The sequence below is a fragment of the Acinetobacter sp. Ac8 genome (assembly GCF_055392545.1).
Genome location: NZ_AP043689.1, coordinates 576,717 through 692,059, shown reverse-complemented (window position 1 = coordinate 692,059; position 115,343 = coordinate 576,717). Strand labels below are relative to the sequence as shown.

The following is a 115,343-nucleotide window of genomic DNA, read 5'->3' as shown; positions in this document are numbered from 1 at the left end:
TGATATTCGTCATTGGTGGTGATATAGCCCATATAATCATTGCAATAAGACACCAAACCAACCTTTGAAATACCATGATGCTTTGAGAACTGTTTTGCCACAGTCTGAATTACACGTTGCCCTGCTGTTGTGGTAATTTCTCCAGGGCAACAAATCAAAGCCAATTGACCAATTTGGATAATCTGTAGCGGAATAACACTTGGAACCAGTGGGCTGTCTTGAATGGCACCGGCTTTAACTTGGCGATTCATTTCTGCAATTAAAGGATCAAAAATGCTTGGTGAAAAATCTAAACTTTTACCCAGCAACTGATTATCCGGACTTTCTAAAACAATCTCTTTCGGAAATTGTGAGTCATAGAGCGCTTTATATTTGCTGTACTGCAGAGAATTCGACTTTGCTAAACGTTGCTTACGTACTCGCTTAGCGAGTAATGACATTACTTTAAGAATTGCTGTAGGTGTTCCCTTACCATCTATAGGCGTTCCCCCAAAGAAGCCGACACCATGACAAGCGGCACTGGTTTTAGCACCTTGGATCCCCTGACTAAATTCACTTGGCACATCGACTTGACTCAGATCTACATAGGATAAAACAGCATCGATACTGCCTTGGAGTAAACATGCTTCCATCGCATTGTTGGTGCTTTTTTCAAGCGGTGTAGTTAGTGCTTTAATCGCAATTTCACTTTGATAACGCCCATTTTGCTCAGCATATTGATATTCTCTTTCGCCCTTAATTTTCTTGCGAATCGCATCTTGTTTGGGGCCATGAAAATGTGGCGATACATCTCCTGCCGTTGCTTGTGCGAAAATGGCAACTGGGTGTGGAATACCTTGTGTTAATAGATAATGTTCACTTAACGCAGCAGCATAGCCTTTATTGTCGCCATCATGGGCTTTGAGTTGACTACTCAAACAGGTTGCATGCACTCCAAATAATGAAATAAAGGAACATAATTGATCATTACGGTAAAAACCGATTAATTGCATTTCACGGTTTAATGCGAGATGGGTTTCTACTTCGGTTCTTTGAATCACATCGGGGTTACGATTATATGCCTGCAATGATCGATTCCATGCCACTGGAATATCATGAGGAAATTGGCAACTTTGATAACGAAGTTCAGTTTCTTTTTCAGTGTCTAAGGCATTGGAAATACTGAGCATGACCGCCTTTACTACCGCTTCGACATGCTCTGGAACAAAACCTGGAGTCGGCATATTATATAAAGCTTCATAAGCACAACCACCAGGGCCAGAATGAGTATGGGTTGCCATCAAGACCAAATGCTGTTCATTAAATTGCTCAGCTAGTTGTTGTTTTAAGCGCTCAACAACAACACTGCGGATCGCATAAGTAATACAACCAAAATCCAGACAACAAAAAATAATGGGCTGTTCTAAAGCTAAACGACGGATAGTGAATGTACGAGCAAACAATGCTGTACGTTTTTGATAAGCACGATGCGACCACATACCATAACCAAACATGGCATAACCTTGCGGCTGAATGTCTATTTCTTGTTTATCCCAACCCACCATAAACATATGCGGTCATCCTTTATCTTTTTTATGTCAGCGAATTTATATCTGCGAATACCAGAAGTAGATTGAATCTTAATCAAAAATATGCGATACCAACTAGGGTAAAAGCAACAATAATATGGGGGGCTAAGCGGACTTTATGAGCTTGCAGCAAAAGGAAATTGCCAATTCTCAATTTTATATTCCACCAATGATACTGACGAGTTTGGTTCATTATGCAGAACAACAACACTGGCAATATGACAATTGGTTCGCAGCACAAAATTTAGACTTGGAACAAATTCGCCAAGGGCATGGTTTTGTTGGTTTTTCAGAACTCTGTGAGGTTATTCATCTCGCAGTTAAAGATACCCAACAACAAAATTTAGGCTTATTGTTGGGCAGTAGTGAAGGTCAGATTTCAATTGGTATTTTGGGCTTTGCCATGCAAGCCTGTAAAACAGTGGCCGAAGCACTAGAAACGGCACTGCACTATCATCCCATTTCAGGCAGTGTCTTAGATTTAACCGTCAATCTTGTTGATGATTATTGTGAAATTGAACTTTTTGAACGAAGTAACTGTGGTGAGTTAAAAGCATTTTTCTGTGATGAAGTGTTTGCCAGTATTATTACCTGTGTCAATATGATGCTAGACCATAGCTATGAGTTAATCAGCTTGGAACTGAGCTATGATCATTCAGCATATATCAATGATTATCAAAGAATTTTCAATTGTCCAATTTATTTTAAAACAGCTAAAAATATCATCCGATTTAACAAAACACTCTTGTCGAGAAGCCTCAAAAACTATAGTCCTGTCAATTATCAAAGTGCAATTCTGATTTGTGATCAAGCTTTAAAACAATTTGATCAAATGAATCAACACAGTTTGGCAAAGGTATTAGCACATTTGATTGAAAGCCACCTACCTGAACGCTTTGATATGCAACAAGCAGCGCAATATTTTCATTTTAGCGAACGCCATTTACGGCGTTTGCTACTTAATGAGGGGCTAAATTTTCAGTTATTAAAGCAACAGGTGTTAGAAAAAAAAGCCAAACAGTGGATTGAAGAAAATCAATCGATGAGTGAAATCAGTTTCAATCTTGGTTTTAGTGAGTTAAGAGAATTTCGTCGTGCGTTTAAGAAATGGACTGGATCTTCGCCAACAGAATACAAAAAAGCAAAACTTTTGGGTTCAGTTATTCGTATTTGAATGACAGGGTTTTAAATAAGATTCTGAACAAACCATGATTAATATTTACACAAATATTGAAAAATGTTAATTTAATTCAACAAATTAAATATTCCAAAAACATTTAAATAAATGTAACGATGTATAGTGATGAATATTTAAATTAGATACTCGACTAAAGCCTAAATGCATTTTGACAGGCTTATGCATATCTTTTAAACATGGAAATTAGAATAAATATAGATGGAGCTAAACATGGTTAGTGCATATGATCAATTACCGCGCACCCCTGCAAACTTTGTAGCATTATCACCTTTACGTTACCTAGAGCGTGCAGCCTACATTTATCCAAATCAAGATGCGATTGTACATGGTACTCGTCATATCTCTTGGCGTGAGACCTATACCCGTTGTCGTCAATTTGCCCATCAATTACAAAATCTTGGGATTCAAAAAAACGATATCGTTTCTGTTCTTTTACCCAATATCCCTGCGATGGTCGAAGCGCATTTTGCAGTCCCTATGGCTGGCGCTGTTTTAAATACGCTGAATACTCGTTTAGATGCCAAAACCATTGCATTTATGCTAGAGCATGCTGAAACCAAAGTACTTTTAGTTGACCCCGAATTTGCGGCTTTGGCTAAAGAAGCGGTAGCACTTATTGCTCAACAGATCTATATCATTGATGTTGCAGATGAAGAGTACGAAAACAATGCTGTTACAGCGCGTATTGGTCAAATTGAATATGAGGATTGGCTAAAAGGCGGTGATGCAGATTTTGAATGGCATTTACCTCAGGATGAATGGGATGCGATTAGTCTAAATTATACCTCTGGCACTACGGGCAATCCGAAAGGTGTGGTTTATCACCATCGTGGTGCTTATATCAATGCGGCCAGTAATATCATCGCCTGTGGTATGACACCACGTTGTAAATATTTATGGACACTTCCGCTATTCCATTGCAATGGCTGGTGTTTTGCTTGGACTGTTGCAGCCAATGGCGGTACCAATATCTGCTTACGTAAAATTGATCCTGAGTTGGTTTATCAACTCATTGATCAATACAAAGTTGACTATTTCTGTGGTGCACCGATTGTCTTGTCGATGTTGATCAACACCCCGAAAGAACAACAAATTAAATTTGAACATCATGTAGAAGTAATGGTGGCTGGTGCTGCACCGCCTGCGGCAATTATTGAAGGAATGCATCATATTGGTATTCAAGTCAATCATGTCTATGGTCTCACTGAAACTTATGGCCCTTCTGCATTATGTGCAGCTCAAGCAGGTTGGAGTGACCTGTCTATTCAAGAGCAAGCACAATTACATTCGCGCCAAGGTGTACCTTATCCATTACAAGATGGTATGCGTGTGTTGGATGCTGAAACAATGCAACCTGTGCCTAATGACGGCAAGACCATGGGAGAAATTATGTTCCGTGGCAACATTGTTATGAAAGGCTATTTAAAAAATACCAAAGCCACAGAAGAAGCCTTTAAAGGTGGCTGGTTTCATACGGGTGATTTAGCGGTTTGCCAGCCCGATGGTTATGCAAAAATTATGGACCGTTCAAAAGACATCATTATTTCAGGTGGTGAAAATATCTCATCTTTAGAAGTTGAAGAGGTTCTTTATACTCACCCCGCAATTATGACTGCGGCAGTGGTTGCGCAACCTGATCCGCGTTGGCAAGAAGTTCCTTGTGCCTTTATAGAACTTAAACACGGTGCTGAAACCACACCAGAAGAGGTGATTGAATTCTGCAAACAGCATTTGGCACGCTTTAAAGTCCCTAAAAATGTGGTGATTTGTGAGATTCCAAAAACATCGACAGGTAAATTGCAAAAATTTATCTTACGCGACTGGGCAAAAGAGCGCTCAGTGGGTGAGTTTAATTAGCCTACCCGTTTAAATTATCCAATTTACCTTCCTCTTCTCAGTAAAAATAAACGACTGTTTTTATTTAAAAGGTCATACTGGCGAGTAAGGTAAATTGATGAAAGAGTGAGATAAATTGGTGAAAGAGTGAGATAAATTGGTGAAAGAGAGCTGTAAATCTGTGAAAATGGGCTTAAAACTTTCATTTCTCATTTCTCGGCTTCATTTTAGAAATTATGCTTTTCTTGTCGCTTATTGATAGCACCATTAAAACTTTTTGATCATTTAAACATAGCAAACGATGAATAAACTTCGTACAGAAATAGAACCCGATTTTGAAACAGCGCAACAACTTTATCCAACTGTGCTCGAATTGATTGCTAATTACACAGACTATTGCGATGAGTTTGGTGATGAAGACTCGCTTGAATATCAAAAACTCAGTGAAAAGCTCACAGAAACTACCAGTAAAGACATTTCTCAATATGATCTTTGGGAGTGGTGGGAAGCCGAAGGCATCGAAAATTTAAGCTTTGATATTTGCCTACCTGAGCCTAAAATCATCCACAATATTTCAAAACAAGAACTTACTGAAATCGTCCAGCGGATTAAAAGCTCAGATTTTAATACTCAACATGCAAATGAATTCATCAATGCTTTTTACCTCCGCACCATTTTCTCAGGCGGGTATTTCTATAACTTTTTAAAACTCAATTTTAAAGCATTTAAGCATCAATTGTTTCAACGCAATAAAGATCAAGCAGGACGATACTTTGAATATTCGGTAGAAGACATTGTGGATCGGCTTTGGGGCGAGTGATTGCCATAAAAATATCACCATTAACAAAACATGCAGTGCGTTTATTGGTTTAAATCATTTAGAGTCATATTGCATTTAAATACTAAAAACATTCTAAATAACTGTAGTTTTAACCACACATTCAATCACGTCTCATTCAAGATCAAGTCTGCACTTCAATCTGTTCACTACATTTTGAAAATATAAATGGCATTTCCGTCATATTTTGACTGCCATTTTATTAGACACAAGTTTTTACGATTTTGACTATTTGTATCCTTATTTTTCAATGAAAAGTGTTTACACTCAATGCACTTACAGCTTTCAAGCCTTTTTTCTTTGACTTTACAGTCACAGAGAAATAACCATGAAATACTTGTACGTCACTATAAGATGTTGCACGATGTAGCGGAACAAATATGTGTCATAGAAGACACACGTCGTATTTATGAAGATTATAAATCTGGTTTAACCAGTATTGAGGAAACCGATATGCCACAATACAAAGCACCCTTACGTGATATGCACTTCGTTTTGCATGAATTATTAAATGCTGAAGAACATTACGCGAAACTCCCTGCATTCCAAGAAACCGTAAGCCGTGAATTGATTGATCAATATTTAGAAGCTGGCGCGGATTTCTGTGAAAATGAATTATCTCCACTTAACCAAATCGGTGACAGTGAAGGCTGTAAATGGAATGATGGTGTAGTGACTACACCTACAGGCTTTAAAGCAGCCTATGACAAATATGTAGAATTAGGCTTCCCTTCTCTTTCAGTTCCAGAAGAACATGGCGGTCAAGGTTTACCTGGTTCTTTAGCAACAGCTATTTCCGAAATGGTAGGTGCAGCAAACTGGGCATGGGGTATGTACCCTGGTCTTTCACATGGTGCGGTTCGTACAATCGAGCATCATGGTTCTGCTGAGCAAAAAGCAACATATTTACCTAAACTTGTTTCAGGTGAATGGACTGGTACTATGTGCCTAACAGAATCTCATGCAGGCTCTGACTTAGGGATTATCCGTTCTAAAGCTGAACCACAAGCAGATGGTAGCTATGCAATCTCTGGCGAGAAAATCTTTATCTCTGCTGGTGAACACGATATGGCGGAGAACATCGTTCACATCGTTTTGGCGCGTTTACCAGGTGCTCCTAAAGGCACTAAAGGTATCTCGTTATTCATCGTACCTAAGTTCAATGTAAATGCAGACGGCTCTATTGCAGACCGTAATGCAGTTCGTTGTGGTTCAATCGAACACAAAATGGGTATCCACGGCAACGCAACTTGTGTGATCAATTTTGATAACGCAAAAGGTTTCTTGATTGGACCTGAAAACCGTGGTTTACATGCAATGTTTACCTTCATGAACACTGCACGTATTGGTACTGCTGTTCAAGGTTTAACAGCATCTGAATCTTCTTTCCAAGGTGCACTTGCATATGCGAAAGATCGTTTGGCAATGCGTTCACTTTCTGGTCCTAAAGCACCAGAGAAAGAAGCTGATCCGATCATTGTTCACCCAGCTGTACGTAACATGTTGATGACACAAAAAGCCTTTGCTGAAGGTGGTCGTGCATTGGTTTACTTCTTATCTCAATATGCAGATATCGTAGAGCAAGGTGTCACCGAAGAAGATCGTAAATTTGCCGACAATATCTTGTCATTATTGACACCGATTGCAAAAGCATTCTTAACTGAGACAGGTTCTGAATCAGCGAAGCATGGTGTACAAGTATTTGGTGGTCACGGCTTTATTTCTGAACATGGTATGGAGCAAATTGTACGTGATACACGTATCTCTTGCTTATACGAAGGTACAACTGAAATCCAAGCACTTGATTTGTTAGGCCGTAAAGTATTAGGTACGCAAGGTGCGATGTTGAAAGACTTCACCAAGATCATCCATAAATTTGCAGAAGCAAACAAAGACAATGCTGACCTGAAAGAATTTGTTGAACCACTTGCTGCTCTTAACAAAGAGTGGGGTGATTTAACCATGCAAATCGGTATGAAAGCTATGCAAAATCCAGATGAAGTAGGCGCAGCTGCGGTTGACTACCTATATTTCTCTGGTTATGTAACGCTTGCATTCTTATGGGCTCGCATGGCGCTTGTTGCTCAACAAAAACTTGCTGAAGGCTCTACTGAAACTGGCTTCTATAATGCAAAAATTAAGACTGCTCGTTTCTACTTCAAGAAAATCTTACCACGCGTTCGTTCACATGTTGATGTGATCGCGGGTGGCTTAGATCCATTGATGTCACTAGATGCTGAAGACTTTGCATTCTAAGTAGAATGCCGAGCTAGGTATTTAAAAAACTGTACTCAAGAGTGCAGAAATAGAGAAAGGACGGTCATAGCTTTGGCAGTCCTTTTTCTTTATAAATAGAGCGTTATTTACTTAGACCATCTAACAACATACATGCTTGTTGGTTAAACTGATCTAAGTCTACAGATTCAAACAATAAACAGGTGAACGAACATGCCAATTTATAATGCGCCACTTGCAGATATGAAATTCATTCTGAATGACGTTTTCAATGCAGAGCAATTCTGGCAAGCCAACGAAAAGCTTGCACATGTTGATGCGGCAACGGCTGAAGCAATTTTAGAAGAAATGGCTAAATTTGCACAAAATGTTACGCTTCCTTTAAACCGTACAGGTGATGAAGAAGGCGCTCATTATGAAAATGGCAAAGTCACGACACCTGCTGGTTTTAAAGAAGCATTCCAACAATACGCTGAAGGCGGTTGGATTGGCCTAGGTGCTGAAGAGGAATGGGGCGGTCAAGCAATGCCAAAAATGCTGACTGTACTTGCAGATGAAATGTTATTTGCTACCAACCCATCATTCATGCTCTACCCGCTTCTCTCTGTTGGTGCGGGTATGGCGTTAAATAGCTATGCATCTCAAGAACAGAAAGAAACCTATTTACCTAAAATCTATTCAGGTGAATGGTCTGGTACGATGTGTTTAACTGAACCTCATGCAGGTACAGATTTAGGGATCATCAAAACTAAAGCTGAACCTAATCAAGATGGTACATATAACATTACTGGTACTAAAATCTTTATTACTGGTGGTGATCACGATCTTGCTGACAACATCATTCACCTTGTTTTAGCAAAAACACCTGATGCACCTGCGGGTTCACGTGGGATCTCACTCTTTATCGTGCCTAAATTCCTCGTCAATGCTGACGGCTCATTAGGCGAACGTAATACAGCGGGTCCTGGTTCAATTGAACACAAAATGGGAATCAAAGCGTCTGCAACATGTGTCATGAACTTTGATGCAGCCAAAGGTTTCCTTGTTGGTAAAGAAAATGAAGGGCTTGCAGCTATGTTCGTGATGATGAATTACGAACGTTTGTCGATGGGTATTCAAGGCCTAGGTGCTTCTGAATATGCATACCAAAATGCAGCACAGTATGCGACTGATCGTGTACAAGGCCGTAGTGCGACAGGTGTTAAATCTCCAAACAAACCTGCTGACAGCATCCTTGTACATGGTGATGTGCGTCGTATGTTACTCAATGCACGTGCCAACAATGAAGCTTCTCGTGCATTTGCTGTTTACGTTGGTCAACAGCTCGACATTACTAAATTTTCAACTGATCCTGAAGCTGTAGCGAAGGCAAATAATCGTGTTGCATTATTGACGCCAATTGCCAAAGCCTATTTAACAGACACCGCGTTTAATGCTGCAATCGATGCGCAAATGGTGTTTGGTGGTCATGGCTATATTCGTGAATGGGGCATGGAACAATGTGTGCGTGACTTACGTATCGCGCAAATCTATGAAGGTACCAACGGCGTTCAGTCACAAGATTTAATTGGTCGTAAAACAATTAAATGTAATGGTGAATTCATTGCTGAATATATTGAAGAGATCCGTGATTTTGCCAATGGTCTAGATACCGACTTAAACTTCATTAAAGATGCGACTTTAGATATTGCAACTGAAGTAGATATGATTACGCAGCATATTTTAGAACGTGCAAAAGAAAATGCTGATTTCGCAAATGCTGCGGCAGTAGAGTATCTGCATGTTGTTGGCTTATTAAGCTTCTCTTATATGTTTGCTCGTATTGCCAATGCTGCAAAAAATAAGCAAGGTCAATTCTACCAAGACAAACTTGCATTGACTCATTACTTCATCCAACGCCTCTTGCCTGATTTAAATGCACGTGTTGCTAAAATCAAAGCAGGTGCAGAAGTTATTATGAATTTCAGCGAAGATTATTTTACGAATCAGGCTTAATTTCATCATCAATTGAAATAAGACATAAAACGCCCGATGATTCGGGCGTTTTTTTTATTTACAACTGATGCTTTTTTTAGAACACCTACTGATCTATTCTCTTGAACGTCATAAAGCAGTTATGTTTGCTTTTCTGCACATCTTAAAATCAATGATAGTGCAATTATATCGTCTGGCTACAAAAGTTGATCGCAATATAAATCAAGTTACATCAGATAATCTTACTTTGGATAAAACTTCCGAATCGATTCAGCCATCTCTGGAGATTGGTTTTGCAAAGCATTTGCCGCACTTGTGGCATCCACAGCGCTGCGATTTTGACTGACTTTAAATTTCCCTACAATTGAATCTATTTCGATTTCAATCGCCACAATTTTTTCTAGTTGCTCTTCGATATAATCATTGGGCGCATCTCCCATTTTCCAAGGTAGCGCCTGTGGTGCTTCATGTTGTCGAGTCAATCGTGCCAAAATACCCCGCAAATATTTTTCATCATCTATTTTTCGAATTGTTCCCTTCACATGCACAACACGATAGTTCCATGTCGGTACTTCCCGATGATGCTCAAATTTTCCTGGATACCAATTCGGTGAAATATAACTTTGTTCAGCATGGAAAATCACATAAGCCGATTGAATCTGTTCTAACACGTTCAATAAAGGATTGACTTTGGCGATATGCCCACGTAACAATCCAGACTTGCCAGCTGAACGATCCAATTCAAAAGGAATATGATTCGCTTCAATTTCACCATCATAGATAACCATCAAACTTCCCAATGGATTCTTTTCAATTAAATCGAAAAGTTCAGGGAGATTCTCTTGTTTAAAATGAGTAGGAAGATACATGTTTTATTTCCTAATACTCTTTCGAGCCATCTGGACTGGTTTTAAATATTTCAGGTAATTCAGCATTTTCAGTAAAAGCTTCACCTTTAAAAATATTAACCACTTCAATGTTGCCTATAATTTGCTGATTAAACTCATCTAATCGCTCAGCGGGAATCCATAACTCCTGACAAAAGTCATCACCAACCGTATGTATTTCAAACTGAGCCAGATATTCATCACTTAGTTCAAAACGAGTGACATAACCAATATAACCACTTGCTTGATCTTTGGTATTCCAGTCCAAAGCAATTTTTTCAGCATATTTCTGATTTAAAACAGGATAGAAAATAGGTTGCCAATACAATCTTGGTGGGAAATTTTTAAAGCCACTCTTTTCAATCAATTGATATTCAAAAAGCCCAATTGGTCGGTACAAATACATTGTTATTCCTTTAATTGTATTGAAAATAATCTATCTATAGCTTAATCAAAGGAAATGATCAATTTCTTAATTAAATCGTTGTGATTTATTCACTATAAACATTTCACTTTTTTTTCATGTGCATGAAATTTGCATAGTGTTTAATCGTAAATAACACAGGCAAATGGAGGATGTTATGAATAAAGATCCACGTATAGAAAAAATAGAAAACCTCCTCGATAAATTGGGCAATATTGCAGTAGAAGCATTTCATTATATTGCGCTGTTTATCATTGGCTGTATGATCGCTTGGTCAGCGGTACATACAATTATTGAAATTTTAACTGTTAAACAATACGCCAGTATTGACGATATTTTATTGTTATTCATCTATTTGGAATTAGGCGCGATGGTGGGGATCTATTTTAAGACCAACCACATGCCTGTACGTTTCTTAATTTATATCGCAATCACCGCACTCACGCGATTACTAATTTCAGATATACAGCATGACCATAAAGCAGATATGGATTTAGTGATTATTACGGGATCGGTTTTAATTTTAGCCATTGCAATTTTGATCGTGAGATATGCATCTTGGACATATCCTTCTGTCATTCGCGATAAGCATACTGAAAAATCATTGCCCCATGGCAAAACACCACGACCAGAAGACGATGAACTGGCTTAGTCTCTTGTCTTGATTCATACGCTTGCCCTTCTCCCTAAGCAAAATCAAAGTAATACTGTATTAAAATCTAAGACAAACTGGAGAAGGGACTTTTTTAATGTGTTGAAAATTTAATACGCATTGCTATTGATCATGATGATGCTTTTAAATCACGTTCAGCGCTCATTGGGCACTTGTAAATAACGACCATTCTGGAAAATCCAATGCATATCAACCTGCGGATCAGGTAAACCATAACGGCGCCAATCACTGATCAACGTGTATTGCGAACTTTCTATATGACCGCCCTCCCCATTTACATAACCATAACTGCTACCTGAATACTCCGTCCGAGTTGGAAACTGGTGATTATAAATAATCGTCACACCATTTTGTGGTGGGTAACTTGGATGTGGACCATTGGGATGCGGATAGGGCCTATTCGGATAACTTGGGTACGTTGGATAGGGATGCTGGTATTGAGGTCGAACAGGAATCTCCTGTGACATTTGGCGGCCATATTGATCTGTATATTTATAGGTCGTTGTTGGATATTTCTTTTGAGGCCGCTCAACACTGCGATAATTCGCCCAATCTTTAGCGTCTGCCCATGTCATTGTTGAAGTTGCTGAAAGCATCAACATCAAGACACTTAAACTGAGTATCTGTTTCATTTCAACCTCCAAACTTGAACGTATACACAACAGCTTAATATATCATTCAAGATAAATAATGGATGAATTACAGTCAAAATTTAATCTTCTTTATTGTTTATACATCAACTTGGGTAAATTCTGACATCAATCTGATAAAATATAATTTTAATCTGATGAGTGCTGTATTGTGGCTGAACTGAGCTTTGACCGTTTACATCAATTTTTTTGCAAAATCCCAAGTGTGCAAGAGGCATTTATTGATAGCTATGGTTCAGATGGCAAACAAGCATGGTGGTTTAAATTTCAAATCAATATTGACCACCCTTTAGCATGGCAAACTGTACAAGAACTTGGTCACGTTCTAAATTATATTTCTAAAAATGAACGCCTTCCGACTCAGTTTTTACCCGTTTCTCCTCCTCCGTATATGAATGGTGAAGCGAAACAATTTTTAGCTTGGGTGATTCAATGTAACCATGCAGATTTTTCGCCCGATGTGGTGTGTGACTGGTTAGAGGCACGTTTACCAAAACCCGTAGATGATGAAAGCAAATGGAAAATCAAAACTGATTTACATGAGTTAGATCATATTTCAAATAAAGATTTGGATGAGTTAGTTCCACCAAATCCTCAGTAATTTAATCTAAATAAATTTCAAAAACCTAGAATTATGCAGTAAGAAGCTCAAATATCGACTTGAGCTTCTTAATCACTTATATTTTTAATTTATTTTGCAAATACAGTACTTCTGCTTTCAAACAATTGAAATACTAAAACGTCGACAAACCACTCCATTCCATAAAACGGTAAATCCCGTATTTAAGTTTTGATTCATCAGCGTATTTGCTGTAATCCACACTCATTTGACGCCCATTTAAGTTTGACCAAGCCGTATTAAAATACTGTTCAGCATTGATAAAGACTTGTTGTTGTGGATTGCCAACCACGCGTAAATCAGTTTCCAAATTATAATTTTTTAAATTACGTGCGGTAAAGTTGGCAGAACCTAAAATCATTTCTGCAGATTGCGCATTATGCTTTACGATCATCTTACTATGGCATTGCTCACCTTGGGTATTACACCAACGCACATCAATTCCTGCGTCATTTAACTCTGAAGCCACTTGACGGTTTGGGATACCATTTTTTTGACGACCAAATGCATCTTTATTCGGATCAAGCAAAATACGTAATTTCACTCCACGTTGCTTGGCTGCAACTAAACCTTTAACAATTTGGCGCTCTGACAAATAGAACATGGCTAAATCAATTTGATCATTGGCTTTTGCTGACGCCAACATATTTAAGACTGCATCATAAATTGCTTTTTCAGTGAGTACTTGAACCTGAGGATTATTTGGATTTTCAGGTAGTTTGCCAAATGCAACAAAAGGCGTATCACCTCCCGACATATGCGCGACGGTTTGTTCAGTATTTAAAATATCTGTCGCAGTTGCACCGTCAACCATTAATGCGATATTGGAGTGACGTGAGCTACCATCATGAGGATTGGCAGATGTGACGATGGTTTTCCAACCTTCCGCTGTATCGACCACAATGGTTTTACGATGATTGGCTTTAAAATTAAATAAATTTAAATAACTGCGGACTGTAATTTTTTCTTTACCAAATGGATTATTCAGCCAGCCTTTATTTGGGTTATTGCCAATATCCTGACAGCATAAATACCATATCCCAGACCAAGTAGGATTAGATGCGCGGAGTGGTGTTAAATTCGTTTCAATCACGTCAATACCGCCTAAACGTAATTGACGATATTGTTCAGGCTGAATTCCACCATAAACAGAATTGATTGGATCGGTAATAAACTTAATTTCTAAGCTTGGGTTTACAATTTTTTCATTAATCAAGGCTTGGGTTAATTGCTTGGTTAATTCTCGTTGCTGAACTTTAGAATCGCCGACTTCACTGTTAAATAGAAACATATCAATCACAATGGTGGTCTTGGCTTGCTTAATCAGCTGTAACACCTGATCAAAGATATGTTGATCAAGTTGCTGCTTCCCTTGCGCATCAATATAGGTTTCATCGGCAATAAATTTTACATTGGCGTGACGCAATGGTCCGGTAAAATTCAGCCCTTTAGGAAGCGGTTTATAAACATGATAAATCGCAGATGAGAGATATCCTAAGGCCAATATGCCGATAATAATGCCGAAATAACGACGTTTTGACCAATTCAGTTTGTTTTGAATTTTATTGAAGATACGCATAAGAAAAGACCTAGACCAATTTAGGGTCTGTCAACATTTCATATATAACTTGCGTTGTCGGCTAAAATTGAGCAAACAAGGCATGAAATGAAGAGAATAGCGAGACTATTTTCAAGTTTCATAACGATGTTTGAGATAATTTTAACCACAACCCTTGAGGGACTAGAGTGTTTTTTGATGCTACATCGTTATGACCTACTCATTTAGATCACTAAATTTCATAGCTCATGCCTTGTATCCTCTAAAAAACACTCGTTGTCGCAAATACAGATGAAGTATTGGCAGACCCTTAGAGCCTAGGTCGAATTCCTTTATTTTTCAATAACGATTTGGTGAATGATTGCAAATAATTAGAACTTATAGTCCATACCTATGACAAAGTTACGTCCAATTTGTGGAATATTCGATAAGAAAGAAGTGTGTTCATAAATCTTCTCGTCCAACAGGTTGTTGGCTTTAAAGAATACTTTCGCTTCTTGTTTGTTGGCCAAAGGATATTGATAAGCAACGCCTAGATTCACCATGTTATAACCTTTGGTTTCTTGTTCATAAGACGCAAATTTATCTTGATTAAACACATGTGAATATTCTGCTGAACCAGACCAACGCTCATCAAACTCAGCATTTATACGAGCGCCTAAACGACCAGCAGGAACACGCGGTGCATTTTCATCTTCAATTTTACCGCGTACATAGTCGCCAAATAGACTGGTTTTATACACATCATTCCACTGATAAGCGACTTCACCTTCTGTCCCATAGAACTTGGCTTTATCTTGACTATATTTGATCAAACGGAAGTTTTCGTATTGATCCAAAGTTTTGGCATAAATGTAGTTATCAAACCAATTTTGATAGACATGTACATGATAGCTCAACTTGTCATTGTCATAATGAAGACCTAATTCCACATTATTTGACTTCTCTTTATTTAAGTCTTGATTGCCCAATTCATAGGTGTTGGTCGCGTAATGCTTTCCATCAGCATAAAGTTCTTGCGCTAAAGGCAATCGCTCTTGATGAGAACCTGTTAAAGAGAGCGTGTAATTTGGTGCAAATGCCCAATTCACAGCACCAGAATATGAGAATGCATTACCATCAAAGTCTTTTTGAGCTGAATCGACATCCACTGTTTGATGATCAAAACGAGTCCCTAATTCCACATGAAAATCACCAAATTGGCGATGCTCTAAGCCAAATACACTATATTTTTGGGTTTTATTTGGCGCAAGAACCGCTTCTTCACCTGTGATATCTAATTTTTGCTGGCTGGCTTGGACACCCCACACACCTTCCCAAGCAGCAATCGGATTGTGTAACAACTCAACACGACCTTCATAACCTTTGCTCTTGAAGGTTGTCATTGCTGTACTTCCTTCAATTTCATCATGTTGATAGTCGGTATAACTTGCTTGTGCACGAAGTTTTTTAAAGCCAGCAAAAGGTTCATTGAGCTCAGAACGAAAATCATAACGTTCTGTTTTCATATCAATCCATGGCCCTGCTTCAGCGTGATCATGGTCTTCTTCACCATGATCATGACCAGAATGATCGTCATCATCGTGCCCACCACAATGCAGTGATAAGCCATGTAAATGGCATGACTCATATTCATGGCTATGCCCAGGTAAACCGTATTGATCTTGGCGATTGCTATAAGACACACCTGCAAAACCACGTTCACCGATCCAAGATAAGCCCACATTTACATTTTCAGACTCTGAAAATGTATTGCCAACTCGACGCTCTTTCGTACTATGTGCATGATCACCATGCTCTTCTGTTACGATATAGTTCGGGGTAATGTAATCATTGGCGTCACGTTTTAAGCCTTCTACACGTAATGCAACATTTGAACCTAATCCAACAGTCACCCCAGCATGTGCCATTTTTTCGTCGTTGCCCGTGTTATAACGCAGACCAACATTGCCTTCATAACCATTTTCAGGCATCGCTGTCGGAATCTTGCTGTCAACCACATTGACTAAGCCACCCACAGACCCAGCCCCATATAATAATGTTGATGGTCCTCGAATGACTTCAATTTTTTGTGCCAACTGCGGATCTACAGTGACGGCATGGTCGGGTGACAAACTTGAAACATCCATTGTCTCTGTTGCATTCTGAGTCACTTTAACCCGTGCCCCCTCTTGCCCACGAATTACAGGGCGACTAGAACCCGCCCCAAAGGTATTGGAATAGACCCCTAATTCATCTTTGAGTGCTTCACCTAAAGTCGTGCCCGCCTGTTGTAGTTTTTCACGTGAAACAGTTTCATCTGCAACGCCAAAATCTTGACTTGAACGGACCAAGGGATGTCCAACAACGGTAATGGTTTCTAATTGTTGTGGATTTTTTTCAGTATTGGTTTGATCTTCAGCCCAAATAGAAGTTGAAATAACTGCAGAAATGGAAAGTGTTAGGGCACTTTTGGTAAAGGACATGCGATTGCTCTCAAAGCTCAATATTTTTGAATTATGTTATATTATAACATTTCAATATTTTTGCAATAAAAAAAGGAAATCAAAACTGATTTCCTTTGCATTTAAAATTAAATTTATTTTGTTTTCATAAGCTTATTAATCAAAATAAAGCTCATAAGAGAAGCAGTCACCCAATAGAACACATAGGTCGTATTTTGAAAAAATAAATAATATTCCGTAAGACCGCTACACATATAATAGATTACGAACACTGTACCAGTGATTGCTAAGTTTTGAATTAGCAAATTTTTAGCAAAGATATGCTTTATAAAAAAAACCAAAGCAGTCAAAAATGTCATCAATAAACCAATAAATCCAATCAAACCATTTGCTGCTAATTCATGGAAGTAGATGCTATGCATGTGCTGAAAACAATGTGGTAAATCGCCTCGTTCATATAAACGGCAATTATCAGCTTCTATTTCATACATCCCGATTCCTGTGAAAGGTGAGGTTTTAAACATTTCCACTGAATTATTCCAAAGGAATAATCTAATTCCCGAACTATTTTGATAATTATTATTACGAATATTGAGTGAATCAGATTGAAAGTTTTCAACTCTTTTTAGCAGTGGTGAATTTGGAATAGCCATATTTATGCCAATAAAACAAACAACCAAACCCAGCATCAAAATGATTTTTTTTAATTGAGTTTTAGTATAGAAAAGAACTAAAAAGCCCAATACAAATAGCAACCCCAGCCATGCTCCTCTAGTGCCATGAAGGATTAAAAGAAACATACAGAGTAAGCTGGTCACCAAATATAAATAAGATTGTTTACCTTTTAAATAAAATGAATAACATAGCAAAAGTATTGTGAGCGAAATAAAGCCGATATCATAACTAATCACTGGATTAAAGAAAATACTAAACAGGCCGCGATCAAACTGTAACATTACCCCCCAATACAATAAGTAAGGGGTCAACAAAAACAATATAAAAAACAATATTCGATAAAAACACTCGGCATTAAAATTACTTTTATAATAAATTGTCGGTAAAAAAATAAATGGAATAAACCAAATATACTGGTTAATAATATGCTTATACGTACTCAATAGGTTATGCGGAACTGAATCAAGTCGAAAAAGTGAATGATTTAATACAGTAGTACTTATAAAACCAATACAACAAAATGCAATCAGATAAAAATTTGGTTTTATAACTTCCCCTTTAACCCCCAAATAGGTAAAAAGTAAAATTAAAACAATGGAAATATTCCAATGCCGAAAATTATCATTAAAAATATAATGCGCAAATACAATAACAAAAAGGATAGATATTAAAAAAATAAATTTATTATTTTTTATCATCAAAGAATAGCTTTCAAACATTGACACTTTAGATCTACTCAGTTTTTTGTAATATTCTACTTTGAAATTACATTTAATTCATTGATGTAAACAACAAATTAACGAATAATTTCCTAATATAAGTTTTAATAACCTATTTTCAATGCCCTTTACACTTTCACATGCTGTTTTAGCGCCACCTTTGTCCAAACTTTCAGGAAATCGCTTGCCGATTGCAGCACTCGCGATTGGCACAATGACACCAGATTTGTATAGAGTATTGGTTAAAACTGAAATTTATTTAAATCATCAGTTTAAAGGAATTATCTATCCAGATTTATTGGTGGGATTACTGTTCTGCTTACTTTGGTATAGCTTATATCGCCCATTATTATTTAAGTTTTTAGGCATTCAAAAACCATTAAACATTGTTTCTTTTTCAACTTTTTTTCAATTTCTAATTTGGATGGTATTGGCGATTATCTTAGGTACAGCAACCCATATTATTTGGGATGGTTTAACCCATTTAGATTTTCGAACTTTCGCTTTTAAAGAATTTTTAGCGCAATCCGTCAGTATGTTTGATCGTATTTATCCGATGCATAAAGTCCTACAAATCGGCTGCTCTGCTGCGGCTTTACCGTTTTTAATGTGGATGGGTTTGCATTACTTTTTTAAATATAGAGCCCTTCAAATACGCAGTCTTAAAGTAAATTTTTTCTGTATAAGCTTATTTGTAAGCTCATTTTTTAGTGGCTGCTTATATTATGTGTATGTTGCCAAAAGTATAGGCGTCGTTCCACAAGACACTGATCTATATGTGCTGATTGGCTTGTTTATGAAATTTTTTACCCAAGGTTCAATCCTTTGTTTCACTTTAGGTTGTCTATTGTTTCATTATTTAAATTATAAAAAATATTTTGAATGATGCTCTATTTGCCGTTTGAGTCACTGAAACTTTCTCGAAATCAGCTTAAATTTATTCGGCAACATGCTAGTTTTTGCCCCAAGTCCTTGTGACTCACCGCTCAAAGAGGCATAATCTCACATTACATTTTTAGGCGATGCGCTGTTTACGTACTCGCTTCCTTAACCCATATAGTTGGATTTTTAACGCTATGATGCGAACTCATTATTGCGGTTCTTTAACCGAAGCTCAAATTGACCAGACTGTAACGCTTTGCGGCTGGGTACATCGTCGCCGTGACCACGGTGGGGTGATTTTCCTTGATATGCGTGATCGTGATGGTCTCGTTCAAGTCGTCATCGATCCAGATACCCCAGAAGCATTTGCAACTGCGGATAAAGCACGTTCAGAATATGTATTAAAAATTGTAGGACGTGTACGTCGTCGCTATGAAGGCACCGAAAATGCCAATATGGTGAGTGGTCAAATCGAAGTTTTAGGTAAAGAAATCGAAGTTCTTGCTGCATCTGAAACTCCACCATTCCCATTGAATGATGAAAATGCCAATATTTCTGAAGAAATCCGTCTGAAATATCGTTTCCTCGATATTCGTCGTCCAGAAATGATTGATCGCTTACGTTTCCGTTCTAAAGTAACCACGTTAATTCGTAACTACTTAGATGAACATGGCTTCTTGGATGTTGAAACACCAATCTTGACACGTGCAACACCTGAAGGCGCGCGTGACTATTTAGTACCTAGCCGTGTTTCAAATGGTAGCTTTTATGCACTTCCGCAATCACCACAACTATTTAAACAATTGTTGATGGTTGGTGGTGTAGACCGTTATTACCAAATCGCAAAATGTTTCCGTGATGAAGATTTACGTGCAGATCGTCAACCAGAATTTACTCAAATCGACATCGAAACATCGTTCTTAAACGATGACGATATTATGGATTTGATGGAAGGCATGACCGTTAAGATGTTCAATGAACTTCTTGGCGTAAAATTCGACAAATTCCAACGTATGACTTATGCAGATGCTATGCGTGATTATGCATCTGACAAACCAGACTTACGTATCCCTTTGAAACTTGTAGACGTTGCTGACATGATGCAAGACGTTGAGTTCAAAGTATTTGCCGGCCCAGCAAAAGATCCTAAAGGCCGTATTGTTGCACTTCGTGTACCAGGAGCAGGTTCACTGCCACGTAGCCAAATTGATGAATACACTAAATTCGTTGGAATTTATGGCGCGAAAGGCTTGGCTTATATTAAAGTCAATGAACTTGAAAAAGGTATCGAAGGTCTTCAATCACCTATCGTTAAATTCATCGAACCAATCGTGCTTGATTTGTTAAAGCGTGTTGGTGCTGAAAATGGCGACATCGTATTCTTTGGTGCCGATAAAGCCAAAGTTGTAAATGATGCAATGGGTGCTTTACGTATCAAGATTGGTCACGACATGAACATGTCAACAACCGAGTGGGCGCCACTTTGGGTTGTTGATTTCCCAATGTTTGAAGAAACTGATGATGGTAAATGGACCTCTGTTCACCACCCATTCACACTTCCAAAATCAAGTGTTGAAGAAGTGAAAAGCAATCCAGGTGCAGCACTTTCTGTTGCTTACGATATGGTATTGAATGGTACTGAAATCGGTGGTGGTTCATTGCGTATCTATACTTTAGAAATGCAAAAAGCCATTTTTGAAGCTTTAGGTATTGGCGAAGAAGAAGCTGAAGAAAAATTCAGTTTCTTATTAAATGCTTTAAAATTCGGTGCGCCTCCTCATGGTGGTTTAGCATTCGGTTTAGACCGTTTAGTAATGTTGATGACAGGTTCATCATCTATCCGTGACGTGATTGCTTTCCCGAAAACTAAAACGGCTGAGTGTCCATTAACTCAAGCACCTGCGCCAGTTGAACCAAATCAATTGCGTGACTTGGGTATTCGTTTACGCGAAAAACCGAAAGCTGAAGAAGCTAAATAATTTTTAGCTGTTTGATCGAAAACCCTGCGCTATGCAGGGTTTTCTGTTTTGCGTATGTATTTTATTTCGATAGGTTCTAATTGAGATAAGTTCTCATAAATGGCATACTATCGCTGTTAACTTTTGAGGTGAAAACCTATGGCTATGCGACCTAATGTACTTCGTCATACAATTATTATCATTGTATTTTCAGTGGTTCAATGGGGATTTATGCGTTATATCCTAAGCCATCAGTTGTTTAATTTAGATACTTATCAACGTATTTTATATTTCAGCATGAGCAGTTTTATTGCTGGTTTCTTTATTATTTCGGCACTGATTTACTTGGTGTTGAAAGGCAATGCTGACCGCGACTAATATTAATTAAATGTATAAGCTACTTAAAACTTTCTCTCGATTACCTCTAGGTATGATACAAAGTATTGCTAGAGGTGTCGGGAATTTATTGTTTATGAGTAATTCTTCAGCAAAACGCACCACTGAATTGAATTTAACTGCGGCATATCCTGAGCTTGATGAACAACAACGTAATCAACTGATTAAAGCCAGTTTAAAAAGTCAATGTATGACTTATGCAGAGTCAATTAAAATTTGGGGATCTCCTCCAGAGTTCGCCTTAGCACAAATTAAACAGGTCTATAATCCTGAGATTTTTCTCAATGCATTAAAGAATCCCAATGGTAGTATTGGTGTGGTCCCTCATTTTGGGGCGTGGGAACTCATGAATGCGTGGATCAATCAACATACTCATCCCGTTATCATGTATAAGCCGAGTCGAAATAAAGACTTAGATCAGTTTATGCTAGAGTCTCGCCAACGCTTAAATGCAACATTGGTACCCACTGATGATACTGGTGTACGTGCCTTATTTAAACATTTAAAACAAGGTGGATTTACCGCTATCCTTCCTGACCATATTCCCAAAGAGTCTGGCGGTATTTATTCTGACTTTTATGGGCAAAAAGCATTTTCTTCAACTTTGCTTTCAAAGCTTGCTGCAAAAACCCAATGTTCAGTCGTGGGTTTAACCTGTGTTCGCCGCCCTGATTTCTCAGGTTTTGATTTACATTTTACTGCACTATCTCAAGATATTAATTCTAAAGATTTACAGCTTTCTGTCGATACCTTGAACAAAGAAATGGAGCAAATGATTAATATCGCTCCTGAACAGTATTTATGGGGTTATAAACGATTTAGGAAATTAGAGGGCGGCAGGAATTTGTATAAATAAGCAAATTCTTACCACTAATCAATACTCAAAATCATATTTAAATATTAAATTTTAACGGAATTTTATTTTCACAACCCGAATACCCTGTCTAAACTTTGTCAGCGTAATCAACATTTTTTGAATTTTTCTAAAAATTCGTGAACATTCTTTTTCCAATTTAGCACTGAATTTCAAGTTTTCTTTTTTTAGAGACTTACCTTTTCTGAGGTTTCTCACGTCCTCTAAGGCACTAGGAAATTGTGTATTACCTCTCCTCAAGATCATATCTTGAATACATAATGCCGGGCTAAGTTGGTACACTTCAAGCTCAGGGCACTCTCTAAATAAAAAGTGATCGACTGGAATCAATACTTTTGATTCAACGATAAAACTGAGTAATTTTTTTGCTACATCTAGGGATAAGATATAACCACCACACCCCATATGCGCCTCGCGTAATAACAATAGCTTACGAGCGTTGGGAGCTGAAAGGTTTTGTTGTTTTAACGCCACACCAATTTTTTTATAAAAGACTTCCAACTTGATCACTGAGCATTCTTTTGGAATCCATGCATCATCCAATAAAAAATCTTTTGCATGCTCACCTAAATAAATATCATCTTCAAAAATTACAATATAATCAAGTTGCTCATCTATGGCTTTTTTCCACAACAACATGTGACTGAGTAAGCAACTCACTTCATTTTGATGTAAATTTGTTGTATACCCGACCATCCCAAGTTGAGATATCGCGATATCTAAATTCGCAGGTGTAATCGCATCAAAAAATTCAAAATTTACTTCTTGTTTTGCAAATTCAGCATCGATGTGCTTACGGCGCTCTTGAGCCGTTGATAAACTAATAACAAAATTTTTCATAAAACTCTTACAACAATTACTTATAAATTTAATTTTGAGATCAACTCCACGATAAAGATTAATGTTCATTTAATTTAATCGCATTTAGCGATATACTATATGGCACCACTCTAATAAATGTGATTTTAGGGGCTATAAATAATGATTACTGAAAACATTAAAATTTTTGTAGGTTGCGATCCCAATAACTGTGACCTTGAACAACTTATGGTATTAGAACACAGTGTTCGTAAACATACACAGCATAATGTTGAAATTATTTGGATGCAACTTAGTCATGACATAAATAGTCCATGGTACAGCAATCAAGACACAGGTAAAGGATGGTCTACAGAAAAGTGGGCAACACCTTTTTCAGGTTTCCGTTGGGCAATACCTGAGTTATGTGACTTCAAAGGCCGTGCGATTTATATGGATGCAGATGTAATCGTGCTCTGTGATATTGCAGAACTTTGGTCACACCCAATGAATAATGATGCAATTGTTATTGCGAAAGGTGGGAAAAGTTCAGCACGTTTATGTACTTGCGTATGGGATTGTGAAAAAGCTAAACAATATCTCCCACCACTTGATGAGATCCGTAACAATCCGGAAAGTCATAAGAATTTAATGCGCCTTATCAAAGAAAAGCCTCAGTTAGTTGAACCTTACCAAGATTCTTACAACAATATTGATGGTGAAGATTTAGCGATCGAACAAATTAAAGTATTACATTATTCAGACATGGGAACTCAATTTAGTCATAAGTATGCGATTCCACGTCTTGCTGAAATGAATCAAAAGCATTGGTTTGATGGCAAAATTATGCCTCATCCTCGTCAAGATTTAGTTGAATTATTTGATCAATACTATGCAGAAGCACTGGAGCTGGGATATAGACCTGAAAATTATTTAATTGAACCTTTTGGAACTTTTTCAAAAGCAAGTCAAATTAATTACCACGGTAATAAAGTGACTCGTCCAGATCAAGAAACCAATTGGTTGAACAAGCAAATACGTAAAATTAAAGCTAAATTTAAAAAATCTACATTCACTTTAGATGGATAAATTGTCGAATAGACAATTTTCCATCTTCACTCATTTTCTCATTACGACGCTATATGAACTATAAAGTACCACAATCGATTCAATTGCTGTTTTCAAATTTTATTTTAAGAAATATATATAAATTAATTTATAAACATAGCCACCCTAAAACATACCGACATAATCGCAGATACTGGCCTTATTATTCTGTAAAAAGAAATAAATTTGGTGGAATTGATCAGATTTATTTTCGCAAGAAACTTGTTGTCGATAATTCAGTCATGCCAACAAGTGCTTGTAAAAAAAGCATGTTGATTGCAACAGGACCCTCTATTCAGAAATATCCAGCAGACGTATTTCAAAAGCAAGATATTGATTATATAGGTGTTAATGGATCAATTTCATTAGATCACGTTCAATTTAAATATTATGTCATTATCGATCATAATTTTACTCAAAACCGTTTTGATTTAGTGCTCAAAGTACTTCAGAGCCAATGTACTTTTTTCACCACACCCCGCTGTCTTGATATAATTTTCAGAAAAATTCATCCTGATCAAATTAAATGCCAAATTAAAGTCATTGAAACGATTACAGAAGGTAAAGTTGAACGATTTTTAGGGCCACGTATTACCATCAACCCTCACCAAAACTATTTTTACTTAGAAGGAAATAAAGGATTTTCTCAGCATATCCATGATTCCATTTTTGACTATTTCACAGTGCCATATGTTGCTTTACAGATTGTTTATGCCCTATCTTATCAAGAAATTTATTTGGCAGGTTTAGATATGAATAACTTTAATCAGCCACGTTTTTATGAAAAGAGTACCAACAAACAACCGACAATGCTCAATCAATACTTAACTGAAATATTTCCAGCATTTGACGCTGCCTCGCACTTTTTAAACAAGCAGAATATTAAAGTTTACAATCTTTCACTTAAGAGTGCGATAGAGTCGTTCGAGAAATTAGATCCAAAGCTTTTATAAAACTTGGATTCACCTTAGCTCCTAATTCGTTTTCAATATGCAAACCAAAAATTTTCGTGATGATATCAATGGGCTCCGCGCCTATGCCGTAATACTTGTCGTTCTGTTCCATTTCGGGGTTTCAGGATTTTCTGCTGGTTTTTTAGGCGTCGATGTTTTCTTTGTTATTTCTGGTTATCTAATGACCAAAATTATTATTGAGAACCTTGAAAGAAACAGTTTCTCTTTTATAAACTTTTATTTAGCGCGAATCACACGGATTTTTCCTGCACTTTTTTTTGTCGTATTGGCTATGACGGTTTGTGGATGGTTTTTTTTCATCCCAGAAGATTTTAAGCTATTTGCTAAAGATGCAAAATATAGTCTAAGTTTTTTATCCAATGACTTATATTATCGTCAAGCAGGTGATTATTTTGCTGTAAGCTCACATGATAAAGCATTACTGCATACTTGGTCTTTATCAGTAGAATGGCAATTTTATATATTATTTCCTATTCTTGTTTATTTATATTTTAAAATTATTCAAAATAAAAAATTCTTAGGGATATTTTTAATCTTATTATGTATTTCATCTCTAATCTTTTCGATTTATATCTCATCTAAAGACTCCATCTATGCTTTTTTTAAGCTCAGCTCTCGTGCTTGGGAATTGCTTGCTGGTGGCTTGGCTTATTATTATTTTAGAACGTATACACCAACCCAACCGATAAAGTATTTTTTTGAAATTGCTGGTTTCTCATGCATTGTGCTCAGTTTAGTTCTGTTTGGTCAAGATACAATATGGCCAAGTTATAACGCATTAGTTCCTGTAGTTGGAACGATGTTGATTCTTATTGCCAATCAGCAAAATTCAATTTTCACCAAATTTAAATTAATTCAAAATATAGGCAGTGCCTCTTACTCTATTTATTTGTGGCATTGGCCTGTTGCCTTTTTACTTGGATATTTTTTCTTTGAAAAAAACTTCGTCAATATTAGTCTAGCGATTCTAATCTCTTTTATTTTAGGTTGGTTAAGCTATAAATATATTGAAAGTTCAAGAAAATATTTAGTCAATATCAAAGTATATTACTGCTATTTACTATTCTTTATTCTTCTTATTTCTGCATCTATGCTCTATTCATACATCAACAAGGATGGTGTAAAAAGTCGCGCAGATTCTCTATATTTAAAACACAATGAAAAACTTGAAATGCCAAAAGTTTCCAATGGCTGGTGTTTTTATAATATTAAAGACGATCACAGTCTTAAGGTGGGTCAAAAAGGTCTTGAATGTCATATTGGATCGAAGCAAGCTGATGCTCAACCCGTGCTTTTATTTGGCGATTCTTTTGCAGGGCATAATATTCCCTTTTGGCATTATCTTGGTAAAGAACTCAACTTAAATATCCATGCTATTACTACAAATTGGTGTTATCCGAGTATAGATAAACAATTTACAGGGGACAAAAACTCAACAGCCTACCAGCAATGCATGCTGAACCGAGACTACTTAAAAAACAATATAAATCAATACAATGTATTAATATTTGCAGGTCGCTGGTCCGATATTGTACAACAGCATCAAGAACAGAGCTTTGAGAATTTGCTAAAGCTCGCCAATCAATCTCATAAGAAAGTTATTGTGATGTCCGAGCCTTATGCCTTTGATGCAAACATTAGCCTTTTATACAAAAGATCATTGTGGTTACATCGGAATTTCAACCTCAATAATTATTTTGATAATGTTAAAGCGAAACAGCAAAGAAATGCACTACAGCACATCACAGACATGACTCAGCGCTATCCAAATACGTTATTGCTCACTCAAGCTGATTTGTTTAAACCAAATCATATGGCAAAAGAAAGTATTCCCTATTCTTTGGATGGTCGCCACTTATCTGTTTTTGGTTCATTATCATCTGAAGAGTACTTTACTCAACAGGCTAAATATAAAGTACTGAAACAGTTTTTATCTTCTTCAGACGAACCATAGCTTTTATGCCAACTCTGTTATGCGTCCTAGTAAGCTTTGATTTTATAGATAAGATCAAAGCTTATTTTTGATCTTGATTTAATTAACTTCTGATTTAAAAATAAATCCTGAGCTAAAATATTGTTTCAAAACCTGAAATCAAGTATTTTCAGGCAACCTCTTGATCATTTTTCAAAAGAGTCTGGCCGTATTTATCCTGCTATAAAAAATTTAGAAAGTTAGAGGATGGGCCTCATTTGTATAAATAGTCTAAAATTAAACCAATACACTATACTAATGACGCAAACTATTTATTTTTGCAATCATCAGTGCAACTTGCACTCCAAAATATGCTTTAAGTCCTAAATTTTACTTATGCCTAGATTATAGTCTGGTAAAGATGCTGCATCTTATATCCTGTCTTGTTCTAAAGAAATGCTAAAACTGGCGAATACAGAGCGTTATTATAAAAATATCCAAGACGCTATCTCTTTTCCTCAACAATTCTAGACAAATTCAAGTGACTGATGATTTTGATGCAGCAATGAAAATTAAATTCATTTAAATTTTATAGATCGATATGCCGATAATTTGAAAATTTGATGAAATAATCGTAAAACTTCTCTTTGAATTTTACTGAGTATAGTCATTGCTTCTTTCTGCCGATGTTGCTCAATCCTGTCAGATTCGTGGCGAATAGCACGCTCATTCTCTAAATGACTCGGAAAATTGTCATATTTCTTATGTAAATAAAAATCCTGAACACAAATTGCTGGCACCATTTGATAAGCCTTATACTTTGCATATTTCACATGACAACCAAATAATATGTGATCGACTGGAACTAACTCCGGCATATTACGAATAGATGCCAGAAAATATTCTGCAGCTTCTCTTGATAAGATATAACCAGCTCCACCGAGATGCTTCGCTTTAAGTTGATACAATGCCCTATCATTGATTAAAGCTGTTGGAAAAAATGAGAGATCCACTTTTTTATCAAAAGCTTCTAATTTTATAAGATGTATATTTTTAGGAATCCATGAAAAATCATCAATAAATTTTTGTAGGTTTTCTCCAAAATGCACATCATCTTCAAAAATTGCCATATATTCCAAGTCTTGTTCGACAATTTTTTTCCATAGCAATACATGACTTAAAAGACAAGCGATCTCACCTTGTGTTAAGACGCCTGTGCGAGTTAATTCAATCCCTACACTTTTCGCATTTTCTATGGTTGTTGCAGGTGTAACCGCATCAAAAAAACTAAATGGTACAGAATGCTTTTTAAACTCTGAATAAATATGCTGTCTTCTATCAAGAGCCGAATCTAAACTAATAACAAAATTCACTGAAAAACCATCTCGATGAGTGCAAAAATAATGATACAACAATTAAGCGATTATAAAACCATCATACTATTCAATTTATTGATTTTAAATAAATTAATCTTTAGAGCTTCTAATAAATTCGAGTTTGGTTTTAAACGGGAGGTCAGCAAGTTGAATAAAGACCCGACTGACTTCTCTCAAAACTTTTTGCAGTCCTGTCGGTTTAGATACAACTTGATCTCGCCATTGAAGGCTTGTCGTAAATTTTTGCTCATTGGGGTTCAATATATAATCTTGAATACATAATGCAGGTGTTAATTGATAAACCCCTAATTTCCGTTCCGAAATATACTTTCTAAAGATCATTTGATCGACATGGTCAAAAACGTCTTGCTTTTTTAAGTATTCAACAAGCTCAATCGCACCGTTGTAAGACAAAATATAACCTGCAGCACCCAGATGAGCTTTTCTCAATCTTCTTAAAAAAAAGTTCTTATTGTTAAAAACCTTAGTTTTATCTAAATCTAGAACCACTTTAGCGTAGGCTTTTTCAGTTTTCACAATATCATGACTTAACCAATTTGAGTCTTTTAAAAACAATTCAGCATCTTGGCCGAGATGAATATCATCTTCAAAAATTGCGATTGCTGGGATTTTTTCGTCGATTGCTTTTTGCCAAAGTGAAACATGACTCAATAAACACGCCAATTCATTTTGACTTAAATCACTTTGACAAAGTGTCAAATTAATTTTTTCTGCTTGGGTTACAATTGAATCAGGCTCAATCGCATCAAAAAAAGAAAAAGGAATATCTTTGTCTTCAAATTGCTGAAGAATATGAGCTCTACGGTCTTTTGCTGATTTTAAGCTAATAACGAAACTTTTCATAAATTACTCTATTTATTTAAAACCTACCGACTTAAAAAATAGGATACTTTTTAGCTGATGCAATATACGATAGAGTTCTAAAATAATTTTATCTACTCCCTTCTTTTTATTGTATTTTCTTCTCAGCAAACGCTCTTTATATAAATGGCTTGCAAACCGAACACTATCTTTGCATGAATACAGGGTTACATCCTGAATACATAACGCAGGTTTCATTTGATATACAGAAAAAATATTTTCTGTGATCACACATTCAAACATTAAGTGATCTAGGGCAATTAACTTATCTAGTGTTTGAATGTAGCCCAACAATGTTTTTGCACCGTCTAAAGACAATATATAACCAGCAGTACCTAGGTTTTTACTCTTTAATTGAAAAATAGCTCTATCATTAAAATCGTTAAAAAATTTTACTTTTTTTCCTAAAGCAGTCCTATGTGTAAATTCTTCTAATTTTATAAGATGCCAACTTGGATCTATCCATTGACTATCAGAAAGAAATTCATTGACGTCTTCGCCTAAATAAATATCGTCTTCAAATATCGCCATATACGGGGTATTGTCATCAACCATTTGTTTCCATAAATAGGCGTGACTCATAAAACAAGCAACCTCACCTTTGGTTAAAGCTTGCTCATCAATATTTAAATCAAGCGCTTGGGCAAAAATAGCCGCAGGCTCTGGCGTTAAAGCATCAAAAAAATCAAAAGCTACATTTTTTTTCCCAAATTCACTCAATATATGTTGTCTACGTTCAAGTGCTGTCGATAGGCTAATAACGATTTTTTTCATAGAGATGTGACTATAAGCAATAGACCTATTTTACTATTTTTTTGTCTAGCAATCATCCTTACTTACATACTTTGCTAAGAAATATCGAGGAAACTATCTTTAAAATACATTTTTTTTGAGAAGTAATAACTGAGTGTTTTTCGTTCTTTTCCTGCGAGTTTTAACAATCTAGGCGCTTCGGCTGGAGGATAATTAATAGCAAAATCAATTAAAATTTTTTCTTTGATCCACTGATTTTTCACTTGATAAAACAAAGCATTTTCATCGCAATTAATTAACGTAATACTCGGGAAAGATTGTCTAAGTACTTTTTGACAAGCAACATAGGCGACTAAATATTCTAAATTACCAATTCTTTGAAAAAATTCTTTGCTGTTCTCTTGGGTATTTCGAATATTTTCTACATAGCGTTTGGGTGTTTGTTGAATTGCTAAATATAATTCATCATACCAATATTTAAAAAAAACATTATTTTGAACAGTTGCCAACAACCAATTTTCCAATACTGGATAATCGATCTGCGTGGTATTTTTTTTACGATAATATGAAAAACATTCTGTCTGATTCTTTTGCATCAACTCAGAAATCCAGTCTAGATTTTCATAGACAATAATACTGGCATCTAACCAAATTCCACCATGCCGATATAACAGATCAAATCTGAGTAAATCAGCCTTTTGTTGGGGCGTTGCATTCGTCAATAAAGAAAAATCAATATCACTATACTGGCTGACATTTTCAGGATTAAGTACACATACTTGATAAGATGGATTTTTTGCTTGAGTATTTTGAATACATTTTTCAACAAACTCAGGAAAATCACCTTCCCAATACATCCATATCTTTTTAGGTAATTCAATGGGTGTAGCAACAGGATTAAAAATCAGTTGTCCTGCATCGTTATCAATTTTTTGATTGGTATGTCTAATTTTGTAATAGTACATCATATGAAATTTAGCTAAATAAAATAATTTTTTAAAAATTTTCATATAAAAAATCCAATATTTTTTACAAAAAAGCAGAACCAATAAAATTTAAACTATACAGTATTTAAAATATTCATTACGTCATTTACTAGAACATCTTTGTACACTTAAAAATAAAGATGTTTAAATGCATACATCCGATCACGCCACATACGTTTTTGCTTTTTAAAACCATAGGAATGGTCACGATTTTCTTTCTCTTTACGAGATATTCCTTGTGTTGCAACTGTACCTAAAATATCGCTATCTAGACCTGCTGGGCGAACAAAAGCAGGCCAAACACCTAATCCTTTTCCATTCTTACTCAGCCAAGTTTGAAAAAAGATATCAACAGGCATGGCGATTGTTTTGCCTTGTGCAATAAACGCTTCAGCACCTTTACGTGACCAGATTAAACCCAAACCACGAATAGGAAAATAATAAGCATGCCACAATGAATAGTCACCTAACTGAGTAATATCTTTGGCTAACTTTTTCTTCTTTGCTGCTAAATTCACCAAATACCAATCTAGCGCTTGATGGCGATCTAAATAAGCTAAAACTTGATCCATAGATTGTTTGAAATCAGCTGTAATTTTCATATCATCTTCTAAGACAACAAGATAATCCGCATCACTTGCTAAAAATTTCTGAGCGCAGCCATAATGACTGAGATAACAACCCAGTTCTGAATTGAGTAAACGTCTTCCTAAAGTTTGCTGCGTTAACGCATCATCATAATCCTGAAAACATGACAATTCTTTGCCGCGTCCATCATAAGCAGAAAAACGCTCAAACTCCCAGTTTACCGCTTGTAACTGTTCTGTTGCGCGAGCAAGCCGCTCATCACTACCATCTAAATTGATCAGATATGTTTTAACTTTCATGATTGGCTTCCTACGATAAAACTTTGGCTGAAATCACTGATTTAGGCAAATAATCATATAATTTATCGATCATTTTACGACGTACCTGTGCAGCATTCTCAGAATTCAGTTGATCTAAACTTTGGATACAACCATATTTAATATTGTCTTGATTCAATGCGTCTACAAACGCAGTTAAACTTTCAGCATTCTTCAAATAAGCCAAAGCTAAATCAGGCTTTAAAACAGCTTCATTTTTTTGAATCTTTAAATGATTCATCAATGAAATCGGATTTAGTTGTTCGACACTTCTAAACTTATATTTAATCTGTGTTTCTAGTAGGTCTGGATGATGCAATAAGTATTCACTTAAAATTTTACGATCAACACAGTGTGGATAATGATGGATTTCAAAAAACTCTTTAAATCCTAAAATATCAGCACCCAGCATTTGTGCGATCACATGACCGGGTTGAATCGGTTTATTAAAATTACGATTTAAAAATTGACGGTATTTCAGCTTGGCCTTGTAACTAAAACAACTTTTCCAGTGCCCATAGGTGACGATTTTATTGCTCTCAAGAAAATCTTCAATTTGAGCGGGTGAATTAAAAAAGAAGTCATCATTTAAGTAGATGAAGTAATCTGAAAGCCCGTTGATATTCCATAACATGCTTTCAATTGACCGAGTGTTAAACGTAGGTAGAAATTGCGTATAACCAGCAAAAATCTCACGATGATCAACGACACGAATTTTATTTGCATCACAAAGACCTTGCGCTACAAATTCATTTAAAAACTCAGGCTGCTGATTATCTGTAACAATGAAAATATGACGGCAAAAAGGCACATACTTCAATATAGATGCAATGTTGTAATAGATCTCATCATTACTGGCAAAACGTGTATCGCTCACAGCATCTGAGGCATCACCACCAGTGAGATATTGCTGACGTTTACGTTTTAACTCAACATCATTGCCATCGACCCAAGCAATCACGATATCAAGGTTTTGCATCTATATTGTTCTCAAATCATCTAAATAAAATTATTGCCAAGCGTCTTTAATCCAGTCTGAAGGCAACACATAGCGGTACCATTTACCCCCACCTCCAGTCACGGCATCAGGTGGATTAATTTCCCCATGGAAAATAATAATTTTGGCATCTTGTGGCTTAACTGGTGGCTTGAAATAAGCAAGCGGTAACTTTTGCAAACAATGGTATTTATAACTCTTACACCAATCTTTTGGCCAGTAACTGAGTTTTTGCTGCTGATCGACATACCAAGACAAATATTCTTGTTCATTTCGAAATTTATGACTAATTTCTTTAAAGTTTTCACGAAAATAAGGCAAGATGTCAGGAAAAGTACCCAACTTAAAACGATAGACTGAACTATTGCCAGTCACACGCCAAGGACGTTTCCAGTCGTGAATAATGAGGAATTCACCCGGATAGCTAAAGAAGTCATCAATGTTGTCTACAATGACCACATCAAGATCTAAAAATAACAAATTACCTTTTAAACCATATAAATCAGGTTCAAAAGTCGATAACTTATTCCATCCACGTTCAGGACTTCCTTCAGGCAATGCTAACGGCGGAATTGGAAAGCATTGAACCTCTGGATTAATACCTTCTGTACGGTCAGTCAAACAGACCATTTGGAAATCAATTGTGGTATGTCGTTTGACCATGTTATATAGGCGATTGACATAATCAGCACCATATTTGCTGCCCCACTTCATACACAAAACGATATTCTGTTCTGATTCAACTAAATTCGACTGTAAATTTGATTCATTGACCTGCATGCATCAATCTTCCACCTGAGCAATCCCCATATCATACCATTACCATCGCCAAGTTACTGTATTCGATTGCATATGCTGAACAATTTGTTTCATGAGAATATGCTATGATGCGCTAACAATTTACATTGATCATGATCATTTTAATTGTTCGATATTTTATTGAGCAATCTTTAAATGAAATCTCAGTGAAATTGAATACAACTTTTGCAAGCACATTTTCTATATTAGGTTTTTATGAAAATAGCAGTCGCTGGAACAGGTTACGTTGGCTTATCCAATTCAATGATATTTGCACAACATCATGAAGTTGTTGCAGTAGATATTTTAGAATCTAAGGTTAACTTGCTCAACAATAAAATATCGCCCATTCAAGATGCGGATATTTCATTATTTTTAAAAGAAAAATCATTAAATTTTACAGCCACGACAGATTATCAAGCAGCTTATCGCAATGCAAATTTTGTGATTATTGCAACCCCAACGGATTACGACACTAAAACCAATTATTTTAATACGCAAAGTGTCGAAAGCGTGGTTCAGCAAGTCTTGGAGGTCAACCCAAATGCAGTGATGGTGATTAAATCAACTGTCCCTGTCGGCTTCACCAAGAGCTTAAAAGAAAAATTCCACACTGAAAATATTATCTTTTCTCCAGAATTTTTACGTGAAGGAAAGGCATTGCATGACAATTTGTACCCTTCCCGAATTATTGTTGGGGAAAAATCTGATCGCGCAAAACTGTTTGCTGACTTATTGATAGAAGGGGCCATCAAAAAGGACAGCCCTGTTTTATTTACCGATGCAACTGAAGCTGAAGCAATTAAGTTATTTGCCAATACTTATCTCGCTATGCGCGTTGCCTATTTCAATGAACTGGATACCTATGCGCAAATTTTTGGCTTAGATACTCATCAAATTATTGATGGTGTTTGTCTAGATCAACGTATTGGTAATCACTATAACAATCCGTCATTTGGTTATGGCGGCTATTGCCTACCGAAAGACACCAAACAACTTTTAGCTAACTATAATCATGTTCCAAGTAATTTGATTCAAGCCATTGTTGACTCAAATAGTACTCGTAAAGACTTTATCGCAGACTCGGTGATCGCACGTAACCCCAATAAAGTTGGTATTTATCGTCTAGTGATGAAAAGTGGTTCAGATAATTTTAGAGCGTCGGCAATCCAAGGTGTGATGAAACGCATCAAAGCCAAGGGAATTGAAGTGATTGTCTATGAACCGACTTTACAAGAAGATGAGTTCTTTAAATCCAAAGTCGTCAATGATTTAGAACAATTTAAACAGCAAAGTGATGTGATTATTGCTAATCGAGTTTCTAATGACTTAAGTGATGTATTAGATAAAGTCTATACACGAGATATTTTCGGAGCAGATGAATGAAAGTCCTCGTCACAGGTGCAGCAGGTTTTATTGGCTTCAATGTTGCAAAAAAACTTTTAGAACGTGGTGATGATGTTGTCGGCTTTGACAATATGAATGATTACTATGACCCCACCTTAAAACAAGCCCGATTAGCAGTTCTCAAAGATACGGCGGCACAAACCCAGCAAACATTCACTTTTATTCATGCCAATCTTGCTGATAAAGCAATCGTTGATCAATGTTTTCAAGATCATCAATTTGATCGGGTGATTCATTTGGCTGCACAAGCTGGTGTCCGTTACTCATTAGAAAATCCATTGAGCTATGTCGAAAGTAATTTAATTGGCTTTACCAATATTATTGAAGCATGCCGTTATGCCAAAACGCCACATTTAACCTATGCCAGTACCAGTAGTGTTTATGGTGCGAATACCACCATGCCTTTTAGTGAAAAACATGGCGTTAACCATCCAGTACAGTTCTATGCGGCAACCAAACGTGCCAATGAACTCATGGCGCACAGTTATAGCCATCTCTTCAATTTACCGACAACAGGCTTACGCTTTTTTACTGTCTATGGTCCTTGGGGCCGCCCAGACATGGCTTTGTTTAAGTTCACCAAGAATATTATTGAAAACAAGTCTATTCCTGTGTTCAATCACGGCAACCATACCCGCGACTTCACTTTTATTTCAGATATTGTGGAAGGTGTGATTCGTTCAAGTGATCAAATTGCACAACCTGATCCAAATTGGGACAGCAAAAATCCTGATCCATCGACCAGTTATGCGCCTTTCCGTATTTTCAATATCGGCAATAACAATCCAGTAAAATTGATTGAATATATTCATGCTATTGAAAAAGCTTTAGGCAAAGAAGCAATTTTAGAATTACTTCCATTACAACCGGGCGATGTGCCAGATACTTTTGCGGATAGCAGTGCTTTAGAACAGATGGTCGGATACAAACCATCGGTATCTGTTGATGATGGTGTTAAGCAATTCGTCGATTGGTATCGAGATTTTTATCAGGTTTAATCAATAGTATTGTTCAGTTTAAAGCTTAATTTTAGCATTTGAATTTTTCTTTCAATTGTTTCAATACTCAAATTTAAGCACAAAAAAAGGATTCCACTAGGAATCCTTTTTTAGCATTCAGCCACTTATTTTACATAAGTCAGCCAATGTGCATATTTTGGATCTTTACCTTGAACAGCATCAAAGAATGCTTTTTGAATCTTCTCAGTAATCGGACCACGAGCACCTGAACCTATTTCACGATCATCATATTCACGGATCGGCGTCACTTCAGCAGCAGTCCCAGTAAAGAATGCTTCATCACCAATATAGAATTCATCACGGGTAATACGACGTTCAACAACTTCAATACCCATGTCTTTTGCAATGGTGATAATCGTTTGACGCGTAATCCCATCCAATGCACCGCCAGCAATATCTGGTGTATGTAATACACCATCTTTGACTAAGAATACATTTTCACCTGAACCTTGGCATACATACCCTTGAGGGTCCATAAGCATTGCTTCATCATAACCAGAATGTGCCACTTCTTGGTGTGCAAGAATAGACAAAGTATAGTTACCTGAAGCCTTGGCTTTACACATGGTCACGTTAGGGTGATGGTGGGTAAATGATGAGGTTTTAACACGAATACCTTTCGCCATTGCTTCATCGCCAAGGTAAGCACCCCAGCTCCATGCAGCAACTGTCGCATGAATGGTATTATCCGTTGCAGCGATACCTAATTTTTCCGAACCAATGAAAATAATTGGGCGTAAATAGCATGACGCCAATTTATTTTCACGGACAACATCAATTTGAGCTTGTTCAAGAGTTGCTTGATCAAATGGAACTTTCATTTGATAAATTTTTGCAGAATTTAACAAACGTTTTGTATGGTCTTGGAGACGGAAAATCGCAGTACCGTTAGGTGTTTCATAAGCACGGACACCCTCAAAAACACCCATACTATAATGTAATGTATGAGTTAAGACGTGAATTTTAGCTTCACGCCAATCAACCATTTGTCCATCTTGCCAAATAAAACCATCACGATCAGCCAAATTCATGGCGCACACTCCAAATTTTTACACAATTATTCACTTTCCAAAGCGAAACTCGCTGTTGGATCAATTAATCTTTGCCATAACTTGCAAACGACCTCTCGGGTATCGTGCCAATCCGCAGCACTCACTTGCATATTATGATTTGCAAGTGCCAAACGGTGGCTCTCGGCGCGTTCACTGAGATAAGCTTGAATCAATGCGGATACATCGTCGCTGGATAAGCAACCTGCCTTTGCGGCATCTTCAAGGATTCGTACGTTGTCGGAATAATGGGCGAGATCAGGATTCGTCCCACTCCAGGCTAATACGACATACTGTGCCATAAATTCGATGTCAACGATACCACCTGCATCCTGTTTTAGATGAAAAATTCCATCTTTTTTCTGATCTTTTGAAGAACCCAAATGATCTTTCATCTTCTGACGCATGTTCAAGACTTCTTTGCGAACCGTCTCTTCTTCTCTCGGTAATGTGAGAACCCTGCAACGCAATTCTTCAAATTTTGCTCTTAGGCTTTGCTCACCTGCGATTGAGCGTGCGCGAACAATTGCTTGATGTTCCCACAACCAGGCACTTTTGAGTTGGTACTGTTCAAATGCTTTTAAACTGGTGACCAATAAGCCTGCTTCACCAGAGGGGCGCAAACGGGTATCAATTTCATAGACTCGACCATCTAAAGTTTGTGTGGTCATCAGAGACATAAACTTCTGCGCAACACGCATGGCAAATTCAAAACCGCTAATGGCCTTTTGACCATCAGTATCTGCTTGCTCATCCATATAATGAATAAAAACCAGATCAAGGTCTGAACCATAGCCCAGTTCAATGCCGCCTACTTTGCCATAACCAATCACAGCATAGGCCATGTGGTCTAATGAACAACGTAAGCCTTCTGCATCGACAGGATAACCATGACGCTTGGCAACCGTCTGATAAGCCAAATTTAATGTCGCAATCACAGAAACTTCTGCAATATCCGTTAAAGCATCCGAAACTTTCATTAACGGACTTTCTGCCAACACATCACTTGCGGCAACGGTCAGCACATTGGATTTTTTAAATAAGCGCAATACTCGCATTTGATCTTCAACTTGATCGATTTCAATACGCAATAATTGCTGGCGGAGCGAATCTTCCAAATAATCTCGTCGAGGCAGTTCAAAATCCATGGATAAAAACTCATCCAGCAGAACTGGATAATGTGTCAATTCCTCACAAATCCATGGACTGACTGTGGCCATTTTGACCAAACGTTGCAGCGCCCCTTTGCTTTCAATCAGCATCACCAAATACACAGTACGGCGCATTACAGATTCGACCAGCGGCATCAATCGCATTAAAGCCACTTGCGGGCTATTCGACTGTAAAACTGCCTCAACCAAATGCGGCCAAAATTCTTTTAAACGCTGTACAGCTTTAGCAGGCAGTTTCTTGATTGCATGACCATACCAAAACTCATGAATCAGATTTTGTGCATTACTGTCTAAGATCTCATTGAGTTGGCTTTCCAGCTGACTAAAACTTTCAATCGGAGAATCTAGCCCTTTTTCTTTAATCAAATGCTCAAATTGAAAAGTCACTTTACTGCGCTTTTGGTTGAGAAAATCAATAAAAGCATCCCAATCATCAAAACCTAAGGTATCAATTATTCGCTGACGAAGTTCAGGCTCTGTTGGTAAAGATTGTGTTTGCTGGTCATTCAAAGCTTGAATAGCATGCTCTACACGTCGTAAGAATAGATAGGCATCTTCAAGATCCTCAACAGATTGATGATCCAGTAAGCCTGCCTCACCCAAATGTTTTAGGCTAACAAGGCATTGGCGGTCTTGTAATTCTAATTTTGCTCCGCCATAAATCAGCTGAAAAACCTGCACAATAAATTCAACTTCACGAATACCACCAGCGCCCAGCTTAATATCGTCTGCAATGTTACGCCGAGCCACCTCTCGTTCAATCATGGCTTTCATTTCACGCATGGCTTCAAAAGCGGTGTAATCTACATATTTACGAAAAACGAATGGGCGGGTCATGTCCAATAGACTGTCACCGTCTTGTCCACCCGTGATAATACGTGCCTTAATCCATGCATAACGTTCCCACTCACGCCCATGCTGACTTAAATATTTTTCTAAAGCCGCATGACTTATTGCCAGTGCTGAACCATCCCCCCAAGGACGTAAACGCATATCCACACGAAATACAAAACCATCTGCGGTAATATGATCCAATAAATAGATCAGTTTTTGCCCCCACAAAATGCAAAATTGCTGTACATCAATACACTTACGCCCATTGCTTTCACCTTGTTCATCAAAGGCAAAAATCAGGTCAATATCACTAGATAAGTTCAGCTCTTGTGCGCCAAGCTTGCCCATCCCAATGACGATCAAATCTTGAATCTTACCGTTATACCCCATCGGTTCGCCATGTTTTGCCAGCAAAGGAATTCGGGCAAAATCTTTTGCTGCAACGATACAGGCATCTGCAAAATCAGACAGTTCTCTTGTCAACTTCACCACATTGGTGAGTTGGTTGGCATCTTGCCAAATCCAGCGAAACATTAAGCGCGCACGAAGAATACGTAAGACTTTCATCCACGTATTTTCATCTTGTATATTGACTAAATGATCATAAACGAGTTGTTGAATTTGTGCAGTACTGAGCGATTGTTGAAATTGATCAATTGCATAATCATGTTCTAAAGTGGTTTGATGTAGACTTAATACTTGTTCTGCATACTGACTTGCATGTAATGTTTTTTGCAATTGCTCAATGTTCATTGAAAAGCCTGTACTTATGTTTTATCAAGTTATTTATAGCAGTTTGCTTTACATTTAGGGAGGTTTTTGTACTTTTCTTAAAAAACAAAGCTCAAAAAACCACCAGTCACAATCAAGCTAAATTATTCAAATATAGAATTATGAAATTTTTATTTTATCTTGCTTGATTTCAGGACAAACCAAAGTTTGATGGGTGTTTTTTGCAGCGGGTAACGCAACAATAAAAGTCGTTCCCTCACCTGTTTTAGAGCTTACAGAGATTTTTCCATGATTGAGATCCACAAATCGTTTACATAGAACCAGCCCTAAACCTGTTCCTCGTTCGCCAATGGTGCCTTTTATACTGGCTTTAATCTGTGGTTCAAACAGTTGTTCAATTTGCGACTGCGTCATTCCCAAACCAGTATCATGAATAATAATTTCTATATTTTTCCCTACGGGGTGCGCAACAATGGAAACTTTTCCAGAACCATCAGTACGGGTAAATTTTAAGGCATTTGAAACCAAGTTTTGAATTACCGAGGTCACCATATTCATATCTGCAAAAACGCTTAAATCCTCAGCAACATTTTCAATCAGTTGTATATTTTTATTGACTGCCAAAGGCTTAAGCACATCGTAAACGATCTTTGTGGTCTGTTTTAATTTAAAATTAATTGGGTGATAAACAAAGCGCCCACCTTCTGCCATCGCCCAATTGAGCAAGTTTTCAAGTAAGGAATAAGTCGATTGCAAGGTATCATGCAGATAGTCTGCAATATCCTGTATACCGTCATCACTCAATGTTTCTCGTTCGTTTGCTAAAACATCCGAAAAGCCAATTAACCCATGAAACGGCGCACGTAAATCATGTGCAATGACTTGGAAAAACTTGGTCTTACTAAAATTTAAAGCGCGTTCTTGTTCATATAACTCATAATAATCTTGAGATTCAGATTTACGCGCTAAAATCGTCACCAAACCTGAGCTAAGTTCTTCTAATAAAGCCTGCTGCTTAGTTGTAAATCTTGTATCTTTATCATCATAGAAATAAACATGTGCAATAGAATCATCATCTTCTAGCTTAAAGTCATAGCACAATAAGCGTTGGTGTTTTATTCCAATTTCAGCCATATATTGTGAGAATTTTTCATAATTTTTATGAGTTTCTGAAACGATGAGCTGATTGCCAAAATACGGCGATAAACTAAATTTATGCGGAACTGACGCAGCTTTGAAATCACCATTTTCATTTGCAACCCAAATATAAGGCTCATTATGAAAAGTAAAAAAAGCATTTTCGACATTGAGAACGGCACGCGCTACACGTAAATAGCGTTCAATTTTATTATTTGAGGTATAGACCCCTAAAATCAGCGATAGTCGACAAGCGCTGAGCTGTTCGGTCTGATGAGCTTCTAAGAATTCTAATTTCATGTTTACCTCATTTGCACTTTCAGTTAACACGTTAGTTATTTAAATCGCCCACTTTTAAATATCAATTTCTTCCAAATACATCAAAACTTAAGACAGAATGCAAAATACAGCCTTGGAAGAGTACTTACAAATGTTCACATAAAACAATATAACAGCAATACAACCAAATAAAAACAATGGGGTGAAAGTTTCGATAAATTTCACATTTTTTTCAACATAAGTAGTCAGTTACAGCTTTATATATTTTTATGATTTAAATAGAAAAAACGAAGTGTTTTATAAAGACCAATACTTTAAAACATGGTGATCAAATTCATGAATCAGATATCAACCTATTGGCGTCTATAGCCAAGCTTAGGGATGTAGAACTAGCAAAGATCAAAAGACAAAATAGTAAAATTCGGCATCAACCAGAGCAAGGATATCCCTTAAATGAGTGAGAAAATACGTTATTTTTAATTCATTAAAAAGAGCATTTCAAATAAATAAACCACACCATACAAGAGCATAAAAATCAGAGATAGCAGCGTTAAATTTAAAATGAATTTGAGTATTTTATACGTCTTGAAATGCTTTTCACGGAATTGTATTGAATACTGTCTAAATGGCGCAAAAAATTTAAAAATCGCACTATACACCCCTCTTTTATCTTCAGGCGTGTTTGGAACAACGGTACCTTTAACAAGAATACGATAAGCACTGTTAAAAATTCGTCCGAATATATTCATCGGGCGATCAACATCACACATCAGAATTAAACGCGCTGAATTTGCTGTGTTATATGCAAAATGAGGATAGGTTTCATCAAAGACAAAATCTTTACCATCAAACCAAGTACGGGTTTGCCCATCAATATTAATTTGGCAATTTTCAGAGTTAGGCGTCAGCAAACCGAGATGATATCTAAAACTACTACCGATAGGATCTGCGTGTAAGCTCAGTTCAGAACCCGCTGGTAACAGTGAAAACATGGCACCGCGAATAGCAGGGACTTGATTAAGTAATGCCAATGTCTTGGGACATAATCTTTGCGCAGAAACATGCGTAGTTCCGTACCATTTTAAGTAAAATTTACTCCAACCACGTTTGTAAAAAGTGCGAAAACCAACATCATAATAACCGTCTGCTCCAGGTGTCTTGATCACTTCAAACACACCTGATGACTCTAATGCTATAGCTTCATCTCTAATAATTGTCCAATTGGCTCTAAGCACTTCAATATTTTCCAAAAAATCAGCATCTAATATTGGCTTTTTTGCAAAGCTGCGTGTCGTCATATAAAGAACACAATTAAATGGTGCAAATATAGGCCAGCTTTTTCTTAAATATTGTGAGAGTGAGTCATAACGTGCTTTTCCTCGCCAACGGTATACATAAGTCATGGCTGCTATCGAATACACGATTAAACCAATGATGATCATAATACTTAAATTCATTATAATTTTACTCCGATTATGATTTCTGTATCTCCATGGTGTGTCCTTGATTTTCCTTAAATAAAACCAATCTTCTTTACTGGATAAGCCGCACTGAGATCATTTAGTTATTTTTCAAAATAGCGGGAAAAATAAAATATTTTCAAATTATTTAAAATACTTTTAACTATAGCTAATTAATTTTCCTATAGGCAAGAAATATGTACACCTTTGGTTAAGTTTTAAATGATTGAAATTAAAAATATTAACTGTCGTTGTTAAGTGATCAGGTGCTATTTATCGCATACTGATATTTATTATAAAAATGCGTCATTAAAGAGGGATCGGTGGAACACTAGAAATTACGTAATTTTAATTAAACATCGAAACCATGGTGTAGAAAGGTAGTCAAAAAATCGTTTACTTATTTTTTAAGGCTGGTACAGCTAAATCCGCTTTAGGTCAAAATTTGTCATCAATTACAGTGACTAGAAGTGATGGCGATCAATTCCGATATTATGAGCAAAATCGGTCATCGGATTACACCAATATTTCTGTAAACGATCAAGATATAGACAAACAAAACGTCAGCGAGTGACCTCCGGTAATACAGAAAAAAGTAGTAGGGCAATGAGCCACTATCCAAGACAAAGGTTATTAAAGGGACTTTTGCCAACAAAAAAGATGCTCTACATGCTACAGATTCAAAATGAATGAGATAAAGCGGAAAATGGCTAAATTCATCATCAATCTTGCTTATGGCATACCTGAAACCACTACAGAGTCACCTGTAAAACTGGAGGGTTTTAAAATTAAATTGATCGATTGAAATGGATCGTTGAAAAAGCCACTTATACATACAGCAAATCCAACGGATTAATTACGTAGTTAGAACTTGAATCAAATTTGAATTGAGGTAAATCAATATGAAAGTGACTATAAAAATAGGTGATAGTTTTGCCTTACCCATTCAATTTTATGACACTGCTTCGCGTGAAGGATTAAGCATTGCAGATGATATGCACATTACTGCAGAAATTGTTAATTAAATAGCTCAGAACATTGCAACTCCAACTATTCTAAAATTAGACTAGGGAATTAAAGCAGATACGATTCTGTTAGAAGTGCCTTCAGCTACAACAAAATTGTGGAAAGTCTTTACCACACAACTAAATATTAAATTGCAAATATATAAAACGATAGTCGTATGAACATGCTATTGATTACTTCATTCAAGAAGCACAACAGTACAGACTAAAGATTACATCAACTAACACTAATTAATAAAAGCCCAATTTTATAATTGGGTTTTTATATGACATTAACTTATATTTAATTATCTAAATCTTAACCATCTTTTCCAGACTTATCAGTCTGCTCCAATGTTGTAGGTGCTAGTGTAGCCTTCAAACTCTTGACTAAATCCGTTGTTACTTTTGTCTGCTCAATTAGACTTTTTACCATATCGCTATCAGGTTGCAGAGCCTTTTCAGTTTCGTATAGGTTTTTACCAAAATATTTATCAGCAAGTTTAGTCTTCAATTCCCTAATTTCTTTACTATCCCAACCATTGGTATAACTTGCTAATGCGATCAACTCTCCTTCAGTTTGCTTCGCCTGATTAGCAATACGTCTATGTTTTTCTCCCTCTTTAGCTAAATAAAAACCAAAAACAAAGAAAGTGATAATAAAAGGAATTTTTCCTAAAATTTTATCTGTATTAATTAAATTTTTTACGATGTAATGGTTTTCAGGAAATAAGAATAAAGCAATCAAACAAATCAATGCTATAAATGATAGGACTCCAAAAACCAATAATGTAGTAAATCTAAACCACGCAGCTATTAATATCTCTTTATTGTATAAGTCCGCATACACTTTAACAGCAGCAGTATTTTTTACGTCTTCAGAATACTGTAATACTGCATTTTTTTCATTTTCTAGTTGTGAGACATATTTTTTAGCCGATGATAATTCATGACGAATATCATTTTTTACTTTTTCCATTAAAGAAAAGCTTTCATTAAGAGATGACTCATACCCATCTATAACCATGCTTTCTAGTTTTTTAAAATTATCTACCGCTTGAATCTTACTTGTTAATTCTCGAGACAGTTTATTTACTTCTTTAGATTCCTGGTATTTATATGTAGTTTCCCAAAAAAGATCGTTATTCCATCGGTCTCTGGAACCCACAAAACTCAAAGAATTTAAAACATCATAAAATGCTTCTATTAACTCCACACTATCACTACTAGCTCTATCACTAAAAATTCCAAAAAAAGTTTCTGTTTTTTTAGAAAAATTATTCAAATATTCCAAAGGTAAAATAATAAAAAACTTATATTTATCTCTATTTTTAAAAAAACTATTAATCGCCTTAATATTATTTAATGTTATAGCTACTTCCTGATTATCACTACCATCCTCCGTTTCAACAAACAGTTCTTCCAACTTTAAAAGGTTATTTTCAATCTTTATAAGTGGTTCTATTTTTTCATAATACTTACCATATTCAGCAAGCTTTTCACCAACATCTCCTCTTATTATAGATTCCAACTCATCCACAATATTATCTAACACCAACTCACTATCAAAATCGAAGAGAAAATTATTTCCTTCAAGTTCCACATAATAATCATCCAGAATCCTCCTAATTTCTAATATTTTCGATATTACCAAACTTTCAGTTTCATGATTTATAAATCTTTTGGTTAATTTTAAGCATTTATCAATCTCATATATTTTATCATTTATAACGTTTTCTAAATTAAGACTGGACCTAATTTCATCTTTAAATTTCTCATTTTTTAGATTTTCAATATTTTTAGAAACAAGCCTTAATTCTCTAAACAATTTTGTAAATTCTGAGCCTTCGTTACCAGTCCCTACATCAATTTCATGAGCCATTATTATTAATACCTTCTACATTCACGGTTATATCAGGTCATTTTGACCTAATCACTAAAATATTAATCAACCAATTGTACCAAAAGGAAAATTTAATTCTTTCTCAATTCATTAAAAAGCTACCCTTTAGAGAACTCTAAACTTTACAAGTTTCAACATTACTGTGGCTGTGTAGAACCACCTTTAGCCTTCAACATTTCTGCACTTGCCTTAATCAATTCAGTACTAGAGTAAACTTGATTTTGCATCAAATCCCCAATTTTATCATTTTGAGTTTGATCTAATTCTTTACCAAAGTATTTTAGAGCCAACTCTTTTATTAATTCATATTTATCTTCTTCTTTTAAAGACCTTACATGAATTGGAAAAGCATTAATTTCCACATGAGTTTGATATGCTTGCTCATGCAGTTTTTTTGCATGAGATGCTCTTCTTAAAAATAAAGTACATAAAGTAATTGTAATAGAAAGTATTAGAACCTTTATCGTTATAAAGAAAACCCAATAATTCAGTTCAGTAGTAAAAAATGCATTCAATGAATTAATTTTAATTGAAGTTAAAAAGGTAATAGTTACAGCTATAATTAATGTACCAAAAAAATAAAAATTATTTTGTCCAAATTCATCTTTATATTTATTATGTAAATCTAAATATATAGAGCTTGTTTCTCTTTGTTCCAGTGCCAAACGAACCGACTCGAAGTCTTTTACTTTTTCTTTTACATCCTCAATTGCTGGCTGCAATTCATTTCTAATAAGGTTGTTCGCATTCTGTAGTGAAATTATTGAAAGTCTAATATTCTCAAACCCAACAATAAAACTTTTAATCTTTTCCAAAATATTTAATGATTTATCACTATTATCATAAATTATTATACTTCTCAAAGAGTTTAAGTCATTTAATAGAATTTCTGCAAAATCATTGTTTACAAACAACTCAATATTATTTTTTACTATTGATTCATATTCAGGAATTTTTACCACCAAAAAGCTCTTTAAAATATCTGAAATAGTTCTTTTAAGAGGATCATCCAAAAGCTTTATATCTTCTGCTGTTCCCACTACTGCATCTATGTATTTATTTAGATGGAATTTGATTTCTTCAAATTGTTGTAAAATTTTTACACCATTGTCATTACTAATAATGTCTGAATTATTTTCCATGATTAACCTTTATACTTGCTCCCATGCATCGACTCAAAATGCCCCGATCCATTAGCTCACTATGAGCCAAAACATTGTATCAAAAAGAAACTTTCTATATACAAATAGAATTAAGTATTAGAAATATAAAAAATACTCCTGAAAGTCATTTTGCAATTATTACGTGAAATTGTAATTGAGAAAAAGACCAGTTTTATTATCAAAAATCACTTCAATGGCTTTTTTTGCCAGCTATTTTATAGTTAATCATGTTTAAATTAGACTGGGTATATTCATCAGCAATTATAATTTTTTAATTTATGACCTCTTTGCTGCATCACCTGAAAACTGGTCTTGTTTTTCCACCCATCTTCAGCACACCACTTTTTATAAACATATGCAGATCAACTGTGCATTTTAAAATCTTGGTGGAAAGATGTGAGACAGCATGCCCTGACACACCAAATCAGATATTCAAACCATATCTCTCTGAAACAACAAAACCCCAAACTCTATATAAAGCTTGGGGTTTTGGAGAATATTACTATTCTATATTCTGGTCCCGAGGGTCGGACTCGAACCGACACGTCATCGCTGACAGTGGATTTTGAGTCCACCGCGTCTACCAATTTCACCACCTCGGGAGAGGTTGTGTGCGTATAATAGCGCGTTTCATTTTCTTGTCAACGACAAGTTTTCACATTTGTTTAATTTTAAGGCAGATCTGGTTTTTTTGGATTATAAAACATCAATTTCAGCCATTAATTTGAAAAACGACTATACTAGCGGCAGTTTTTAAATCCCAAATGTCAGTTTTTCTTCCTCATGATGCAACTCTCCGATTTTAATTTCGAACTTCCCGACGAACTCATTGCGCGCTACCCACTTGAAACACGTAGCGCTTCTCGCCTTTTACATCTCAATGCAGATGGTTCATACCAAGATCTTCACTTCACCGATGTTTTTGATTTATTCAATGAAGGTGATTTATTGGTACTCAATGATACCAAAGTAATGAAAGCACGCTTAAAAGGTAAACGCGCCTCTGGTGGTGCTATTGAAGTTTTGGTTGAACGTATTTTTGATCAGACCATTGCACATTGTCATATCAAAGCCAGCAATTCACCTAAAGCAGGTGCTGAGTTATTTATTGGCAAAGATGAAGTCAAGGTGACGGTAACAGGTCGTCATGAAAACTTATTTGTGGTGGAGTTTTCACAGCCTATTTTGCAAGTTTTAGATTTATATGGACAATTGCCTATACCGCCTTACTTTAACCGTGAAGCAGAAGCCATTGACACAGAACGTTATCAAACCGTGTTTAACGATCCAACCAAATTGGCCAGCGTAGCAGCACCGACAGCAAGTTTGCACTTTGACCAAGCCCTATTAGAAAAATTAGAGCAAAAAGGCGTAAATAAAGCTTTTGTAACCTTGCATGTGGGTGCTGGAACATTCTTACCAGTACGCACAGATCAGATCGAAAATCACATCATGCACAGTGAATGGTGTGATGTGCCTGAAGCAACTGCAAAATTGATTCAAGAAACCAAAGCACGTGGCAACAAAGTAATTGCCGTCGGAACGACAGCAACACGTGCCTTAGAAAGTGCAGCGCAAGCGTCTGGTGGAAAAATTGCCGCATGGACAGGCGATACACAAATCTTTATCTATCCAGGGTATCAGTTCTGTGTGGTTGATCGCTTGATCACCAACTTTCATTTACCAGAATCTACCTTGTTAATGTTGGTATCTGCATTATCCAACCGTGACAATATTATGAATGCATATCAACATGCTGTTGCAAGCAAATATCGCTTCTTTAGTTATGGCGATGCAATGTTGATTGAAAACGCAAATGGTTAGATTCAACTAAGCGCAATGTATTTAAAAATTATTGCTTAGTCAGCATACCAATATGCAAAGTGTGGTTTAAACACCACACTTTGCATTCAAAATCATTTTTTCGTTACAATCAGGCATCTAAGCACTTGCTACAATAATGAATAAAGATGAATGATTTACTCACAAAAATTCAAAATGCCTTTAGTCAACAACACGCCAACAATGGCAAGACTCAGCACAATATCCATGCGATCAATCAGTTACTCTCATCAAATCAAGATTTTGAACAGATCATTGCAAGCTTAAAGAATTGGCAAGATGATCCGAGTCTATCTATTCAAAATTATACGTTTTGGCTTTTTATCGCGATCGCGATTGGCGTATTTGTACTGGCTATTTTTACCCACCCGATACTCTTACTGGTTGCGGGTGCGAGTGTGGCTTTTGCTTTCTATAAGCGCACTTCGACAAAAGCCCTCAATCAATTGGTTGAAGATGCTCATCAAAAGAACCTAGAAGCGAAATATCAAATCCGCTTCTATCCCAATGCCTTCGATGAAAATATTGAGTCTCCTTATAATTTCCCGTTATTTGGATTAGGGGATCATGAAAATACGATTGGTCATTGCATTTATGGCGCTTGGCAGGTCAACGGCATCAACTATCCATATATGCTGTTTAATTATCATTATGTGGATGAAGTCGAAACGCGTGATTCAGAAGGCAAAAAAAAGACTGAATATCGTCATTATGATTTATGGGGGATCATTCTAGAAAACTTCCCTGCTCAAGGTATCAGTATTTCATCTAAACAAAATCGAGCCTGCCGTCTTGGCGTAAAATGGTCGAGTGGGGATATTCGTTTCGACAATCAGTACCAATTAAGTGGTACAAATGAAATGCAACTTGCCAAATTTTTCACACCAAATCATGTATTAATGCTTGATCAAGCCATGGCTTATTTTAAAGGTGATTTTTATGTTCAAGCTCAGCGCCCTTCTTTGTGCTGGCTATTTAAAACGGATATTACCAAAGCGCAAATGCAAGTCGATAAAGTTCAAACTGTCTATGATTTGGCTGCACAACTTGAAAGTATGAACATGCCTGATTATGAGCAGCTTAAAGATTCACTGATCACGATTCTACAAGAAGTCCAGCCTCATTACGGGACAAATAAAGTTGAAAAATAAATAATTTACTTTGTCGATACAATAATTTATCGCATACTGATCAATCTGGAATTCGAACTTTAATAGACTTCAATCATGATTATTTGCCATGCCTATAGAAACCGTTGAGCGATTACTTCACCTACGCACAAGAAAAAATAAACATGTGATGCGTAATATCGCTCGGCTTTGGGAAATTGGACAACAGGCTCAATCTGCACAAGATATTTTAGATGGCTTACATCCGTGGGGAGAATGTAGAGAATTATTTTTTCATAATCTCATCCCCAGACTGCTGTTTATGATTGGGGTACTGACTGCAATTTTTGGTTGGCTGATTCATCACTATATTCCCTACCCACTGAGTCTATTAGCAGCCTTGTTATGCTGTTTTGCTGCTTATTTAATTTATGAGCAAAGCGATCCAATTGATGAAGTCATCAATTTTTTAGAACAGCGCATGATGTTTCTCCGCTACGAATTAGATTTTAATAAAACCCCAAGTCATATCTCCACAACAAGCAATAGCTTTTTGGTCATGAGCAAGTTAAAACAAAGTTTTCCGTTGTTTTCGCAAGGCAATGTGTTGAATGAGATTGAACAATTTGCATCCACCAAATGGTTTGATGGTGAACAAGAACATCATGTGATGTTATTTCAGTATCATTATGTCGATGAGTTTTCACTGCCCAATACCCAGGGTGAAAAACAGATAATTAAGGAAACTCATAAAAACCAATGGGGTGCTTTTATTTTTCAATTACCCGCCCTCGGCTTTGCCGCCAGTAATAAACATCATGAATTTATTCCGCCCTATACCCAAATATGGAAAACTGCGGATATTCTGGTCAGTCAAAATTTATATATTTTTGGCTATGATCAACATCAACTTGCCCGTACCATTAGTCCAAGTATCACCTTAAAATTAAGTGATTTTTTTCAACACTATTCAGGTGATATTGTTTATCATTTTGAAGAAAATATGCTGTGCTATATGGGAGATCAAGATCTCTTTCGCATTCGTCGTAAAAAACAAAAGCTTCAGGATATTTCAGCACTTCGTGGACATTTAAGAACATTAACCATGCCTGAATATGAAAAATTTAAACAGTGCATGCTAAACTTGATTTCATAAATCAAAAGGAATAATCAAAATGGGTTTAATCATATTTATTGGGATTTTTATTGTTCTGATCGTTTGGGGTATTCTGGTCAGAAATAACATTGTGCGTTATTTCAATGCGACACAACGCGCATGGGCTGAAGTTGCCAACTTTGAACGCCAGAAAGTAAAAACACTGGAAACTTTAGAGCAAACTTTGGCGCAATATACACAATTTGAAAAATCAACTTTAGAAAAAGTGACCGAGTTACGTCAGCAAATTTTGAATCTAAACTTGAACAATACTGATGTTTCTCAACTGCAACATGTTGAAAAACTCAATCAAGATTTAATGAAAAGTTTAAATGTGGTGGTTGAAAATTATCCTGAACTCAAAGCGGATACTTTGTATGCAAAAATGATGGATGATATTCAAGAACAAAATGAAAATGTCGGTGCAGCAATCACTATCTTTAACCGTAATGTTGAAGAATTTAATAACACCATCGAAATTTTTCCAAACAATATGATCAATACCATTACTTTGGCAAAGAAAACAATTCGTCCATTTTCCGACAATGTGGTCACTCAGAATTTTGATTACAAGCCTAATTTTAACTAAGCTTTACTCTATATTATTAGAAAAACCCATCCTTCCCAAAGAAATATTGGGAAGGTTCTTTGATCAATTACTTGAATAAATACGTAAAAAATAAATAATCACAATGGATTTATCAACAAGCTTGGTAAAAAAAACAATGGTCAACAATCCAGTCCTTGCATGCGATTAAACTAAAATTTCAAATCGTCTGTAGGATTTAAATCGGATATAAATTACCAGCAAATAACACCAACAGCATTACTTAGAATTACCAACCCTATGTTGAAAATCTTTTCCACCCCTCCCTTTCGCTTTCTTTTCAAAAACTGGAATGTATTTGAGATTATTTGGCTTTTTAGTTTTATTTTCATCGGCTGTATCATTACCTTAGTTCAACAAGATACATGGTTTAATTTCGTGGTATTACTCAGCGGAATTCTCTGTGTGGTTTTGGCAGCGAAAGGGAATATTCTCAATTATAGTTTTGGTTTATTCAATAGCTGTGCTTATGCATGGATTTGCTATAACAACGGGCTTTATGGCGAAATGGGACTGAATCTCTTGTTCTTCGTCCCAACTGCTTTGATCGGCATGTTACTTTGGCAGCAACATACCAAAGAAAAACAATTACAACAGGCCTATACCCTTCGGCAGGCGTATTTGATTTTGATCATCCTAAGCAATATAGGTTGTATTGCGATACTCGGTTATCTGCTTGCCCAAATTCCCACTCAAAACACGCCTTATATAGATGCAACCACCAATATTCTTGCAATCACAGCAACGATTTTGATGCTACTGCGTTTTAAAGAGCAATGGTGGTTTTATATTACTTTAAATATCTTCAGTATTTTAATGTGGGCGATCCGAACCCTTGATGGGAGTGGTGATGGTGCAATGATGTTATTGATGTGGTCGGCTTTTCTGATCAATGCCATCTATGGCTACTATAACTGGAACAAACTTGCACAAAACTATTCAAACTCATCCTATTGAATTTAAAAACTATGAAAAAAATCGGACTGACACTCGGTAAATATGCACCCTTACATGCAGGTCATATGCATGTATTTGAAACAGCATTACAAGAGGTAGATGAGCTGTATGTATTGATCTATCAAAGTTCAATTACAACTATCCCCTTAAACATTCGCGCCCAATGGATCAGAGATTTATTTCCTCAAATTCATGTGATTGAGGCATGGGATGGGCCTGAGGGTTATTCCAATGATCGGGCTTTTGAAATAGAACAAGAAAATTACATCATTCAAAAGCTCAATGGCATGAAAATTTCGCATTTTTATAGTAGTGAATTTTATGGTGAGCATGTCAGCACTGCACTCAATGCAATTGATCGTAGAGTGGATGAGTCACGTCTACAAGTGCCGATCTCCGCTACAATGATTCGAGCAAATGCCTTTCAAAATCGGAAATTTATTCCCAACTGTGTCTATGCAGATTTGATTAGCAAAGTCGTCTTTGTCGGTGCAATGTCTACAGGCAAGTCGACTCTGGTTGAAGCGCTTGCGAAAAAGTATGCAACAACTTTTGCCCCAGAATATGGGCGTGAATATTGGGAAACTCACCAAGTTGATCGTCGTATCGGTTTTGAAGATTTCAATATTATTGCAGATCGTCATATCGCCTATGAAGATCAGGTCACTTTAGATGCAAACCGTTATTTATTTGTAGATACCAACGCGATAACCACAGCGATGTTTTGTATGGATTATCATGGACGATTACCTGAGCACCTCAAACAACTTGCTCTCGAAAATGCACAGCGCTATGACTTATTTTTCTTGTGTGAAGATGATATTGCTTATGACGACACTTGGGATCGTAGCGGCCCCCAAAAAAGAGCTATTTTTCATCAGCAAATTATTGCGGATCTCAAACAACGTCGGATTCCATACATCGCTTTAACAGGAAGTTTAGAACAACGGATTGCCAAGGTTGAACAAGTGCTAAATCAGTTTGATAAATTCAACAATTTTTTTGGATCAGCTTTAAAGCCATGATCAGGAATCGATTGTGGCGATTGAGTATATTTGACTCGAAACATATCGCCTAAATCACCATGTGGAAATTTGAATAAAAATTCAGCCATAATCCTGTTTGTTTTCAATATAAAAAATGACATTTCGATCATTTTCTGATATTTTCAAACCGCTAAAAAATGACTATTTTTAGAACAAAACGATCAACTTAAAATGATCAACTTAATAAAAAGACAATCTAAAGATTGGAGTAAATCAAATGTTAAAAAAATTATTCATGATGTTATGTCTGTGTTTTCTCTGGCAAGCCCCTGCTCAAGCGAAAGGCCTGTTAGTTTTCAATACAGGCGATGAAATGTTTAAGGTTGGCCCATTTCCACAAGAGGTGTTAAGTCAATATGAAGATCTTAAAAGTTTAAATGCAGGGTATAAATGTAGTCACTTTGGGATCTTATGGGCAGATGTCAAAACATGGGACTGCACCTTAGTCGGCATGACTGATGCAGAACCAGATACGTTTTATGAATTACCTGATGATGTCATTTCAACCTTAAGTAAAAACCCTGAATACCAAGAAAATAAAATGCAACGTAATTTTTGGAATCATTATGGAATATTCATCATGATTCTGGGAATTATCGCCTTGATCATTATCGGTCGTAAGGCAAAAGACTAATTTTCTATCTTGTCCAAATCTAAGCTCAAAAGCGAACCACTATTCGCTTTTGAGCTGCATAAAAATAATACCTTGATATTCAAACAATAATTATTCAACGATAAAAAAATGATTCTCCTATCAACCTATTGATGTTCAAGGCGCTAAATCAATAATTTTAAATTTAACATTATGAAAAACAACATGACTGGTATTCGACCATAAAATCAGGGAAAATAGCCCCCTTTTGCAATTATCAATCAGCGAACTGTTTTTTCGCCAGATTTAGGTTATTTATGAAGTTTGAAAAATTAGGTCAGTCGGGGCGTGCTCGTCGTGGTCGTTTAACTTTAGAACATGGTGTGATTGAAACACCTGTGTTCATGCCTGTGGGAACTTATGGCACAGTTAAAGGCATGTTGCCACGCGATATCGAAGACATCAAAGCACAAATTATTTTAGGTAATACCTTCCATCTTTACTTACGTCCTGGACTAGATGTTATCCGTGAACACGGCGGTTTGCATGAGTTTATGAAATGGGGCAAACCGATTCTTACTGATTCAGGCGGCTTCCAAGTCTTCAGTCTGGGTGCTATGCGTAAAATCAAAGAGGAAGGGGTTACTTTCCGCTCACCTATTGATGGTTCAAAAGTCTTTTTATCTCCTGAAATTTCAATGGATATTCAACATACATTGAACTCAGATATTGTGATGATTTTTGATGAATGTACGCCATATCCAGCAACCCATGAAGAAGCACAGAAATCGCTTCAACTGTCATTACGTTGGGCAAAGCGTTGTAAAACTCAACATCACGATGTTTTAAAAAATAGAAACGCATTGTTTGGAATCATTCAAGGCGGAATGTATGAAGACCTTCGTGAAGAGTCTTTAAACGGTCTTAAAGAAATTGATTTTGATGGCTTTGCGATTGGTGGTTTATCTGTCGGTGAACCAAAAGAAGAAATGATCAAAGTTTTGGATTATCTGCCTGTAAAAATGCCAGAAGATAAACCACGTTATTTGATGGGTGTGGGTAAACCAGAAGATATCGTTGAAGCAATTCGTCGCGGTGTTGATATGTTCGACTGCGTCATGCCAACTCGAAATGCACGTAATGGTCATTATTTTGTTACCGATGGTTTGGTTCGAATTCGTAACAGCCAATATCGTCATGATCAAAGTCCACTGGATCCACATTGCGACTGTTATACCTGTACCAACTTCACCCGTGCTTATTTATTCCATTTAGAAAAATGCGGTGAAATGCTCGGTTCAATGTTGGGCACGATCCATAATTTACGTTATTACCAACGTTTTACCCAAGATATTCGTGATGCTTTAGATCAGGGAACTTTTGATGAATACGTGACTGATTTCTATCAACGTCGCGGTTTAGAAGTTCCTCCTTGTCCTGCTGACTAATGCCCCAATATAAAGTTGAATTGAAGATTAATTCAACAGTATTTGCGCTGAAACCCAAGACAAGGTAAATTGCTGAACAAGTCAATTTAAAAGCCATGAAAATGGCAGATAATTTTTAACATTAGGAAATTAGAATGAGCTTATTTATTTCTTCTGCTCACGCTGCAGCAGCGCCTGCACAAGGCCCAGGCATGATGGCAAACATATTGATGATTGTAGTATTTGTTGCAATCTTTTATTTTCTCATCTGGCGTCCTCAAGCAAAACGTGCAAAAGAACACCGTACTTTAATCGAAAGCTTAGGTGTTGGCAGTGAAATTGTTTTTGCAGGCGGCTTAATGGGTCGTATCCTAAAAATTGATGGCGACTTTGCAGTGGTTGAATTAAGCAAAGGAAATGAAGTCAAAGTTCAACGTGCAAGTGTTATTTCAGTACTCCCTGAAGGCACATTAAATAACCTTTAATCATAAAACGGTCGTGCACTTAGCACGACTTTTTCATTTTAAGAAGAAAGCGAATGCGTTACCCTGCATGGAAATATATATTGATTCTAGTGGTACTAGTGATCAGTACATTATATGCGCTGCCGAGTTTGTATCCTGACGAACCTGCTGTTCAAATTTCTGGTGCCAAGGCTGGTACCACAATTGATCAGTCTGTCATACAAAAAGCAGAGCAAATTTTAAAAAGTGAAAATATTAGCAGTCATGATAATACCTTCACCAACAATGCTGCCCTTCTGCGTTTAAATACGTCTGAAGCACAGTTAAAAGCAAAAGATGTCCTCAGCAAAGGTTTGGGTGAGAACTATACCGTTGCATTAAACCTTGCACCAACCACACCTGAGTGGTTGCAAAAAATTGGCGCTAAGCCAATGAAGCTTGGTTTGGACTTACGTGGTGGTGTTCATTTCTTACTTGAAGTAGATATGGACAAAGCTATTGCACAACGTATGGAAACCTCAGCAACAGACTTACGTCGTGAGTTTCGTGACAATAAGATTAAATTTAATAGTCTTTCATTGAACAACAATACCATTACGATTCAGTTTGCAAATAATGATGACCGTGCAGCGGTAATGGACTTTTTACGTCGTGATGGGAATAAGTTCAATCAACAAGCTTTAGCAACGGATACAGGTTCTACGCTTAAGTTGACTTATAACGATGCGACCAAGCAAGATATTCAATCTTATGCACTTAACCAAAACTTAACCACTTTACGTAACCGTATTAATGAGTTAGGTGTGGCTGAAGCATTGGTACAAAGCCAAGGTAGCAACCGTATTGTGGTTGAATTGCCTGGTGTACAAGATACTGCCGAAGCTAAACGTGTCTTGGGGCGTACTGCAAACCTTGAATTCCGTTTAGTGTCTGATTTAAATGATCAATATATTGACCGTTTCACAGGTAAATATAATGGTCAACCTTTACCGCCAGGTACTGAAGTTTTTGCTTACGAATCTTTGGACAGTGGTCGTGAACTATTATTAAATCGCAGCCGTATCCTTACGGGTGAACGTGTACAAAATGCATCAAGTGGTTTTAGCCAAGATAGTGGTGGCGCTGAAGTAAATATTACTTTAGATACTGCTGGTGGTAAGTTGATGTCAGATGCAACCCGTACTGCTGTTGGCAAACGTATGGCGGTTTTGTTTATTGAAAATAAACAAAAAATCACCTCTGTTGCTGATCCAGTTACAGGTGCAATGACAGAAGTTCGTACCCCATATACTGAATCTGTGGTAATCAATGCTGCAAATATTCAAGCGGTTTTAGGTTCATCTTTCCGTATTACCGGTTTAGATTCTCCTCAAGAAGCGGCTGAACTTGCATTGATGTTACGTGCTGGTGCTTTAGCTGCACCAATGTACTTTGTAGAAGAACGTGTTGTTGGTCCAAGTTTGGGACAAGAGAACATCGACAAAGGCGTATTATCAACGCAAGTTGGCTTCCTGCTTGTTGCAATCTGGATGATCGTGTTCTTCCGTCTATTTGGTTTAATTGCTGATGTAGCATTAGTGATTAACTTAGCAATGCTTCTCACCATTATGTCTTGGATCGGGGCTTCACTGACCTTACCAGGTATTGCCGGTATCGTAATCACCATTGGTATGGCGGTGGATGCCAACGTACTGATCTGTGAGCGAATACGAGAAGAAATGCGCTGGGGGGCCTCGCCCAAACAGGCCATTATTGCCGGTTATGATCGAGCCTATAACACCATTCTCGACTCAAACTTAACCACATTCTTGGTTGCATTTATTCTGTTTGCTATTGGTACAGGTCCGATCAAAGGCTTCGCTGTAACGCTGATGATTGGTATTATTTGCTCAATGTTTACTGCAATTACAGTAACACGTGCAATTGTCCAATTGGTATATGGCAGAAAACGTAACTTGAATAAGTTGAGCATATAGGAGATCGAAGATGACTGATGTGACTCAACCGAAAAAGAAATATGGTCGCCCAGATGATGAGCATGTAATTAATTTCATGAAGATTGCCAAACCAGCGGCAATCATCTCAATCCTTTTGACCATTGCAAGTATCTTCTTTATTGCAACCAAAGGCTTAAATCTTGGTTTAGATTTTACTGGTGGTGTTTCTGCAGAATTGAACTATCAATATGCAGCAAAACCAGCAGACGTGATTTCGAATTTGGATAAAGCCGGCTTTAAAGATGCAGTTGTACAAACATTAGGTTCAAACAAAGACTTAATTGTACGTATGCCTGCGCAAGACCTTAAAGTTGAAGACTTAAGCAATACCATCACCAAAGCGGTTCAACTGCCGAATAACACTGCTGTTGTTCACAAAGTTGACTCTGTCGGTGGTCAAGTCGGTAATGAGCTATATTTACGCTCTGCAGGTGCTGTAGCGCTTGCAATGCTGCTTATGCTGATCTACGTGACCATTCGCTTCGAGTTTAAACTTGCAGTTGGTGCAGTGCTTTCATTACTGCACGATGTGATCGTAACGATTGGTATTTTTGCAATGATGCAATGGCCATTTGACCTTACTGTTTTAGCGGCTATTCTTGCCTTAATCGGCTTCTCGTTAAACGATAACATTGTTGTATCGGATCGTATTCGTGAAAACTTCCGTAAGATTCGTGGCGCAACACCGTTAGAAATTGTGAATATTGCGTTAACTGAAACCTTAAAACGTACCATTCATACCTCGATGACATTATTGCTGGTTGTACTTGCAATGATGTTCTTGGGTGGTGATGGCTTACACTGGTTCTCAGTTGCCATGTTTATTGGTGTATTTGTGGGTACTTATTCTTCAATCTATATTGGTACTGCATTTGCATTGTGGCGTGGTCTTAACCGTCAAGACTTTATCGTACAAGTTAAACCTGAATTCGAAGATGAAGAGCATATTCCTCACTAAGTTTCAGTTTTAATTAAAAAAGCTCATCTTTGGATGGGCTTTTTTATGTTTAAAAATTTAACGCCACAACGTAAAGAAATCGTTCTATTCATAAGACCTCACTCTGCCCTACAATTCAGCATCTGTTGATTTACATCATATAGCGATATCAATACAGAATAGGTATACGAGGTAAATTGTGACTACTGAGCATAATATTTTGCAGTTGGATAATACTTGGTCTTTTCCTTCCATTTTCCATTGACCAGATTGCGATCTGTGACTTCAACTTGATCACCTTTGGGTGAAGTAGCATCCTCAATAAACTCTCGAACCAGCAATAAACCTTTTCTAGGTACAACTTGATACTCAGAACGAATATGGTAGCAACAGCCACTTTTATTAAAGGTGATAATGCGTTTGCGCTTTTTGTCTAGCTCGAACATACCTAAATTTTCTTGAGTAAGTGCAGAGAGTTCCTGACTTAAAACAAATTTATTCTTGCTTTGATTAAATACATAAATGTCATACACAGGACCGCCATAAGAACCATAATTGCCGTTTCTAATCGCGAGGTCTTCTGTTCCATCGAAGTTAAAATCATCAAAAATCAAAGGACTTTGTTCGCCATAAAGCTGTATAACATTAACACTCGGTTTAAACTTTTCATCCAAATACATGGTCAGTTCATCAGAGTGAAATGCTTGAAATACCGCTTTACTGCCCTTTTTAAATAGCTTTACTTCGGCCTTAGCCCCACATTCATCTTTTTCACATGCAATATCAATTACGGCATCATAGTGTTTCGAGCCATCTTGAATTTCAAAAACTTGTGCATGCGTTATAGACAAGGAAAATGCCAGATAGATGCCTAAGCTGTTACAGATTATTTTAAATGGTTGATTCATCATTTTTTATTCAGTCGGTTTTTATCAAAATCATAACATCAAACAGTGAATAATAAAAAACCGCCCGAAGGCGGTTAGGCTCCCTCCTTTATCAAAGGAGGCTTGGGGTGGATTTAATCCGATAGCGGCTTAGTGCCCACCACCATTGATTGCTTTTGTCATCTCTTCAACAACTTTCTTAGCATCACCAAAGATCATCATGGTTTTGTCATTGTAGAATAAGTCATTGTCTAAACCTGCATAACCTGTTGCCATAGAGCGCTTGATTACCATAATGGTACGTGCTTTATGTGCTTCAAGAATCGGCATGCCATAAATTGGTGAGCTTGGATCATCTTTAGCCGCTGGGTTAACAACGTCATTCGCACCAATCACCAATACAACATCAGTCGCCGGGAAATCAGAGTTGATCTCGTCCATTTCCAAGATGTCTTCATATGCAACATCAGCTTCCGCCAACAATACATTCATATGACCAGGCATACGACCTGCAACTGGATGGATTGCAAAACGAACCGTTACACCTTGCTCTTTTAAGATTTCACACAATTCTTTCACTGCGTTTTGTGCACGACCTTGCGCCATACCATAACCCGGTACAATCACAACGCTGTCCGCATTCGACATCAAGAAGCCCGCATCATCCGCAGAACCAGAACGGTAATTACGTTGAACTTGCTCACCTTTATCAACCGATGCTACAGCCGTACCACCCATCGCACCACCAAACAATACATTGATGATTGAACGGTTCATTGCTTTACACATGATGTAAGACAGAATTGCACCTGATGAACCCACCAGTGAACCCGCAACAATCAGCATGTTGTTTTCAAGTGTGAAACCAATACCAGCCGCAGCCCAACCAGAGAATGAGTTCAGTAGTGAAACCACCACTGGCATATCACCACCACCGACTGGTGCAATCCAAACCCAACCAAATGCCAATGCCAATGCAGTCATTGCCCAGAATGCTTGCATGTTGCCTGTGGTAAAGAAGTATACACCACACGCCAGCATAGCCAGGAAAATGATCGCTTGAACGGGTTTAACCCAAGCACCTGAAATGGTTTTTGCCCATTTCTTTGCAGCTAACTTACCATAAGCAAATACAGATGCAGTAAAGGTAATCGCACCAACGAAGCAACCGACGAATAATTCAAATAAATGAACTTTACTCATATGCGCATGCTGTACACCAGCAGCGGTTAAAGCAGATTCGTTTTGTGCAAACAAAGCAGTCAGTTGGTTATTATGTAAAATTGCAGCAATTGCAATTAATACCGCAGCCAAACCAACAAGTGAGTGCATCAATGCCACTGTTTCTGGCATTTGGGTCATTGGAACTGTACGTGCACGCGCAATACCGACAATTGCACCCAACACCATTGCACCACCAATCATCCATACAACAGGATGATCTGCGACAAAGAATGTGGTGATTACCGCAATCGCCATGGCAATCATACCGTAACGGTTACCAGCAATCGCAGTTTTAGGACCTGAAAGACCACGTAAGGTTAATATGAAAAGGACCGCACCTACAAGGTAGAACCAATCCGCATATTCTCGAATAAATTCCATAGATTAGCCCTCTTTTTTCTTTTGTTTTGGCTTAAACATTTCAAGCATACGTGCAGTCACTGCGAAGCCACCAAAAATGTTAATACTTGCCAAGAACACTGCAATTGCACCAAGTACACTAACAACATTCACGGACTGGAATTGTACACTTGCATCTACAACACCAGGAATTCCAACTGTTTGTATCATCGCACCCACAACGATAATTGAGGACAATGCATTGGTTACTGCCATTAACGGCGTATGCAATGCAGGTGTTACACCCCAAACCACGTAGTAACCAACAAAGATGGCTAAGACGAAAATAGTAATAGTTTCAACCATGATGACTCTCCTTAACCACGCTTCAGCAGTACTTGACCGCCATGAGTTACTAGAAGTGCTTTTTGAATTTCGTCTTGTTGATTGATGGCAAAGTTTTTTTCTTGATCAAACAAAGTTTCTACGAAATTGAAAACATTACGTGCATACAGTGCCGAAGCTTCTGTCGATACTGTAGAAGGAATATTTGGAATGCCTAAAATCGTCACGCCATTGTCAGTGACAACATTTTCACCATTCTTAGAACCTTCAACATTGCCGCCTGATTCAACCGCCATATCTAGGATGATTGAACCCGGTTTCATTTTGGCAACAGTTTCAGCTTTGATTAAGCGAGGTGCATCACGACCTGGCAACAACGCAGTGGTAATCACGATGTCTGCATTTGACACGGCTTTATCTACGATGATGGCTTGGTCTTGAATATATTGTTCGCCTGGCATCCAGCCATAACCATTTTTAGCGGCATCGGCAGCTTTTTGTTTTTCTTCATCAGACATCGGTACATCTAACCACTTACCACCAAGCGATTCGACTTGGTCACGTGCAGTTGGACGTAAATCTGTTGCTTCAACAACTGCGCCTAAGCGTTTTGCAGTTGCAATGGCTTGAAGACCTGCGACACCCACACCCATAATCACGATACGAGCGGGTTTCACAGTACCTGCAGCAGTCATCAGCATTGGGAACATGCGTTGATATTCCGCAGCGGCCAATAACACTGACTTATAACCTGCAAGGTTGGCTTGAGAAGACAATACATCCATATTTTGCGCACGAGACAGTGTTCGTGGCAAAAGCTCTAACGCAAATGCAGACACTTGTTGTGACGCAAATTGGTCAAGTTCAGTATTACGGTATGGGTCAAACATTGCTACCACAGCTGTTCCAGCGGCAAGCTTTTGAATTTCCTCACCTTGTGGTGCACGAACTTTCAAAATAATTTGACTACCTGTATAGGCATCATCTGTAATTTTAGCGCCGACTTGTTCATAAGCACTGTCAATATAAGCCGCTTTTTTACCAGCGCCTCGTTCAATGACAATACTATGACCAGCACTAATCAACTTTTTTACTGTCTCTGGCGTAGCGGCTACGCGGTTTTCACCGACGACAGATTCTTTTGGGATTCCAATCTGCATGAGCGTTCCTCAAGCTAATTTTTCTTCAAGTAAACATCGTAAATAACCCGATGTTTCCCCCAGATGCGTTGTTATGAATTTTTGGATTCTAATTGAACTTTTTTAAAATACCACCCAATATTTATTTAATAAATACCCATATTTTGAACTGATGATTCATAAATATAATTGTGCGACATACCCTATATTCAATTTATTGTATTTTTCTCGTATTATCCTGCTCAGTTTTTTTGACATATCCTGTCTCCAATTTTTAAAAACGATGTTTTTTTAAGCTTATTAGCATATTTTAGGCTGCTCGCCCTACCCTACTGATTGGCATTTACAGCAGTATGATTCACTTTTAAGCATTCCAGCTTGCTGTTTAAATACTCCATAAAACAATAGATTCAGCACAAAAACCAACATCCCTATTGACCTTTCTGACAAATTACATGGTTTTTTTATCAGCTTATATTGGCCTTTTCTATCATTTTTTCCGTCAAAAATGTAAGTCGGTTTTTATTACATTTTTTAATTTCATTAATAAAAAAAAGTACTTGGAATAACCATTAGAATTACCCTAGAACTGAGTCTAAAGCAATTACAAAAAATTTTAGTTTTTTTTTATTTGCCATTTTGTCAGTTAATAATACTCGAACAGCTTGAACCAACCATTACGATATTGCACCTTTTTTGTGCAAAAAAAAGCATATTGAATTTGAGCAGTTTATAAACAAGGATCTCACGGTTGATTTTTATACAATTTTTATTTCAATCTATTTAAATCCCACTTAAATCCACACAAAAAGAAGTAAGCAAGTGTGTTTTATATTCCTTTTATTGCGCCAATTCATTCTTTTTTTGTATTTCCACTGATTGAAAACAACATTTATACTGCTTGTTCAAATTTACATGTCGTATAGCGACATCGTCAATGCAGTCAAATTCATGAAACTTTCTTTATCCAGTACCCAACTCGGTTCGATTTTCGCACTTGGTGCGGCTTTCTTATTTAGTACCAAAGCTATTTTTATTAAACAGGCTTACGCATTATCACCATTGGTTGACAGCACCGTGCTTATGGCTTTGCGAATGGCAAGTGCCTTGCCCTTTTTCCTTTTACTGTGTTGGTTCAATCGCCATCATAATAAAAATATGACAGGAAAAGACTGGGCTTTATTGGTTGCTGCAGGTTTGATGGGCTATTATCTTTCAAGTTGGCTCGACTTCGCTGGTCTGATGTATATCAGTGCTTCGTTAGAACGTATTATTTTATTTCTCTATCCAACACTGACAGTGATTGCCACAAGCTTTATTTATAAGCAAAAACTCAACTTTAGAACCATACTAGCGATTGCATTAAGCTATGGTGGTACAGTGATTGTGATGCTACAAGAGCAAAGCACCGTACCGCATGAAGGAAATTTCTGGCTAGGCGTGAGCTTAGTCTTTGCCAGTGCGGTCTGTTTTGCGACGTACTTACTCATGACCCCACGTTTAATTCAAAAATTTGGTTCATGGAATTACACTGGTTTAGCATTAAGCATTGCATGTTTTGGTACGCTAACCCATTTTATCATTGCAACACCCCAGCCGATTCAACTGCTTACTCAACTTCCGACACAAGTCATTTGGTATGGTATCGCCTTAGGCTTATTGGTGACGGTTTTACCGACGATTTTGGTCGCGCAAAGTATTTCTCGTTTAGGTGCTGCACAAGCAGCTATGATTGGTTCGATTGGCCCGATCCTAACCATTATTTTGGCTGTGGCTTTGCTCGGTGAGCATATGAATGCGATACAATGGTTTGGTTGTTTACTGAATATCATCGGTGTCATGATGATTACTTTGTCTAAAAAGAAACTTGCACACTAAATTGTGCAGAAGCTTGGAAGGAATATGCATTTTAAAATTGTATCGCCGAGTGCCTGTGTAGATGTTGAAAATATCCAGTTGGCACAGTCGCATTTGGAACAGTTAGGTCATACAGTCAGTTTGGGTGAACATGTATTTTCACAACATCGCTATTTGGCAGGTACAGTTGAACAACGTATTCAAGATTTAAAACAAGCATGTTTAGATCCAGACATTGATGCAATTTGGTGTGGCCGTGGTGGTACCGGCGCTGCAATGTTATTGCCATTTTTAGGTGAGTGGATTTTGAATAAACCCATTATTGGCTATTCAGATACCACCGTGTTATTAAACTATATCGCGATGCATCATGGACAATCTTTACATGCGCCTGTATTTCAGGAAATTGCCGTTAAAAATTTAGACAATAGCCCCCTGTCATATGATGCTTTAAAAACCATCAGCCTGTTATCCGCGGATATAAACCAACATGGTCATTATCCCTTATCCAGCGCAAATGGTTTTGCTCAAGATCAGCACATTGAAGATGTTAAAATCTTAGGCGGAAATCTTACTGTACTGTGTACTTTACAAGGCACACCGTCTGCCTTAAAACTGAATCAGCCGAGTGTTTTACTGATTGAAGATGTAGGCGAACCCTATTATCGAATTGAACGTTCATTGACTCAACTCCTACAAAGTATTGATACTTCAAACTTAAAGGCTTTGGTCTTGGGTGATTTTTATCAATGCCCACAAAAAAATGTCCCGCAAAGTATTGTTGAGATTGTGAAAGAACATCTCGATCCACTGCACATCCCACTTTACCAATGTGACTGGTTTGGTCATGGTGAAGTCAACCGTCCATTTTGGTTAGGGAAAACGGGCAAGATTGTAGATTCACAACTGATTATTTAACGGCTAGGTTATTTAATGACTGGGTTATTTTAGTACAGGGCTATTTCAGCGCATTGAATATAAAAAATAGCCAATACCTTGCTTAAGATAGGCCACTACAAAATCCTAGTCAGTGCTTACTGGGATTTCCTAAGAGCATCAAAACAAAGATAACCAACCTATATACTTTTAATCCTGAGCAATACTTTACTTGCATCGTGCTTCTTCTGATCACTTTTCTATATGACGGTTTTCTTGTTTAACAGCCCCTTGATTGTTCATTCATAAATACGATCAGTTGCTTCGGTTTTTTCTTGGCATTTTCACTTGACCTTAAGTTAACTTGAGCTTTGATACTGTCGGAAATTTCCAGTCAATCAAAAGAGTCATCCATGAATTCCAGATCAGAATCCGCGCAGATCAAATCGTTCCAAATGATTAACCCAAATACACTTTATAATCCAACAGCATTTGCGTATAGTCATGTGGCTGAAGTACGCCATTATTTGCGTATTTTGCATATATCTGGACAAGGTGGTGAAAACCAACAAGGACAATTATCCCAAGATTTTGCACAACAAGTTCATCAAGCTTTTGTCAATCTGCAACATGCCCTACAAGCGGCTGATGCATCATTATTGGATATTGCTGTTTTAAGAGTGCTTGTGGTCGATCACAGTACCAAAAAACATCAGTTTTTAATTCAGGAAATGCAACAACTTTGGAAAGATCAACCTTTCCCTGCGTGTACACTGATTCCTGTCCCGTGTCTTGCTTTACAAGGAATGCTCATTGAAATTGAAGCAACTGCCTATTGTATGTAACTCCAAGAACTAGGATATTTTTATGAATGCTCAACTCGATATTAGCCAAAATAAAGCATTACTTTGGCTGATGGCGATTGCCTGCGGTTTATGCGCAGGAGCAAACTATTATAGTCAGCCGCTGATTCACTCGATTCAACTCTATTTCAACATGCCAGAATCACAAGTGGCACTTACAGTGACTTTTGCCCAAGTGTCTTATGCACTTGGTCTTTTATTCATTGTGCCCATGGGCGATATTGTCAATAAAATCAAATTTATTCCTTGGTTAATGTTTTGTGCTGCGATTGGTTTATTGATGTGTGCTTTTGCTGTCAATTTACCCATGCTTTGGGTTGGCACAATTATTACAGGTCTATTTTCAGTTGCGGCTCAGGTGTTAATCCCTCTTGCAACGATGGCAGTTAAACCTGAAAAAACAGGTGAAGTTGTTGGCTTTTTAATGAGTGGGCTTTTAGTCGGGTTATTGCTTTCCACCAGCCTTGCAGGTTTGTTATCTAACCTGTTTAACTGGAAACTGATTTACTTTGTCAGTGCGGTATTAATGTTAATTCTTGCCTATTTATTGAAAAAACGTTTGCCACATGTACCTGTGTTTAAAATGAGTTATGGCAAAATTTTCTACTCGATGGGTGTATTGTTAAAAGAAGAACCTCGTTTAGTCTATCGTGCAATTATTGGTGGCTTTGCATTTGCAGCCATGAGTATTTTATTTTCAACGATTGCTGTTTTACTGACTTCTGAACCGTTTAAATTACCTGATGTTTTGGTTGGTGTTGCAACGATCATTGGGGTATTTGGTGCTTTAGCCACTGCAAAAATTGGTAAAATCGCAGACCGTGGACATACTAGTATCCTGACATGGATTGGGGTAGCGTTGATGATCATCAGTTGGGCATTGCTTTATTTCGGTGGAAAATACCTCACCAGTTATATTTTAGGGTATGGCCTGATTAGCTTTGGACTCGCTGTGGTTCATACCAGCAATCAAAATATCATTTTCCGTTTACGCCCAGATGCTAAATCTCGGATTAACTCTATCTATATGACAGCCTATTTCACAGGTGGTGCATGTGGTTCAGCTCTAGGCGTTTATGCATGGCATCATGGAGGTTGGACCATGACTTGTCTTGTCGGTGTATGTTTGGTTATGGGTTCTGCACTATTTTCTCTGCTAGATCGTCTATATCTCAATAGAGCACAGACCATTTAAAGCATTCTAAAATCAAAATCCTTCAAAATTTGAGGGATTTTTATTTTTTAAGAAACTTATTATTTTAATAAAAATACGGATACCCAAATCATTCTATTTGAATAATATTCACTGTAACTATTGTGTGAAAAAACTGATCATAATATATTCACATCAATAGTCTGCGATAAAATTCCAAAAAATGCGATGTACACAATTTCAATTTAAATGGATATGCGGGTTACTCTCTTCAAGCTATATGAATAAACAGTTGAGGAGCAGTAATTGTACGGAAAATAAATCTCAGAGCTTTAAAGAAATTTTTACAGGACAATCGATGTTTTTGGAAAAAACATCCAAATATCCATGATTATTCAAATTTAAAGTTGATACACTTTGGTCAAAATGATACCCCTGTTTATCTTTGCTAATGCGTGATTGACGATACTCAAGCAAGGTTTTATTCAGCTCACACAACAGCCAACATTCATCCTGATAGATCAATCAAGAGTTTATCCTTTATGAAAAAAATACGATTAGCATGCTTACCGATTAGTTTTTTATGTACTTTTTCAAGCTTGGTCTTCGCTGCACCAATAGGAAATGAAAACTTATTAAGCCAAGCTTTTATAAACTGTGACAACAGTGCCCAAGGTATTATAGAACAGGCAACTTGTCTAAAAGATGAGGCTGAACGTCAAGATGCACGATTGAATAGTACCTATAAAAAATTACAATCGCATTTGAGTGCTACCCAGAAAACAAAACTGGTTGCATCACAACGCATTTGGCTACAATCACGTCAAAGTGATGCTGAACTAGAAACAACGCTGTATGGTCAATCACAGCCAGACAACTTGCAAACTGAGCTTAATGATATACAGCGTATCGCAGGCCGTACTGCACAATTGCAACGCTATCTGAATTTACTTCAATAATGCGAATCAAAGCATAGAGATATTCAAGAACGAACATCGAGATCAAGATAAAACTAAAGGTCAAATATATGAAAAAATTTAAAAGTACTACATTATTGTTCATCTCTCTTCTTCCTTTTGCAGCTTTTGCCGATGATGAAATGTCTCGCCCCCTTCCAGATGATTCTTATATTCATGCCAAATTAAGCAGCAGTTATGGCCAATGTATCAAGCAAAGCGGTGCAGTAACATTTGAAATGCAAAGCTGTATGGACCAAGAATATGCCCAACATAAGAACCGCGTTCAACAGGCCTTTGCCAAAATCATCAGTCGTCCAGACAGTGTGAAAAAAGACCGGCAGATGGATGAAATCGCAGCATGGTGGGAAAACACCGACAAGTATTGTAATTGGAATCCGAAAACCGAAGGGCAAGGACAAATGTTAGATGCACAGTCTTGCCGTCTGAACCGTATTGCCAATCTTGCGGATAAAATCAGCCACTATTGAGTCTCACAAATTAAAACTTAGCATCCCATCGTATTCAATAAAGTACTGTTGATTGGCATATTGTGATCCGTGAAACTGGGTTTATCTATGCCCAACGGTTACATACTTATCTTCACATACTCACTTGGACTTTCTGAGAGTCTGTCAATCTTGGTGAGTAAGTAATTGATGCCCGAATGTAGCTAAAAAGTATTTTTATAAATTATTGTCATTCACAATCAATACAATAGCGTATCTGCTATTTTGAGGTTGTACTTTTGGATAAATTTGCCTTCTTAAAGAATATTCAGGAATGGTCTGATCAGTATCCATGGCTAGAGATGCTAACATCATTATCCATTCTAATTTTTTTCGCCTTTGTCGCAAATTATATTGCAAAACAAGTTGTTGTTCGTGGGATACGTAAGCTTATTTCAAAAATGAAGTTTGCACACAGTGAAATTTTTTCCCAGCATAGTGTTATCCGCAGAGTGGCGAATATTGTTCCTGCGATTGTTATTTTAAATGGTATTACCACAGTTCCACATTTGTCCTTAAAAGCGGTTGGCCTGATACAAATGGCTGCACAGGCTTTTATCTTCCTGACCATTGCACTGGCCATCAGCGAACTTTTAAATGTCTTTAATCTGCTTTATCAACGTAATCCAAAATCACTGAATAAGCCTATCAAAGGCTATCTTCAACTGATCAAGCTGATTCTGTTTATCGTTTGTGGTCTGCTGATCTTGGGTACCTTCTTAAAGAAAGATGTTTTTACCCTACTTGCTGGTTTTGGTGCGATGGCCGCGGTATTGTTACTGGTTTTTCAAAATACGATTCTATCCTTGGTGGCATCGGTGCAAATCTCTTCCTACGATATGGTTCGTATCGGTGACTGGATTGAAATGCCAACATTAAATGCAGATGGTGATGTTATTGATATGTCCTTACATACCATTACCGTACAGAATTTTGATAAAACCTTTACCACAATTCCCACCAATAAGTTGGTGACGGACACCTTTAAAAACTGGCGTGGGATGAAATTACTGGGGGCGAGACGCATCAAGCGCTCAATCTTTATTGATCAAACCAGCATTCATTTTATTACCCATGAAGAACAACAGAAATTAAAAGCGTTCCTATTACTGGATCAGTATTTGGATAATAAACAATCTGAATTGGACAGCTTTAATCAACAATTTGAAGATCAGTCAGTCTATAACCAGCGCCGCCTAACCAATATTGGAACATTTCGGGCTTATGTCGAGTTCTACTTAAAACAACATGCTGGTATTGCTAAAAACCAATCCCTGATTATCCGTCAGTTACAACCGACAAGTGAGGGATTACCGCTGGAAATCTATGCATTTGCCAATACAACGGTATGGAATGATTATGAAGCAATCCAGTCTGATATATTTGACCATCTGATGGCAATTATTCCTGAATTTGGGCTAAAAATTTATCAGGCTCCTTCTGGTTCAGATTTACGTTCATTGTCAAAACATGCTGAAAGTAGTTCGGAACTTCTGTCCTGAGTTGTTCATTTACATCAAAAAAGCCCATGCGGTAACCATGGGCTTGCTTGCAATGAAAGAAGAAGGTTTGTAGCGTCCTCCATAATCAATTCAAAGCATAAACTGACGGCTAAAACCCTCACTAAATATCTTGAACATAATTCTATTTTTATTTCACCTCTATCTAATTATAAAAGGTCTATCGGTTCTATTTCAGCGAGATAGTCATTATCCAAAACTTTTAACGTTTTATTTTTAAGCTGAATGATGTTTAAGTCTGATAAATCTTTTAAAATCCGATTTAGCTGTCTGGTCGAAATTCCTAACATAGCAGCAATAGAATCACGTTTTTCCAAGTGAATCATACTCCCCTCCATTTCCGCCCTAATTGCTAAATATTTACGTACTTTTATAAATGCTGGAAGCGTTGCATTTGTTAGCAGTTGAGTAGAAGCATATAATTTTTGACTGAGATGACAGCAGATAAAACGTAGAAAAGCTGGATCGTTAAACGCATATTGCTCAATTTTGTTCAGGGATATCTCGAGAATATCCGCTTTTGAAATCGCAGTCACAGTACTTACTGTACCTATATCTCTATTTAAAAAAAGCTCTAAATCACCAATCACGGAAAAAGCCCTTTCAATAGAGAATACCGCACAACTCCCATCTTTTTGGTAATGTTCTACTTGTAATTTTCCATTCACAAGTAAATAGAGGCTACTTAGCGAGCTTCCTTGTGCAAGTAAAAACTCACCTGCTTCTATTTGTTTTAATAAGAAATTTTCTAACAATATTGGAGAAAAATAACGCGATAAAGAAAACTTATCGATATAATTCTGTATTAATTCATCATTACTACTAGTCCTCATCTTTTACGGCTCTTCATTCAAAACTATCTATATTTTCAAAGTCTTTATCAATATTTGAAACCTATACTGGGCCTAGATAATAGGTAATAAACAGTGACATAGACCCAAGTTATCTTCTTGAGACAAGGTATTTTACGATCAATATAAAAAAAGGTCATCTGTCCTTTTTTTATATTATCTTGAAGCATAAGCTGTAGACCACTCCAATAGCCAAGGTTGTGTCACGATGAGCCCCTTACTGATCCATATACAATGATTTGCAATGCAGCAATCAACGCATACGCCTAAATTGAAGATGTTAGCGAAAAGTCATCTGGACATTCTGTTATTGATTGCTTCTATTTAATACATAAGCCTGTAGCTGCTCTCGTAGTAACCAGAATCAAAACAGATTACTTTAAAAAGCATTTATTGAGCTTATTAAAAGTAAAAATCTATAATTTTGATAGGAATAAGAAACTGAAATGAATACTGACATTATTAAAGGTCGTCTACTCTTTTTGAAAGAGGCTGAAAACCTGAAAAATATAATGCGTTCCTCTCATACCTCTAAAGGCAGAATTGAAAGTACAGCCGAGCATACATGGAGGCTTGCCCTGTTAGCTCTTGTATTTGAAGATGAATTAAAATATCTAGACTTTTCAAGGGTTTTAAAGATGTGTCTTGTTCATGATTTAGGCGAGACAATCAATGGTGATGTTCCAGCGACTGAAAAGAAAAACCATCCAGATAAAGACGTTCAAGAACGTAACGATCTATTATTACTTACTCAATCGCTAGATGCTCCCCTAAGAAACGCCATACTTGAATTATGGGAAGAATATGAAGCAGGTCAAACGCAAGAAGCTGTTGCAGTAAAGGCTTTGGATAAGCTAGAAACAATTTTACAGCATAATCAAGGAATTAATCCTGATGATTTTGATTATGAGTTTAATCTTAGCTATGGTGAAAAATATACAGATAAACATCCATTATTTAAAAGTATCCGTGCCCTCATGGATACAGAAACAATGCAAAAAATTAATAACAGTAAATAGAGATAAAAAGCCCATACTCTAGCCATGGGCTTGCTTGCTATAAAAAACTATATCATTTATAAATTCACACCTTTAATAGCGACAGATTTTATTGTGTCAGATAATTGACAAATTAAAACTGAGTCTAGAAATCAACTCAGTTTTAATATTTAAGTGTATTCAATATTTAGAAATTCATATTAAATTTCACCCCACCGACCCATGCATCACCATAGGCTTTATTGGCACCAATATTTTTTACATATTGAATATTTGGACGTACTGTCAACCAACGAGTCGCTTTTAAGCCATAATAAATTTCTGCATCCAATTCATCATCAAACTTTTCATTCTCGACTTTGCCATTAAATTTGATCGCATCGGTATTTACCCCAATCCGCGCTAAACCGATTCCAATTTCATCGCTTGGGCGAGCATCAAATAATCCCTTATAGACCACTGCAATATTTTGCGCATCGCTATATGCACTGGTTTTGTCATCATAAAAAGTGGCTTGTCCCATCAGGGTCAAACCACGAGATTCATCGCCATGATGGCGAGTCAATTGTTGCTTTGCTGAAAGCCATGCAGCCCATTTATGATGATCAGCATCAAATTTTTGGGAGATTCCCGGAGCAGAATAATCCACCTGAACATTCTGCGTATCCACCGTACTTGCAAAATATCCAAGTCGGTACTCTCCTGGTAAACTCAAATTGTTACTGGTTTTTTTTGGTTGCCAGACAATTTCCAATGGAATCACTGCACCATCTGAGCCATCTGTACTTAAGTTAAAACCATCACTGGCAGTAGTCGCATTGGCGTTGACCGTATTACGTTCATAAATTCCCATTTGAACGGCCAATTCTGGGTGAATATTGTATTTAACTCTTCCTGCCCATTGGCTGACAGGACCGTTATACCATTGATCTCCAGCCCAATTGGCAACCTGTCCACCACATAAAGCAAGGTTTTGAAATTCACAATCAAAACCTGCAAAGTCTTCACCAATACCAAAACGCCCTAGTTTTACATCCAATCGCTGATCTACAAATTTTTTCTTAATCCATAAGTCTGTTAAACGCCAAGTTTGTCCTCGACCATAGACTTCTTGCGTTTGGTTAAATTGAGGTGCCATAACATCCGCTTCAGTATTCAGGGCTTTTCCACCACGATGGGTAATGACAATTTTTGCTTCTGTATCACGCCAACCCAATATCTTATTTAAATCAAAGTTTGCACCAAAAGCCCACTGATCAGCATAAGCATTGCCCTTACCATCACGATCTGCATTGATGACACCTGCGAACTCACCTGTATAACCGATATTAAAGTCATAGCCTTGGTCCTTTAACTCAGTTCTTTTACCATTCCAATCTCCAAACATCCATGGGCTATCTACACGAAAAGCATCTGCTGCCATGGCAGAGCTCATCGTTAAACCACTTGATAATGCAAGGATTGCGAAGTGTACTTTTCTACGGCTTCCATTTTGAATTTTCATTGTATTGTCCTTAATCCTATAATTTTCGCCTTTTATTATTAAATGGCGGTGTTATCACGCTTATCGCACTCACTGCGATAAAATCGGGATATTAATTGATCTGTGCCAATGCGATTTTTTGATAGCTCTTCGCATAGAAAAATACGATCACAAAGCAGATCAATGGCAATAGATAGGAAATATGAGTTCCATAGTGATCAGCCAATTTCCCCATGAAAAAAGGCATGATTGCACCACCCACAATCGCCATGATCATAAATGAGCTACCAATTTTTGTTTTAGATCCTAGATTCTTTACTCCCATCGCAAAAATGGTCGGGAACATAATCGACATAAAGAAGAAAATACCAATCGCTGCGATCACTGAAATATACTCAGCGCCAGATAAGATTACGATACACAGCACACTGTTAATCACGGCATAAATCAGCAACAAATGGTTGGCAGATATTTTTGACATGATGCCTGTACTGACAAACCGCCCAATCAGAAAAGCCAGCATGGCAATAGATAAGAAATATGCGCCTTGTTGGCTTGAACTCTGTGGCCAAGTTTCTACCACCAAGTTAATGAAAAATGCACCTACCCCCACCTGCGCGGCGACATAGAAAAACAGGGTGATGACGCCAAATTTAAATTCTGCGTGTGACCACATCGATGCATTGTTATTTTGAAGATTGGCTGCATCCAGTTTCGCCTCATTTTCACGCAAATCAGGTAGTTTTGCTTTAGCAAAAAATACAATCAAAACAATGACAATTGCAGCAATACCGACATAGGTATAGGTCACAGCATCAAAACTTGCAGCACTGTCGCCCTCTACTGAGTTAAAGAAAAATAAACCGCCAATTAATGGACCAAAGAATTGTCCCAAACCATTGAAAGACTGAGACAAATTGAGCCGTTGTTCAGCAGTTGACGGATGTCCCAATGCAGATGAGTAAGGATTTGCAGCTGTTTCTAAACAACCTAATCCCAAGGCAAGTACAAATAATGCAAATAAGAAAAAACTAAATGTCATCATATTTGCGGCAGGGACAAAGAGCAGTGCCCCGATTGCATAAAGGGAAAGACCGAGAATAATCCCCGCTTTGTAGCCTTTTTTTTCGATAAATAAACCCGCAGGTAATGCAATCACAAAATAGGCACCAAAATACGCAGCCTGAATAAGACCAGATTGCGCTTTGGAAATGTGCAAAGCTTCCTGAAAATGTTTATTTAAAACATCGACCAAACCATACGACAATCCCCACATAAAGAAGAGTGTCGTGACCAATATCAACCCCATCCTAAATTGGGGTTCTGTAATTTTTGCCTTCATGGCTGAATTCCTTATATCATTCGGATTATTGTTTTAGATCAAATATTTTTTCCATTTCGATCCATTTTTCACCACATTTTGCACTAGGCAGTACCTGCTGGTACTGTGACATCAAGTTTTCCCACTCAATATTTTTCGGTTCTGAAACAGCAACATTTTCTGCAACATCAGGGTCATAATCGTCGGTAGTATCCATGATCATAAAAAGACGATTTTCGACTTGCCAAATCTGCATATCCAGCACACCACGATTGCGAATATTGGTGATGATTTCGGGCCATACTTTTTGATGATACTGTTGATATTGTTGAATCTTTTCAGCATCATCCACCAGGTCTAAAGCCAAACAATAGCGTTTCATTTTTCGCTCCACTTTGCGGCATATCAGTCTTAGTTTTGATCTAAGGCTCGATCTAAATGGGTATAACCACCATCGATATATAAAAGTTGTCCAGTGGTATGCGAAGAACGATCAGACAGTAAAAATACCGTGGTATCTGCAATTTCATTGGTCGTCGTCATACGATGACCAAACGGAATATTTTGGGTAATTTGTGCTAACTTTTGGGTTGGGTTATCAAAGCTATCTACCCAGCGTTGATAAAGTGGTGTCATGACTTCAGCAGGTAAAACCGCATTGACTCTGATGCCATCATCTTTAAATTGCGCTGCCCACTCTCGTGTTAAAGCCAATCGGCCACCATTTGCAGCAGCATATCCACTGGTATGTCCCTGCCCTGTGACTGCGACTTTAGAACCAATATTGACAATGCTGCCTTTGCTTTGTTTGAGATGCGGTATGCAAAAGTGAGCCATTGTAAAATAATGAATCAGGTTTTTATCTAAAGACTGTCTAAACGCATCAATACTGTCTTCAAGTCCAACATTGTCATTTATTCCTGCATTGTTGACTAAACCATCCAGACGTCCATATAGGTCAATGACATTCTGAACTTTTTCTTGGCAGGCTTTTTCATCAGTCAAGTCCAGTTGATGAAAGGAGTAGTTTGCTGCTGTTCCCTGTAAAGATATTTCAAATTCGGAACTCAGGTCTGAACGACCAAAAATAGCAATCGTTGCACCTTCTTGTGCGAGCAATAATGAAATTGCGCCGCCAATTCCTGCACCACCACCCGTAACGATAAAGACTTTATTTTTGAGGTGTAAATCCATCTTTCCTATCTCCTATATTTAAAATCTTTTAAATTTCATAGCTTATATAAGCGCTTAGGTGTATCTATTTCGACTTGTTGACGTTCTGAGGCACTCCATTTGCATGTCCATTCATCCCAAAATGCCAATAATGTTTCATAACGATGGGTCGCGAAAGACACAGGCCAATCCGAACCCCAAAGCAAACGTTCAGGACCAAAAAGTTCTAAAGCAATATCAAGATGGGCTTGAAAATCCTGTGCTTTGCAGTGTGCGCCCGCCTCTGTCACCAAACCTGAAATTTTGCAATTTACATGCGCTAAAGCGGCTAATTCTTTCATGCTCTTTTTCCACACAGTAAAACCTTCACTGGAATACATCTGAGGTTTTGCTAAATGATCTATTACCAACTCAAATTGATCATGCCGTTGGGAAAATTTTACGGCTGCATCCAAATCTTTCTGGTGAATCAAAACGCCATAGAGCAACTCAGCTTGTTGGATTTTTTCTACGCCCAGATTGAATTGAGGGTTGTTCAACATATAGGCTGTAGGATCAGGCTCATCTTGAATCATGTGACGAAAGCCTTTTATCTGCTTATTTTGTTTGAATTTTTCCAACTGCATTCCTGCATCTTTTTCAAAATCAAACCACGCCACAATCCCTTTGATGATAGAATATTGTTTTGCCAGTCCATTCAAATATTCATTTTCTTGCCAAGAAGGTCGTGCCTGAACAGCAATTAAACCCTCAATTCTGGCTGGTAATTGTGCCAACAAATCTTCAGGCGACATATCTTGTGCAATGACACTTAAATCACCCGTCATCCACGGGAATTCAACTGGATTGTATTTCCAAAAATGAATATGACTATCAATCACTTATATTCTCCTTGTGGCTTTATGCACTTTCATTCTTTCCAGATTGGATGAACTTTAAAATCACCCTTAAAAACTCATCCACGATAAAACCACAAATCAGTTAGATTTACTTTGTGAATCATGCCCTGTGGTACTAGAATTTGTTGACATTTCAACCATGTATTGCATATCAGACTGATCTAATAGTACTTACATACCACTTCCCTTTGGCGTGCATGAGCTTGACCCTCAATAACTCAGTCAATCAACCCTTAAATCGATATTTCTCTATAGATGCCTGTTTCATTTCAATTGAAAAACCCGCGAGTGTTGGAGGCATATAAGCTGCATTTTGAATCACACAAGGATCGATAAAGTGCTCATGTAAATGGTCAACGTATTCTGTGACACGACCTTCTTTAGAAGTGGAGAACCATAAATAATCAATCATTGAAAGATGCTGAACATATTCACACAAGCCTACGCCACCTGCATGCGGACAAACTTTAAGCTGATATTTTGCGGCCATCAGTAATACAGCTAATACCTCGTTAATCCCACCCATTCGACAAGCATCAATCTGAACAATATCAATTGCTTCACGCATAATAAATTGTTTAAACATGATACGATTCTGGCACATTTCACCTGTAGCCACTTGAATCGGCTGAATCGCAAATCGAATAGCACGATGCGCTTCGACATCATCAGGTGATGTTGGTTCTTCAATAAACCATGGGGTTGAAAATGCCAACTGTTTAACCCAGTCGATGGCTTGTTCACGTTCCCAAATCTGATTGGCGTCAATCATTAAATGACGGTCAGGACCAATAATGTCACGCGCAATCTTGACACGGCGCTTATCTTCTTCAATATCGCGACCCACTTTTAATTTGATGTAGTTAAAGCCTTCATCAACAGCTTCCTGACAAAGTCGTGCAAGTTTTTCATCGCTATAACCTAACCAACCGGCTGAAGTTGTATAACAAGGATAGCCTTCTACACGCAGGGTGCTCTCACGTTGTGCTTTACCGATCTCATTAGATTTCAATAAATCCAAAGCTTCATCAGGCGTAATACAGTCGGTTAAATAACGAAAATCAATACAGTTCACTAATTGTTCAGGAGTCATATCTGCAACCAGTTTCCAAACCGGTTTAGCTTCACTTTTCGCCCATAAATCCCAAATTGCATTGACCACTGCACCTGTCGCTAAATGCATTGCGCCTTTGTCTGGACCAATCCAGCGCAATTGACTGTCCGAAGTTAAATGTCGCCACATCAAAGCAGGATTTTTCTTAATCTCATCGATATCTAGACCAACAACAAGATGACGCATCGCCTCAATTGCTGCACAGCAAATTTCATTACCACGACCAATGGTAAATGTCAGACCATGTCCTGTCAGCGCTGGATGATCCGTCTTTAAGATGACATAAGCAGCTGAATAATCTGGATCTGGATTCATTGCATCTGAACCATCCAACTGCTGTGAAGTAGGGAAACGAATATCCAATACTTCTAAATCCGTTATTTTTAACATTCCTATTCCTTTTTTAAATTCTGAGCTTTTTTAAAGACAAGTCTTCCTAAGACATCGAATTTGAATGCCTCTTTTGTATTACTTAAAAATTAAATCTATTGAGATAAATCTGGCTTATTCAGCATCAACAACTTTCTGTTGTTGTTCGCCTAATCCCTCAATACCTAAATGCATCACTTGCCCTGCTTTTAAATACACAGGTGGTTTTTGTCCAAGTCCTACACCTGGTGGCGTGCCTGTAGAAATTACATCACCTGCCTGTAGACTCATAAACTGACTTAAATAGCTCACAATGGTTGGTACATCAAAAATCATGGTATTGGTATTGCCATCCTGATAACGATGACCATCGACCTCTAACCAAATTTTCAAATTATGTGGATTTTCAATTTCATCTTTGGTGACTAACCATGGACCGGTTGGACCAAAAGTATCGCAGCCTTTTCCTTTATCCCAAGTTCCTGTGCCTTCAAGCTGAAATGTGCGTTCAGAAACGTCGTTAATCACGCAATAACCTGCAACATAGTCCATTGCCTGTTCTTTACTAATGTAACGACCATCTTTACCAATGACGACACCCAATTCAACTTCCCAGTCTGTCTTGAATGAATTCTTTGGAATTTCCACATTATCATTTGGTCCAACCACTGCACTGGTCCATTTATTGAAAACCACTGGTTCAGCGGGAACTTCTGCACCTGTTTCTGCGGCATGGTCAGAATAATTCAAACCAATGCAGATAAATTTACCGATATTACCCACACATGCACCAAGGCGCACACCCTCAGCAACCAAAGGCAGACTCGATAAATCCAGATTTCGAATTTGATCTAACTCGGCGGCAAGCACCTGACCATTGATGTCTTGAATCACTGAGGACAAATCCCGAATTTGTCCCTGTGGATCTAAGACCCCTGGCTTTTCTTGTCCTTTTACACCATATCTTAATAATTTCATTGTTCTATCCTAGATCTGCTTGAAAATTAATTTGACCAACCACCATCGATCATATTGATGGTTCCAGTTGTAAATGAGGATTCATCACTTGCAAGATAGAGTGCGAGTGCTGCTATTTCTTCTGCTTTACCGACTCGTCCCATAGGTTGGCGAGCAACGAATTGGGCATAGACTTCATCAATGGTTTTGTTTTGTTCTTTCGCTTGAGCTTCAATACGATCATGCAGTGAAGGAGAATCCACAGTTCCCGGACAAATCGCATTGCAACGGATCCCTTGACCGATAAAATCCGCTGCTATGGATTTGGTCATACCAATAACTGCCGCTTTAGTGACACTGTATGAAAAGCGGTTCGGCACACCTTTGATACTTGATGCCGCTGAAGACATATTGATGATTGAGCCGTTGGCACTTTTCAACATTGCTGGTAAAAAAGCCTGAACCATGTGGTACATCGAATCTACATTCATCGTAAAAGCACGCTGCCACTGTGTTTCATCACATTCTAAGATTGAACCTGCAGGAACCCAGCCAGCACAATTGAACAACACATCGACCTTCTGATATTTTTTAGAAAATTCAATAATTTGCTGATGATTTGTAATATCCAAATATTCCACTTGAATATTTTTTGAATAGCTTTTGAGTTGTTCAAGCAGCTCCAAATTAATGTCTGTTGCGATTACTTTTGCACCTTGTTCTGCAAAGCTTAATGCAGTGGCTCTACCAATTCCCTGAGCTGCTGCGGTAATCACACACGTTTTATTTATCAATCTCATTCCTTCGTCCCTGCTTTTTACTTTATACTATGGTAAATGCTAAATTGACTAGACCAATTAATTGGTCTAGTCAATTTAATTGATCAAAAGTGTTTTGGCAAGACCAATTTTTGTAAAAGTTGAAATTTATGACTCAAACTCGTCTCTATCAAAATATCTTTAATAAGATTCAAGATGATATAAAGAATGGAATTTATCAGTTAGGTTCAAAGTTACCGCCTGAGCGCGATCTTGCCCAGCAGTTAGGTGTGAGTCGTACTTCTGTACGTGAGGCAATAATCGCGCTTGAAGTCAATGGGGTTGTCGAAGTTAAACTGGGGAGTGGTGTCTATGTCATTAAAGATCAGCAAGATGATCACTCAGAACAAACAGGTTTTAATACCAATATTCATCCTTTGTTAATTCCTCATTTAAAAGAGGATTCCGCGGTTACGCCATTTGAAGTTTTAGAAGCACGTTTGCAAATTGAACCGTATCTCGCTGAACTTGCCGCAAAACATCGTACAGATGAACAATTAGAAGAGATTAAAGAAGCGTTTTTTATGAATGTCCGAGATAATCTGGAACATTCCAGTGAGCATATTGGAGATCGTTTATTTCATATTCGTATTGCCGAAGCCAGTCAAAACAGTGCTTTTTCTTTTTTTCTCAAATATTTGCTCGGGAAACAATATACCGAGCTGTTCAGTCGTATGCGTAGTCTATACACTCCTGAAGATATGCCTTTAAGGTCTCAGCATGAACATCAGGAAATTATGGCAGCGATCCAGAGCCAAGATGGTGCTGCGGCATATAAAGCCATGCAGAAGCATTTGCAGAATGTTATTAATATCTTTTCAAGAAAAGTATAGATTTGGGTTATTTAGGATGAGCAACTTTTGATTTTAAAATAAAGCACATTTAATTCGCTTTGTGCTTTTCTAACTTTTTCAGATTTAGTTTATGTTTAAATAAAAAGCACAACTCATCTCATCCGAAGACATCATATTGATACATAAGAAGATGAGGTACCGAATAAAAATCTTTTTAATAGGTAATGGATTGCCTTAATGTCTTAATTAAAAGCTCATATAAATGATCGACCGCTTTTGAATTAAGCGAGGCTCTACTTCTATATACAGATGCTTCCATAGGTGCTAATGGGCCTAGTCCGTGCTCTGCTCCTAAAATTTCTAAATGCTGAGGCGCGCTACATTGTGTGAAAACTGCGACTGCCAAACCACTTTCAACTGCTGCAATTTGCCCGATTAAACTAGAACTATTATAAACTACACGATAACGACGACCTTGTAATGCGAGCGAATTGATCGCATTTTTTTTGGCTAAACTGGTACTCTCATAAACAGCAATTGGTATTGGATCTTCACGCCATAATTCAAATTGGGGAGAACCTACCCACACCATTGGCTCATGAAACAATAAGGTGCCTTGACGGGGGTTATCCCTTGAAATCAAGGCTAAATCAATCTCGCCATTTTCTATACGTGGAATCAATGAAGTCGATTGTTCACAAATAAATTCTATTTCAACGCCACTATAACGCGGTGCAAAACGTTTAAGCACAGGCGTTAAATATTTAGCAGCGTAATCATCGGGTACACCAAGTCTAATCCGACCGGTTAACTCTTCTCCATTAAAAGCCATTTGTGTTTCATGATGTAGATCAAGTATCCGTCTTGCATAACCTAAAAGAAGTTGCCCTTCAGAAGTAAGTTGAATTTGTCTATGCGTTCGAACTAAAAGTTGGCATTTTAAAGCGCCTTCCAATTTTTTTAACTGCATACTGACAGCGGACTGTGAACGGTATAGCTCAGGTGCTGCATTGGAAAGAGAACCTGTATCAACAACTGCGACAAAACATTTTAACCAATCAATCTGTAGATTTTGTAGATTCATGATTACCCCAAATTATTCGATTTTCGAATAGTATATGCAAGAATTATGCGCTTTTCATTCTAACTTTCTAAGTCCATAATTTATTAAGAAAAGAACGAAATTTCCCCTAATTTCCATCAGCGATCATTAGGTATATAGCTCATTAGAAAATTTAAAAAGATAAGGAAATTATTTTGTCGAATGTTGACCCAGATATTTACAGTTTAAGTTATTCCCAAGTTTGGTCAGGCTTTAAAAGCCTTCTTCCAATTTCATCTTTCGTGGTGATTTTTGGGGCTGCTTTCGGTTTAGCAGCAACGCAAACAGGACTAGACAATAGCTCTATCATGTTAATGAGTAGCTTTGTTTTTGCAGGAGCATCTCAATTTGCGACTTTGGAACTATGGGGCACGCAAATATCACTGATTCCTTTAATAGTCACAGTTTTCTTTATCAATGCTCGGCACCTTTTAATGGGCGCATCTCTTTATCCTTGGTTACGGCACCTGCCTCCCATCAAACGATATAGTATCTTGCTGGTTATTTCTGATGCCAATTGGGCACTCTCACTACAAGCATTTAATCGTGGTGAATCAGGGATGGGCTTATTGTTTGGAGGAGGTCTTGCGCTATGGCTCGCGTGGGTTTTAGGCACAGGACTGGGGTTCTATTTTGGTAATGTCATTCATCATCCTGCATTGCTGGGATTGGACATGGTCATGGCTTGTTTTCTACTGGCAATGGTTGTCGGTGGACAAAAAAACCTCAGAATACTCATCATCTGGACAATCGCAGCCTGTAGCTCATTATTGGCTTATTGGTACTTACCAGAAAATAGTCATGTCGTTGTGGGTGCCTTATTTGGCGGAATTGTCGGAATTTTCTGGAAAGAGAAACAGCTATGAACCTAGAGATTAGCACCACTTATCCATTAATTATTATTTTTATTATGGCCATTGTGACATTAGCCACTCGCTGGGGTGGTGTTTTGATTATGTCTTATGTTCCTATTAGCGATCGTGTGCAACGATTCATTAATGCAATGTCGGGATCTGTACTGGTTGCACTTTTGGCTCCTATTGCCGTTGAAGGTGATCATGGCGCTCGTTTGGCGTTACTGACAACATTGATCGTTATGCTACTGCTTAAAAAACCACTATTGGCGATTGCAGCAGGAATATTGGCAGCAGCCTTATTCCGTCAGTATTTTGTATGAAATGATAGGGAGCTCAAAGAAGCTGCCTTTGGCTATATTAAACCTAAACAAAATTGAGCAATGACTACACATTGCTTATAAGCAACATCGGGTTCATTTAGTGAAACTACAGTGTATTGTGATTCATTTTTTTGAATAAAAGAATCAACCAATTAATGAACTCACTTAGTCTGCGGGGTTGATTATTTCTCGATTCATATAAAACTGACAAAGACATCGGTGCACTGGTAAACGCTGTTAATACTTCAATAAGGTCACCATTTGCCAATTGTTGTCTAACACCAATTCTGGGAATTTGAATAATCCCTAGTCCATTTAAACCTGCAGCTAAATAGGCATCCGTTGTGCCGACACTGATTAGACTCGGAGTTGGTACAAGGTAGGTTTGATTATTTTGATTGTATTCAAAAGCATTTTGCGACTGGGTGTCAGCATGCGAATAATCAACAATATAATGATTTTTAAGGTCCTCTAATGATGTTGGTATACCGTAATGTTCCGCATAACTGGGACTAATACAATTAACCATTTCCATAATACCCAAATGGCGTCCTATTAAATTACTGCTTTCAAGCTGACCGCCACGGATTACGCAATCTACTCGTTCCTTGATAGGATCAATACGATAATCAACCCCAAGCAGCTTAATCTGTGTTTTAGGATATTGTTGAAACCATGCAGGTAGATGGGGAGCCACTACGCTAGAAAAAAACCGACTAGGCATATCAATGTTAATCACACCACTGAGTTCTTCACTTTGTTGTTGAAATTGGTTATCTAAGCCTTCTAACTCATCCAACAATCTTAAGCATTCGACATAATAGCGCTGACCTGCTTCTGAAAGAGAAACTTGTCTTGTGTTCCGATAAAGTAAACGAGTTTTTAAATGATCTTCAAGCTTAGTGATTGACATAGAGATTGCTGATTTAGGAATCTTTAACTGTTCTGAAGCACGGGTAAAGCTACCATTTTGTACAACAGCGATAAAACGTTTCATCGTCTCAATCTTATCCATACATCACTTCCAATTGTTCATTATTTATGAACAGTCTTATCCGATTACTCATATTTATCAAGACAATTAATTCCTGTACTTTAATTTCATCAACAGTTAATCAGCATAATATGAGGTCAGTACATGAATAAAATCGCATTCATCACCGGAGGGAGTCGTGGAATAGGTCGAAATGCAGCGCTTAAACTCGCTGAGCAAAATATTGACATCATTTTGACTTATCATCGCAATGAAAAAGCCGCTCTAGACGTGGTTGAGAAGATTAAAGAAAAAGGTCAAAACGCATTTGCCATTCAATCTGATATTCGAGATATCACATTATTTGATGATTTGGTAAAAAGCTTGAGTTTCGTATTAAAAGAGCAATTTGGTCGTGAAAGTTTTGACTACCTACTCAATAATGCGGGAACAGGTTTACATACGAGTATTGAAGAAACTAGTATTGATGATCTAGATGATATGCTCAATATCCATGTGAAAGGTCCATTTTTTCTCACTCAAAAATTGCTACCACTCATTGAAAATGGCGGTCATATTGTAAATATATCCTCTGGTCTAACACGCTTTTCTATGCCTGGGTCAGCTGCATACGCAATGGCAAAAGGCGCTGTAGAAGTCATGACACGTTATATGGCAAAAGAATTCGCCTCCAAAGGGATTCGTGTCAACACGATTGCGCCCGGTGCGATTGCGACAGATTTTAGAGACGGTGCAGTCCGCAATAGTGAACAAGTTCAGGGGATGATCGCATCTATCACTGCATTAGGCCGTGTTGGTGAAGCGGATGATGTTGGAAAAGCAATCGCTGCAATTTTTAGTGAAGGATTTGACTGGATCACAGGTCAGAGAATAGAAGCCTCTGGTGGTATGATGTTGTAGTTTTAACTCGCACACTTTTAACATATTGGTGGAGTTATGCAAATTTCATATAACTCTGCCATATCGGGGTTCTAAGCAAATACAAAAAATTAATATTTATTAATTTTACAAATTCTATCTTTTGAGTATGGCTATTGATTTTAAAATAAAGCACGTATAATCCGCACTTGCTTTTTTTTCTATCTTTTTCAGGTTAACTGTATGTCTGAGCTCCAATCTTTAACGCCTCGTATTTCGGTCGCTCCGATGATGGATTGGACAACTCGTGACTATCGTTTCTTTGCACGTTTGTTTAACCCCAATATTATCCTCTATACAGAAATGGTTACTACAGGTGCCATTATCTACGGTGGAGCAAATCGTCATTTGGACTATAACCATGAAGAACATCCAATTGTTCTACAGCTCGGTGGTTCAAATCCGAAAGATCTTGCAACTTGTAGCAAAATGGCGCAAGACTGGGGTTATGACGAAATCAATTTAAATGTGGGCTGTCCAAGTGACCGCGTACAAAACAATAAGATTGGTGCCTGCTTAATGGCAGAGCCTGATTTGGTTGCAGAATGTATTGCTGAAATGCGTAATGCAGTTGATATTCCAGTCACAGTAAAACACCGTATCGGTATAGATGACATGCAATCTTATGAAGAGATGCTACATTTTGTCGATACCGTTGCGAAAACTGGATGTAATAATTTTATCGTACATGCCCGTATTGCCTTGCTTCAAGGTTTATCACCAAAAGAAAATCGCGATGTTCCACCACTACGCTACGAAGATGTGTATCGTTTAAAACAAGAGCGTCCTGAGCTACTGATCGAGATCAATGGTGGGGTTAAAACGTTCGCTGAAACGCAAGCACATTTAAAGCATGTTGATGGGGTCATGATTGGGCGTGAGGCTTATCACAACCCTTACCTCTTGGCAGAATTAGGTCAACTTTGGAATTTAGACTTACCTGATCGCTTTGATATTATCGATCAAATGCTGCCTTATATTGCCAAACGTATGCAAGAAGGTGCACCTCTATCGATTATTACACGCCATATTTTAGGCTTATTCCAAAATCTTCCCGGTGCTCGTAAATGGCGTCAGGCTTTAAGTGGTGGTAATGCCAAAACATTTGCAGATGTTGAAAATGCCATTATCAATATTAAAGAAGCGATGAAGCGTACAGAAGATTATATTCGTGAACAGTCTGTCTGATCACGACTGAAAATTTCTACGATTCTATACAATCTTAATCTACAGCTATCTTTTCAATCAAACGATGGTCTTTAAAGATCATCGTTGAAACTGTTTGATCATGTATTCAGTACATCGCTGAATGACATCATCTGCATTTTTACTCCAGACTATCACAACATCAGACCATGCATTTTCAGCATCCAAAGCAATCAGTCTTACCTGTTTAGGCAGAATATGTCTAAATTCTTCAGGAACAATACAAATTCCAATTTCAGCAGCCACCAATTGCAATTGTGAAACTTTACGGGACTGAACCACCGCTTTCTTTGGAGAAAAACCAGCACTTAGGCAAAGGTTTGCAACCAAATAACTTAAACCGCCCCGTTCTGCATGCGGTGTAGAAACAAAATTTTCATGTCTTAACTGTTGGATTTTAATACTGCGTTCTGAAGCGAGTATATGATTTTGATGTAGTGCAACGTATAAAGGTTCAGGGTAGAGCGTGGTTGCATATAACTCATCTAAGCGATTTAAAACAGGTGGGCGAATAAAACCAACATCAATATTTCCTTTCATCAGTGCAAGAATTTGGTCTTCAGATGACAAGGTATTGATCTCAAAATTAACATTGAAATGCTTTGAGGTTTGATCAAATACTTTGACTTTTTCTAAGCTCATGGTAATAGTACTTGAGTGTGCAATTTTGATGAGTCGATTTTTTCCATCTGCAATATCTTTAGCATTTTCAATAATATGATCTAAGTTCAGTAAATTATTTTTAATTTGAGCATAAAAGAACTGCCCTGCTTGAGTGAGTTTTATTTTTTTATCACTGCGGTCAAAAATTTCAAATCCTACTTCGTCCTCTAAAAGCTTGATCTGACGACTTAAAGCAGATTGAGCAATAAACAGCTTTTCAGAAGCTGCAATAAAACCACCTTCCTCCACAATTCTAATCAAATAATTAAATTGTTTGAATGTCGCCATACCCATCTCAAAATTAGATCAATCCTGCTTTTTTCTATATTAGATTAGATTGTTTAATTTCACTAGACTTTACTTAAAGCGACTTAGATCAGAGAGAAATAGTATGAGCATATCCAAACAATTACTGGTTTTTATTTGTATTATTTGCGCTGTTGTTTTACTCAATCTTTATGATGGTTTTATCGCAAAACAAACAGGCAAAGTGCCCCAACAGCCTGAGTTTATTTATTTACAGGACTGATTAAGCGGAACAGATAAAGTATGTTTTTTACAAGCGCGTGCAAGATTTCACTAAAGCATACTTTTTTATATTGGTGACGCATGTTGTGGTGCTTTTTTTAAAATCATATTGGTAAGTAATATACTTGCCAGCAAGCTCATCACTCACAAAGGCGTCTTCTCGAAAATGAGCACGTATAATACAGCCGTGTAAATCAGGCGCGGCATATACTTTTATGCTTTCAACATATTTGCTATGTTGTTGAATATTGACATTCCAGCCCAACAGTTGCTTGATCTTTTGAAACTCTTCTTGTTTGCTGATCTGTTGGATATTTTGCAAATTACAGACTTGAATTGCATCCGCTTGAGGTTGAAGGATTGACCATCCCAACAAGTTCTGTATATCACGCATTATTGTTTTAGCTTCATCCAATTGGTTGACCGCCTGAAAATGACGAACCGTTGAATAAAGATAATATCCAATTCCGCCAATTAACAGGATCGCCAATATTATTATTTTAAGATCGGGGATAGGTCGATTAAAAAGCCGCTTCATTCTCTAAGTTGTCCATGTTTATGGTCTGAATGCTATAGCGCATTTCAAGCGACTTTTCAGCATAGTTAGCGACCAAACTTATTTAAACAACGCCAATATTTATCTTTAAATAGGCTGACATCGATTTCAAAATTGTTCTGATATTTTTCAACAACCTGATCTATAACTTTGGCGGGTTTTCTAAACTCTTTACAAGCAAAATACATGGTTCTTAAGTTATTACCGGTTTCTCGTCCAATATTTAAATATCCTTCAAAATCCTTTAGCTCATTTAATAATTCTTCTTCAATCTCATTAAGCAACTCATAATCTGTTGCAGACGGCATACCACTTGAATTCTGACCAGCATAAGGTATTTCTATCAGCAGCATCCACGGATGAGAAGCCTTTTGATCCCATGTTAAAAGGGTACTGTTTAAGATCGCCACCAAAGGCAACCCTTCATTGGTCTCCCCCTCCAAACTGATATATTCATCGTCATCAGTGCTTGATCGGGTTATTTTGTCTAAGCGAGAAATTTCACTGTTCTTTAAAATTAAAATATTCTTTAAACGGTCAATAGGCATTAATTCTTTTTCAGCATCTTGTCTGAATTGTAGCGAAACTTGATCTAGCTTTGTGATCGAATCATATTCGCCCAAATAATTATCCAAAAAGATATAAACCGCTTGTAAGAATTCAGCTTTTTGAGCTTCATTATATTGATCATGCACAACCACGAGATCAGTTTCATCTGGATATTCTTCATGGTCTTTTAAATAAAACGATAGCGTTTTTTGACTAAACTCATGACCATGCATACCAATACTGGTTTGCTGAATATCACTTGCGGGTTTAAGTGCAGTAAATTTCCAGCCGGGAATTTCAGGGGCTGCTGCCACCAATTCCTCTACAAATACAATATTTGCCACAACACCATCTGGCGTTAAGATCAATTCAGCTGTTTGTGGGTCAAGCATCCCGGTAAGGAAAAAAATTCCACCATGAACTTTGGCCAATTCAGGCGATAATTTATCAAAGAAATCTGCCTGAATCGTATCTTGATTTAACTCATCCACAATACGATGGAAATCCTGTTGATGCTGCTCAAACCATTGCCAAAATTCAGCATAGCGGTTTCGATTGATTTGTATTTGTTGTTCTTTCTTTCCAAATAACTTTTTGAAAAAACTCATTTTGATTGTTCTCTGTTATTACGTTTATTTCAGATTAATTTAACTGAATTTTTATGATTTTTAAATGCATCTAAACTTTTACTTAAAAATACCAAGCACTTATTTGATCCGATCTAACTTTTTCAACACTTCTGCAACGGCGACCATCGCAAAACTAGAAGTCACCACCACAGCCGAACCATATCCACCACAACGCAAGCCTGCACTCGCACACACATCAGCACTGGAAAAAGGATTATCAATTGAATACACACACGTAATGCCAAATTTTTCTTTTGGTTTCTTACAAATGCCTTTGGCGCGCAACTGACTCCTTAATTTTGCAAGCATCGGATCTTGTTCTGTTTTAGATAAATCAGCAACACGAATTTTTAGAGGATCAAGCTTACCACCTGCCCCACCCGAAACAATCAAAGGAATTTTATTAAACCGACAATGTAGCATGAGTGCAAATTTTGCTTTAACGTCATCGATGCAATCTAAAATAATATCGGGAACATTTTCTAGAATTTCTTTCATATTATCTGGGCTGAGATAATCATCAATCAAATTGATCTTGATCCGAGGATTAATTGAACGGCAACGTTCCGCCATCACTTCAATTTTCTCATGACCTAAAGTTGAGGTCATTGCAGGAAGCTGTCGGTTGATATTTGAAGCAGCCACTGAATCCATATCGACCAGTGTTAACTCGCCAATCCCTGTACGTGCTAAGGCTTCGACTGCCCATGAGCCGACTCCACCAATACCGATCACCATGACATGACTTTTTTCATAGTGATTGAATGTCTCTTCTCCATAAATTTTGGCTACGCCTGCAAAACGGCGCTCATATTCATCATTTTGGAAAAGTTCAGTCATGTCTAGTATCAACTCAAAAATACCTCGCTATTTTACTCATTTATCGACAGTGTGTCTTGCTCCAACACAATAAAAAAAGCCCTGTATTTTATACAGGGCTTGGAGAACTGAAATATATCGTGATTTATTGATTAGGCTATGAAGCGATTAAATTACGCAGTACATAATGCAAGATACCACCTGCTTTAAAGTATTCCACTTCATTCAAAGTATCAATACGGCATAACACTTTGAAACGATCTATTGAACCATCGACACGTTTAACCTCCACATCTAAACTTTCATGTGGTTGTATGTCATCAGAAAGTCCATAAATCGACAGTTGCTCATGCCCAGTTAAGTTGAGTGATTGACGGGTTTGACCATCTACAAATTGCAAAGGTAAAACCCCCATACCAACCAGATTTGAACGATGGATTCGTTCAAAGCTTTCAGTAATCACCGCTTTTACTCCTAAAAGATTGGTGCCTTTCGCCGCCCAGTCACGTGATGAACCTGTACCATATTCTTTACCTGCAATGATGACCAACGGCGTACCATCTTGCTGATACTTCATCGCAGCATCGTAAATGGCTAACTTCTCATCTGTCGGGATATAGAGGGTATTGCCGCCCTCTTCACCATTGAGCATTTCATTCTTGATACGAATATTGGCAAAGGTACCTCGCATCATCACTTCATGATTGCCTCGACGAGATCCATAAGAGTTAAAGTCCTTTTGATCGACACCTTGCGCTTCTAGGTAACGCCCCGCTGGACTGTCTTTCTTGATATTCCCCGCTGGAGAAATATGATCTGTTGTGACTGAGTCACCAAGAACGGCCAAGATATTTGCATTGAGAATATCTTTAATTGGTTTCGCGGGTTGATCAATACCGTCAAAGAATGGAGGATGACGAATATACGTTGAGTTTTCATCCCATTCATAGGTTTCAGAATCAGGGATTTGAATTGCTTGCCATTTTTCATCACCATCAAAAACTGCCGCATATTCTTTATGGAACATCTCTGTATTAACTTTTTGCAGCACCTCATCAATCTCGATTTGACTCGGCCAAATGTCTTTGAGATATACTGGTTGACCTTGTTGATCGTGCCCTAATGCTGTGCTGGTAATGTCACTACGAATGGTACCCAGTAAACCAAATGCAACCACCAAAGGCGGTGATGCTAGCCAATTGGTTTTTACCAGTGGATGTACCCGCCCTTCAAAGTTTCGGTTGCCTGAAAGTACCGATGCAACATTCAAGTCATGGCACTGAATAGCGTCTTCAATCGGTTTAGGTAAAGGTCCAGAATTACCAATACATGTGGTACAGCCATAACCAACGAGGTTATAGCCCAACTGGTCCAAATAAGGTAATAGCCCTGCTGCTTCTAAATAATCGGTTACCACTTTAGAGCCTGGTGCTAGAGAGCTTTTCACCCATGGCTTACGTTGAATACCTTTTTCAATGGCTTTCTTTGCCAACAAACCCGCAGCCAACATCACACTTGGATTAGAGGTATTGGTACATGAAGTAATCGCTGAAATTACCACATCGCCATCCGTCAATGGATAGCGCTTACCGTCAATCACACAATGCGGCTCTTCATTTTGTAAAGCAGACTGTTTTGAATCAATTGCTGTACCTGCACCACCTTCATTGGCTAAACGTTCTTTTTCTTCACCTTTAGCTGGCTTAAGATCCAGCGCCATTAAGGCACTAAAAGTTTGTGGGATATCAGGCAATGCCACTCGATCTTGCGGACGTTTCGGGCCAGCAACACTGGCTTCAACGGTTCCCATATCCAAAGCAAGCACATCGGTAAATACAGGTTCATCCCCGGTATGACGCCATAAGCCTTGTTCTTTACAATAGGCCTCAACCAATGCAATACGGTCTTCTTTACGACCCGTTAAACGCATATAGCCTAGAGTGATTTCATCAATCGGGAAAAAGCCGCATGTTGCACCATATTCAGGTGCCATATTGGCAATGGTTGCACGGTCTGCAAGCGGTAAAAATGCCAACCCATCACCATAAAATTCAACAAATTTACCCACCACGCCTTTTTTACGTAGCATCTGAGTAATGGTTAAAACCAAATCCGTTGCGGTAATCCCTTCACGCAATTTCCCTGTCAATTTAAAACCAATCACTTCTGGAATCAGCATTGAAATCGGTTGCCCAAGCATGGCCGCTTCGGCTTCAATCCCCCCCACGCCCCAACCCAATACACCTAAACCATTGATCATTGTGGTATGTGAATCTGTACCGACTAAGGTATCGGGAAAGGCAAATACTTCACCATCACTTTCACCCAGCCACACTGCTTGAGCTAGGTATTCTAAATTGACTTGATGGCAAATCCCTGTTCCGGGCGGTACCACACTAAAATTATCAAAAGAAGACTGCCCCCAACGGAGGAATTGATAACGCTCTCCATTACGTTGCATCTCAATTTCGACGTTCTCATCGAAGGCATGATCTGTCCCAAAGTGATCCACCATCACAGAGTGGTCAATGACCAAATCCACTGGAGATAAAGGGTTAATTAAATTGGGATCTTTATTGGCTTTCTGTACAGCTGCACGCATCGCAGCCAAATCTACCACAGCAGGTACACCGGTAAAATCTTGCATCAAGACCCGTGCAGGGCGATATTGGATTTCTTGATCTGAAGTTTTATTCTTTTGCCAATCAACAATCGCCTGAATATCGCTTTGCCTCACGGTTTGATCATCTTCAAATCTAAGTAAATTTTCCAATAATACTTTGAGTGATTTAGGCAATTTTGAAATATCACCTAAACTCGATTGAACCTGTTTTAAATTAAAAATTTTATATCTTGTATCCCCTACAGTTAGGTCTTGTAGAGAATTTAAACGATTGATATGACCATATTTTGCCATTGGTTGAACCTCCAGCTTGGCGTTAACTTTCTTATTGGCTACTTGGAGTACTTCTTTAAATCTAAGACAAATATTTATTTTAGGTGTTGTTGATTGGTTATTTTTATTCAAATTTACATCGCTAAATATGGGGTCTGTTGACAATTCGTTAACGTTTGCGACTACGTGTGTTTTTTAGGCGATACTAGGCACGAAATACGAAATTTAGTCATTCTAAATGAGTAGTTCGTAACGACGTAGCGGCAAAAAACACGCTAGTCCCGAAGGGTTGTAGCTAAAATTATCTCAGCCTTCGTTATGAAACTTGAAAATAGTCTCGCTATTCTCTTCGTTTCCTGCCTTGCCTGCTCAATTTTAACCTACAACGCAAGCCATTTATGAAATGGCAACAGACCCTAAGCATTCATGTGAATTTTTCCACAACATCCCTGCCAGCTTTGCCTGATCCATTGCCAAGCTTTCAGCTAAACCTGCCAAGACAAAAGGCAAGTTCACTGGTGTATTACGGGTATGCTGTTGGTCAGACATCTGGCAACACAGTGGTGTCATATCTGGGCAATCGGTTTCTAGCACTAAATGTTCTGCACCAACCGCTTGTACAACTGCCTGCAGTTTTTTGGCATTTGGATTGGTGATTTGTCCTGTGACACCCAGTTTAAAGCCTAATTTAATAAAGGCTTTTGCCTCTTCTATCCCGCCACTAAAAGCATGTGCAATACCACCATGTTTAAACTGGTGCTGTTTCAACATTGCAAGCACGTCAGCATGTGACTTACGAATATGTAGAAGAATGGGTTTATCGTATTGTTGGGCAAGTTCAATTTGGGCTGAAAAAAAATCTTGTTGTTTTTGAAAAATTTCAGCTTGTTTATGCTGTTTAAGAAACGTGTCTAAGCCAATTTCACCAACCGCAATACACGCTTCAGTTTTCAGTATATTTTCCAAAGCATTTAAATGCTCTAGACGGTGTTGTTCGATATAAAAGGGATGCAACCCCGGCGCAAGATGGCTACGGGGCGCATTATCTAGCTGATTTAAAAATTGCTGAGTGTCAATCAAATCTTGAAAGCGTTCATATAGAAACCCAATCAAAATCAAATGTTCTACACCTACCTTTTTTGCTTGATACGCTAATTGTTCCCGATCCAGATCAAAATCAGCAACATCAAAATGCGTATGCGTATCAAACAAAGGCCAAGGCATTAGGATTTCGCTTTACCACTTGCAGCAGGTGTGGAGCTGCTTGGCTGATCAACTTGCATCTCCGCTGGGAAATATTGACTTTTCAACACCCCTTTTAACTGATCGTAAGGAATCATCAAACGCGGTAAGCCAACAACATAAGGCCCTATATCATATTCACCATATTGTAAAATCAGACCTTGTTTACCCAAATAGAAATTGTCTGATAATGTAAACTTCCACGCCTGTTCATATTCATTGACGCTTTCAGCCAGTTTTGAATCGATAACCCAAGTTTTAAATGCATCATGTGCCAATTTTTCAAATTTAGCTTTTTGATTGGCTTCAATGATTTGATCCAAGCCAACTTGTTTTTTACTCACCAAATCAAAGTTAAAATAGGTTTGCGCAGATGCCCCATGTGCACCGCCTAAATAACTACTGGTATTTAATACCACCGTTGCTAAAGGTTTATCTGAGTTTAAAATTTTAGGACTTAAACTAATCGTGATCTGGCCACTTGCCCCTAATGTTTTAAGCTCTTTATCCATCTCAAGGAATGAATTTGCATAAGGTTGCACCCGCTCTTGCAATTGCTGAACAGGGGTTTTATTGGCTTGCACCTCACTTGCTGAAGCTTGTGAAGCCGTTTGTTGCTGATCTGCATCTTTTTTTGCTTTACTCAATTGCGCGATATCCAGCATTTTATCCAGATTATCAAGAATCGCTTGATCAATCGTTTCATCAACAAAAGCCTGATTACTTTTTAGTCTTTCTATAGAAAACTCAGGGCATGTATTGCCATTACACTCAGGCAGTGTCAATTTTACTTTTTCTGTATCGCCCTGTAATAACATTGATGTATCAGGCACTTGAGATGCAGCACTTTGATCAACTGTTGGTTCTGCTTTTTTCGAGTCAGATTTTTGACATGCAGTTAACCCTAAAGTGATCACCAGAATTGAAAGCGCTAAAGTACTTTTTTGATTTAACATTTCACAAACCTATCCAACGAATCAAGCCAAGATTTTTTAATCTCTATATTCATTAGCCTATTCTTCTCTATACAAATCCTCAATCAAAATTTGTATGAAAATTGAAGCGTTATTGCAATACGTGGCCCTAGTTTATTGATCGCTGAGTCAATTCAACAAGGACCAATCATCTTAACCGCTCTGCTTTAGAATCCCGCTAAAATTGGCAGAATGATCAGAATACACCTTAGAACATGCGTTGATACACTTCAGGCTTGAGTATTTTTTGCGTCTGTTCTTTGCTCAAATAAATATCCAACTGGGTACCATCTTCGACAATTTCATTGGCGCGATAATGTAAGCCAACACCTTCACCATCAAAGAACCAATCGGCTTGCCCCCAATATAACTTTTTAGGCGCATTTTTTTTCACATCACTATTTTGCTTTTCCAACCATTCTGCATATTTTTCTTGGACCCAAGTATTCAGTTGGTTCTGATGTTTGGCATCAATCACATCTAAAATACTTAAGCTTTTCTTCAATTTCCGGTCAGCAACAAAAAAGTATTGTCGTTCTTTGATACTGACATCCGCTTGTAAACTATTGACTGAAACTTGCAACAAAACATACTGATTACGTTGTGAAGCCATACGCGTTTGCATATGCAGTTCAAAGGCTTTATTTTTCGGGAATTCTTCTTGCCAAGTATCTGACTTTTTGACAAAAGCATTAATGGCCTGTTGTAAGGTCATATTCTGTTTTAAATCAATCTGTGCCTGAATCACGCTGGACTGACTATTTGCAATCCACTGATTTAACCAATTGTCTTGGGTTTTAATGGTTTGAATATCAATTTCAATGCAATTGTTCTTTTCACAAAACGGTAAGGCATAATCAGCTTTGGTTTCTTGAATATTTAAATAAGGTAAGACTTCAGCGGCTTCTTGTTTGGGTTGTAATACAGAACCATCTTTGTCCTGATCTTTTTTAGAATCACATGCAACCAAAACCATTGTACTTAAGCAAAGCACTGAAATTATTTTTTTTGAAAATTGCACTGCATAAATCCCTTTGGACAAAAAGCATTGTATTTTGATACAAAAACAGCTTCACAAGGAAGCTGTTTTTACATTTTGCAATAAGTTAGCTGAACTTAATGCTCACGTGTAGAACGGAATTGAATATCCGGATAACGCTCTTGCATTAATTGTAGATTCACTCGGCTTGGTGCGAGATAAGTTAAATGCCCACCACCATCGACAGAAAGTTGGTCATGTGCCTTTTTCTTAAATTCATTAAATTTCTTTTCATCATCACAAGAAACCCAACGCACTGTGTTGATGTTCACTGGCTCATAAATACAATCTACTTTGTATTCTTCTTTCAAACGATACGCCACCACATCAAACTGAAGTACACCTACAGCCCCAACAATCAAGTCATTGTTGATTTGCGGCATAAACACCTGAGTTGCACCTTCTTCTGAAAGCTCTTTTAAACCCTTTTGCAATTGTTTAGATTTCAATGGATCTTTTAAGCGTACACGGCGGAACATTTCAGGTGCAAAGTGTGGAATCCCCGTAAAATGAAGTTTTTCACCTGAAGTGAATGTATCACCAATCTGGATCGTACCGTGGTTATGTAAACCAATGATATCGCCAGGCCAAGCTTCTTCAAGTTGCTCACGTTCACCCGCAAGGAATGTCAATGCATCGCTGATACGCACATCTTTACCAATGCGCACATGATTCATCTTTAAACCTTTCTCATACTTACCTGAACAGATACGCATGAAGGCAATACGGTCACGGTGTTTTGGGTCCATATTGGCTTGGATTTTAAATACAAATCCACTGAAGCCTTCTTCCGTTGCTTCAACAGTACGTTCATGTGTTGGATGCGCTTTTGGTTGTGGTGCCCACTGAATAAATGCATTTAATACATGGTCAACCGCAAAGTTACCTAACGCTGTACCAAACAATACTGGCGTTTGACGACCTGCTAAAAATTCCGCTGGATCTAGCGGATCATTCGCCATTTGCACCAATTCTAAAGATTCTTCAAATGAAGCAAAGGCCAAATCGCCTACTTTTTCACGAATGTCTGGATAGTCATAGCCATCACGGATTTCAATATCTGTAATGGTCGAACCAAAACCCGCTTTATATACATAAAGCTTATTTTCAATGATGTTATATACGCCTGCGAAGTCACGCCCCATACCCAATGGCCAAGTAATCGGCACACAACGGATTTTAAGCACGTTTTCAATTTCATCAAGCAATTCTAATGGCTCACGGATTTCACGGTCCATTTTGTTGACGAAAGAAATGATCGGGGTATCGCGCATACGACACACTTCCATCAATTTGATGGTCCGTTCCTCGACCCCTTTTGCGCCATCAATCACCATCAACGCGGAGTCAACAGCAGTCAAAGTACGATAGGTATCTTCAGAAAAGTCTTCATGTCCCGGTGTATCAAGTAAATTGATGACATGATTTTTATAAGGGAACTGCATGACTGAGGTGGTAATCGAAATACCACGCTCTTTTTCCATTTCCATCCAATCAGATGTCGCAGAACGGTCAGACTTTCGACTTTTAACCATACCTGCAACTTGGATTGCTTTACCCCACAACAACAGTTTTTCTGTCATTGTGGTTTTACCAGCATCGGGGTGGGAAATAATAGCGAAGGTACGTCGCTGAGCGACTTGCGCCGCTAATTCATCTTTAAACATAAAAAATCTACAATATGTACACAGTTATGTACACATTTATAAATATGTACTTGAACTGGAAAATGGGAATTCAAAAATTGGCGATATTGTATCAGATTTAGCGTCGTTTTTAACGATTGTTGCTATATCATTAAGCACTTTGATCGCACAGACATCGCAAAAATTCCAGAAAGAGGATGAGCGATACAGACGACAAGCAAATGGTTTTAAAGATCAACGTAGATCTCAATATACAGTGGCGATGGTTAAGTAAAACGCGATTACGCTCAGCTTAAACCTCGTTTGAATGATCGTGCTAGGTCTTTAGCTGGCTGAATATTTTATATCTAAGGTATGGCTTTAACCATACTATAATTGGTTTCCAAACGGTCTACAGGTAACGGCATGCCTAACAAATAACCTTGTAATTGCTGGCAACCTAAACGTTTAAGAATCTGCGCTTGCTGTTCAGTTTCAACGCCTTCTGCTGTCACCACCAGACCCAAACGAATCGCCAAATGGATAATACTTTCTAAAATGATTTGTTCTTTTGAACCTTCACACAAATTACGGATAAATTCTCGATCTATTTTTAATTCATCTACAGGTAAATCTTTTAAATACAAGAAACTCGAATGCCCCGTTCCAAAATCATCAATTGCCAGTCGGATACCTAAATTTCTTAATTTCTCAAAGGTTTGAATACTGTCATCAATATGATGCATCGCTGTAGATTCAGTAATTTCAATAATTAAATTACCATTTTTGACATGGTATTTTTGAATCAATTTTTCTAAAGTTTCAATCAAATGTTTATGTTCAAATTGTACTGCTGAAAGATTTACGGCGATGGGACCAAAAGCATATTTTTTATCTTCCCATTCTTGAATTTGCTTACATGCTTTCTCTAAGGCCCAATAGCCCATACGAATAATCAGACCAGTTTGCTCAGCACCATCAATAAACATACTCGGGGCTAATAAGCCTAGGGTTGGATGCTTCCAACGGATTAAAGCTTCTACCCCGCAAATTTGGTAGTCCGCTGTAAATTTAGGTTGATAAAATAGAATAAATTGTTGTTCTTCGACTGCTTTATATAAATCATTGATGAGTTTAGATTGACTACGGCTTTGGTGTTGTTGGTCTAAAGAACTGCTATAAACACTAAAAGTATTACGCCCCTGCTCTTTAGATTGCATCATGGCGGAGTCAGCATTGATCAATAAATCTTGTAAGTTCTGCCCGTGGTCGGGGAAAAATACGATGCCAATACTGGCAGAAATATTAATTTCTTTACCTGAGATTTGAAAACCATCTTGTATTTTTTGTAAGAATAATTCGGCAATCTCTTCAGCTTCATTACGATTAGAGTCTTCAAGAATCAGAATAAACTCATCTCCACCAATACGAGTGAGTCTTTGCCCATCCTTAAGTAACGGATATAAACGCTGGGCGAGTTTAACCAAAAGCTCATCACCGATATGATGACCAAATGCGTCGTTAACAGATTTAAAGCGGTCTAGATCAATATAAATAAAAGCAATTTTAGACTGTATATCCTTATAATCTAAAAATAAAGCATCGGTGTATTCAACGAGAAATAATCGGTTTGGAAGTTTAGTCAGATTGTCTTGAAGTGCTAAGTCTTCAAGCTCTTTATTGGCTTGTAATAACTGTAAACTACGTTCTTCTAATCTTCGTTCTAAAATCGCCACACAAAAAGCAGAGACAAGTATTAAACTCGCGACAAAAATAATGGTAAACAATAAAATACCTTGCCCTTCGTGTAGTTGACTTCCAAAATGATTGTCATGCACCGATGAGATCGTTGCTGCTGCCATACCGATATAATGCATTCCCACAATACTGAGTGCGATCATGATTGATACAGCAATTTTATAAAGCATCTTATGATTAAAAGAGTTCTTATATTTAAATGCGAGCCAGAAAGACAATCCTGAACCACTAATCGCGATGATGACAGAGAGCATCACCAAAATAACATCATAATCAACTTGTTGATTTGGAATATCTAGCCCCAGCATGCCGATATAGTGCATTCCAGAAATTCCCAGTCCCATCAACACGCCACCTAAAATCAACCGTACAATTGGCAAAGTCTCTTGAGTGGTGAGCCAAATCGCAAAAGTCGAAGCCATGGCCGCAATAATATAGGAGATCACAGTTAATGTTAAATCAAAGGAATAACCTTTCGGTAGATCACAAGCCAACATTCCGACAAAGTGCATTGCCCAAATGGCGAAGCCAAAAACCATGCCACTTAAACACAAGATAATTTTCTGTAGACGAGGGGTATGTTGGGTAAATATGAGTTGTTCTAATGAAATAGCTACGTAACAGATGATAACTGCAATACATGCAGAACCTATTACGAGATTACTATCATAACTCATATAACTCATAAAAATTTACTTCCAGTAATGAACCTATTTTTGTTATAAGCAACCTCTATATATACAACGCAAAATTGCGAGAAGGTTCACCTTTTTTTAAAGAACGTTCGTTTTACTTAAAATATCACTATCCTATTGAACGTCAAGTTATTTTTTGAATCGAAATAAAAAAAGCATATCCGAGATATGCTTTTTTATTTTACCTAAATAGAATTTTTAGTTATTTACTTGTTAGATGTGCCAAATCTAACAGAACATTGGCAGCCTCATTCACAAAGGTCTCTTCCTCTGGCAATGCCGGACGTTGGTTTACCTTCATTTTCGCTCTTGATTCAGCCAATGCATCCAAACTTGCTTGATAACTTTCCCAGTTTGAATATGGCTTTAATCCTGTTTCAGTGCGACGCTTATTCTCCGCAGCCAATGTTCTTGCTTCAAGTGCCACTAAATCTGCTTTACGTTTATCAATATCTAAAGAGATACGTTTCTGATCTTTGGTTTCTTGAGCAATCGCTTTACGTGTCTCTAGGTATTGGAACTGTGGATCACCTGCCGCACGAACTTTTGATTTTTCACCAAGCTGTGCCACATATGGTTGAATCGACCCTTCACGTTTAAATGGCGCAGTTGGAATCGTATCCCATTTCAAAGCATTTTTAGCTTTACGCTCACCAAACTCTTCATCATAAATATCCACCAGTTTGATATCTGGAATCACACCTTTGTTTTGGGTGCTGCCACCAGTCACACGGTAGAATTTACGTTGCGTTAAGGTTGCTTGACCATAAGCAAGACTATCCAATTGAACTTGCGCAGTCCCTTTACCCGTGGTCGTACTTCCTAAAATTACCGCACGATCGTAATCTTGTAAGGCAGCAGAATAAATTTCACTGGCAGAAGCCGATGCTAAGTTAACCAAAACAGCCAAAGGTCCAGCATAGGTTTGCGCACCACCGTCGGTGTCTTCAAACACGCTCACATTGCCGTTACCATCACGGATTTGAACCACTGGGCCTTCTTTAATCACTTGCCCAATCATTTTGGCAACTTCTTCTAAAGAACCACCTGGGTTATTACGCAAATCAATAATAATCCCTTCAACATTTTGTGCTGCAAGTGACTTCAACGCTTTATTGGTATCTTCTGAAACAGAACGGTATTCGGTCCCTGCACGACGTGCACGATAGTTCAGATAGAAAGATGGGATTTCTAAAACACCAAACTTATGTTTTTTACCATCACGTGTCAGCTCTACAGTACGTGAACGCACACCCGCATCTTCTTCTTGAATCACATCACGAGTAATGGTCACAACTCGTGCTTGGCTCATAGAAGCGCCTGCAGCCAACAATTTCACTGACACCTTGGTGCCACGTTTACCACGAATCAAGCCGACAATTTCAGAACTTGGCCAACCAATCACGTCGACCATTTTATTGCCATCTTGTGCAACACCAATAATGCGATCACCAGATTTAACCTGTCCGGTCTTACTTGCCGGCCCACCATCTACAATGGTTTCAATCTTGGTATAGTCTTCATTACCACGCTCAGGACGAATCGAAACACCAATACCTTCAAGTTGTAAGGTGGTTTGACGATTCAACTCCATAGCATCAACAGGTGGGAAATAATTGCTGTGCGGATCGTAGGTCAAGGTCATTGCATTGAGGATACGTTCCAGTACATCATCACTCTTGGTTCGTCCAATACGCTCTAGTTGGCGGGTATACCGCTTGGTGAGTGTTTGAACAGGTGTAAGATCTTCTGATGCTGCCAAATCCTGACCATTGGCCAATGTTGGATCATCTTTCAATGCTTTTTGTTTGGCTTGATCTTCTTGCTTAGCAATAGTGAGATTGATTAATTGCGACACCAGCATCTTACGCCAATAGTTTTGCAACTCGGCTTTGCTGGCAAAGAATTCAGCTTTCTCACGATCTGCATCAATAAATTCATTTGGCTGATTTAAGTTCTGGGTCTTTTTAAGTTCAGCCAATTCAAATTCATAGAATTCTTTTAAACGTGCACGATAATGCGCATGAATCGCAAATGGTCCAGACAAATCGCCTGCTTTTAATTTTGCGCCGAGTGTTGCACCATATTGCTTTTTATATTGTTCAATTTCTGAAGCTAAAAATAAGGTGTGCTCTGGGTCAAGGCTATCAATATACATGTCGAGAATACGATTTGATGTATTTGCATCTAAACGCATATTCAAATAATGCTGACGGTCAATCAATGTTGCAAGTTGACGTGTCACTAAGGCTTGATCTTGTGAAGGATGAATCGATTGAGACACGTTTGTAGCATTGGTTTCCGCCATTGCCTGATTGATGGTATGGGTAAAGAATAAACCACCTGTTGCAAGTGCTATAGCGCAAGCGAGAGTTTGAATTTTCATAAATTCTTAATACTTCCTTGGGTTTTCCAATTTCTATATCGTTTTTCAATCTGAACTCAACAGTTTCAATATCTTAAACGACTTTATCTGTTTATGTTGTGTAGTTTTAGCATAATCTGTACTGAGTAAGTGTAGCAAATCATTGCAGAAATCGGGTATTGTTTCCCAGTTTATATAAATACAACCGTGGATTCCTATGATCGGCGCATTGATGCTTGATATTGCAGGCACAGAACTTACTCAAGAAGATATTGAACTATTACAAACTCCGCAAGTCGGTGGCATGATTTTATTTTCAAGAAATATAGAATCACCCGCTCAAGTTCGCGCTTTAACCGATCATATGCGCAAAATTCGCCCCGACATTCTTATTGCCGTTGATCAAGAAGGTGGACGAGTTCAACGCCTAAAACAAGGCTTTACCCTACTACCAGCCATGGGGCATTTTGGTGAGCTTTACTTAACTCAACCTGAAAAAGCCTTAACTCTGGCTGAACAATGTGGTTGGCTCATGGCAATTGAAGTGCTTGCAGTAGGGATTGATTTTAGTTTTGCACCTGTTTTAGATCTGAATGACATTAGTGATGTGATTGGCGATCGTGCCTTTGCAAAAAATGTACAAGATATTGTGCCGCTTGCCAGCGCATTTATGAAAGGAATGCAACGTGCGGGTATGGCAACCACAGGAAAACACTTTCCTGGACATGGTTCTGTAAAAGCAGATTCTCATGTTGCTGCAGCAATTGATCCACGTGAATACCAAGACATTTATAACAAGGATATGCAAAGCTTTATTCAGCTACAAACCCAGCTGGATGCACTGATGCCTGCACATGTGATTTATGAAAAAGTAGATCCAAATCCTGCAGGTTTTTCACCTTACTGGATTCAAACGATTTTACGCCAAGAGCTTCAATTTGATGGTGTGCTGTTCTCGGATGATTTAAGCATGCAAGCAGCTTGTGTTGCAGGCGGAGCAGATGCACGTATCCGTGCTGCCCTCGAAGCAGGTTGTGATATGGGCTTGGTGTGTAATAACCGTGAATCGGCATGTATTGCATTGGCTGGGATCGAAAACCTACCTTTGCCGAATCAAGCACGTTTAGAACGTATGCGTGGTAAAATTCCACAGATCAGTATTGATGAAACATTTGATCTTGGAAATGAATGGCAAGCTGTCAAAAAAGTCATTGAAGAATTTAAAAATTCACTTTAAAACCAATAGAGAGCTATCCATAGGATATTGCGCTAGATGACTTAATTTTGCTGCCCCCTCTTGATGATCAATGGGGGGATCTTAGGCCTTTAATGATTAATAAGCCTTTAATGATTAAAGAGATTTAAGCTATTCTCCTTTCAATAGGAGGGTTACAAAGGATCAAAAAAGACGACGAAGCAAAATTAAATTTTTAGTCGTGTTTTAATTGCTTTTCATCATGACCCATTAGAAAAAATAAAAGTTAAGGATAACTATGTCAGACCAGCAACTTTCCAAGCACCGCCATATTTCATTTACAGCCCATTACACAGGCTATATTTGGTATCAAATGGGCATTTCTCATCCCTTATTTGCCACATCCAAAGGTAAAACTTTGGCTATGATTGCCCACCCAATAGAAAGTTGGGGAGAAAAATACGTCGGTGGCAGTATGCGTACCACACTCAAGCAACGTCATACCATGTTGGATGAACGTTTAGCTGAACTGATTGAACAGTCTCCAGACTTACAAGTACTGGAAATAGCCGCTGGACTGTCACCAAGAGGCTGGTGGTTTAGACAACATTATCCCTTGATTGATTATCGTGAATTAGATTTACCCGATATGGCAAAAACCAAGCAAGCGGCGCTTAAGCAAATTGATCACAAGAGCCCAGATGTGTTGTCTGTCGACTTATTTACAGCGGATTTTAAAAAAGCCTTTGAGGTATTTGATCCACAACGACCACTCGTCGTGATCAGTGAAGGTTTAATTAACTACTTCACCAAAGAACTGTTACAACAATTGATTCAATCGATTGCCCATTATGGGCAAGACTTTAACAGTCTGCATTATCTCACTGACCTTTACCCTGAACCAGTAAAAAACAAATTGGCAAAAGTGATTTGGAGCAGCAGCAAGCTGTTAAAAGTCATGTCACGAAGTGCTTTTACTTTTCACTTTGTCACACCAGAACAAGTCAGAAATTTTATCTACCAAGCTGGTTTTCAAAAAGTTGAAGTGATTCAGCCCCGTGTCTATTTCAATACAGATTCAACTGAATACAATGCTGAAGAGCATCTAGGTGATTTGGTGTGGATGATTGATGCACAACGCTAAAGCAATCACTTATTGAGATTTCGAGACTTAAATCCTTCGAAACATAAACACTTCGAGATTTAAATACTTCAATTCTAAGAAATAAAAAACCAGTCAAAAGACTGGTTTTTTAACAGATCAATATATCAAAAGCTTAAGCTACTGCGCCTTCTTGCGCTATACATAACTGCACTGCTTGGGTCTGGCGTGCAATAAACCGTAATAAACGATCTGCATTTTCAAAGCTACCATGCTTAAATAGTGCGCGAACACCAGCTGCAGAGGTTTCAAAAATCAAACATTCAATCGCAAACTCACCTTCATCATCACTCAAATTTAAAGCCAAATCACGGGTATGTTGATTTACAAAAGCTAAATCTTGTTGATGATCAAGACGCATCAATAAACCAAAGTAATTTAAATCAACCACCTCAACCTGAATCACTTTATTTGAATGGCGATGTGTCAACTGACGATGTGGATCAAGCACTTGAATACGATTTTCACCACGACGCTCGATATGCTGCATTTGTTCCCGTGTGAAATTGACAATCCCATCCAGTCCTTGGATCGACCCACCTTTTAAGTAAGTGGTGAATAAAGTCATGGTTTCTTTACGGCGTTGTAATTGAGGAACATGATCAGCATTGGCAATCATTGCAAACTGCATATCTGGGCATTGCAAAGCAAAGTTTGCATTTTCATGCGGTAAGGTAAAACTGTCGTATTGACCACATGCCACCAGTGTATTCACTTGAGGAACCGGTACATGGCTTAACCGCAATAGACGATTACAATTGATTTCATAACGTTCTTGTTCAGTATTTGAAAATTCAGCCATTTGCTTAAAGAATAATCTTTTGGCTGTGGGCGACATACGCGTTTTATCGAGCTTGGCATGATTAACTAAATACAAAATCACGGCCTGACCAAACTCGCCCATACGTTGCTCTTTCATCAACATCAATGATTCTTCTAACAACATGCGCCAGCTTTTACGGGTTTCTTGCATCACCCCCATCAAGATCATTTTCTCGACCAGTTCAGGGCGTTGATCAACAAAAAATGAAGCAATCACAGAACCTAAAGAAATCCCCACCACAGCAACTTTTTCAATCGCGACAATATCAAGCCACTGTCCCAACATACGAGAAAGATCAGGTAATTCTAATGTCCCCGCAGATAAACCAGAGTCGATATTGGTGATTTGTTGATTGGCGCCCATAGAGGGCAAATCAATCAAAATGACTGGGCCACTTTCAAAGAACTGCTCAACACAATACTTATATGAGTTAAAGTTTTGGAACGCTCCGCCCACAATCACAATCGGTGTATTGTGGATTGTCCGTGGATCTGCGATCGCCATATACTCAATTTTCCAGCCATCAATCCAAGTTGTTCTTGGCTCCTGCTTAAAACTGTTTTTGTGGTATATGTCGAAAAAACCAAAGCTTGATAAAGATTGGTGTGATTCTGTGTCCATTTGGATAATGGAATTCATATCCTTCCTCCATCCTTGCTTTATTCTTTTAATATGCAAGATTTTGACCCGCATTATTCTTTCAAATTCGTGATACGTATAAATTCTGTATCACATCAATGTCCTTATTGTTTCATTCTTACAGATGTGTGATTTATACGCAATCGCTAAATTGACCGTTTATCCAGTTTAAATGGCAAAAGATTTTGCAAGATATTTAACGCTTCAACGCTGCAAAATAAGTTTATTTCAGTGAAATACTTCCTTGGCTTTACTTAGACTGCTACTATCAAAGGGAAATTTTTAATGATCAAATAAACTGCTATGCAAGACTCAATTGAACAGTATATGCAAACTGTAGGGAAGCAAGCACGCCAAGCCGCTAGTGTTTTGGCAGGCGCAACTACACTTGCAAAAAATAATGCCTTATCTGCGATTTATACTGCTTTGGAAAATAGTCAACCGCAAATCTTGGCCGCCAACCAAATTGACATGAGCAAAGGTCGTGACAATCAATTGGATAGTGCTTTACTTGATCGTTTAGAACTCAACCCCACACGCTTTAAAGGGATGTTACAAGGCTTAAAAGATGTCATCAGCCTTGTCGATCCGATTGGTGAAATCACGGATCTTGCTTTCCGTCCAACAGGTATTCAGATTGGTAAAATGCGCGTGCCTTTAGGCGTGGTCGGCATGATTTATGAATCACGCCCAAACGTTACCCTTGAAGCTGCCTCACTTGCGTTAAAATCTGGCAATGCCATCATTTTACGTGGTGGTTCTGAGGCATTGAATTCAAATCAAGCAATTGCTGAAGCCATTCAACATGGTTTAAAAGCAGCGGGCTTACCTGAAACTTGTGTACAAGTGATTAATACCACTGACCGTGCTGCCGTGGGTCAATTGATTACTATGTCTGAGTATGTCGATGTCATCGTACCTCGTGGCGGTAAAGGCTTGATTGAACGCATTACCAATGAAGCAACCATTCCTGTGATTAAACATCTTGATGGAAACTGCCATGTTTTTGTTGAGGCTCAGGCGGATCTACATAAAGCACTTCCTATCGCATTAAACTCAAAAACACATCGTTATGGTGTGTGTAATGCAATGGAAACATTGTTGGTTGATGAAAAAATTGCGGAAGAGTTTTTACCCCGTATCGCTGAGCTGTATGCAGAAAAAAACGTTGAATTGCGTGGCTGTATCAATGTTCAAAAAATCTTAGGCAATGCTGTAAAACCAGCCAGTCAAGAAGATTGGTATGAAGAATATCTAGGTCCAATCTTGGCAGTGAAAATTGTGACTGGGATTGAAGAAGCCATTCAACATATTAACAAATATGGCTCACATCATACCGATGCAATCATCACTGAAAACTTTAGCTTAGCGCGTCAATTCTTAACCCGTGTAGATTCAAGTTCAGTTATGGTCAATGCTTCGACGCGTTTTGCTGATGGTTTCGAATACGGTTTAGGTGCTGAAATTGGTATTTCTACCGATAAAATTCATGCCCGTGGTCCAGTCGGTCTTGAAGGTTTAACCTCGCAAAAATGGATTGTTTTAGGCGATGGTCAAATTCGTCATTGATTCCAAGCTTGAATAACTCGACTCAGCATTTATCTCAAACATAAGTGCTGAGTTTTTATTTTTAATGCACAGTAAAAACATCAATCAATTTAAAATTTTGATAAAAAATATGTGCTTGTCTTTTAGAAAGACGCAAAGATTGCCTTTGGATAGGACAAGATTATTTACAAGAAACTATAGAATGCAGATAGATTAAAACAACAATGAGTGATAATTTTTAACAATCAATTGATAAATATTAATTATTAATCAATATCAGGTCGATAGTCCAAAAGTCTAATCACCTAAAGTCTATCTAGGACAAAAAAACTACACATGGTACAACATGACTGCTGATCTAATTTGCCCTTTATAAACAAGCATAATCAGATCAATCAGGATGACTTTTTTAAATTATAATTTCGGGTATTCAAACGTGTCTACATCAGTATTAGTAATTAACTGCGGATCTTCATCAATCAAATATGCGCTTGTTTCTGAACGTCGTGAAGATCGAATCTTTGGTTTAGCAGAAAATCTAGGCTCTGCTGATGCACGTATTAAAGGAATCACGGCGGGCAATCAACCGCTTGAGCTTTCAATTCCCTATGCAGACCATGAAAAAGCTTTAGAAACCATCTTAGGTCGTTTATCACAGTATAAACCTCAAGCCATTGGACACCGTGTTGTTCATGGCGGGACCTTAACCAAAGCTGAGTTATTGACGCCTGAAATTGTAGAAAAAATTCGTGAAGCAACACCACTTGCACCACTGCATAACCCTGCTCATTTAGTCGGTATCGATGCGACAATGCGCCTATTCCCCGAATTACCGCAAGTTGCAGTATTTGATACAGCATTCCATCAAACCATGCCTGCACATGCATATCGTTATGCTTTACCAAAGTTCCTGTATACACAACACAATGTTCGTCGTTATGGTTTCCATGGCACCAGTCATGCCTATGTTTCTGAACGTGGTTCTGAACTTGCGGGTAGCTACAAACATGGCGGTTGGTTAACAGCACACTTAGGCAATGGTAGCTCAACTTGCGCCATTTGGAATGGTCAAAGTGTCGATACCTCCATGGGACTGACTCCGCTTGAAGGTGTGGTTATGGGTACCCGTAGTGGTGATGTTGATCCAAGTATTCATAGTTTTCTTGCTTCAAATCTGGGCTGGGACATCTATAAAATTGATAAAATGCTGAACAGTGAATCAGGCTTACTGGGCTTATCAGATCTTTCAAATGATATGCGCACCTTGATTGAAGCCTCAGAACAAGGCAATGAAGATGCGACTTTGGCGATTGAAGTATTCTGTTATCGTTTAGCCAAATCACTTGCGGCATTAAGCTGCGGTTTACCACGTATCGATGGCCTGTTCTTTACTGGCGGTATTGGTGAAAACTCTGCCTATATTCGTGAAAAAACGATCGCTTACTTACCACACTTCGGTTTCAACCTCAGCAAAGAACAGAATGATGGTTTAAAACGTGGTACAGAAGGTCGAATTGATGCTGGAACAGGTCCTCAAATTTGGGTCATACCAACCGATGAAGAAGGTCGTATTGCTAAAGAAACCGTTCATGTTGTAGAACACGAGGTACAACAGGCCGCAAAAAAGCCTGAATCTGATATTGCGACAGCTTAAGCTGTCGTAAGTTTTGTACGAGCTTTGGGTATACCTGTTGAAATAGCAGCATACTCAAGCTCGTTATTAAAAATGATCTTGACCAGATTTTGATATAAAGCTGTTTTGTAATCGCTTAAGCTGGCATAAATATATAAACCAGTCTTGTAGATGAATATCGTTTTGCGATCACTGTATACACCACCAAAAAGATGTTGAGTGAAGCAGATGATTTGAGATATTCATCTTCAATTTATCCATGAATTCACATATTTTTACTGATTAAAGAATCGTCTATGAAAACAATTTTATTGGTTCCAACTGGGGAAGGCGTAGGTTTAACGTCTGCGTGTTTAGGTTTAGTCTATGCATTGGAATGCCAAGGCGTCAAAGCAGGCTTTGTAAAACCATTTTCACAAGAATTAGTTGCTGAACCAGACCGCACCACTGCGCTTTACCGTCATATCTCAAAATTAGATACGGTTGAACCGATAGCTTATGCAAAAATCACACAACAGCTCAATGATGGTGAAACTGATGAGCTCCTTGAAGAAGCGGTCAGCTTACAACGCCAAATTGCAAAGTCCCATGACATTGTGATTGTAGAAGGCTTAGTCCCTACTGCACGTGATGCTTTTGCCAGTGATTTAAATGCTTCTTTGGCGCAAGCTTTGGATGCAAAAGTTATCTTTGTCAGTAATGCCAATATCGAAAAACCAGAACAAACTGCTGAAAAAGTTGAAGCACAAGTACGTAATTTTGGTGGTGCATCATCATCGCGTAATGCAGGCGTATTGTTTATGCGTACCCGCGGTTTACCTGCTGAATCTGCACAAATTCCGGTGACCATTGATCCAAGCTTACGTTTAGTTGCAGATACTGAAAAATTTAAAACTGAAATTCAAAAAACTTATGCACACATTGGTTCAGCAACATTTCCAATTATTGGCTTAGTTCCATTCAGTGACACCTTGAGTGTGCCTCGCATCTCAGACTTAGCAAAACAAATTCAAGCCACATGGATTAATCAGGGCAAAGCCAACACACGCCGTGTATTGCACAGCAGCTTAATTGCGTCAAATATTGAACATGAGCTACAAAAATTCGTTGCAGGCGAACTGATTATCAGTGCTTCCGATCGTATTGATGTGTTATTGGCCAGTAGTTTAGCCACCAGCAATGGCATTCCACTCGCAGGTTTGGTTTTAACTGAACACCATGAGCCAAATCCATTGGTTTTAGAGTTCTGCCAGTCTGCAATTAAAAATGGTCTACCGATTTTACATACGCCACTCAGTACCTTTGAAACAGCACAGCAACTTGCCAATTTAAGCAATGAAATTCCTGTGGATGATACTGAACGTGCCGATCAAGTGACCCGCTTCGTTTCAAGCCATATTGATCCAGCATGGTTGACCCAAATGTTGAATGGTGACTATAAACCCCGTTTATCTCCTTCTGCATTCCGTCATGAATTGGTACAAAAATCAATTGCTGCAAAAAAACGTATTGTACTGCCTGAAGGCGATGAGCCACGTACCATTCAAGCCGCAGCAATTTGTCAATCTCGTGGTATTGCGCAATGTGTATTGTTAGCAAAACCTGAAGCGGTACTTGAAGTCGCTAAAGCACGTAATATTGAACTCCCTGTGGATTTAGAAATTATTGATCCAGATCTGATTCGTGAAAACTACGTGACCCAAATGGTTGAATTACGCAAAGGTAAACTCAACGAATTACAAGCACGTGAGCAACTGCAAGATACTGTGGTACTCGGTACAATGATGCTGGCACTTGATCAAGTCGATGGACTGGTTTCTGGTGCTGTGCACACCACCGCCAATACAGTGCGCCCTGCATTCCAGCTGATCAAAACTGCACCAGAATACTCCTTGGTCTCTTCAATCTTCTTTATGCTGTTGCCAGACGAAGTTTATGTATACGGTGATTGCGCGATCAACCCTGATCCAGATGCTGAGCAATTGGCAGAGATTGCAATTCAATCTGCAGATTCGGCAAAAGCATTTGGTATTGATCCACGTATTGCCATGATTTCCTATTCAACCGGTACTTCAGGTGCAGGTGCGGAAGTTGAAAAAGTTGCAAAAGCCACGGAAATTGCCAAACAACGTCGTCCAGATTTACTGATTGATGGCCCTTTACAATATGATGCTGCATCTGTTGAAAGTGTTGGACGCTCTAAAGCACCAGACTCTCAAGTTGCTGGGCGTGCCAATGTATTTATCTTCCCAGATCTCAATACAGGCAATACCACCTATAAAGCAGTTCAACGCTCGGCTAATGTGGTCAGTGTTGGTCCAATGCTGCAAGGTTTAAATAAACCTGTAAATGACTTGTCGCGTGGTGCATTGGTAGATGATATTGTCTTTACCATTGCATTGACGGCGATTCAGTCAGAACAACAAGCTGCACATTAATGCTGATCTGCTAGACATAAAAAACCACCCAAATCAATTGGGTGGTTTATTTAATGTACTGACGAAAAATTCATAAATCAGTCTTTATGATACTGTTATCCCCATCGATTCAATTGCTATCATGGGTATTAAACAGCTTTATTTTCAATGAGATTAAAGCTTAGAAGAAATAGTTCACGCGAAATAAATAATTACGCGGAGTACCTGGCATAGCGTTTGAACGCCAATATTCTTTATCTGTTAAATTATTCACAGCAATCGTCGCACCCCATTTATCGTCTTTATAACCAATTGCAGCATCGATACGAGTCCAATCTGGCATTTTGGTGGTATTTTCATCAGAAGTATAATAATCCCCCATATAGGTTGCACCAACCTCGCCATAAATTTTTTCGGTAGGAAGATAACGTACAAACAAATTGCCTGTATGCTTGGAAACATTGCGTAAATTATTATCAACCAATTCAGGTCTTAAATCATGTTTAGTAATTTTGGCATCTGTATAACCATAGCCACCTCGAACATAAATATTATTCAGTGCCTGACCAATAAAACTAAACTCTAATCCTTTAGATTCATTTTCACCAACAACAACATAAGGCGAGTTATTATCATCTGGATCTTTACGTGCGCGGATATTATGTTTTTTAATATTGAATACAGATAATTGTGTGTTTAGCTTAGAATCCAGCCAATCACTTTTTATACCCACTTCATATTGATCAAGATATTGCGGCTCATAATTAAATGCACTTAGATCATCCGTTGCATTTATAACATTGACGCCCATATTGCCGCCAAAGGGTGAAAAACTTCGACTATAAGATGCATATAGACTTTGTTCAGGGACGGGTTGCCATACAAAACCTACATTTGGGCTAAATGTCTCATCTTTAACTGCACGTGATTGTCGGTATGATGTTGAACTCTCTAATTTATTTGTGGTTTTTGACTCATAGTAATCATAACGCCCACCTAACATCATTTTAAACTGATCATTAAAGCTAATGAGATCCTGAAGGAAAAGCGCATAATTTGTTCCTTCATTATAATTGTGAGAGGTCGTAATATGCCCTGTGCCACGGTTACTAAAACGATCACCTGTTAGTGGATTCACAAATCCATAAATCAATGAGCCATCCTTGTTTTTATTTGATAGTAAAGGTTCTCGCTGTTCATAAGACCAGTCAGTACCCACTAGAACATTATGTTTAATCGCCCCAGTATTAAACTCACCAGTTATATCCCAAGTATTGGTTGTGGTTTTATTGGTTGTTTGCTGCCAATAATAAATTTGATTGACATAACCTTTATAACATCCTTTATTTGTATTCGTTGGCTTCACATCTGCAGTACACATAGAGCCTAAATAAAAATGATCAAAATTTTGTTCCGACTCACGATGACTTAAACCCCAATGAAATTTCCAATTTGGCGCAAATTCATATTTAACATCTATACGCATTGTTTGAAGAATATCTTCTACATAATCTCCAGATTGAGCAAACCCCATCTTAATTGAAGTCCCTGTAGGCAAGTTCTCATAGGAAGGACCACGATCAGGAACTCGATGTATATTGTCGTAAGTAAATTCGGTCGTCCAAAGTAGTTTTTCATCATCACTACGATAAGTCACACTTGGAGAAATCATTTCCTCATTGGCGCCGATATCGGAACGGAAGCTATTGGTATCGGACTTTTCACCAACCAAACGTACAGCCCAGTTATCATTAAGTACTTTATTAATATCAAGCGTTCCGCCAACATTATCATAAGAACCCACGTATGCCCCAACTGAGCTTCCCGAATCAAAATTTGCATATTTGGTAACCATATTGATCACACCACCACCGCCACTACGGCCATATAATACAGATGCAGGACCTTTTAAAATTTCAATTCGTTCAACATTGGCGGTACTACGACGTATCTGTCCACTTTCACGCACACCATCACGATAGATATCTCCAGAATCCGCACTAAACCCACGCAGCATAATACCATCACCACGCATATCATAACTGGTTGAAACGCCTGGTGTGCCTTGTAACATAACACTCAAATCATTTGCGCCATACAGCTTATATTTCGAAACATCAATTGTATCAATCGTTTGTGGTATATCTTTTTTATCTAAACCATTTCTCGTAACATTGGCTTGTTTATAGTCCACATATGTTTTTATTGGGTCACCATCATTCATTGCTTCAATGACAATGGTGGGAAGCGTTGCTGTGCTTTTTTTCTGTTCTTCACTGCTATCTGTATTTGCAAATGTTAAAGAGGAAACGAAAAGCCCTCCCGTCGACAGCATCATTAAAGTTAAGCTTTTTTTAACAAAAGGCATTATTGCACCAAGAAAAATAATGAGAATTATTATCATTATAATATGAATTTTCACTAAATTTTACAATAACACGCTAATTTAACTACAAAATAATGATGATCTAAAAAATAAACGTGAAAAGTATATTAAATTAAGTGGGATTATTTTTACTTATTTAGAAATTAAACTAAAAAATAACTTTAATACTCA

Annotated in this window: 95 protein-coding genes, 1 tRNA gene and 2 pseudogenes (1 of these 98 only partly in view); 47 read left to right on the top strand and 51 right to left on the bottom strand. The window is 37.8% G+C overall.

The annotated features are described in order from the left end of the window. Positions 1-1,550, bottom strand: partial view of a neutral/alkaline non-lysosomal ceramidase N-terminal domain-containing protein gene (locus ACZ5QH_RS03285; protein ID WP_303576744.1) — the 5' portion only. Its footprint begins 205 nt before the window's first position; 1,550 of the gene's 1,755 nt are visible here — the first part of the coding sequence; its start codon is at positions 1,548-1,550; the stop codon falls past the left edge of the window. Positions 1,551-1,686: 136 nt separating this feature from the next. Between ACZ5QH_RS03285 and ACZ5QH_RS03280 the strand changes: the two genes are divergently transcribed. The 5 genes from ACZ5QH_RS03280 to ACZ5QH_RS03260 all read left to right on the top strand — a co-directional run bounded on the left by ACZ5QH_RS03280 (position 1,687) and on the right by ACZ5QH_RS03260 (position 9,670). Then, entirely contained in the window at positions 1,687-2,742 is a 1,056-nt protein-coding gene (locus ACZ5QH_RS03280) for an AraC family transcriptional regulator (protein ID WP_303576743.1), read from the top strand. Positions 2,743-2,976: 234 nt separating this feature from the next. Continuing rightward, positions 2,977-4,623, top strand: coding sequence for an acyl-CoA synthetase (locus ACZ5QH_RS03275; RefSeq protein WP_303576742.1), 1,647 nt, complete (start codon positions 2,977-2,979; stop codon positions 4,621-4,623). A 280-nt stretch (positions 4,624-4,903) separates the two neighbouring features. Further along, complete coding sequence (locus tag ACZ5QH_RS03270; protein WP_303576741.1) at positions 4,904-5,422, top strand: hypothetical protein; 519 nt, start codon at positions 4,904-4,906, stop codon at positions 5,420-5,422. Positions 5,423-5,893: 471 nt separating this feature from the next. Next, a complete protein-coding gene (locus ACZ5QH_RS03265; RefSeq protein ID WP_034610112.1) occupies positions 5,894-7,696 on the top strand; it encodes an acyl-CoA dehydrogenase C-terminal domain-containing protein in 1,803 nt (600 codons plus the stop codon). Between the two features lie 192 nt (positions 7,697-7,888). After that, complete coding sequence (locus ACZ5QH_RS03260; RefSeq protein ID WP_004723090.1) at positions 7,889-9,670, top strand: acyl-CoA dehydrogenase C-terminal domain-containing protein; 1,782 nt, start codon at positions 7,889-7,891, stop codon at positions 9,668-9,670. A gap of 221 nt (positions 9,671-9,891) precedes the next feature. Here the strand turns inward: ACZ5QH_RS03260 and ACZ5QH_RS03255 are convergent, their stop codons facing one another. Next, positions 9,892-10,518: an FMN-binding negative transcriptional regulator gene (locus ACZ5QH_RS03255; RefSeq protein WP_303576740.1), complete on the bottom strand. Its 627-nt coding sequence runs from the start codon at positions 10,516-10,518 to the stop codon at positions 9,892-9,894. A 10-nt stretch (positions 10,519-10,528) separates the two neighbouring features. After that, positions 10,529-10,942, bottom strand: a complete 414-nt coding sequence (locus tag ACZ5QH_RS03250; protein WP_096733164.1) for an ADP-ribosylation/crystallin J1 — start codon at positions 10,940-10,942, stop codon at positions 10,529-10,531. A 175-nt stretch (positions 10,943-11,117) separates the two neighbouring features. Between ACZ5QH_RS03250 and ACZ5QH_RS03245 the strand changes: the two genes are divergently transcribed. Next, positions 11,118-11,612: a phosphate-starvation-inducible protein PsiE gene (locus ACZ5QH_RS03245; RefSeq protein ID WP_004723097.1), complete on the top strand. Its 495-nt coding sequence runs from the start codon at positions 11,118-11,120 to the stop codon at positions 11,610-11,612. A 155-nt stretch (positions 11,613-11,767) separates the two neighbouring features. Here ACZ5QH_RS03245 and ACZ5QH_RS03240 read toward each other — a convergent pair whose 3' ends face one another. Next, positions 11,768-12,265 carry an RcnB family protein gene (locus ACZ5QH_RS03240; protein WP_303576739.1) on the bottom strand — a complete coding sequence of 166 codons (498 nt, stop codon included), beginning with the start codon at positions 12,263-12,265 and terminating at the stop codon, positions 11,768-11,770. 169 nt (positions 12,266-12,434) lie between these two features. On the opposite strand from ACZ5QH_RS03240, the gene ACZ5QH_RS03235 reads away from it, so the two are divergent. Beyond that, a complete protein-coding gene (locus ACZ5QH_RS03235) occupies positions 12,435-12,884 on the top strand; it encodes a hypothetical protein (protein ID WP_096733160.1) in 450 nt (149 codons plus the stop codon). Positions 12,885-13,017: 133 nt separating this feature from the next. Here the strand turns inward: ACZ5QH_RS03235 and ACZ5QH_RS03230 are convergent, their stop codons facing one another. The 3 genes from ACZ5QH_RS03230 to ACZ5QH_RS03220 all read right to left on the bottom strand — a co-directional run bounded on the left by ACZ5QH_RS03230 (position 13,018) and on the right by ACZ5QH_RS03220 (position 17,860). Beyond that, positions 13,018-14,481, bottom strand: a complete 1,464-nt coding sequence (locus ACZ5QH_RS03230) for a phospholipase D family protein (protein WP_303576738.1) — start codon at positions 14,479-14,481, stop codon at positions 13,018-13,020. Positions 14,482-14,831: 350 nt separating this feature from the next. Then, positions 14,832-16,925 carry a zinc piracy TonB-dependent receptor ZnuD gene (znuD, locus tag ACZ5QH_RS03225; RefSeq protein ID WP_303576737.1) on the bottom strand — a complete coding sequence of 698 codons (2,094 nt, stop codon included), beginning with the start codon at positions 16,923-16,925 and terminating at the stop codon, positions 14,832-14,834. Positions 16,926-17,038: 113 nt separating this feature from the next. Continuing rightward, the gene (locus ACZ5QH_RS03220) at positions 17,039-17,860 is read right to left on the bottom strand and encodes an O-antigen ligase family protein (protein ID WP_303576736.1); all 822 of its coding nucleotides are present in this window, start codon (positions 17,858-17,860) and stop codon (positions 17,039-17,041) included. Between the two features lie 559 nt (positions 17,861-18,419). Between ACZ5QH_RS03220 and ACZ5QH_RS03215 the strand changes: the two genes are divergently transcribed. The 4 genes from ACZ5QH_RS03215 (at position 18,420) to ACZ5QH_RS03200 (ending at position 22,390) form a co-directional block, all read left to right on the top strand. Then, complete coding sequence (locus ACZ5QH_RS03215; protein WP_303576735.1) at positions 18,420-19,184, top strand: DUF4184 family protein; 765 nt, start codon at positions 18,420-18,422, stop codon at positions 19,182-19,184. 190 nt (positions 19,185-19,374) lie between these two features. Continuing rightward, on the top strand, positions 19,375-21,159 hold the full coding sequence (gene aspS / locus ACZ5QH_RS03210; RefSeq protein ID WP_004819069.1) for an aspartate--tRNA ligase: 1,785 nt from the start codon (positions 19,375-19,377) through the stop codon (positions 21,157-21,159). A 138-nt stretch (positions 21,160-21,297) separates the two neighbouring features. Then, positions 21,298-21,516: a hypothetical protein gene (locus ACZ5QH_RS03205; RefSeq protein WP_004723114.1), complete on the top strand. Its 219-nt coding sequence runs from the start codon at positions 21,298-21,300 to the stop codon at positions 21,514-21,516. 10 nt (positions 21,517-21,526) lie between these two features. After that, positions 21,527-22,390 (top strand): lysophospholipid acyltransferase family protein, encoded by an 864-nt coding sequence (locus ACZ5QH_RS03200; protein ID WP_303576734.1) that lies wholly within the window; start codon positions 21,527-21,529, stop codon positions 22,388-22,390. A 51-nt stretch (positions 22,391-22,441) separates the two neighbouring features. Here the strand turns inward: ACZ5QH_RS03200 and ACZ5QH_RS03195 are convergent, their stop codons facing one another. Beyond that, positions 22,442-23,248 (bottom strand): glycosyltransferase family 25 protein, encoded by an 807-nt coding sequence (locus ACZ5QH_RS03195; RefSeq protein WP_303576733.1) that lies wholly within the window; start codon positions 23,246-23,248, stop codon positions 22,442-22,444. A gap of 141 nt (positions 23,249-23,389) precedes the next feature. Between ACZ5QH_RS03195 and ACZ5QH_RS03190 the strand changes: the two genes are divergently transcribed. From ACZ5QH_RS03190 to ACZ5QH_RS03180, 3 genes are all read left to right on the top strand, one after another. Beyond that, complete coding sequence (locus tag ACZ5QH_RS03190; RefSeq protein ID WP_004819062.1) at positions 23,390-24,295, top strand: glycosyltransferase; 906 nt, start codon at positions 23,390-23,392, stop codon at positions 24,293-24,295. A gap of 77 nt (positions 24,296-24,372) precedes the next feature. Next, positions 24,373-25,266 (top strand): lipopolysaccharide biosynthesis protein, encoded by an 894-nt coding sequence (locus ACZ5QH_RS03185; protein ID WP_303576801.1) that lies wholly within the window; start codon positions 24,373-24,375, stop codon positions 25,264-25,266. A 37-nt stretch (positions 25,267-25,303) separates the two neighbouring features. After that, positions 25,304-27,241 carry an acyltransferase family protein gene (locus ACZ5QH_RS03180; protein WP_303576732.1) on the top strand — a complete coding sequence of 646 codons (1,938 nt, stop codon included), beginning with the start codon at positions 25,304-25,306 and terminating at the stop codon, positions 27,239-27,241. Between the two features lie 536 nt (positions 27,242-27,777). On the opposite strand, the gene ACZ5QH_RS03175 is transcribed toward ACZ5QH_RS03180, so the two are convergent. From ACZ5QH_RS03175 to ACZ5QH_RS03145, 7 genes are all read right to left on the bottom strand, one after another. Further along, entirely contained in the window at positions 27,778-28,572 is a 795-nt protein-coding gene (locus ACZ5QH_RS03175; RefSeq protein WP_034609932.1) for a glycosyltransferase family 25 protein, read from the bottom strand. A gap of 93 nt (positions 28,573-28,665) precedes the next feature. Continuing rightward, positions 28,666-29,439: a glycosyltransferase family 25 protein gene (locus ACZ5QH_RS03170; protein WP_303576731.1), complete on the bottom strand. Its 774-nt coding sequence runs from the start codon at positions 29,437-29,439 to the stop codon at positions 28,666-28,668. Between the two features lie 12 nt (positions 29,440-29,451). Next, positions 29,452-30,231 (bottom strand): glycosyltransferase family 25 protein, encoded by a 780-nt coding sequence (locus ACZ5QH_RS03165; RefSeq protein WP_303576730.1) that lies wholly within the window; start codon positions 30,229-30,231, stop codon positions 29,452-29,454. Between the two features lie 74 nt (positions 30,232-30,305). Further along, positions 30,306-31,220: a glycosyltransferase family 32 protein gene (locus tag ACZ5QH_RS03160; protein WP_303576729.1), complete on the bottom strand. Its 915-nt coding sequence runs from the start codon at positions 31,218-31,220 to the stop codon at positions 30,306-30,308. A gap of 104 nt (positions 31,221-31,324) precedes the next feature. Continuing rightward, positions 31,325-32,083: a glycosyltransferase family 25 protein gene (locus ACZ5QH_RS03155; protein WP_303576728.1), complete on the bottom strand. Its 759-nt coding sequence runs from the start codon at positions 32,081-32,083 to the stop codon at positions 31,325-31,327. A gap of 10 nt (positions 32,084-32,093) precedes the next feature. After that, positions 32,094-33,080 (bottom strand): Stealth CR1 domain-containing protein, encoded by a 987-nt coding sequence (locus ACZ5QH_RS03150; protein ID WP_303576727.1) that lies wholly within the window; start codon positions 33,078-33,080, stop codon positions 32,094-32,096. Between the two features lie 30 nt (positions 33,081-33,110). Continuing rightward, positions 33,111-33,878 carry a hypothetical protein gene (locus ACZ5QH_RS03145; RefSeq protein WP_004723130.1) on the bottom strand — a complete coding sequence of 256 codons (768 nt, stop codon included), beginning with the start codon at positions 33,876-33,878 and terminating at the stop codon, positions 33,111-33,113. Positions 33,879-34,112: 234 nt separating this feature from the next. Here ACZ5QH_RS03145 and ACZ5QH_RS03140 point away from each other — a divergent pair, with 234 nt between their 5' ends. Next, a complete protein-coding gene (locus tag ACZ5QH_RS03140) occupies positions 34,113-35,282 on the top strand; it encodes a nucleotide sugar dehydrogenase (protein WP_303576726.1) in 1,170 nt (389 codons plus the stop codon). Next, on the top strand, positions 35,279-36,301 hold the full coding sequence (locus tag ACZ5QH_RS03135) for an NAD-dependent epimerase (protein WP_244015022.1): 1,023 nt from the start codon (positions 35,279-35,281) through the stop codon (positions 36,299-36,301). The genes ACZ5QH_RS03140 and ACZ5QH_RS03135 overlap by 4 nt, the downstream gene beginning before the upstream one ends. Positions 36,302-36,426: 125 nt before the next feature. Here the strand turns inward: ACZ5QH_RS03135 and ACZ5QH_RS03130 are convergent, their stop codons facing one another. From ACZ5QH_RS03130 to ACZ5QH_RS03115, 4 genes are all read right to left on the bottom strand, one after another. Beyond that, positions 36,427-37,353: a branched-chain amino acid transaminase gene (locus ACZ5QH_RS03130; RefSeq protein WP_004723137.1), complete on the bottom strand. Its 927-nt coding sequence runs from the start codon at positions 37,351-37,353 to the stop codon at positions 36,427-36,429. 26 nt (positions 37,354-37,379) lie between these two features. Further along, the gene (glnE, locus tag ACZ5QH_RS03125) at positions 37,380-40,130 is read right to left on the bottom strand and encodes a bifunctional [glutamate--ammonia ligase]-adenylyl-L-tyrosine phosphorylase/[glutamate--ammonia-ligase] adenylyltransferase (protein ID WP_303576725.1); all 2,751 of its coding nucleotides are present in this window, start codon (positions 40,128-40,130) and stop codon (positions 37,380-37,382) included. A 138-nt stretch (positions 40,131-40,268) separates the two neighbouring features. Beyond that, a complete protein-coding gene (locus tag ACZ5QH_RS03120; protein ID WP_303576724.1) occupies positions 40,269-41,546 on the bottom strand; it encodes a sensor histidine kinase in 1,278 nt (425 codons plus the stop codon). A gap of 455 nt (positions 41,547-42,001) precedes the next feature. Continuing rightward, a complete protein-coding gene (locus ACZ5QH_RS03115) occupies positions 42,002-42,982 on the bottom strand; it encodes an aspartyl/asparaginyl beta-hydroxylase domain-containing protein (protein ID WP_303576723.1) in 981 nt (326 codons plus the stop codon). A gap of 905 nt (positions 42,983-43,887) precedes the next feature. Here ACZ5QH_RS03115 and ACZ5QH_RS03110 point away from each other — a divergent pair. Beyond that, positions 43,888-44,010: a hypothetical protein gene (locus tag ACZ5QH_RS03110; RefSeq protein ID WP_303576722.1), complete on the top strand. Its 123-nt coding sequence runs from the start codon at positions 43,888-43,890 to the stop codon at positions 44,008-44,010. A gap of 298 nt (positions 44,011-44,308) precedes the next feature. On the opposite strand, the gene ACZ5QH_RS03105 is transcribed toward ACZ5QH_RS03110, so the two are convergent. The 3 genes from ACZ5QH_RS03105 to ACZ5QH_RS03095 all read right to left on the bottom strand — a co-directional run bounded on the left by ACZ5QH_RS03105 (position 44,309) and on the right by ACZ5QH_RS03095 (position 47,657). Beyond that, positions 44,309-45,871, bottom strand: a complete 1,563-nt coding sequence (locus tag ACZ5QH_RS03105) for a hypothetical protein (protein ID WP_303576721.1) — start codon at positions 45,869-45,871, stop codon at positions 44,309-44,311. A gap of 158 nt (positions 45,872-46,029) precedes the next feature. Continuing rightward, a complete protein-coding gene (locus ACZ5QH_RS03100; protein WP_303576720.1) occupies positions 46,030-47,034 on the bottom strand; it encodes a hypothetical protein in 1,005 nt (334 codons plus the stop codon). A 536-nt stretch (positions 47,035-47,570) separates the two neighbouring features. Further along, positions 47,571-47,657 (bottom strand) — tRNA-Leu (locus ACZ5QH_RS03095). Between the two features lie 184 nt (positions 47,658-47,841). Between ACZ5QH_RS03095 and queA the strand changes: the two genes are divergently transcribed. The 11 genes from queA to secF all read left to right on the top strand — a co-directional run bounded on the left by queA (position 47,842) and on the right by secF (position 59,210). Further along, a complete protein-coding gene (queA, locus tag ACZ5QH_RS03090; protein ID WP_056514968.1) occupies positions 47,842-48,879 on the top strand; it encodes a tRNA preQ1(34) S-adenosylmethionine ribosyltransferase-isomerase QueA in 1,038 nt (345 codons plus the stop codon). Positions 48,880-49,025: 146 nt separating this feature from the next. After that, positions 49,026-50,048, top strand: coding sequence for a hypothetical protein (locus ACZ5QH_RS03085; protein WP_303576719.1), 1,023 nt, complete (start codon positions 49,026-49,028; stop codon positions 50,046-50,048). An 88-nt stretch (positions 50,049-50,136) separates the two neighbouring features. Continuing rightward, complete coding sequence (locus ACZ5QH_RS03080; protein ID WP_096733038.1) at positions 50,137-51,162, top strand: hypothetical protein; 1,026 nt, start codon at positions 50,137-50,139, stop codon at positions 51,160-51,162. A gap of 19 nt (positions 51,163-51,181) precedes the next feature. Next, the gene (locus ACZ5QH_RS03075) at positions 51,182-51,751 is read left to right on the top strand and encodes a LemA family protein (RefSeq protein WP_004723147.1); all 570 of its coding nucleotides are present in this window, start codon (positions 51,182-51,184) and stop codon (positions 51,749-51,751) included. Positions 51,752-52,009: 258 nt separating this feature from the next. After that, positions 52,010-52,726, top strand: a complete 717-nt coding sequence (gene pnuC / locus ACZ5QH_RS03070) for a nicotinamide riboside transporter PnuC (RefSeq protein WP_303576718.1) — start codon at positions 52,010-52,012, stop codon at positions 52,724-52,726. Positions 52,727-52,737: 11 nt separating this feature from the next. After that, positions 52,738-53,751, top strand: coding sequence for an AAA family ATPase (locus ACZ5QH_RS03065; RefSeq protein ID WP_303576717.1), 1,014 nt, complete (start codon positions 52,738-52,740; stop codon positions 53,749-53,751). 238 nt (positions 53,752-53,989) lie between these two features. Further along, the gene (locus ACZ5QH_RS03060) at positions 53,990-54,406 is read left to right on the top strand and encodes a hypothetical protein (RefSeq protein ID WP_034609892.1); all 417 of its coding nucleotides are present in this window, start codon (positions 53,990-53,992) and stop codon (positions 54,404-54,406) included. A gap of 275 nt (positions 54,407-54,681) precedes the next feature. Next, positions 54,682-55,812 carry a tRNA guanosine(34) transglycosylase Tgt gene (gene tgt, locus ACZ5QH_RS03055; RefSeq protein ID WP_096733032.1) on the top strand — a complete coding sequence of 377 codons (1,131 nt, stop codon included), beginning with the start codon at positions 54,682-54,684 and terminating at the stop codon, positions 55,810-55,812. A 134-nt stretch (positions 55,813-55,946) separates the two neighbouring features. Continuing rightward, positions 55,947-56,276, top strand: coding sequence for a preprotein translocase subunit YajC (yajC, locus tag ACZ5QH_RS03050; RefSeq protein WP_004723156.1), 330 nt, complete (start codon positions 55,947-55,949; stop codon positions 56,274-56,276). A 53-nt stretch (positions 56,277-56,329) separates the two neighbouring features. Then, on the top strand, positions 56,330-58,231 hold the full coding sequence (gene secD, locus ACZ5QH_RS03045; protein WP_004723158.1) for a protein translocase subunit SecD: 1,902 nt from the start codon (positions 56,330-56,332) through the stop codon (positions 58,229-58,231). A gap of 10 nt (positions 58,232-58,241) precedes the next feature. Continuing rightward, complete coding sequence (gene secF, locus ACZ5QH_RS03040; RefSeq protein ID WP_004723159.1) at positions 58,242-59,210, top strand: protein translocase subunit SecF; 969 nt, start codon at positions 58,242-58,244, stop codon at positions 59,208-59,210. 182 nt (positions 59,211-59,392) lie between these two features. Here secF and ACZ5QH_RS03035 read toward each other — a convergent pair whose 3' ends face one another. The 4 genes from ACZ5QH_RS03035 to ACZ5QH_RS03020 all read right to left on the bottom strand — a co-directional run bounded on the left by ACZ5QH_RS03035 (position 59,393) and on the right by ACZ5QH_RS03020 (position 63,144). Further along, entirely contained in the window at positions 59,393-60,100 is a 708-nt protein-coding gene (locus ACZ5QH_RS03035) for an XAC2610-related protein (protein ID WP_209826890.1), read from the bottom strand. Positions 60,101-60,226: 126 nt separating this feature from the next. Beyond that, on the bottom strand, positions 60,227-61,681 hold the full coding sequence (locus ACZ5QH_RS03030; RefSeq protein WP_151801647.1) for an NAD(P)(+) transhydrogenase (Re/Si-specific) subunit beta: 1,455 nt from the start codon (positions 61,679-61,681) through the stop codon (positions 60,227-60,229). Positions 61,682-61,684: 3 nt separating this feature from the next. Beyond that, positions 61,685-62,005, bottom strand: coding sequence for a proton-translocating transhydrogenase family protein (locus tag ACZ5QH_RS03025; RefSeq protein WP_004723166.1), 321 nt, complete (start codon positions 62,003-62,005; stop codon positions 61,685-61,687). An 11-nt stretch (positions 62,006-62,016) separates the two neighbouring features. Continuing rightward, positions 62,017-63,144, bottom strand: coding sequence for a Re/Si-specific NAD(P)(+) transhydrogenase subunit alpha (locus ACZ5QH_RS03020; RefSeq protein ID WP_004723168.1), 1,128 nt, complete (start codon positions 63,142-63,144; stop codon positions 62,017-62,019). Positions 63,145-64,074: 930 nt separating this feature from the next. On the opposite strand from ACZ5QH_RS03020, the gene ACZ5QH_RS03015 reads away from it, so the two are divergent. The 7 genes from ACZ5QH_RS03015 to ACZ5QH_RS02985 all read left to right on the top strand — a co-directional run bounded on the left by ACZ5QH_RS03015 (position 64,075) and on the right by ACZ5QH_RS02985 (position 70,839). After that, positions 64,075-65,001, top strand: a complete 927-nt coding sequence (locus ACZ5QH_RS03015) for a DMT family transporter (RefSeq protein WP_171478416.1) — start codon at positions 64,075-64,077, stop codon at positions 64,999-65,001. Between the two features lie 24 nt (positions 65,002-65,025). After that, positions 65,026-65,898, top strand: a complete 873-nt coding sequence (locus ACZ5QH_RS03010; protein ID WP_262085064.1) for a S66 peptidase family protein — start codon at positions 65,026-65,028, stop codon at positions 65,896-65,898. 371 nt (positions 65,899-66,269) lie between these two features. Continuing rightward, a complete protein-coding gene (locus ACZ5QH_RS03005) occupies positions 66,270-66,701 on the top strand; it encodes a RidA family protein (protein WP_004723174.1) in 432 nt (143 codons plus the stop codon). A 22-nt stretch (positions 66,702-66,723) separates the two neighbouring features. Next, positions 66,724-67,914, top strand: coding sequence for an MFS transporter (locus tag ACZ5QH_RS03000; RefSeq protein WP_303576716.1), 1,191 nt, complete (start codon positions 66,724-66,726; stop codon positions 67,912-67,914). Between the two features lie 500 nt (positions 67,915-68,414). Continuing rightward, entirely contained in the window at positions 68,415-68,831 is a 417-nt protein-coding gene (locus ACZ5QH_RS02995) for a lysozyme inhibitor LprI family protein (RefSeq protein ID WP_166783124.1), read from the top strand. A gap of 95 nt (positions 68,832-68,926) precedes the next feature. Further along, a complete protein-coding gene (locus ACZ5QH_RS02990) occupies positions 68,927-69,319 on the top strand; it encodes a hypothetical protein (protein ID WP_303576715.1) in 393 nt (130 codons plus the stop codon). Positions 69,320-69,576: 257 nt separating this feature from the next. Next, entirely contained in the window at positions 69,577-70,839 is a 1,263-nt protein-coding gene (locus ACZ5QH_RS02985; RefSeq protein ID WP_004819007.1) for a mechanosensitive ion channel family protein, read from the top strand. 167 nt (positions 70,840-71,006) lie between these two features. Here ACZ5QH_RS02985 and ACZ5QH_RS02980 read toward each other — a convergent pair whose 3' ends face one another. Beyond that, the gene (locus ACZ5QH_RS02980; protein ID WP_303576714.1) at positions 71,007-71,690 is read right to left on the bottom strand and encodes a Crp/Fnr family transcriptional regulator; all 684 of its coding nucleotides are present in this window, start codon (positions 71,688-71,690) and stop codon (positions 71,007-71,009) included. Positions 71,691-72,154: 464 nt separating this feature from the next. Here ACZ5QH_RS02980 and ACZ5QH_RS02975 point away from each other — a divergent pair, with 464 nt between their 5' ends. Next, on the top strand, positions 72,155-72,727 hold the full coding sequence (locus ACZ5QH_RS02975) for an HD domain-containing protein (protein WP_303576713.1): 573 nt from the start codon (positions 72,155-72,157) through the stop codon (positions 72,725-72,727). A 166-nt stretch (positions 72,728-72,893) separates the two neighbouring features. Here ACZ5QH_RS02975 and ACZ5QH_RS02970 read toward each other — a convergent pair whose 3' ends face one another. The 8 genes from ACZ5QH_RS02970 to ACZ5QH_RS02935 form a co-directional block, all read right to left on the bottom strand. Then, positions 72,894-74,210, bottom strand: coding sequence for a carbohydrate porin (locus tag ACZ5QH_RS02970; RefSeq protein ID WP_303576712.1), 1,317 nt, complete (start codon positions 74,208-74,210; stop codon positions 72,894-72,896). Between the two features lie 91 nt (positions 74,211-74,301). Beyond that, the gene (gene fucP / locus ACZ5QH_RS02965) at positions 74,302-75,531 is read right to left on the bottom strand and encodes an L-fucose:H+ symporter permease (RefSeq protein WP_004818999.1); all 1,230 of its coding nucleotides are present in this window, start codon (positions 75,529-75,531) and stop codon (positions 74,302-74,304) included. A 25-nt stretch (positions 75,532-75,556) separates the two neighbouring features. Further along, complete coding sequence (locus tag ACZ5QH_RS02960) at positions 75,557-75,892, bottom strand: L-rhamnose mutarotase (protein WP_303576711.1); 336 nt, start codon at positions 75,890-75,892, stop codon at positions 75,557-75,559. Between the two features lie 29 nt (positions 75,893-75,921). Further along, the gene (locus tag ACZ5QH_RS02955; RefSeq protein ID WP_303576710.1) at positions 75,922-76,704 is read right to left on the bottom strand and encodes an SDR family oxidoreductase; all 783 of its coding nucleotides are present in this window, start codon (positions 76,702-76,704) and stop codon (positions 75,922-75,924) included. 35 nt (positions 76,705-76,739) lie between these two features. Then, positions 76,740-77,564, bottom strand: a complete 825-nt coding sequence (locus ACZ5QH_RS02950) for an amidohydrolase family protein (RefSeq protein WP_303576709.1) — start codon at positions 77,562-77,564, stop codon at positions 76,740-76,742. A 244-nt stretch (positions 77,565-77,808) separates the two neighbouring features. Continuing rightward, positions 77,809-79,086: an L-fuconate dehydratase gene (locus ACZ5QH_RS02945; RefSeq protein WP_303576708.1), complete on the bottom strand. Its 1,278-nt coding sequence runs from the start codon at positions 79,084-79,086 to the stop codon at positions 77,809-77,811. Between the two features lie 114 nt (positions 79,087-79,200). Continuing rightward, positions 79,201-80,043, bottom strand: coding sequence for a fumarylacetoacetate hydrolase family protein (locus ACZ5QH_RS02940; RefSeq protein ID WP_303576707.1), 843 nt, complete (start codon positions 80,041-80,043; stop codon positions 79,201-79,203). A 26-nt stretch (positions 80,044-80,069) separates the two neighbouring features. Then, positions 80,070-80,822 carry an SDR family oxidoreductase gene (locus tag ACZ5QH_RS02935; RefSeq protein ID WP_303576706.1) on the bottom strand — a complete coding sequence of 251 codons (753 nt, stop codon included), beginning with the start codon at positions 80,820-80,822 and terminating at the stop codon, positions 80,070-80,072. A 128-nt stretch (positions 80,823-80,950) separates the two neighbouring features. Here ACZ5QH_RS02935 and ACZ5QH_RS02930 point away from each other — a divergent pair, with 128 nt between their 5' ends. Beyond that, a complete protein-coding gene (locus ACZ5QH_RS02930) occupies positions 80,951-81,673 on the top strand; it encodes a FadR/GntR family transcriptional regulator (protein ID WP_056515023.1) in 723 nt (240 codons plus the stop codon). A gap of 175 nt (positions 81,674-81,848) precedes the next feature. Here the strand turns inward: ACZ5QH_RS02930 and ACZ5QH_RS02925 are convergent, their stop codons facing one another. Beyond that, positions 81,849-82,718 carry a LysR family transcriptional regulator gene (locus ACZ5QH_RS02925; protein ID WP_303576705.1) on the bottom strand — a complete coding sequence of 290 codons (870 nt, stop codon included), beginning with the start codon at positions 82,716-82,718 and terminating at the stop codon, positions 81,849-81,851. Between the two features lie 173 nt (positions 82,719-82,891). Here ACZ5QH_RS02925 and ACZ5QH_RS02920 point away from each other — a divergent pair, with 173 nt between their 5' ends. Then, on the top strand, positions 82,892-83,602 hold the full coding sequence (locus ACZ5QH_RS02920) for an AzlC family ABC transporter permease (RefSeq protein WP_303576704.1): 711 nt from the start codon (positions 82,892-82,894) through the stop codon (positions 83,600-83,602). Then, positions 83,599-83,913: an AzlD family protein gene (locus ACZ5QH_RS02915; protein WP_004723188.1), complete on the top strand. Its 315-nt coding sequence runs from the start codon at positions 83,599-83,601 to the stop codon at positions 83,911-83,913. The genes ACZ5QH_RS02920 and ACZ5QH_RS02915 overlap by 4 nt, the downstream gene beginning before the upstream one ends. A gap of 106 nt (positions 83,914-84,019) precedes the next feature. On the opposite strand, the gene ACZ5QH_RS02910 is transcribed toward ACZ5QH_RS02915, so the two are convergent. Next, positions 84,020-84,928: a LysR family transcriptional regulator gene (locus ACZ5QH_RS02910; RefSeq protein WP_303576703.1), complete on the bottom strand. Its 909-nt coding sequence runs from the start codon at positions 84,926-84,928 to the stop codon at positions 84,020-84,022. Between the two features lie 123 nt (positions 84,929-85,051). Here ACZ5QH_RS02910 and ACZ5QH_RS02905 point away from each other — a divergent pair, with 123 nt between their 5' ends. Beyond that, positions 85,052-85,807 (top strand): SDR family NAD(P)-dependent oxidoreductase, encoded by a 756-nt coding sequence (locus tag ACZ5QH_RS02905; protein WP_303576702.1) that lies wholly within the window; start codon positions 85,052-85,054, stop codon positions 85,805-85,807. A gap of 201 nt (positions 85,808-86,008) precedes the next feature. Beyond that, positions 86,009-87,013 carry a tRNA dihydrouridine(20/20a) synthase DusA gene (gene dusA / locus ACZ5QH_RS02900; protein WP_303576701.1) on the top strand — a complete coding sequence of 335 codons (1,005 nt, stop codon included), beginning with the start codon at positions 86,009-86,011 and terminating at the stop codon, positions 87,011-87,013. A 78-nt stretch (positions 87,014-87,091) separates the two neighbouring features. On the opposite strand, the gene ACZ5QH_RS02895 is transcribed toward dusA, so the two are convergent. Beyond that, on the bottom strand, positions 87,092-87,982 hold the full coding sequence (locus ACZ5QH_RS02895; protein ID WP_303576700.1) for a LysR family transcriptional regulator: 891 nt from the start codon (positions 87,980-87,982) through the stop codon (positions 87,092-87,094). Positions 87,983-88,085: 103 nt separating this feature from the next. On the opposite strand from ACZ5QH_RS02895, the gene ACZ5QH_RS02890 reads away from it, so the two are divergent. Continuing rightward, on the top strand, positions 88,086-88,223 hold the full coding sequence (locus ACZ5QH_RS02890) for a hypothetical protein (protein ID WP_167468923.1): 138 nt from the start codon (positions 88,086-88,088) through the stop codon (positions 88,221-88,223). Positions 88,224-88,250: 27 nt separating this feature from the next. Here the strand turns inward: ACZ5QH_RS02890 and ACZ5QH_RS02885 are convergent, their stop codons facing one another. The 10 genes from ACZ5QH_RS02885 to ACZ5QH_RS02840 form a co-directional block, all read right to left on the bottom strand. After that, a complete protein-coding gene (locus tag ACZ5QH_RS02885; protein ID WP_303576699.1) occupies positions 88,251-88,760 on the bottom strand; it encodes a hypothetical protein in 510 nt (169 codons plus the stop codon). A 65-nt stretch (positions 88,761-88,825) separates the two neighbouring features. Continuing rightward, positions 88,826-89,935 carry a DUF695 domain-containing protein gene (locus ACZ5QH_RS02880; protein ID WP_303576698.1) on the bottom strand — a complete coding sequence of 370 codons (1,110 nt, stop codon included), beginning with the start codon at positions 89,933-89,935 and terminating at the stop codon, positions 88,826-88,828. 99 nt (positions 89,936-90,034) lie between these two features. After that, positions 90,035-90,796, bottom strand: a complete 762-nt coding sequence (locus ACZ5QH_RS02875; RefSeq protein WP_303576697.1) for a tRNA threonylcarbamoyladenosine dehydratase — start codon at positions 90,794-90,796, stop codon at positions 90,035-90,037. Between the two features lie 136 nt (positions 90,797-90,932). Continuing rightward, the gene (gene acnA / locus ACZ5QH_RS02870) at positions 90,933-93,692 is read right to left on the bottom strand and encodes an aconitate hydratase AcnA (RefSeq protein WP_303576696.1); all 2,760 of its coding nucleotides are present in this window, start codon (positions 93,690-93,692) and stop codon (positions 90,933-90,935) included. 375 nt (positions 93,693-94,067) lie between these two features. After that, positions 94,068-94,895, bottom strand: coding sequence for a TatD family hydrolase (locus ACZ5QH_RS02865; RefSeq protein ID WP_303576695.1), 828 nt, complete (start codon positions 94,893-94,895; stop codon positions 94,068-94,070). Next, positions 94,895-95,869 carry an RsiV family protein gene (locus ACZ5QH_RS02860; protein ID WP_004818931.1) on the bottom strand — a complete coding sequence of 325 codons (975 nt, stop codon included), beginning with the start codon at positions 95,867-95,869 and terminating at the stop codon, positions 94,895-94,897. Before ACZ5QH_RS02860 ends, ACZ5QH_RS02865 begins: the two co-directional genes overlap by 1 nt. A gap of 226 nt (positions 95,870-96,095) precedes the next feature. Then, positions 96,096-96,863 (bottom strand): hypothetical protein, encoded by a 768-nt coding sequence (locus ACZ5QH_RS02855; protein ID WP_004818929.1) that lies wholly within the window; start codon positions 96,861-96,863, stop codon positions 96,096-96,098. Between the two features lie 140 nt (positions 96,864-97,003). Beyond that, complete coding sequence (locus tag ACZ5QH_RS02850; protein WP_004723253.1) at positions 97,004-98,593, bottom strand: peptide chain release factor 3; 1,590 nt, start codon at positions 98,591-98,593, stop codon at positions 97,004-97,006. A 326-nt stretch (positions 98,594-98,919) separates the two neighbouring features. Next, the gene (locus ACZ5QH_RS02845) at positions 98,920-100,995 is read right to left on the bottom strand and encodes a putative bifunctional diguanylate cyclase/phosphodiesterase (protein ID WP_303576694.1); all 2,076 of its coding nucleotides are present in this window, start codon (positions 100,993-100,995) and stop codon (positions 98,920-98,922) included. Positions 100,996-101,206: 211 nt separating this feature from the next. Beyond that, positions 101,207-103,390 carry a carboxy terminal-processing peptidase gene (locus tag ACZ5QH_RS02840; RefSeq protein WP_004818923.1) on the bottom strand — a complete coding sequence of 728 codons (2,184 nt, stop codon included), beginning with the start codon at positions 103,388-103,390 and terminating at the stop codon, positions 101,207-101,209. Positions 103,391-103,586: 196 nt separating this feature from the next. Between ACZ5QH_RS02840 and nagZ the strand changes: the two genes are divergently transcribed. Beyond that, complete coding sequence (nagZ, locus tag ACZ5QH_RS02835; RefSeq protein ID WP_303576693.1) at positions 103,587-104,606, top strand: beta-N-acetylhexosaminidase; 1,020 nt, start codon at positions 103,587-103,589, stop codon at positions 104,604-104,606. 256 nt (positions 104,607-104,862) lie between these two features. Then, complete coding sequence (locus tag ACZ5QH_RS02830) at positions 104,863-105,708, top strand: class I SAM-dependent methyltransferase (RefSeq protein ID WP_303576692.1); 846 nt, start codon at positions 104,863-104,865, stop codon at positions 105,706-105,708. Between the two features lie 133 nt (positions 105,709-105,841). Here the strand turns inward: ACZ5QH_RS02830 and ACZ5QH_RS02825 are convergent. Beyond that, positions 105,842-106,063, bottom strand: a pseudogene (locus ACZ5QH_RS02825) (alpha/beta fold hydrolase); the annotation flags it as partial. Positions 106,064-106,140: 77 nt separating this feature from the next. Beyond that, a pseudogene (locus tag ACZ5QH_RS02820) lies at positions 106,141-107,188 on the bottom strand (alpha/beta fold hydrolase); the annotation flags it as partial. Positions 107,189-107,491: 303 nt separating this feature from the next. Between ACZ5QH_RS02820 and ACZ5QH_RS02815 the strand changes: the two are divergent. The 3 genes from ACZ5QH_RS02815 to pta all read left to right on the top strand — a co-directional run bounded on the left by ACZ5QH_RS02815 (position 107,492) and on the right by pta (position 112,807). Beyond that, a complete protein-coding gene (locus ACZ5QH_RS02815) occupies positions 107,492-108,757 on the top strand; it encodes a glutamate-5-semialdehyde dehydrogenase (protein ID WP_303576690.1) in 1,266 nt (421 codons plus the stop codon). A gap of 415 nt (positions 108,758-109,172) precedes the next feature. Then, positions 109,173-110,390, top strand: a complete 1,218-nt coding sequence (locus ACZ5QH_RS02810; protein WP_034610100.1) for an acetate/propionate family kinase — start codon at positions 109,173-109,175, stop codon at positions 110,388-110,390. 275 nt (positions 110,391-110,665) lie between these two features. Next, positions 110,666-112,807 carry a phosphate acetyltransferase gene (pta, locus tag ACZ5QH_RS02805; protein ID WP_303576689.1) on the top strand — a complete coding sequence of 714 codons (2,142 nt, stop codon included), beginning with the start codon at positions 110,666-110,668 and terminating at the stop codon, positions 112,805-112,807. Positions 112,808-112,967: 160 nt separating this feature from the next. Here the strand turns inward: pta and ACZ5QH_RS02800 are convergent, their stop codons facing one another. Further along, positions 112,968-115,154, bottom strand: coding sequence for a TonB-dependent receptor (locus ACZ5QH_RS02800; RefSeq protein ID WP_303576688.1), 2,187 nt, complete (start codon positions 115,152-115,154; stop codon positions 112,968-112,970). Between the last annotated feature and the right edge of the window lie 189 nt (positions 115,155-115,343).

Bases quoted from the DNA above. Each gene is read 5' to 3' on its own strand.
- ACZ5QH_RS02925 (WP_303576705.1), bottom strand. From the start codon at position 82,718: ATGAATCTACAAAATCTACAGATTGATTGGTTAAAATGTTTTGTCGCA.
- ACZ5QH_RS02955 (WP_303576710.1), bottom strand. From the start codon at position 76,704: ATGGATTTACACCTCAAAAATAAAGTCTTTATCGTTACGGGTGGTGGT.
- pnuC (WP_303576718.1), top strand. From the start codon at position 52,010: ATGTTGAAAATCTTTTCCACCCCTCCCTTTCGCTTTCTTTTCAAAAAC.
- ACZ5QH_RS02975 (WP_303576713.1), top strand. From the start codon at position 72,155: ATGAATACTGACATTATTAAAGGTCGTCTACTCTTTTTGAAAGAGGCT.
- ACZ5QH_RS03270 (WP_303576741.1), top strand. From the start codon at position 4,904: ATGAATAAACTTCGTACAGAAATAGAACCCGATTTTGAAACAGCGCAA.
- ACZ5QH_RS02945 (WP_303576708.1), bottom strand. From the start codon at position 79,086: ATGTTAAAAATAACGGATTTAGAAGTATTGGATATTCGTTTCCCTACT.
- ACZ5QH_RS03115 (WP_303576723.1), bottom strand. From the start codon at position 42,982: ATGAATTTAAGTATTATGATCATCATTGGTTTAATCGTGTATTCGATA.
- ACZ5QH_RS02815 (WP_303576690.1), top strand. From the start codon at position 107,492: ATGCAAGACTCAATTGAACAGTATATGCAAACTGTAGGGAAGCAAGCA.
- ACZ5QH_RS02850 (WP_004723253.1), bottom strand. From the start codon at position 98,593: ATGTTTAAAGATGAATTAGCGGCGCAAGTCGCTCAGCGACGTACCTTC.
- aspS (WP_004819069.1), top strand. From the start codon at position 19,375: ATGATGCGAACTCATTATTGCGGTTCTTTAACCGAAGCTCAAATTGAC.
- ACZ5QH_RS03260 (WP_004723090.1), top strand. From the start codon at position 7,889: ATGCCAATTTATAATGCGCCACTTGCAGATATGAAATTCATTCTGAAT.
- ACZ5QH_RS02970 (WP_303576712.1), bottom strand. From the start codon at position 74,210: ATGAAAATTCAAAATGGAAGCCGTAGAAAAGTACACTTCGCAATCCTT.
- ACZ5QH_RS02840 (WP_004818923.1), bottom strand. From the start codon at position 103,390: ATGAAAATTCAAACTCTCGCTTGCGCTATAGCACTTGCAACAGGTGGT.
- ACZ5QH_RS02960 (WP_303576711.1), bottom strand. From the start codon at position 75,892: ATGAAACGCTATTGTTTGGCTTTAGACCTGGTGGATGATGCTGAAAAG.
- ACZ5QH_RS02995 (WP_166783124.1), top strand. From the start codon at position 68,415: ATGAAAAAAATACGATTAGCATGCTTACCGATTAGTTTTTTATGTACT.
- ACZ5QH_RS03215 (WP_303576735.1), top strand. From the start codon at position 18,420: ATGCCCTTTACACTTTCACATGCTGTTTTAGCGCCACCTTTGTCCAAA.
- ACZ5QH_RS03010 (WP_262085064.1), top strand. From the start codon at position 65,026: ATGCATTTTAAAATTGTATCGCCGAGTGCCTGTGTAGATGTTGAAAAT.
- pta (WP_303576689.1), top strand. From the start codon at position 110,666: ATGAAAACAATTTTATTGGTTCCAACTGGGGAAGGCGTAGGTTTAACG.
- ACZ5QH_RS03230 (WP_303576738.1), bottom strand. From the start codon at position 14,481: ATGCGTATCTTCAATAAAATTCAAAACAAACTGAATTGGTCAAAACGT.
- ACZ5QH_RS03140 (WP_303576726.1), top strand. From the start codon at position 34,113: ATGAAAATAGCAGTCGCTGGAACAGGTTACGTTGGCTTATCCAATTCA.
- ACZ5QH_RS03195 (WP_303576733.1), bottom strand. From the start codon at position 23,248: ATGAAAAATTTTGTTATTAGTTTATCAACGGCTCAAGAGCGCCGTAAG.
- ACZ5QH_RS03200 (WP_303576734.1), top strand. From the start codon at position 21,527: ATGTATAAGCTACTTAAAACTTTCTCTCGATTACCTCTAGGTATGATA.
- ACZ5QH_RS02890 (WP_167468923.1), top strand. From the start codon at position 88,086: ATGAGCATATCCAAACAATTACTGGTTTTTATTTGTATTATTTGCGCT.
- ACZ5QH_RS03165 (WP_303576730.1), bottom strand. From the start codon at position 30,231: ATGAAAAAAATCGTTATTAGCCTATCGACAGCACTTGAACGTAGACAA.
- ACZ5QH_RS02915 (WP_004723188.1), top strand. From the start codon at position 83,599: ATGAACCTAGAGATTAGCACCACTTATCCATTAATTATTATTTTTATT.
- ACZ5QH_RS03030 (WP_151801647.1), bottom strand. From the start codon at position 61,681: ATGGAATTTATTCGAGAATATGCGGATTGGTTCTACCTTGTAGGTGCG.
- ACZ5QH_RS03250 (WP_096733164.1), bottom strand. From the start codon at position 10,942: ATGTATTTGTACCGACCAATTGGGCTTTTTGAATATCAATTGATTGAA.
- ACZ5QH_RS03100 (WP_303576720.1), bottom strand. From the start codon at position 47,034: ATGGAAAATAATTCAGACATTATTAGTAATGACAATGGTGTAAAAATT.
- ACZ5QH_RS02895 (WP_303576700.1), bottom strand. From the start codon at position 87,982: ATGGCGACATTCAAACAATTTAATTATTTGATTAGAATTGTGGAGGAA.
- ACZ5QH_RS03255 (WP_303576740.1), bottom strand. From the start codon at position 10,518: ATGTATCTTCCTACTCATTTTAAACAAGAGAATCTCCCTGAACTTTTC.
- ACZ5QH_RS03020 (WP_004723168.1), bottom strand. From the start codon at position 63,144: ATGCAGATTGGAATCCCAAAAGAATCTGTCGTCGGTGAAAACCGCGTA.
- ACZ5QH_RS02800 (WP_303576688.1), bottom strand. From the start codon at position 115,154: ATGCCTTTTGTTAAAAAAAGCTTAACTTTAATGATGCTGTCGACGGGA.
- ACZ5QH_RS02875 (WP_303576697.1), bottom strand. From the start codon at position 90,796: ATGACTGAACTTTTCCAAAATGATGAATATGAGCGCCGTTTTGCAGGC.
- yajC (WP_004723156.1), top strand. From the start codon at position 55,947: ATGAGCTTATTTATTTCTTCTGCTCACGCTGCAGCAGCGCCTGCACAA.
- ACZ5QH_RS03120 (WP_303576724.1), bottom strand. From the start codon at position 41,546: ATGAAATTAGAATTCTTAGAAGCTCATCAGACCGAACAGCTCAGCGCT.
- ACZ5QH_RS02905 (WP_303576702.1), top strand. From the start codon at position 85,052: ATGAATAAAATCGCATTCATCACCGGAGGGAGTCGTGGAATAGGTCGA.
- ACZ5QH_RS02865 (WP_303576695.1), bottom strand. From the start codon at position 94,895: ATGCCTTGGCCTTTGTTTGATACGCATACGCATTTTGATGTTGCTGAT.
- ACZ5QH_RS02910 (WP_303576703.1), bottom strand. From the start codon at position 84,928: ATGGATAAGATTGAGACGATGAAACGTTTTATCGCTGTTGTACAAAAT.
- glnE (WP_303576725.1), bottom strand. From the start codon at position 40,130: ATGAACATTGAGCAATTGCAAAAAACATTACATGCAAGTCAGTATGCA.
- ACZ5QH_RS03015 (WP_171478416.1), top strand. From the start codon at position 64,075: ATGAAACTTTCTTTATCCAGTACCCAACTCGGTTCGATTTTCGCACTT.
- ACZ5QH_RS02935 (WP_303576706.1), bottom strand. From the start codon at position 80,822: ATGAGATTGATAAATAAAACGTGTGTGATTACCGCAGCAGCTCAGGGA.
- ACZ5QH_RS02855 (WP_004818929.1), bottom strand. From the start codon at position 96,863: ATGGTTTTGGTTGCATGTGATTCTAAAAAAGATCAGGACAAAGATGGT.
- ACZ5QH_RS03025 (WP_004723166.1), bottom strand. From the start codon at position 62,005: ATGGTTGAAACTATTACTATTTTCGTCTTAGCCATCTTTGTTGGTTAC.
- ACZ5QH_RS03110 (WP_303576722.1), top strand. From the start codon at position 43,888: ATGAAAGTGACTATAAAAATAGGTGATAGTTTTGCCTTACCCATTCAA.
- ACZ5QH_RS03280 (WP_303576743.1), top strand. From the start codon at position 1,687: ATGAGCTTGCAGCAAAAGGAAATTGCCAATTCTCAATTTTATATTCCA.
- ACZ5QH_RS02930 (WP_056515023.1), top strand. From the start codon at position 80,951: ATGACTCAAACTCGTCTCTATCAAAATATCTTTAATAAGATTCAAGAT.
- ACZ5QH_RS02830 (WP_303576692.1), top strand. From the start codon at position 104,863: ATGTCAGACCAGCAACTTTCCAAGCACCGCCATATTTCATTTACAGCC.
- ACZ5QH_RS03265 (WP_034610112.1), top strand. From the start codon at position 5,894: ATGCCACAATACAAAGCACCCTTACGTGATATGCACTTCGTTTTGCAT.
- ACZ5QH_RS03180 (WP_303576732.1), top strand. From the start codon at position 25,304: ATGCAAACCAAAAATTTTCGTGATGATATCAATGGGCTCCGCGCCTAT.
- ACZ5QH_RS02880 (WP_303576698.1), bottom strand. From the start codon at position 89,935: ATGAGTTTTTTCAAAAAGTTATTTGGAAAGAAAGAACAACAAATACAA.
- acnA (WP_303576696.1), bottom strand. From the start codon at position 93,692: ATGGCAAAATATGGTCATATCAATCGTTTAAATTCTCTACAAGACCTA.
- ACZ5QH_RS03190 (WP_004819062.1), top strand. From the start codon at position 23,390: ATGATTACTGAAAACATTAAAATTTTTGTAGGTTGCGATCCCAATAAC.
- ACZ5QH_RS03085 (WP_303576719.1), top strand. From the start codon at position 49,026: ATGAATGATTTACTCACAAAAATTCAAAATGCCTTTAGTCAACAACAC.
- ACZ5QH_RS03075 (WP_004723147.1), top strand. From the start codon at position 51,182: ATGGGTTTAATCATATTTATTGGGATTTTTATTGTTCTGATCGTTTGG.
- secF (WP_004723159.1), top strand. From the start codon at position 58,242: ATGACTGATGTGACTCAACCGAAAAAGAAATATGGTCGCCCAGATGAT.
- secD (WP_004723158.1), top strand. From the start codon at position 56,330: ATGCGTTACCCTGCATGGAAATATATATTGATTCTAGTGGTACTAGTG.
- nagZ (WP_303576693.1), top strand. From the start codon at position 103,587: ATGATCGGCGCATTGATGCTTGATATTGCAGGCACAGAACTTACTCAA.
- ACZ5QH_RS03000 (WP_303576716.1), top strand. From the start codon at position 66,724: ATGAATGCTCAACTCGATATTAGCCAAAATAAAGCATTACTTTGGCTG.
- ACZ5QH_RS03135 (WP_244015022.1), top strand. From the start codon at position 35,279: ATGAAAGTCCTCGTCACAGGTGCAGCAGGTTTTATTGGCTTCAATGTT.
- ACZ5QH_RS03035 (WP_209826890.1), bottom strand. From the start codon at position 60,100: ATGATGAATCAACCATTTAAAATAATCTGTAACAGCTTAGGCATCTAT.
- ACZ5QH_RS03150 (WP_303576727.1), bottom strand. From the start codon at position 33,080: ATGCAAAACCTTGATATCGTGATTGCTTGGGTCGATGGCAATGATGTT.
- ACZ5QH_RS03275 (WP_303576742.1), top strand. From the start codon at position 2,977: ATGGTTAGTGCATATGATCAATTACCGCGCACCCCTGCAAACTTTGTA.
- dusA (WP_303576701.1), top strand. From the start codon at position 86,009: ATGTCTGAGCTCCAATCTTTAACGCCTCGTATTTCGGTCGCTCCGATG.
- ACZ5QH_RS03080 (WP_096733038.1), top strand. From the start codon at position 50,137: ATGCCTATAGAAACCGTTGAGCGATTACTTCACCTACGCACAAGAAAA.
- ACZ5QH_RS03205 (WP_004723114.1), top strand. From the start codon at position 21,298: ATGGCTATGCGACCTAATGTACTTCGTCATACAATTATTATCATTGTA.
- ACZ5QH_RS03145 (WP_004723130.1), bottom strand. From the start codon at position 33,878: ATGCAGGTCAATGAATCAAATTTACAGTCGAATTTAGTTGAATCAGAA.
- fucP (WP_004818999.1), bottom strand. From the start codon at position 75,531: ATGAAGGCAAAAATTACAGAACCCCAATTTAGGATGGGGTTGATATTG.
- ACZ5QH_RS03160 (WP_303576729.1), bottom strand. From the start codon at position 31,220: ATGAAAATTTTTAAAAAATTATTTTATTTAGCTAAATTTCATATGATG.
- ACZ5QH_RS03005 (WP_004723174.1), top strand. From the start codon at position 66,270: ATGAATTCCAGATCAGAATCCGCGCAGATCAAATCGTTCCAAATGATT.
- ACZ5QH_RS03170 (WP_303576731.1), bottom strand. From the start codon at position 29,439: ATGAAAAGTTTCGTTATTAGCTTAAAATCAGCAAAAGACCGTAGAGCT.
- ACZ5QH_RS02860 (WP_004818931.1), bottom strand. From the start codon at position 95,869: ATGTTAAATCAAAAAAGTACTTTAGCGCTTTCAATTCTGGTGATCACT.
- ACZ5QH_RS03060 (WP_034609892.1), top strand. From the start codon at position 53,990: ATGTTAAAAAAATTATTCATGATGTTATGTCTGTGTTTTCTCTGGCAA.
- znuD (WP_303576737.1), bottom strand. From the start codon at position 16,925: ATGTCCTTTACCAAAAGTGCCCTAACACTTTCCATTTCTGCAGTTATT.
- ACZ5QH_RS02980 (WP_303576714.1), bottom strand. From the start codon at position 71,690: ATGAGGACTAGTAGTAATGATGAATTAATACAGAATTATATCGATAAG.
- ACZ5QH_RS03220 (WP_303576736.1), bottom strand. From the start codon at position 17,860: ATGTTACAGTTTGATCGCGGCCTGTTTAGTATTTTCTTTAATCCAGTG.
- ACZ5QH_RS03245 (WP_004723097.1), top strand. From the start codon at position 11,118: ATGAATAAAGATCCACGTATAGAAAAAATAGAAAACCTCCTCGATAAA.
- tgt (WP_096733032.1), top strand. From the start codon at position 54,682: ATGAAGTTTGAAAAATTAGGTCAGTCGGGGCGTGCTCGTCGTGGTCGT.
- ACZ5QH_RS03130 (WP_004723137.1), bottom strand. From the start codon at position 37,353: ATGAATTTGGCTGATCGTGATGGTTTTATTTGGCAAGATGGACAAATG.
- ACZ5QH_RS03065 (WP_303576717.1), top strand. From the start codon at position 52,738: ATGAAAAAAATCGGACTGACACTCGGTAAATATGCACCCTTACATGCA.
- ACZ5QH_RS03105 (WP_303576721.1), bottom strand. From the start codon at position 45,871: ATGGCTCATGAAATTGATGTAGGGACTGGTAACGAAGGCTCAGAATTT.
- ACZ5QH_RS02885 (WP_303576699.1), bottom strand. From the start codon at position 88,760: ATGAAGCGGCTTTTTAATCGACCTATCCCCGATCTTAAAATAATAATA.
- ACZ5QH_RS03155 (WP_303576728.1), bottom strand. From the start codon at position 32,083: ATGAAAGTTAAAACATATCTGATCAATTTAGATGGTAGTGATGAGCGG.
- ACZ5QH_RS02940 (WP_303576707.1), bottom strand. From the start codon at position 80,043: ATGAAATTATTAAGATATGGTGTAAAAGGACAAGAAAAGCCAGGGGTC.
- ACZ5QH_RS03240 (WP_303576739.1), bottom strand. From the start codon at position 12,265: ATGAAACAGATACTCAGTTTAAGTGTCTTGATGTTGATGCTTTCAGCA.
- queA (WP_056514968.1), top strand. From the start codon at position 47,842: ATGCAACTCTCCGATTTTAATTTCGAACTTCCCGACGAACTCATTGCG.
- ACZ5QH_RS02845 (WP_303576694.1), bottom strand. From the start codon at position 100,995: ATGAGTTATATGAGTTATGATAGTAATCTCGTAATAGGTTCTGCATGT.